Genomic DNA, 115,343 nt, shown 5'->3' with positions numbered 1-115,343 from the left:
GTTCTTCTTGCTTCTTTTTTTCTTCTTCTTTCTTTTTTAGCTCTTCTTGTTTCTTCATTTCTGCTGCCGCTTTTAAAGTTTCTTCTTTCTTATTATGCGCAACAATTTTTGTATACATGAAATATACAAGTGATAGTAGTAAGACGAAAATAATTGTTCTTTTTATGTATACAATCGGCCGACGTGCTTCCCTATTCGCATTATTTTTTTCCTGATCCATAATTGCTTTTTTCCCCTTACTCAACAATAATTTAATTCGTCTACTAAAGAATTATTTTAGTAGATTATGGATAATCCATTCTATATCATCCCTACTTTATCACGCACTGCACATATTACCAACCTATATGTACAAAAAAGAAAAAGAAAATTTACAAAAGTAAGATTCCCTTTAAATTATTAACAAAAAAGAGGATATCCTCTAAAAAATTGATGTCATCAATCTTTTCGGATATCCTCTTATCGTATTAGTTATACGTGTTTTTTCATATCATCGGCAACAGATTCAACATTTGTACCTACGATAACTTGGACACTCGTGTTACTTAATTTCATAACACCTTTCGCACCAGCACGTTTTAACGCTGCTTCGTTTACTTGACCAGCATCTTTTACTTGTAAGCGTAGACGTGTTGCACAGTTATCAATAACAGTTAAGTTTTCTTTTCCACCTAAAGCTGCTACGTAAGTTTCACCAATTGAACCTGCAACTGGTGCATCACCATCTTCAACTAACTCATCATCATCTTCACGACCAGGAGTTTTTAAATCGAACTTCTTAATTAAGAAGTAGAATACTATGAAATAAATTGCTGCGTAAATTAAACCGATACCTGCTAGTAAGACTGGTTTTGTTGCAATACCGAAGTTTAAAGCGTAATCGATTGCACCGGCACTAAATGAGAAACCATCATGAATGCCAAGTGATGTTGTAATAAATAAAGAAAGACCTGTTAGTACAGCATGAATACCATATAATACTGGTGATAAGAACATGAATGAGAATTCAATAGGCTCTGTAATACCAGTTAAGAATGAAGTTAATGCTAGACCAGCTAACATACCAGTAACTGCTTTACGCTTTTCTGGTTTAGCAGCTGCAATCATCGCGAAACATGCTGCTGGTAAACCGAACATCATAACTGGGAAGAAACCAGTCATAAACATACCCGCTGTTTTATCTCCGGCAAGGAAACGAGCAATATCACCATTAACAACATTACCTGCTGCATTTGTAAAGTCCCCAAATACAAACCAGAAGTATGTGTTCATTACGTGGTGTAAACCAATTGGGATTAATAAACGGTTTAATAAACCAAACAATCCTGAACCAATTGCACCTAAATTAACAATTCCATGAGCTAATGCATCAATACCATTTTGAATTGTTGGCCAAATTTGTGCAAATAGAATTCCTAATATCAGCATCACAACTGATGTAACAATTGGGACGAAACGTTTTCCAGCAAAGAAACCTAACCATTCTGGAAGTTTAATCTTATGGAATTTATTATAAAGAAGTCCCGCTATAACACCGACAATAATACCACCTAAAACCTTCATATCTACTTTAGTCGATAATTCAGCAGCCTTAGATACTTGTGTCATTGTATCCGCAAGCTTAGATGGATCTACATTTGCGCTATTACCTATTAAATCTTGGACTTTACCCAATTTATCTTGTAATTCAGCAGTTGAATACCCTTTGCTAAGCGCATCAATACTATTTTTCATAACAAGATAACCAATTGCACCTGCAAGACCTGCTGCACCACTACCATCCACTGAAAGACCGATTGCAATACCAATTGCAAAAATAAGTGCTAAGTTATCAAAAACTGCTGCGCCGGCCTGTGCCATAACAGGAATATCAAATACATCTGGTTGCCCTAAACGAAGCAATAATCCTGCTGCTGGTAGTACTGCGATCGGAAGCATTAAAGCTTTACCAATACGTTGTAAAAACTGCAACATTTTAATTCCCCCTAATTAAATTTATGAAATCGTTATCATTATAAGTACGCTTTAGAAAACGCTTTCTATTACATAACCATAATAACATATAGTTGTATAGATGTGTAGTTTTTATTTCTGAACTTTTTATGGATAAATCTCCTATTTCCAAACTGTTATATAAAAGGAAATTTCTCCTTTTTAAAATACAGAATACTCGAAACGAAAGACCTATTATATCACATTGAACTTTCGTTTTATCATTCCACTTTTTCATGTTATTATTTATTTCCGAGCATATCGGGAAAAGTAAACTTAGTTAATTCAAAATAGGAGCGTTGGTACTATGCAGTGCATTGAAACAAACAACTTACAACAGTTGTTAGAACAAGTAAAACCATATACGAAAAAAGGAAAACTTGCTACTTATATCCCCGAACTAGGAAATGCAAATCCAGACGATTTAGGGATTGCCATTTTCCATAAAGAAACAGAATATATCCATGCAGGCAACTCACAAACACTATTTACTCTTCAAAGTATTTCCAAAGTAATTACACTTGCCCTTGCCCTTTTAGACCGTGGTGAAGAATATGTATTTTCTAAAGTTGGAATGGAACCAACGGGTGACCCATTTAATTCTATTATTAAGTTAGAAACGACAAGTCCGTCCAAACCCCTTAATCCAATGATAAATGCAGGTGCTTTAGCTATTACAAGCATGTTAGCAGGAAAAGATAACGAGGAAAAAATGGAACGTATTCTTCATTTTGTACGTGAAATAACAGATAATCCTACTATTAATTATTCCTCTAAAGTTGCCGATTCAGAACTAGAGACAGCTTACCTAAACCGTTCACTTTGTTATTATATGAAACAAAACGGAATTATCGATTGTGATATTGAAGAACTTATGGATTTATATACTCGTCAATGCGCAGTTGAAGTAAACTGCATCGATTTAGCACGTATCGGCTTAATTTTTGCAATGGATGGATATGATCCATATAAAAAGAAACAAATCATCCCTAAACATATTACAAAAATTTGCAAAACATTTATGGTCACATGTGGTATGTATAACGAATCTGGTGAATTTGCAATTCGTGTTGGTATTCCTGCAAAAAGTGGTGTAGCCGGTGGTATTTTTGGCTGCGTAAAAGGAGACATGGGAATCGGTATTTTCGGACCAGCTTTAGATGCAAACGGAAATAGTATTGCCGGTTTTAAAATTCTTGAACTTCTTTCTGCTCAAGAAGGTTGGAGCATTTTTTAATCACGAGTTATCCTGCTATACTAGCAGGGTTTTTTATTTCACCAAAACCTTACTTTTGTCAGGTATCAATCTTCTTACAAAAACAGTGCTGAAAGTTTCTCTATATCATGCATATTTGTTCCCCCCTCCTGAATAATATAGTACAACCTAGCGCTATATGTGGAGGTGTGAAAGATGAAACTAATATTTCAAATGGGAAAACAACCTGTTCTTGAAAAAACAATCCTTCTTTTTATATTGAGTATTGTAGAAAGCTTGAAGTTAAAAGTTGTTTCACTCGACGAAGCTCACCGATACATATTCAATTTAGAAGTACTTGAATTATTAATGGATCGGAACATCGATGATCAAGTACTTGAACTTATTCATTTCGGGATGGGACTTGAAGACATTTATCATGTGCTTCCTGAAGAACTTGAGCATACGATTGAGGAATTAAAGTGGCTTTGCATTCAAGTATTAAGTGAGTACAGTATGCATGAAGAATCCGAACAATTAATTGAAGATATACGTTAAAAAAGCACCTATGTAGGTGCTTTTAATGTTTTTTTAAACTATTTTTATACGCCTCAATATTTACTGGTAGCTCTTCCTCTTCCAAAGTATGTTCATTTACATCTTTATGAATGAACGCACCTTTAGGTGGTTGATGATCATGCCCTTTTTTCTTATGATCAAATGCTTTCCCGCGTCCCATACAAATCCCCCTTTCTTAAAAGAAATCCGTATTAGTATGGAGAAAAGTACGTCGATATATGCAATCTCTTGCTGTATTTCCAAGGAAATACTCGAACCTTGTTTTCTACTCTCCTTACAACAACTGATCGATCCCAATAAGAATTAATAATAGTCCTGCGATAACTGTCGCCCATTTCCCTAAGTATTCTGCTAAAAATCGTTTTCCTACATACGCAAAACCACTAATACAAATAAAACTAAACACCCCAGAAATAGTCGCTGTAAGCCAAAGATTTAAATTTGTTACCCCTGCATCAAATCCACCTGCAATATTATTAATAGACAACGCAACTCCTAAAACAATTGCTTCTGAGAAACTAATTGTTTTAGAACCATCAAAATCTGCTTTTTCCGGATTACGTAAAATGCCCATAAGTACATTACCATCTTTAGAACCTGCAGTATTTTTTTGACCCAAGAAAGGCTGGCACAAAATAAACACACCGATTACCCCTAAAACGATTGCTCCAATCAGATTTGCTGTAAACTCTGAAATAAATAACGCAATCCAGTTTCCAAAAAATCCAGCTAGTAAAGTAAATAAAAATCCAAAGAATGCGATGATAAAATTGTTAAACCACGAAATACGAATTTTACGAATGCCATATGCAATTCCAACACCTGCATTATCTAAATTAGAAGCGATCCCGATTAAAAAAATTGAAAATAAGCCTACTGTACTCATAAATAGTCACCCCTTTTTCTCACTTTTCAATGCATATTATGAAAATGTTGAGCAACTGTGCCTGTCTGTTTCATATACTTGTAATAAATGCTCAATATTTTTTCAATACTAAAAAAGGAGTGCCTACACTATGGCTAATGAAAACCCGAATGATCGGCTTGGCAAATTAATAAAAAAACTTTTAAAAGAACGCGCCTTATCTATGCGCCAACTAGGAATACTTACAAATATTGATCCTGCAACAGTCTCAAGAATTATTAATGGCAAACAACCGCCAAAACAAAAACATCTACAAAAATTTGCAGAATGTCTTCAAGTTCCACCCCAATTGTTATTTGATGAAATGTACCCTGATTCTCCTCACATAAATAAAGAAAAAACAGATATGTACACATCTCTTGATACCATTCAGCAAACGCTGCAATCCTCTAACTTATTCGATTTCGATTACACTACAACTCGCGTAAAACAAGAACTCGAAAATTACGAACGCTATGCCCAGACAACAGAAGGCGAAAAACGTATTCATGACAGTTTCGCAAGTAAATTAGAGCAAATTGATAGTGCTGGTCCTTTTATTGAACAATTAACAGATATGTATCAACAATTTTGCAATGAAACCATTTCAAAAGAAGAACGTGCAGTTCTTGGGAGCGCATTACTGTATTTCATTTTATCGACAGATATTATTCCCGACTATCTCTTTCCAATTGGCTATTTAGATGATGCGATCGCCGTTGAATTAGCAAAAGAGAAATTACTTGAAATAAAGCGAAAGACATAGCAAAATAAAGAACTATTTCAGTTGTTTATTTTTACCTCTGAAATAGTTCACTAAAAAATCGTACAAGTATACATACTCGTACGATTTTACTATACAAATCTATTTTTTCGTGTGGCACCATTCATATATAAATGCTGTTATTACTTTTGTAAATTCAATTAACTGTTCAATTTCAACTTTCTCATTTACAGAATGTGCTTCTTCTAATGTACCTGGTCCATATATAATCGCTGGAATATGAAACTCACTAAACCAACCGCCATCAGTTACCGTTGCAGACATATCTAAAATTGCATTTTTTGATAAAATAGACTCGTGTACTGAGCTAAGTTTTTTTACAGCTGCATGTTCCCTATCTACTTCTAATGAAGGGAAAATTTCACCACGATCTACAATCATTGATTCTCCGCCCCACTTAAATTGTGGCGGATTTTCACTTAACCATGGATCGGCAGCTGCTACCTTTCCAATATATTCTTCAATTTCTTTTATTATTTGTTCATGTGTTTCGTTCGGATAGAAGTGCACTGTTATCCATAACTGGCACTCATCCGCAATAAACGCCGCATGCCTTCCCCCCTCAATAACAGCTGGATTAATTGTTGTTGTTCCAGATGGATAGCCTTCATATGTTTTCATGACTGCCCAGTGACGCTCTAATTCTTGTAAGCTCTGCACAATTTTCATCATTTTTTCAATCGCACTCGCTCCAAATAAACGTCCTCCAGCATGGATCATTTGTCTGCGCGTTGCATCATGAAACGTTTGCGGGCTTTTCACAGTAATCCAGCCAGTAATTACGCCGCCCTGTCCTTGCATATGTAAATCACTCGTATCCACTACGACTGCAAAGTCAGCATCGTAACCTCGCCTGCAGCATTGAAGTGTTCCTGCCTCTCCAACTTCTTCCCCTATTACTGATTGAAAGATTAAATCTCCAGGTAATTCAATACCAGCTTCTTGTAAAAGTTGAATGGCAAATAGCGCTCCAGCCAGCCCACCTTTCATATCTGCTGCGCCACGTCCAACTAACCAGCCATCTTTTATAAATGGATCAAATGGATCTGTTTCCCACGCCTCATCTGCTGACACTTCAGCTACATCCATATGACCATTAATAATAAGACTTTTATATGAGTCACTTTTTATTCCTTTTTTTACCCCAACAACGTTCGGATCATTCGGATATACATCCCATTTATTAATACTAAAATTTCGTTTTCTTAAAAACTCTGCAACAAATTCTTGCGCTTCATTTGTATTTCTCGCTGGCGGTGCTGGTGTTTCAAAACGAATTAATGTTTTTGTAAGTTCTAACAATTCCTCTTTCCTTGAATCTATTTGTTTTAACAACTGCGAAATTTCTGGATTCATCGCTACTTCCCCTTTGCATACATAGTATGTTTCCAGCTTTATTTTCACAAAAAAAAAGACTGTTTACAATTTTACAGTCTCCTAATTGATCACTATTATAAACTCTCTACTTCCGTTGTATTTGTCTTTTCAATATGCTCTACATTACTTCCCTTATTTCTTGTAGCACGATAAAACAGTAAACAAACAATCATAAATGGAATACCACAATACAATGCCATTCTTTGTTCTGGAATAAAGGCCATGCCAACGATTACTGTTACATTTAATACTAACGCAAGCAGTGGTACGAATGGATACAGCGGTGTTTTAAATTTCAGGTCTTTGACATCCCCGCCCTGCTTTATGTATGACCTTCTAGCTAATAAGTTAGATAGAGCAATAGATGCCCAAACTAGTATCGCTCCAAATCCAGCGATAGAAAGCAGCCATAAATAAACTGTATCTTCCGCATAAATACCTGATAATAATGAGAGACAACCTACAATTGTGCTTACAATCAATGCATAAATAGGAACACCATTTTTAGATAACTTACCAAAAATCGGACTAATCATTCCTTGATTAGACATAGACCATAGCATACGAGAAGTTGCATATAATCCTGAATTCGCAACGGATAGAACTGCTGTAATAATAACGAAATTTATAATATCGGCTGCATAAGGAATACCAATTTTATCAAATACAACTACAAATGGACTTTCTATTACTCCTGCTTGCTGCCAAGGGAATAGTCCAGCAAGAATAAAAATAGATAGTACAAAGAAAACAAGTATACGCCAAACTGTATTGTTAATTGCCTTCGGGATCGTTTTCTCTGGATTTTCACTCTCACCTGCTGCAATACCAACTAGTTCTGTTCCTTGGAAAGAAAAATTAACTGCAATCATCGTAATTAAAATGGCTGATAATCCATTCGGAAACAGTCCCCCGTAATCAGTAAAGCTAGAGAACATCGGTGCTGGTTCATTTCCTTTCATATCTAGAAAACCAAACATTGCCGCCCCGCCTAAAATAATAAATGCAATAATTGTAATTACTTTAATACTTGCAAACCAAAATTCCACTTCCGCAAAACTTCTTGAAGATAACGCATTAATAGCAAAGAGCAGTACCGCGAACACTACACACCAAATCCATGACGGTACATCAGGAAACCAACGTTTCATCAAAATACTAACTGCAATTAATTCAATACCTATCGTAGCAGACCAGTTTAACCATGACATCCATCCCACTACATAACCTGCTGCAGGGGAAATATGCTTTGTCGCATACGTTTGATAAGACCCTGCGTCAGGCATCGCAACAGCTAATTCTCCAAGACAGAGCATCGTTAAATACATTACAAATCCACCGACAAGATACGCTACAATTGCTCCTCCAGGTCCAGCCTCATGAATCGTATAACCTGACCCTAAAAAAAGTCCTGTACCAATAACTCCACCGAGTGCAATCATAAATATGTGCCTACTTTTCAATTCTCTTTTTAATCCTTGGTTTTGATCCATCATATAAATCCCCCCTTTTCACTTTGCCAACCCATTTAATGTAAGCGTTTTTAAAAGTATTCATTGTAAAAATAATGATTGAAAAGAGCAAAAATACACGTCACTTACATTAATCACTGCCTGTTACTAAAAGGTCATCCCTTACTGTTATTAATAATTTTTGATCAGCAATAGCTTGTCCTTCTACTACTTCTAATGATTCAATATAACCACTGATCCCTATCTTAATTTCTACTTTCTGTTTATCTATTGTTTCAATTAACGCTAATTTCTCCCACTCGTATACGTAAGAACTTTCCGTAACAAATAACTTCTCTACTTTTCCATAACAAGGACTATACACACCTTCTATAACTGTCTTCACTTTATAAATTCCTCCCTCTTATTAATTGACACCAAAACGTTGTATATCCTGTAAAAATTCATATTCTCCCCTCTAGAGATTTCGAATATTATTTATGCAAAATACGTACCAAGTCTCTAATTCATATATTAAATGAGAGTTTCATACAAAAAAATGTGCACAACCGCAAAATTTTTCGATCATTTAAAAAGTTTTAAACGAAAAATAGCAAAATTTTTTTGCGATTTTATAAGAATTTTAATAAAATTATAAAAAGTCAGTCTTCATAGGGTGAAATGAGAAGAAGATGTTACATGCATACAGAAGAAATTAATTTCAAACAAATTATTGAAATGAATATGCTATATGAAACTTTAATCAATGAACTCGATATCGGGATTCATATTATTAATGAGGAAAGTAAAACGATTGTCTATAACCGCAAAATGATGGAAATTGAATCAATGGATTGCTTAGATGTGCTATATAAAAGTCCTTTAGAGGTATTTGCATTTGAAGAAAATAAAAATAGTACTCTTATAGAGGCATTAAAATTTGGAAAAACAAAGAAAAATATAAAACAAACGTATTTTAACAATAAAGGACAAGAAATTACAACGATTAACGATACTTTCCCTATAATAGAAAATGGAAAAATTAAAGGCGCTATTGAAATATCAAAAGAAATTAGTAACTTAAAACAAACGATAAAAATAAGTCCTTCTCGAAAACAAAGCACTAAATTTACCTTTGATCACATAATTGGTGATTCTGAAGCCATTCAATCAATCATTACAGAAGGAAAAAGAGTAATTCGTACATCTTCCTCCATACTTCTCGTAGGGGAAACAGGCACTGGTAAAGAACTATTTGCACAAAGCATCCATAATGAAAGTCAGCGTTCAACCAAACCCTTTATTTCACAAAACTGTGCCGCTATACCTGATACCTTAATGGAAAGCCTACTATTTGGCACAAATCGAGGTGCCTTTACAGGAGCAATAGATAAATCAGGCTTATTCGAAGAAGCGAACGGAGGAACTTTGTTATTAGATGAAATCAACTCATTAAGTCCAGCACTTCAAGCGAAGTTACTACGAGCTATACAAGAAAAAACAATACGAAGAATCGGAGGCACACACGAAAAAGAAATTGATGTTCGTATTATAGCAACTATCAATGAAGATCCTTTCGAAGCCATCGCACATAATCGATTAAGAGAAGACTTATATTACCGATTAAGCGTCGTTACTTTATGTCTTCCGCCTTTACGTGAAAGAAAAGAAGATATTCCAGATCTTGTTCAGCACTTTATTGAAAAATATAATACTCAATTTGGGCTCAATGTAACCGATGTAGATGTAAATGTAAGAGAATTTTTCTATGCATACGATTGGCCTGGAAACGTACGGGAGTTGGAACATATAATTGAAGGTTCCATGAACTTGATAGAAGATGAAACCATCATTACAGCGTTTCATATGCCTACTCGCTTTCGTGAACGAATAAAAACAGAATTCAATATGCAACATGCACTAACTAATCAAAATACTGATGCACCTAAAACTTTAAAACACACAATAGAAAAAATGGAAAAGAACTACATTAACCAAATTCTTAAAGAAAATCATGGCAACATCTCACAAGCTGCAAAATTTTTAGGATTAAGTAGGCAAAACTTACAATATCGAATTAAAAAACTGCATTTACACATATGAAATAAACATGTCTCCAAGTGCAAAAATAACTTGGTAAAATATGTTATAATAAACATATAACATGCTAGAAAGGGGCTATATATATGAGTAATGATAAAAAATTAAAGTTATTACACTACTTATACCTTCTCCCTGCTGTTCTATGTATAATGTTATTCATTAATGGTGATATGAGTAGCTTTCCTTATGCAAAGCTATTAGGAACAATTAGTGGCTCCTTTGCAGCTATTATGCTTGCTGCTTTTTGGAATTTGAAGCTACGTATAAAAAACGAAAAATCTTCGTAATACTAAAAAAATCGAGCTACTTAGCCCGATTTTTTTATTTGCCATTAAAACTCAACATTCTCTAAATACAACCCACTTGCCTCAGCAAGACAATTAATTTGATTGCGCTGCTTTTCCTCTAAAATGTTTGGAATTGCTTCAGCGTCTAATTGTCCTAATCCAACTTCAATTAATGCCCCAACAATTTTTCTTACCATATTATGAAGGAAGCCGTTACCACTTACTCTAATTTGTACAAACCCTGCCTCTTCCATCACATCAAGTGTATATACTTCTCGAACCATAGATTTTTTCTTTGATTTCGCATTTGAAAAAGCAGTAAAATCATGTGAACCAACTAAATGTTTCGCAGCTGCTTTCATGCTTTTCACATTTAATTTTTTATTCACATGCATGCTATATTTACGCATAAATGGATTTGTATGCTCTTCATTCCAAATTTTATACAGATATGTTTTTGCTTTAGAATTGTAACGAGCATGGAAGCGATCATGTACTTCTTCCACATTCGTAATGCTAATATCATTAGGTAAATATTGATTTAAATATTTTTTCACTTTATGTTCCACTAACTTCTCATCACTTTGAAAGTTAGCAACTTGATTCAAAGCATGTACACCAGCGTCTGTTCTACTACAACCGATAATTTCAATTTCTTTTCCGACCATTTCAGAGATGACACTTTCGATTTTTCCTTGAATCGTATTATCGTTATTACCGAGACGTTGCCATCCTTTAAAACGTGCACCATCGTACTGAATCGTTAATTTATAATTGTACATTTCATTCTCCTTCATAGAAAATATTCCCTCATACCATGAGGGAATATTAATAAACTTTACTTTCTAACAAGCTTCACTACATTTTCTACGTGAGCTGTATGCGGGAACATATCAACTGGTTGCACATACTCCACTTCATAGCTCTTCATTAATACTTGTACATCACGTGCTAATGATGAAGGATTACAAGACACATAGACAACTTGTTTCGGCTTCACTTTTAAAATTGTTTCCAGTAATTTATCATCGCAACCTGTACGTGGTGGATCAACAACAATTACATCTGGACGCCATCCTTCTTTTACCCATTTCGGTAACCATTGTTCAGCTTTACCTGCTTCATATTTCGTATTTGTAAATCCGTGACGCTTCGCATTTTTTCTTGCATCTGCAATCGCTTCTGGAATTACATCCATACCACGTACTTCCGCTGCATCATTTGCAAGCCAAAGTCCGATTGTACCAACGCCACAATACGCATCTACAATTTTCTCATTGCCTGTTAAAGCAGCGGCTTTTTTCGCTTCATTGTATAAAACAACCGTTTGTTCTGGATTCAACTGGAAGAATGCACGTGCTGATAATTCAAATGATAAATCACCAAGTGTTTCTTGAATTACTTCTTTTCCAGCCAATTTAAATGTTTTATCACCGAAAATAACAGATGTTTTACGCCAGTTTACATTTTGCATAATTGATTTAACAGCTGGCATCTGTTTTTGTACTTCTGCGATAAATTGCTCTTTATTTGGCAATTCTTCTTTTGTTGTAATAAGTGTAACTTGTACTTCCCCTGTTTGCACTGCAGTACGTGTCACAATTGTACGTACTAAACCTTTTTGCTTTTTCTCATTATAAATAGAAACATTTAACTTTTCTAATATACGTCTTACAACTTTTGTCGCTTCATTCGTTGCTTTATGTTGAATCATACAATGAGCAATATCAATTAACTGATGTGAGTTTTGTTTATACAGCCCTGTAATAACCTTTTCGTCTTTACGCCCCACTTGTAGTTGACTCTTATTACGATAATGCCATGGATTTTCCATGCCAAGCGTCGGACGAATTTTCTCTTCCAAACCGTTGTTCATATACTTCTGGAATGCTTGTACAACGATATCACGCTTTTGATTTAGTTGTTCTTTATAGTCTAAATGTTGCAATTGGCAACCGCCGCACTCCTCATATACTGGACACGGTGCTTTCACACGATGCGGTGAAGCTTTACGAACTTTTTTCACTTTCGCTTCAGCGAAGCCACGCTGAATTTTCGTTGTTTCTGCAACAACTTCTTCTCCTGGTAATGCCCCTGGAATGAAAACAACTTGTCTCTTAAAATAACCAACGCCTTCTCCGTTAATCCCAAGACGTTTAATTGTCACAGGAAACGTTTGACCAACTTCCAACTTACTCTCATGTTGCTTTTGTACCATTATTACACCTCTACTCTATACTTTTCCATAAATATAACGCTGCATAACTGCAGTATGGTTCACACTCTTGTTTCACTTTTTCTAAAAATGCATCATCAGGTTTATCATCTAATTGAAATATACCTTGCACTGCACGCTGAATCCCAATGTCCGCTTTCGGGAACATATTTTTCCGTCCAAGCCCAAACATTAAAAAGTTTTGCACTGTCCATGCACCAATTCCCCTAATTGGCAACAATTGTGCTGAAACTTCTTCTTCCGTCCCATTTTCTATACTCGCTAAATTTAATGTACCACTGACAATACTTCGACCTAATCCTACTATATATTCAGCCTTTCGCTGACTAAACTTCTGCTCTCTCAATTCTTCTATTGAAATATTTGCTACTATTTCCGGAGTGGGGAAAAAGAATACACCGTTCTTCTCTGTTCCATACCGTTTCACAAATTGTTCTGTTAACACAGTAGCAAATTTCAAATTTATTTGTTGGTGAATGATACAGCGAAGAAGACAAGCAAAATAATCAAATTCTAAAATAATTGGAGTATAAGCATATGTTTCAAATAGTGGACGTAATGATGTGTTTAAAAAATGATTTTGTATATCTTGAAACGGTTCATTCCAATGAAAAATGGCCCTCATTCGTTTCATGACTTTCTCTGGATCTCCTGTCTGACTAGAAATCCAAAACTGTGGATTTTGAACAGTACCAATCCCTTGTAAGCGAACAACAACCTGTTCCTCGTCTATACAAAGCGGGATATAAATAACTTTCTCATCTAATTGAATGACGTTAAGAGGATCAAAAGATAAACGTTTTAATACTTCTTCAAAATGATACGGATACTCTAACGTAACATGTTCGCTCCACATACGTTTCCCCATCCTTTTTACACATCATTATAGCATGAGAAAACCGTAAGCATACATGCTTACGGTTGATTGCTTTTTACTAAGTCATCTAGACTTTTAAAATGATACCCTTTCTCGCGCAAATCATCAATGATTTTCGCAAGTGCTTCTGCATTATCTTTTGATATTGCATGAAGTAATAAAATAGATCCTGGATGAATCATCGTCATAACATTATTATGCGCATATTGCCATCCTCTTTGCTGATCCACTTTCCAATCCAAAAATGCAAGTGACCAAAATACATTATAATAGCCCATTTCTTTCGTAAGAGCTAACGTTCTTTCACTAAATACACCGCGCGGAGGACGTACATATTTCACTTCTTTTTGCCCAGTTACTTTTTTAATTTCTTCCGTTACACTCGTTAATTCTTCACGAAGTTTCTCATCATTTACCGCTGTAAAATCAGGATGACTCCAAGAATGGTTTCCAATAATGTGTCCTTCATCCTTCATTCTTAACAATAAATCTTTTTGTGTTTTAATGTAATGCCCCGTTACAAAGAAAGTTGCTGGTACTTTTTTCTCTTTTAATACATCTAATATTTTCCCGGTGTATCCATTCTCATATCCATTATCAAATGTTAAATAAATATCTTTTTTCTTCGTATCTCCTAAATAAAACCCGCCATTTTTTTGTAGTAAATCTGTATATAACTTTCCTGCATCTGGTACTGTTTCATTTTTAGGACGCGGGATTCCCCAGTTATGTGGAGTATTTGTATAAGCCAGTGCTGAAACTGGAACAAGTGCCATCATAATTGAAAAAATGAGACCGATATATAACCATTTATATTTCATAAATAGTCTCCTTTCCATATATAATCGTACTTGTAGTTTCTGTTGCTACGCATTCTTTCATGCTGAACATGTTTTTCTATATATACCAAAAAAATGCATCTCGAATCATTCGAGATGCATTTTTTATTTACTTAAATACTGGCTCTTTAAAGCTAGCTAATTTTTCAAGTGATGTTTTATCAACATCTGCATGTAAGCTATTACCATGAGAGTCCATCGTTACAACTGCTTTAAACCCGTCGATACGTAAATGCCACATTGCTTCTGGAATACCAAATTGTAAGAAATCAACATCTTTCACTTCTTTAATACATTCAGCATAATATTGCGCTGCACCACCGATTGCGTTTAAATATACACCGCCGTGTTCTTCTAAAGCCGCTAATGTTTTCGCACCCATACCGCCTTTTCCAATGACAGCGCGAATACCGAATTTCTTCATAATATCGCCTTGGTAGGGTTCTTCACGAATACTTGTCGTTGGACCTGCCGCTTTAATTTGCCAATTGTCATTTTCATCTTTCACAACAACTGGACCACAGTGGTAAATAATTTGTCCGTTTAAATCTACTGGACAATCATTATCCATTAAATGCTTATGGATTGCGTCACGACCTGTATACATCATGCCATTAATTGTTACAACATCACCAACGCGAAGTTCACGAATTTGCTCTTCTGTAATTGGTGCTTGTAATACAATCTCACGTTGCTCTGTTTTTTCTTGTACTTCATGCTGAAGTGTATCTTCCCCTTCTTGATATAACCAATCCATAATGTCTCCTGTTTCAGGATGGATTTTCACACCAAGGCGACGATATGCCCAGCAATTATACGCAACAGATACATAGAAACTAGCTGGCAAACGATTATAGACGCCAATTTTACAACCAAGTAAAGTTGTTTCTCCGCCAAATCCCATCGTACCAATGCCAAGCTTATTCGCATTTTCTAATACGTACTCTTCAAGATGTTGTAACTCTGGTACTGGATTGACATCATCTAATGTACGGAATAATTGATTTTTTGCTAATTCATAACCTGATGTGCGGTCTCCCCCGATACCAACACCAATTACACCAGCGCTACATCCTTGCCCTTGTGCTTGATATACTGCATGAAGAAGGCATTTACGAATCCCTTCTAAATCACGGCCAGCTCGTCCAAGTCCTTCTAGTTCACACGGTAAGCTATATTGAATATTTTTATTCTCACAGCCACCACCTTTTAGGATTAAACGTGCATCAATATAATCTTTTTCCCATTGTTCAAACTTAATCACCGGTGTACCTGGTCCTAAATTATTTCCACTATTATCTCCAAAAAGAGAATCAACAGAATTGGGACGAAGTTTACCATCTTTTGTCGCCCGCTCAAGCGCATTATAGATAGCTTCCTTCAACTTTAATTGATTCACACCAACTGGTGTATAAATTTTAAACGTTGGCATCCCTGTATCTTGGCAAATCGGCGAGATGTTATCATCAGCCATTTTAATATTATTTGTAATTGTGCCAAGTGCCATCGCAGAACGAGTCCCTGCATTTTCTCGCTCTTTCGCTTGTTGAATCGCACGACGAACATCTTTCGGTAAGTTCGTTGACGTTTCAACAATTAGTTGATACATGCTTTCTTGAAGCTTTTCCATTGTTACTTCCCCCTCAATTGTGAACGCTACCAAAACGTTATGAGCTGAAAATTCAATTGTTATGCTCTTTAGCTATTTATTTGTTTCACGCTATTAGAGCATAAATGAAATTTTTCACAACTTGATTATACCTCTTTTTCTATCGTCCTTCTATTACCCGAACAGAAAAAGGCTACCAAATTGGAATTGGTAGCCTTTTTAATATATTATTCGTCTTTTTTAAATTGCTCACATTTTAATTCTAATTCATCTAACATTGCAAGAAGACGATCTACATCTTCTAATTCTACTTCTTCAGGTTCAATTGTATCAATTACTTCAATGAACATATTTAAACGTTCTTTTAAATATACTAATTGTGTATCTTTATCTTGAATTGCTTTTCCCATGAAGGCACTCTCCTTTTAATTCGAGTTGCTTTTATTATACCGCAAAAACGATTGCTATGGGCATGAAATTTCATCAATTTTGTCACAGTCATCCACTATAATGTAAGCCCTCTCTCTTTTCATGCTAAAAAGTTTCACTTTATAAAAAGCACATATTCTTCTATTATAGAGAATGGACAAATTGTTATTTCAATAGTCAAAGGAGTATTTCATATGACGATATCACAAAAAATGAAGCCGATTACTCCTTCTTACGATCCATGGGAAGCGTATATGGACCTTGAAGAGTACGGCAAACTACTATTAACAAATGTTGAATTTACAACGACGACGTTATGCAATATGCGCTGTGAGCATTGCGCTGTTGGTTACACGTTACAGCCGAAAGACCCAAATCCGCTTCCGATGGATCTTTTATTAAAACGATTAGATGAGATTCCTCATTTACGTTCTTTAAGTATTACTGGCGGAGAACCTATGCTTTCCAAAAAATCCGTCGACAACTATGTAACACCACTCTTAAAATATGCCCATGAACGAGGCGTTCGCACTCAAATCAACTCTAACTTAACTATAGATTTAGCACGTTATGAACAGATTATTCCTTATTTAGACGTATTGCATATCTCTCATAACTGGGGAACAATTGATGACTTCGTTGAAGGCGGATTTGCAATGATGGAGCGTAAGCCTACTTACGAACAACGTGCAAAATTATTCGAAAGAATGATTACAAATAGTAAGGCTTTATCAGATGCAGGTGTACTTGTATCGGCCGAAACAATGCTAAACAAAAGAACTCTACCACATATTGAACATATTCACCGCCAAATCGTCGAAGAGATGGGCTGTAAACGTCATGAAGTTCATCCAATGTATCCAAGTGACTTCGCGAGTAATCTAGAAATTTTAACAAAAGCTGAAATTCGTGATGCGATTGAACATTTACTAGAAATTCGCGATGAAAATGTATGGATGCTATTTGGAACTTTACCTTTCTATGCTTGTAGCGATGACGAGCGAGACATTGCCACATTTAAAAAGTTACAAGAGAGCAAAAATGTAACTGTTCGTAACGATCCAGATGGTCGTTCACGCTTAAATGTAAATATTTTTGATGGCAATATTATCGTTACTGATTTTGGTGATGTTCCACTTCTAGGAAACATACAAACAAACACATTACAAGAAGCGTATGAAAAATGGAGCGCTTCAAAAACAGCAAAATCATTAAGCTGTCACTGTCCTGCAGTAAAATGTCTTGGACCAAATGTTCTTGTAAAAAACAGCTACTATCCGACAGAAGATTTCTTATCAAAAACAGCAAACATTACATTATAAAAAAACGTCAGCTCATAAGCTGACGTTTTTTCATGTTATTGCGAGTGGGAAGAAGAAATGAATTTAAAATACAAATGATCATGAATTGGAATAGCAGCTCCAATTCCTTGAGAAGTAATATTTTTCACAACAAGTCTTTTTTGATTTCCCTTTAATACAAGATACACTTCTCCAAATGTTACTTTTCCTTTTTCATTTACTGCTGGTGTATAAGCGTATAAATATCCGAGTTGACTCGGGCTAATATTATACACACGCTCATGCCCAGTACCATAACCAATGGTCGTTTTAAACGAAAGGGGTAATTGTACTTTTTCAAGTGCTTTGAGAAGCATCATTTTTTTCACATCTGCAGCATCTTTCATATCTGCTGTTAAATCGCCTTCAACCGTCTTTTGTGTTTCTTGCTTATAGCGAAGTGGATATAAACGGTCTCCTCCGCGATTATCATACACATTTCGATTCACTTGTTTATATTCCCAATTAATCGATGTGTCTACTGATTCATAACGTAAAGCCCATTGACCTAAATAAATTTTTGCCCGATACCCTACTGCAAGCGGCGCATTTGAAATTGTCGTTTCATTAAACATCCGAATTAAGTCTGGATTTTCAATTTTAATATTAGCCGTTTTCAATAGCTCTTGAGCAAATTTACTTGGTTGTAAACGTGGCAAATCTTGCGCATCATTTGGAAATGTATTGTCTTTTGAAATATTTAAAACAGATGAAGGCATTTTTGTTCCTACTGTTGTCTTTGCAAAACTCATGTTAGGAAATAATAAAATAAACGAGACCATAGTTGAAAGGCATATGCTGTATACTCGTTTCACCTGTCTGGCTCCTTCCTATGTAGGTATATATACTACTTCGTTTATTGTTTTCTCTGAGCGCAATTGTTATGCCTATTTTTCATAATAAATAAAAACCAATTCCCATAATGACATACGCCGCTAGTAAAGTGCCACCTTCAAACCAGTTTGTATCTCCATCATTGGAAATCGCAATCGTTAAGAAAACGGCTGTAATCATAGACACAAGTTCTGGTATGGTAAATACTAAAGGCATCCTTTGTGCGAAGAACATAGATAGCAATACTAATACAGGAGCAACAAACATAGCGATTTGTAATGTAGAGCCTATTGCAATTTCGACTGCAATATTTACTTTATTTTTATAAGCCATAATAATTGCAGACGCATGTTCCGCTGCATTCCCAACAATTGCAACGATAATAACCCCTATAAATAACTCTGACCAGCCAAATGACTTTGCAACAGTTTCAAAAGTATGCACGAGTGCCTCTGACACATAAGCTACTGCCAGTGTTGCTATCGCTAAAATAAGGAGCGCCTTCCCTTTCGACCACTCTGGCTCTTCTTCATGCGCTACTTCGTCACTTTTATGTTGATATACACCACGGTGCGTAACTAACTTAAATAGTAATGCAGCAAGGTACATGATAATCATAATAATAGAAACACCTATACTTAATTGATACGTCTTGCCAGCGTCCATCTTCATTGAAAAGATCTCTGGAATAACAAAGGCCACAACAACAGCAAATATTAATAAAGCTGAATTATGCCTTGCATCATATACATTAAAACTTTGTCTTTTGTATTTAAGACCTCCAACAAAGAAAGATAACCCTCCTACTAATAATAAATTTCCAAGTACAGAACCCGTTAAAGAAGCTAACACCACTTCAATTAACCCTGCTTGAAGTGCAAAAATTGAAATGATAAGTTCAACAGCATTACCGAAAGTAGCATTTAATAACCCGCCTATTCTAGGACCAGAAACAATTGCTAAACTCTCTGTTGCTCTCCCCATAAAACCAGCTAATGCGATAATCGTAATACAATACACAGCAAACATAATTGTTTCTGGCCAATGAAGTGTTTTTCCAAGCACAGACAGTGGTACACCTATAAGCGCTACTATAAGAAATATTTTATTAAACATGCTTTTTCATCCTTCCATCGTATGTATTTCTCCTCAATATTATTATTATTATTCTCCTAACTTGTCCGATTTCATCACAATTACGTTTAAAAAATCGGATTGAAGAAAACAGTATGAAAGATATTTAAATTATCTTGTTTAAACAGACAGAATTATAAATTGTGAAAAGGGGTTAAAATTATGCACTTAAAAGAAAAAATCGCAACTATTATTCAAGGTCAACGTACTGGTGTATTATCTACAGTACGAAATGAGAAACCTCATAGCGCCTTTATGATGTTTTTCCATGAAGATTTTGTACTGTATGTTGCAACAGATCGACAATCAAAAAAGATAACAGATATTGAACAAAATCCTAATGTCCATGTACTACTCGGACGAGAAGGGAAAAAATTAGATGAAGATTATATTGAAGTTGAAGGATTGGCTTCAATCGAGGAAGACTCGACATTAAAAAACAAGTTTTGGAATAATAGCTTAAAACGTTGGTTACTCGGCCCTGAAGACCCTAATTACGTACTGATCAAAATCAATCCCGACACAATTTATTACATCGATGGTGCCGGTACGACGGAGCCTGAGTTTTTACGACTATAAAATAAAACAAGCCCCCTTAGGTGGGCTTGTTTTGTCGAAAAGTTCTTTTGAAAAAAACAATAAAATAGGTGGAACTTTCTAAAGATTCTGTTATATAATAGAAGTAACTTAAATAAACTGTATTAAAACAGATTGAGAGGAGAAATAAAATTGATGAAGAGAGAAGAACGCAAAAACATGATTGAGTTTATTGAAAAGAAAAAAGGGATTGAGCGTGACGAATTACTGTTTATGACAGACGATGAAGTAGAACATATTTATAATGTAACGTACTTTTTATATGAGGAAATTGCAGAGTAGTATAATAACCCCCACCTTATTAAAAATATAAGGTGGGGGTTATTTCGTTATTTAGCCCACTATTTACAGACAGTAAAACTCCCACCTTAAAATTCAGGTGGAGCAAGAAGTTAAGTTGAAGTCGTGCTTCCTATAAACCTCAATTGCTTCAACCTTATACATGAGAATCATTTTCATGTATAATACTGTAAGATTGGAGGAATTTTACTATGAGTTCGTGGCTCTTATTTGCCCTATTATCAGCAATTGCTGCTGCCCTTGTATCGATTTTTGGAAAGTTTGGTTTAGACGGCATCGATGCAAACGTTGCAACAACAATTCGATCTATTATTATGGCATTATTTATGATAGGCGTTATTATCATACAAGGTAAATTTCAAAATATCGGCGACGTACTGCTAAATAAAAAAGCACTGCTATTTATCACATTAAGTGGGGTTGCAGGTGCTTCGTCATGGCTATTTTATTTTCTTGCCCTCAAAACAGGAAAGGTTTCACAAGTAGCTCCTGTCGATAAATTAAGCGTCGTATTTTCTATCATTCTCGCTATGATTATCCTCGGTGAAAAGTTAAACTTTATGACCGGTGTTGGTGTAGTCTTTATTACAGCTGGTGTATTATTTATTGCTTTCAGCTAAAAAACCGCTATTAGCGGTTTTTCTTTTTCTTTATGTACAACCATACAACACATGTAACAACTGCTGAAATTAATAAAATCCATATTCTATAATGATGTAAACTATACTCAACGAAGCGCCACTTCTCGCCTAACTTCCAGCCAAGCCCAATAAAAACACTTATCCAAATGAGCGCACCACCGTAAGCGTATAAACAAAAACGCCAAAGTGTCAAATTTGATACCCCAGCAAAATATGCTGTTAAATGACGTACTCCCGGTATAAAATAACCAATCATTAAAAGAAATGGCCCATATTTTTCAAATAAAATATGTGTTTTTTCAATGTGATGTTCTTTAATTCTAATTTTCGGCCCATATTTCTTTAAAACAGGGAGCCCAAGTTTTAAACCTAATATGTAGCTTAACGTGATCCCTAACATCGCACCAGCCATCCCACTTAAAAAAGCAGCAGTTCCTGACATAACTCCTTTTGAAACATTATAACCAACAAAGGTCAATAAAAACTCGTCTGGTATCGGTAATCCGACAATCCCACCAGCCAAAGCTATAACAATTCCAAAATAGCCATAATGCGCGATTAACTCGCCAATATGTTGTTCCATTCGGAAGACACATCCTATGCACGATCGTTATTCCACATTGTACCCTTTCTATCTTTAAGGCAAACATGGTATACATATTCACTATACATTGTTTTTATAATGAACTCTACTTCTATTCTTTCCTTTAACAGAGATAAAGTGAAACTTTAATCAGTGGGAGTTTTGTTCATCCTCTACTAATTATTAACCTATGCCAATCTTGCTTCTACAGACATCCCGACTCCCACATAACTCACTTACATTCACCAATTTTGAGATTAGATTCTTACTGCACGCAAATGACCCGATAAAAAATAAAAATTCATATGCGTGTTTTTTTGTTACAATAAAGGAAAGTTACTTTTCGCAACGGTTTAACTCTCAAGAAAAATGATATATCTAGCAAAAACATAGTTTGGTCTATATAATGCAACTTCTACCTATTAAAAGAACATACACCCTTTTACATACAACATCATTTTTCTAAATTATACAGGGGGGAACGAACATGACCATTGAAAATCAATTTATTCAAAAAGTTTACTATAAAACATTTTTAACAGAAGAAACTTCTACTCCTGCATCGGAAGTACTCGGTGAAGCATATATAAATGAATCTAAAAATGAATTCTCCAACATTTCTAATATTCGATTTGCTCAAGGTGAATTTTATTATCAAAATAAAGATTTTGAAGCAGCTATATTTAAATGGGAAAAAGTAAATAATGCTCTTGCACTTTGGGCGACAAAAAATATTGCAGATGCTTATTTTGAACTAGGATTCTTATCAAAGGCAGAAGAAATTTATCAATCTATTCAAACGGAAGATACAACTCTTACGATGGAGGTTTCCTTACAACTTCTTTCTCTTTATATCGAACAAGATCGTTTAGGACTCGCTTTTAAGACGATTAGTGAAGCTGTTGCATTCCAACCGGATTACCCAAATATTACTGCAATTGCACGTTCTTTCTATGAAAAACAAGAAGATTGGAACAACGCTATCGAACTAGCTGTTCAAGAAGGTATTCGAACACAATCTTTACACTGGTTTGATACGTTAATAAATTACATAAACAAAGGATTTACAAAAAATATTAAGCCTGAATATTTCTATGAGTCTTTAAAAGCTCTATATGCTGTTGATCAAGCCCAATTTAAAGAACTTGTTATTGCTCTTTGGAATAGCTATCAACATGAATCCTTATACCTTCCTTGGATTCAAAGTATTAATCATTTATTCTTGCATATTGAAACAGACAATAATGACGATTGGAATGAAATTTGTACTCGCTATCAAGAAACATACTTTGCATTAATTACCGGAAATCACTTTATGCATGAATTAAACGGACTTGTACCAAATTTATTAACAAATTGGTTCAGTTTAACAAAAGCAAAAGATTCTCTAGTTGTCTCTGCAGCAGTGTTAGCATGGAATGAAGTCTCACCTACAACTTTAGAATCATTACTTGTAAAAAGTGCTGGTTCCTTACTTTCTAATACATCAGCTGAAGCAGATGTAAATATGGAAACAGTTTCTCATTTATTCGAAACAATCGCTGTATGGGCTGAGAAAAATGATGTAGATTTAAGTCATCAATTTACGCTACTCGTCCATGAACTATGTGATTTAAATGTCACACCACTACTAATAGCTGGAACTAGCGACCATGATAAAACATCATTTGTTAATTCAATATTGGGAGAGAACATCTTAACTGAAACTTTAACAACTCCTATTCTATTTAAAGACGCTAGTCAAACTGAAATTACAGAATTTACCGAGTTAGATATACGAAATATCTCTAACCTTGATGAATTCCATCAAATAACGTCTACATCTGCTCAGTCAGAACTTGAGAAAAAATGTATAGAAATTAAGCTACCAAGTAGGTTTTTAAGAAAAACTAAGTTTACATTTCTTATTACACCATCCATTCAAGAACAATTGGATAAAAACAATGCATACTTTGAATACTTACAAGCAGCAGATAGCCTTGTTTACGTATTAAATTCTTCTTCACCATTGCATAGTGAAGAAATTGATACGTTAATTTATTTACGTGAACAAGTACCAAACTTACAAATTCACTTCGTATTACATACAAATAATACGACTACTAATGAAAAACTAATTAATAAACTTAAAGCACATTTTCCAGATGCACAATTCTTCCCATACTCTCCTTCGCAAGAGAGTAGCCAGCAACTTGGAGATGTAACAGAATCTATTCTCTCTAATCTTGCAAAACGCGATATAGAAAAAGAACGTATAGAAAAGCTAATATGGTTTACGCAAAAGACAATTGCTTATCTCATAAATGAACGTGTGGAATTAGAAAATACATTAGTAAAATCCGTACGCTGGAATAAACACATCTCAGTGAAACTTACTGGATTTATTAATAACCTTACTGCTCTTGAAAAAGATAAAATTCGCTCTATTACCGAATCCTATCTTTTAATGAAAGAAGAAATTACACGAGATATACATTCTCAAATTCCTGAATTATTACAGAGCTGCTCTGATCTTGTTCAAGAAGATAGTGATTTCAAACTAGTTCATGAAGAATTAAATGCTGCAATGAATGAACGAGTTCAAAAGCATGTACAACAGGTACTTCTTCCTAAATTTACTGGTTCTATTCAAGAATGGATTGAAACAGCACATAATGAATTTATTCAAGCTCAAGCTTATTTAGATGAAATGAGTGAAACATTTAATAAATTATATAAAGAAGAACGTATGAAACTTCCTTGCGATTTCAAATTATTAGATGATTGGAATCGAGATGTTGTACGAATGACAAATCGAATTACAGTAACGAACATCAATATTTTATTACGCTTTACACCGACACAGTTTTTCTTAAAAAGTGCCGGAAAATTATTTGGTAATATGCAAAAAAACCAATCTATGCTCGCCAACAAATATAAACAATATATTGAAACAGAAGACTATACAGAAATTGCTCACACAATTTCAAAACAATTCTTCCTTCAATTTGAAGTATTTGAAGGTGCATTAGAACGTGATATCATGATGTTCTTCAAAGATCCACTTAACATATTGAAACAAAATGTAGATGCAGCTCAACTTGAGATAAAGGAAGACGAGCAAACATTAGCAACGCTAAGAAGCAATCCAGAAACATATCATGATCCTTTGGCGTTATTTAAACTACAATTGCTACAACATAAATTCGTTTTAAGTACTACAAAGAAATATGAAGATACCTTTGTATCTAACGAATCTCCTACTGTTTAACAAAAAAACCAAGCAAACTAAAATTTGCTTGGTTTTTTTACTTTATTATTTTCATATGTTCAAACGGATAATAAACGCCTGCTAACTTTCCTAACACATCTTCTCTATCAATAAAACCTAAACCATTTCTACTATCTTTACTTATTAAGCGATTATCTCCCATAACAAAAATCTTATTTTTAGGAACTGTAATCGGTCCAAAGTCCTCTGTTAAATTCATAAGTTTTTTTTCTGCTTGTTTTTTATTACTATCCAAATACTCTTCATCTTCCACTTCAGAATTTACATATAATTGATCATTTCTCATCTCAATTATATCTCCAGGCAATCCAATCACTCTTTTGACATAAAAATTATCTGTTTTCACAACAATAATGTCTTCTCTCCCATAGCTTTCAAATTGTTTTGCTAACTTATTAACAATCACCTTATCTCCATCTTTCAACGTTGGCCTCATAGATGCTCCTTTTACAGTCGTAGGGAAAAACACAAAAATTTTCGCCAAAAACACCAATAAACATGCAATTGCAATAGTTCCAAAGAATTCACGCCAACGTTTTTTCTTTTGCATCATTTCACCATCTCATCATCTTTTTACTTTTATTATAAATAATACAACTGATGATTTTCTACAAAATTATTAATTGTAAAATTATAAATTTTAAAATAATAATACTGATCAAATTAAACAAGCAAAAAAGATACCCTCAAAATAGTCTATCCACTATTTTGAGAGTATCTTTTTATAATCCCACATATACAATACACATTTGAGCAGCTACATATGTAAACCAAATCCAAAGTGGCTCATACTTCAATTTACGCCCTCCGATATCTGTCACGCCAATAATGAAATCAGAAATCACAAACAGTAAACCACCAAACGCTGGTATCCACCATATTCCTGTATTTTCATAATATAAGGCGAATGCAAAGCAAGCCATTCCTCCAACCCACAATCCGTAAATTAGAGCTCCTATCGTAAACAATTTATCCTGTTTATCATTTCGGATAAAGAAGAACCATCCTACAATTAGAAAGAGCCCATATACGAGTAAGCCAATCCAAAAACCATTCCACGAAATTCCTGTTTGAAAAAATGCTTTTACATAAAAACAATGAGCAAGAGCGAAAGTAACCATCCCACCAATTAACCTGTGACCAATTGGAATCAGCCCAGCCATAAACAAATCTCCCACAGTGGATAAAGTCATACCAAGTGCAACCCACGTACTATACTCTACAGATGGATCTTGTACCCATATCCAAATTGCACTACCTGTTAAAGAAAAACTAAGAATAAGACGGATTGCTAAAGGTAACGGCATATTATCTTTTGTTCTTTTTGTCTGCCGTATTGCATAAATTGCACCAATTAAAAAAAGAAGTATTTGCCCAATTAACAACACGTAAAGTAGATTCATAATATGTTCTCCTCAATAAATGCTTTTTGTATCTTTTTTCGTTACACTTAGTCTATTATCCTTTTTCTACAAAAAAAAAGAAGAACAGTACTGTTCTTCCATTGTAATCGCTTTTCTGCTCTCTATGCCACTTGTTTTTCTTGCTCCATTTTTTGCTTAGCTGGCGTTCGATTTACCACAATAATTCCCGCGGCTACACACGCTAAACCGAATAGCACAAATGAATGAATTGCTTCACCTAAAATCATGCTCGATAATAATACACCAAATACGGGTATAAAGAACATATACATAGATACTTTTCCAACCTTGTTGTATTTCATAATTGTATTCCAAATGCAAAAACCAGCTGCAGATAAGAAAGATAAATAAATCAGCATAAGTAGTGCATGTAGACTAAATGTAAATGGCATTACTCCAACCTGTAAAGCCCCTATACATAATAATCCTATAGAACCAAACATCATTTGGTATGCTGTCATATAGCCAACATCTAATGTTTTACTACCTTCTTTTGCTAATATGTTTCCATATGAATACAGCATTGCTGCACTAAGAAGTAACAAGCTTCCGATTCCAAAATGAAATGATAAGCTACCATCACTCGGCACATTTACTAAAATGACGCCACAAAAACCAATCGATACCCCAATTATTTTTCTCATATTGAGGGCATCATCTTTATATAAAAAATGGGCGAGTAAAATTTGAAAGAATGATGATGTCCCTGAAATGATAGCTCCTTCAATTCCCGAACTATAACTCATTCCAATATAAAAACAGATATATTGAAGAAACGTTTGGAATAAACCAATTTGTATTAACTGTTTCCCCGTTCCTTTTTTGAAGCTCATATCTTTTCCTAACATTTTAAAGAATAATAAGAGCATGACTCCAGATAAAAGGAAACGATAACCGGCAAATAATATTTGCTCTCCAACTTCTTGTGGTTGAATTCCAAGTTCAACATAACTTAATTTAATAAAAGGAAATGCGCTTCCCCATAAAAAAGTTGCTACTATCGCAGCAATAAATACGCCAATCGGATGGGTAAAAAATTTCTCTGTCTTCACTTGTTGTCTTCCTTTCCGATCTTTTATGAACAATATTCATATATACCAGAGGAATTGCGAAAACACAAGTTTTCCGTTTATACTTGAAACAAAACCGTACCATCTCATAAAAACATATGATATACTATAGAATAATTACAACATAATAACTATTAAAAACAGATTCAACAGAAATGCTGCTATCCATTATGGATGGCAGCTTTCGTCGTTTTATAGGGGTTTCGATTTTGATTATTTTTCTCAATAAGAATTCGGAAGGAGCGAGTAGTAATGAACTCAGAAGTAAAAACGTTACACGCAAAAGAAACAATTTCTCATCCCTCTCTATGGGACACATTAAAAAAACATTATGAACTTGTATTTGCAGTAGCATCTGGTATTTTTATTTTAGTTGGTTGGTTATTCACAAAGAACGATGCAATGAATGTAGGTATTACTTGCTATATCCTTGCTTATATAGTTGGTGGATATGCAAAAGCGAAAGAAGGAATTGAAGATACGATTGAAGAAAAAGAGCTAAATGTTGAAATGCTAATGCTCTTTGCAGCTATTGGTGCTGCAATTATTGGCTATTGGGCAGAAGGGGCTATTTTAATCTTCATCTTTGCGCTCAGCGGTGCTATGGAATCTTATACGTTAAGTAAGAGCCAAAAAGAAATTTCCGCTCTTCTTGACTTACAACCTGAAGAAGCATTACGTATTTCCACCGGAACTGAGGAACGTGTTCCTGTTGGAGAGTTACAAATTAACGACATTATTTTAATTAAACCAGGTGAACGTGTTCCTGCTGACGGTACAATTCATAACGGTGAAACAAATATCGATGAGGCAGCAATCACAGGAGAACCTATTCCAAATGAGAAAAGACATGGCGATGAAGTATTTGCCGGTACTGTAAATTTACGTGGTGCTATCGAAGTTAAAATTACGAAGCCGAGCGATCAAACATTATTCCAAAAGATTATCCGTCTCGTCCAAAGTGCACAAAGTGAAAAATCACCATCACAACTATTCATCGAAAAGTTTGAAGGAACATACGTAAAAGGTGTACTACTCGTTGTTGCGCTTATGATGTTCGTTCCTCATTTCTTACTTGACTGGAGCTGGAATGAAACGTTTTATCGCGCTATGATCTTACTTGTAGTCGCATCTCCTTGTGCACTCGTTGCTGCCATTACACCAGCAACGTTATCTGCAATTTCTAACGGAGCGAGAAATGGGATTCTCTTTAAAGGTGGCGTACATTTAGAACGTCTCGCTTCAGTAAAAGCAATCGCCTTTGATAAAACAGGTACATTAACGGAAGGTAAACCTACCGTAACAGATATATATGTTCGAGAAAATATAACAGAAAAAGAAGTACTTTCTATTACAGCATCCATTGAAAGTCACTCTACACATCCTTTAGCTGAATCTATTGTTAAATATGCACAACATGCGTACGACATTACATTAAAAAAACCAGAAAAGGTTGAAGATGTAACTGGTTTTGGGCTAAAAGGAATATTGGAAAACACTGCTTATAAAATAGGTAAAGCTGATTTTATCGGTGAAGAAACCAAAACATTTCATAATGGTATTTCTGCCTCACTTGAAAAGGAAGGTAAAACTGTCGTTTATATTAGTGATGAAGGAGGCATTCTTGGACTTATCGCTTTAAAAGATACGCTTCGCCAAGAAACAATAGTTGCTATTCGTGAATTGCAAAGCATTGGTGTCGAAGCAATTATGATTACTGGTGATAATGAAGAAACGGCAAAAGCTATTGCCTCTGAAAGTAATATAAAAGAATATTACGCATCATGTTTACCAGAAACAAAAGTTGAAACGATTAAAAAGTTAAAAGAAAAATACGGTACAGTAGCAATGGTCGGAGACGGTATAAATGATGCACCTGCACTAGCTACTGCTAGCATTGGTGTCGCAATGGGAGAAGGAACAGATGTAGCTTTAGAAACTGCGGATGTTGTACTGATGAAAAACGAACTATCTCGTCTTTCTCAAGCGATCCGTCTATCAAAACGAATGAACCGTATTGTGAAGCAAAACGTAATCTTTTCGCTAGCCGTTATTGCCATGCTAATTTGTTCAAACTTCTTGCAATTTTTAGCTCTTCCATTCGGTGTTATTGGCCATGAAGGAAGTACGATTCTTGTCATTTTGAATGGCTTACGATTATTAAAAGGAAGCAAATAAAGTGAAACTTTAATCAGTGGGGGTTTTCTTCATCCCCCACTGATTATCAGCCCTCACCAATCGGACTTTTATGGGCAGCCCGACCCCCACCTAACTTCTTTGCTTTCGCTGAATTTTGAGGTGGGGGTCTTACTGCCCATTAAAAAAAACGGGTCCCTCATAGAGGACCCGTTTTTTTTAATGGTAGCTATTATGTCCGTTCGCACTACTACTCGTTTTATGCTTAGGATGCGAACTGCTCTTTTGTTTATTGTTATTTTTATTGTTGTGATTCTTTTTATTATTACTCATGAAATATCCCCCCTATTCCCTATTATTATGGAACAAGAGGTCATTTTTCATTACGGGAATTATTGTCACCCGTTCTATAATGATGGAGTAAACCATTAATTTCACCGCCAAGTAAAATTACCCATCCAGTTAAGTAAAACCATAACATTAAAATAATAATACCACCGAGACCACCATATGTATTGGCGTAATTCGCAAACTTATCTACATAATAAGCAAATGAGTACGATACCACAATCCATCCTACAGTAGCAAATAACGCCCCTGAAATAACTTCTCTTCTTTTTAACTTTCGATCTGGGGCAAATGTATATAAGAAACTAAACAAAGCAAATAGCACGAAGAAACTCGCTACTAATCGTGTAATGCTCCATACGAAAGAAAAACTATCTGATAAACCGAGTGCTTTAAACACTGCTGCTCCAATAACTTGTCCGAATACCGGAACAATTAACGCAAAGACAATCATAAAAATAATAGCTAATGTAAACACAATTGATAACGCTCTTGTTGTAATAAAAGAACGTGTTTCTTTCACGTCATAAGCGCGGTTAAAAGCATTCATAACCGCATTAACACCATTTGAGGCAAACCATAACATGGATAATAAACCAAATGATAATAAACCACCATTTTGCTGGTTTACAACTTTATCTACATTTATCTCAATTAAGTTCATTGCATCATCTGGTACATAAACCTCTAATAAACTAAGCACATCCTCTGTTTGAATGGGAATAAATCCAAGAAGCGTAATTAAGAAAACGAGCCCAGGAAAAATCGCAAGCAAGAAGAAATAAGCGAGCTGTGCTGCCAAGCCCGCTACATCATCGCGCATCGTCCGGTCATATAAATCTTTACCAAACGAATAAGTACGATTTCTTCTCACCTTTTCTAAAATTTTTCTCATATATGTTTAAACGCTTTTCTTCTCTTCTTTATCTTGCTTTAACTCAATGTACGCTTCAGTTTTTTTTTCCACTGCATTTGAGTCTTTCATAAATAATTCACGCGCTTCTTTCATACCACCATCTTCAGCAACTACTGGCTCTTCTTCTGCTTTTAGCTCATCTACCTTTGGAGATACAGCTTGAATTTCAATCGTTTCTGGCTTTTCTTCTGGCTCAACTTTTTTCTTACTAAAAATTTCTTTCGTTTCTTTTAACGTCTCTACAACAGATGGCGTTAATTTTTTAATTTCTGCTACTTTCGCTTTTACCACATTGAAATCAGCAAGTTCGCGTCCTTTATCTGTAACAGTTTGCACTTTTTCTTTAATCTTTGCATTTTCACCAATTTCAATCATCTTTGTTTTTGCTTTTTCTGCTGTATTTTTTACTTTTTCACGGTTTTCTTTCTTTAACATGGATACAGCTACACCTGCCGCTACACCAATCGCAATGTTTCGAGCAATATTATTTTTCTTTGCCATATTCCTTCACCCTTTCATTTCTTATGTTAGAAAGTATTTCTTTCTAAGCTTCCTCATATTCCTTGTTCATTTCGAATGAAAGCTAATAGCTTTGCACACCCTTCTGTTACAAGGTCATATACTTCTTGGAAATTCCCTGTATAGTAAGGGTCAGGAACGTCTGTCCAGCCACCGTCTGGAACAAAGTCGGACAGCCTACCAATATAGCCTCCAGTTTTACCTAAACTTTTTAAATCTGCTATATTCTTGTTGTCCATGGCAATAATATAATCAAACTTTGTTAAGTCTTCTTTTTCTACTTGCCTTGCTTTAATTCCTTCAAAAGTGACTGCATTTTCTTTTAAAATTTTTTGTGTTCCTTTATGTGGCGGATGGCCAACATGCCAATCTCCAGTTCCTGCAGAATCAATGACAATTTTCTCTTTAAGTCCCTCTTTTACGACAAGATCTCGAAAAATCGCTTCTGCCATCGGAGAACGGCAAATGTTCCCAAGACAAACAAACAATACTTGAACCATATTTTTGTTTCTTCCTTTCTTGGTGCATTTGTTTATATATACTTATAGTATAAACAACCAATTAGTGAATATAAAGGAAATCCCTACTAATTTAATGGGATTGAAAAGATTCATTAACGAAAATGATAAAAAATGTTAAGATAGCCTTATGTTATTTTAAAGGGGGACACTTCGGTGGATTTATCCGTAAAGTCAGAAGAAAACGTTGAATATATGGTCGAAGCTATTAAAGAAAAATTACGTATGGTTAATGCTGGAGCGATGAGAGCTGCTAGTTTTAACGAAGAAATGTACGAAGATTTACGTGACATTTATGATCATGTTATGAAACGTGAAACATTCAGCATTAGTGAAATGCAAGCTATTACAGAAGAATTAGGTACATTAATTAAAAAGTAAAAAAGCCTCTCTTATATGAGGCTCTTTTTTATTTCCAACAAATTCATGACAACTCATCTCTTTCCCTCAACCAACTGTAAAATATTGTACAATAGAAGTAGAACCTCATCTTAGATTTTTTCTCCATACATACTACTCACAAATAATAGCAACACTACCATTGCTAACTGTTTTTACTGGAGGTGCTTACTTATGAGCAATTGGTACAGTAAGACGAAAAATCAAATATTAATTGACCTAGAAACAAACGAACAACACGGTTTAACAGATGAGATTGTAAGTGAACGTTTAAAGCAATACGGTTCTAATGAATTAGCTACAAAACAAAAACGCACTTTATGGCAGCGTATTTTCGCCCAAATTAATGACGTCCTCGTATATGTCCTTATTATTGCTGCCCTTATTTCTGCCTTTGTAGGTGAATGGGCGGATGCCAGTATTATCGCGCTCGTTGTAGTTTTAAATGCTGTTATCGGTGTTGTCCAAGAATCGAAAGCAGAACAAGCTTTAGAGGCATTGAAAAAGATGGCAACACCTAAAGCTATCGTCAAGAGAAATGGTGAACTAAAAGAAATTCCATCTGAGCACGTCGTTCCAGGGGATATCGTTATGCTCGACGCTGGACGATATATCCCATGCGATTTACGCCTTATCGAAACCGCAAATTTAAAAGTTGAAGAATCTGCTCTAACTGGTGAATCTGTCCCTGTTGATAAAGATGCAATCTACCACCCTTCCATGCAAAGTGATGAGCAAGTACCACTCGGCGACCAAAAAAACATGGCATTTATGTCTACTCTTGTAACATACGGAAGAGGCGTCGGTGTTGCTGTTGAAACTGGGATGAACTCACAAATTGGTAAGATTGCTACCCTTTTACATGAAGCAGACGATGATATGACACCACTTCAAAAAAGCTTAGCACAAGTTGGAAAATATTTAGGCTTTGTCGCTGTAGCTATTTGTATCGTTATGTTTCTCATCGGTTTTTTACAAGGCCGGGATACATTAGAAATGTTTATGACTGCTATTAGTTTAGCTGTTGCAGCTATTCCAGAAGGCTTGCCAGCTATCGTTTCCATCGTTCTTGCAATTGGTGTGCAACGTATGATTAAACAAAACGTTATCATTCGGAAACTACCAGCTGTTGAAGCCCTCGGTTCTGTCACAATTATTTGTTCAGATAAAACAGGTACGTTAACGCAAAATAAAATGACCATTACTCACTTTTATAGTGATAACACATACGATCGCTTAGAAAGTTTAAATGTAAATAATGATGCGCAACGTCTATTGTTAGAAAATATGGTGCTATGTAATGATGCGTCTTACAATAACGAATCACAAACGGGAGACCCGACTGAAATTGCACTTCTCGTTGCTGGAACAACTTTTAACATGCAAAAAGATCATTTAGAAAAAATACATGAACGTGTTAACGAAGTACCTTTTGATTCAGATCGTAAAATGATGTCAACCGTACATATGTACAATGAAAGTTACTATAGCATGACGAAAGGCGCTATTGATAAACTCTTACCTCGATGTACCCATATTTTTAAAAACGGCAAAATCGAGATTTTAACTGATTCTGATAAAAATCAAATATTAGAAGCTGCCGGATCAATGTCTCAAGAAGCTTTAAGAGTACTTTCATTCGCATTTAAACAATACGATTCAAACGATGTGGATATAAATCATCTTGAAGAAAATCTTATCTTTATTGGTCTTGTCGGTATGATTGATCCACCACGAACTGAAGTGAAAGATTCAATTAAAGAATGTAAAAAAGCCGGTATTCGCACAGTTATGATTACTGGTGACCATAAAGATACCGCCTTTGCAATTGCCAAAGAACTTGGCATTGCTGAAGAAATATCGGAAATTATGATTGGAACTGAATTAGATAACATTTCTGATACAGAACTAGCTAACAAAATTAATCATTTAAATGTATTCGCTAGAGTCTCTCCAGAGCATAAAGTGAAAATTGTAAAGGCATTACGCGCAAAAGGAAATATCGTTTCTATGACTGGTGATGGTGTCAATGATGCACCATCTTTAAAGCAAGCTGATGTTGGCGTAGCGATGGGCATTACAGGAACAGACGTTGCAAAAGGGGCAGCAGATGTCGTGTTAACAGATGATAATTTCTCATCTATCGTGAAAGCCGTTGAAGAAGGTAGAAATATTTATCGCAACATAAAAAAATCAATTCTCTTCCTACTCTCTTGTAACTTCGGAGAAATTATCGCTTTATTTTTAGCCATTTTACTCGGCTGGGCGACACCACTACGACCTATTCACATTTTGTGGGTGAATTTAATTACAGATACACTGCCTGCATTATCACTTGGGGTTGATCCTGAAGACCCAGATGTGATGAAGGAAAAACCACGACATGCGAAAGAAAGCTTATTTAGCGGCAGCGTTCCTTTCCTAATTTTCAATGGAGTTGTCATTGGACTTTTAACGCTAATAGCTTTTATCGCCGGAGCAAAATTCTATACTGGAGATACAAATTTATTCCCTCTTTTCCCAGAGCAAATTGATGACGATGCTCTATTACATGCTCAAACGATGGCATTTGTCGTTCTTAGTTTTTCTCAGCTCGTTCATTCATTTAACTTGCGTTCAAGAACAAAATCGATTTTTTCAATTGGGATCTTTACAAATAAATATTTAGTCTTCTCCCTCCTTATCGGTGTTCTTATGCAAGTTTGTATCATCTCCATCCCGCCCCTTGCAAATATATTCGGTGTACATGCATTAACGATGCGAGATTGGGGATTTGTTCTCTTATTAAGTATCATTCCGCTTGTTGTGAATGAAATCATTAAATTAGTGAAGAAAAACTAAAAGGCAATGAGGACTATTCCTCATTGCCTTTTCATTTACCCTTGTAATTCTTTTTTGATATTCTCTGTTAATGTAGCCATACGCTTACGGCTTTCTTCACGCTCACGTTTGTTTTGCTCTTCAATTTGTTGTGTTTCTTGCATACCTCTTGAAATAATGTTCCAAGTTTCCTCAAGTGTTTCCATCTTAATACTAGAAGAACCCGATAATCTCGCTACTTCTACACTTTGCGTTGCGATATTTTGTGCATTTTTCTTAAGTAATTCATTTGTACGGCGATCAAGTTCAGCCATAGAATCTGCAACAAGCTTTTGACGTTTGGCATTTACCGCTTGAATGATACCATTTTTAAAGATAGGAATCGTCGTAATAAATGCTGTATTGATTTTACCAATTAATTTATTATTACCACGTTGAATCATACGAATTTGTGGTGCTGTAAGTAACGCAACCATACGAGCTTTTTCTAAATCATCAATACGTTGCTCTAAAATTTCAACCGAGTTTTTAAGCGACTCTAATTCAATACCTGCTAATTGATCATTATTACGCACGCGCTCTTCATACATCGGAACTAACTCTGTATTTAAACGCTCTAACAACATTTCTCCTGCTACTACGTATTTTTCTAAGTCTAAATAATATTTTAAGTTTTGCTCATATAAACCATCTAACGTACCAATTGATTTTTTCATTTCATCTTGATACTTCGTAATTTCGACATACACTTTATCAATTTCACGGCCCATCGTTTGATACTTGCTAAAGATTTGTTCAATCATTTTATCCGCTTTTTTGAACATACGTGAGAAGAAACCACTTTTCTCTTCCGCAAAGTCTTTACTATCAAATCTGTCCATAATTTTACCAAGTTGCTTTAACAATTCACCAGAATCTTCTATTTTTGATAATGACATTGTATGTAAAATTTGATCAGCAAAACGTGAAATTTCCATAGAAGGTTCTTTTCCAAGTTCAATTAATTCCAGTTGGTCTTTAATATCTACTGCATTATAAATACGTTGCACATCTGCATCTTGTCTAAGTTGCAAGCGAACATCTTGTGCGGTTTGCTCATTCAATTCAGTTTTCGAATCTAGTACGACTGGGTTATTCATATGGTATTCTCCCTTTCCTTATAAAAATGGACGAAATAGTCCTTTTATTGTTTGTGATAAATTTTTATAGGCTGATGAACCATGAAACTCAAGATCGAAATTAACTTCTTCAAGCCAATGAGAATCAAATGCTCCCGCTTCAACATACGGTTCAATATCGTTTCTTCCTGTTGGATTGAAGTGGAATACATCTACTCCTATTTGATTTAAAAATAGTAATAAAACAGCGTCAGAACGAGTTAATTCTCCACTCTTCTCATTATTAAATATAACAATTTTTGGTACATCTTGTGAATAATCAAATTTCTCAAGCTGTTCTAAAATATTCGGTGGTATTTGAGAAAGTTGTGCGAAAACATATAGCGCTACATCTTGTTTCGTCTCTTTTGCAATTGGTTTACACATTTCACTTTCGCACGTATGGATAATCGCCTCTGCAATCCCATGTTGTAAACCTTCCGGTAAACGCTTATGCGGCCACCAATGGCTATTCATAATTAAATCAGGATGTAATTTCCCAGCTCGGTCCAATGCATCTCGATAATGATATTGGAAGTTTGCTTTTTGCTCTTTCGTAAATGGGAATGTATTAATTAGTAAACTATTATCAAATGATGTAACAGCCTTTAATCGTTGAAAATATTCTTTATCATTCTTTGAAACACCTGATATTTTCGCAAATAAAGAAGGGATATAAATATGTTTATTTTCAACAAAGAATGTTGGACGTACAAATGCCTTTTCTTTCGTAATTAAAAAGAGTTCATCATATGTCGTTTTTAACGTACGTGCTACAGGTGTATACGAACGGAATTGCCACGGTTTATATAATAGTGAATTATCGTGGTGAAGTACTTGTTCAATTTCTTTCGAAGCTTGATATGCTACTGTTGCAACACGCTCACGTCGACGATCAGGGAACGGTTCAAGCGAAATGCGACTTGAATGAGATACAACAAAAGTTCTTCCCTCTTCATCAATATTTTCAAATCCATCTTTTCCTTCGGGGTGATAATAAAGCACATCACAACCGAGCATAATAAGAAAATATAAGAAATATATACGGCTTTCCTGTGCATCACCATACCAAACGATACGCGGCATTTGTTTCTTATAATTAATCGTAGAAAACCACTTCGCTACGTAATTTTCGCTTAGTTTAATTATGTCGATTAAGAAACGACGGAAGCCTTCTGTCTTTAACGACTGATTATGTTGCTTCTCATATAATTTCAATAGTGAAATAAACGTCGTATGTATGTAATGCTGTAAATCAGGATTGTCTACTTTCGGTAAAAGTTGTTTCCCAGATAAGTGTGCAACTAACCTATTTACTGTCAGACCATTGGGTGCTTCTTGATGTAATCCGAACACTTCTTGAATATGACGAAGCTTTTCTGAATCAATCACTTTGTTTAAATTTTGTTCGTGTAAAACCTCGATTCCTTTCGCTTCACTATAATCAAACAGTTCATTAAAATATTCATCTACATCATTAGGAACGCCAAGGATTCGACATGCTATATAACTAAATTTCATCTCATTCTCTGTCAGCTCATATTGTGGGCGTTTTTCTAAAAGCGTTTCAAATTGCTTTAAATCTGATTCATCTTTTAATGCATATGGTTGAAGTGTAAAACGTGAAAACACAACAGTTCACCTCCAAAAACATTTACGTTTTTTCTAAGTCCTTCTTATATTATAAACTATTTTTGGTTATAAAAAATGGGCGCTCGCAAAACGAGCAAACCCATTTCAATTATTTATTGTCTTCTTTAGTAGCTGCAACTTCTTCTTTAGCTTGTCCAGAATTCTTCATGTAGTGAATTATAAACGTTGCTCCAAATGCTACAACTAAAATAATGAAGAACAGTGTATGACTAATATGAATATCAATTAGAGACAATAGCATTTTCGATGCGATAATTAAGATTAAAATATATGCTGTTGTTTCAAGCTCTGGAATACGCTCTAACAATTTTAAGAATACACCAGCGATACCACGCATCATTAAAATACCGAGCATTCCGCCTAATAATAGAATCCAAACTTCATTAGATACACCAAATGCAGCAAGTACGCTATCTACAGAGAACGCGATATCCATTAATTCAACCATCGCAACTGTTCCCCAGAAGACACCGAACATTCTAAAGAGAATACTATTTTGATTCATACCGTGAGCTTCGTCTTCTTCACTTGCACCTTTACGCTTATCAATAAAGTATTTTACTGATAACCAAGCAAGGTAAAGTGCACCAAGAAGTTTTACCCACCATAATTTAATTAAGAACATTCCGATTCCAATCGCAATAAAGCGGAATACATAAGCTCCAATAAGTCCATAGAATAATGCTTTTTTACGTTTCTCTTCCGGAAGGTGTTTTACCATTACTGCTAATACAAGTGCGTTATCAGCAGATAACAACCCTTCAAGTACAACAAGTGTACCAATTAATCCCCAAGATACTGGATCCTGCAACACTTTAATCCACATGTCCAAGTCAAAAAACTGAGCATACGTATCAAGGATTCCTTGCAAAATACTCATCTTACCTATATCCCCTATTCTTTGCTAGATTTATAGAAAGGTCAAAAAAAGGAAACGAATGTCGTTTCCTTTCTATGCATCCAAGCCATACGCTCTTACAAGCGCACCTAAACCACCTTGGAATCCACTTCCTACTGCATTAAACTTCCACTGTCCATTATGACGGTATAATTCACAAAAGACAACTGCTGTTTCGATGGAGAAATCTTCCCCTAAATCAAAACGAAGAACTTCTTCATTCGTTTCTTCATTTGCTAAACGAACGAACGCATTTCCTACTTGTCCAAAGTTTTGACTACGGCCTTCTGCATCATAAATCGTAACTGTAATAGCAATTTTGTGCACATCTGCTGGAACTTTTTTCAAATCTACAACAAGTTGCTCATCGTCACCTTCACCTTCACCTGTGCGGTTATCTCCTGTATGTAGAACAGATCCACAAGGAGACTGTAAATTATTATAGAAGATAAAATCAGTTTCCTTCGTACATTTTCCGTTCGCATCTAATAGGAATGCTGATGCATCTAAATCGAAATCTGATCCACCGTCGTAAGATTTAATATCCCACCCAAGACCAATTACTGCTTTTGTTAAACCAGGGCTTGTCTTACCTAAATCAATCTTCTGTCCTTTTTGCAATTGAATAACCATTTATATTCACCTCTATATTTTAATCTTAAAAAATATATCCATCAGTAAACATCTGTTTTATCGATGGATATATCAATCTATTACTCTACATCTAAACCGAAATTATTACATAGAGACGCTAATCCACCTTGGAATCCACTTCCGATTGCATTGAACTTCCATTCACCTGCATGACGGTATAGTTCACCTACTACTACCGCTGTTTCAATAGAGAAATCTTCTCCTAAATCGTAACGAATTAATTCTGCATTCTTTTCTTCATCTAAAATACGTACGAAAGAGTTAGAAACTTGTCCGAAGTTTTGGCTGCGTCCTTCTCCATCGTAAATTGTGATAGTGAAACAAATACGTTCGATATGTGCAGGTACATTTTTTAAATCTACTTTAATCGATTCGTCATCGCCTTCACCTTCACCAGTTCGGTTATCTCCTAAATGCTCTACAGCACCATTTGCACCTTTTGGGTTATTATAGAAGACGAAATCCTCTGCACCTGAAACTTTACCGTTAGCACCTACTAAGAAAATACTAACATCTAAATCGAAATCGTTTTGTCCGTCATAACGATTCGTATCCCAACCAAGTCCTACAAGAACTTTTGAAAGACCTGGATTCGTTTTTGTTAAGTCTACCTTTTGTCCTTTTTTCAATGAAATTGATGCCATACACAATTCCTCCTCGGTTTATTTTATTGATAACGTGATACAATCTCACTTAAGTTTTTATCTTGTGTACCTTCTCCAACAGCTGAGAATTTCCATTCACTTCCGTGGCGATACATTTCACCTGCAATTAGAGTCGTTTTGCCAGCATAATTATCCGATAAATTATAGCGTGCTAATTCTTCACCAGTTTGCGGATTTTGAATACGAATATATGCATTACGAATCATCCCGAAATCTTGACGACGATTTACACAGTCATAAATATTTACAACGAATACTAAACGATTAATACGGCTCGGAACTTTATGTAATTCTACGAAAATTGTTTCGTCATCACCAGCGCCTTCGCCTGTTAAATTATCTCCTGAATGAATAATACTACCACAAGTAGAAAGTTTATTTCCGAAGTAAACTAAATCATTTTTGTTTAAAAAACGATCTCCTTCTAACATAACAACAGATGCATCACAATCTACATTTGGTTTACTTCCAAATAATGAAGACAGAAATCCACCTGATTGCCCAATTGGATCCCAGCCTAAGCCAACCTGTAGTTTTGCTACTTTTGGTTGTCCTTTCGTTAAATCGATCTTTTGACCTTTTTCTAAAATAATAGGCATGAAGTTTCTCCCTCTCTACAAAGCATTTTCCAAATCGGAAAATATTGTATTCTTCTCTTATATTGTAGCATTATTTACCTAGCGATAAAAAGGATAAATTCTCAGTTATATGAAAACATTCATATAATTTACTTATGATGATGTAAGAAGTGGTAAATAGCACCAATCATTCCTGCACAATTACCGTTTTGTGCAAGTTCAATCTCACAATTATTATAAATCTCTTGATTTAAGTATTTACTGACCTCTTCTTTTACTTCTTTTAAAAACTTATTTCCTCTATCGGTAATTCCTCCACCAATAATAATCGTTTCTGGATTGAAAATATAAGCAAGATTACTAATTCCGATTGCCAAATGTCTAAAGAAAATCCCAACTGCTTGAGCAACTTCTCTATCTCCTTTATCATACAACTCAAAAATTGTTCTCCCATTCCACTCACCTTTGCCTTTATACTTTCTGACAAGACGAATTAATCCTGAAATCGAGGCAACCTCTTCAAACGTTTTTCCTTCTATTAACATATTCCCCCATTCACCAGCACTAAATGAATTTCCTCGGTACAATTCTCCATCTATAAAAATCGCTCCCCCAATCCCTGTTCCGAGGGTGAGCATAATAAAATTCTCTTTCTCTCTTCCACTACCATTCCATTTTTCTCCAAACGCTGCACAATTCACATCATTGTCAATCGATACTGAAACTTTTAATATCTCTTGCAATCTATCAATAATAGGAATAGTACTATATCCTGGAATATGATCCGCACCTCCCGTCACAATTCCTTTGTTAATATCAACAATTCCCGCAGTGCTAATACCAATTCCTACAATAGTATGTTCATTCATTATTTTTTTGGATACATATATAAGTTTTTGAATAATTTGTTCTCCACCTAAATGAATTTCTGTTGGAACTGTTTGATGCTTTCGTACTGTTCCTGTTTCTGAAACAATCCCATATTTAATTTGTGTACCACCAACATCAAATGCAATATATTCTTTCATCTGCTGTCACTTCCTCTATTATAATGAGTCTGAAACTCCCCACGCTCTACTTATTATAAAAAATTTACACTAACTCTTTTCTCTCTTTAGAAATACTCCACCTTTTTCTATATATAGTTTTTTTTGTATAAAACTCTTTTTCCTAAGAAATATTACAAAGGGATGTATTTTAGATGGAATATTAATTTCTTAGGAGGAAAACCATGACGAAAATCTTCATTTTAGCCTCAACACTCTCTTTATCTTTTTTTAGCGGTTTAAATATCGGTAATGCAGCAACAGAAAACTTCTCTCCAGCAATAAACGCAATTGTACAAAATAACGATCATTTAGTAGAAGGTAACTCGAAAGATAATAATAAACCACCAGGAAACGGTGGTTCTCAGGACGATAGTGGCTCTGGCGGCAATGGTTCTGGTGACAACAGCTCTAGCGACAATGGTTCCGGCGGTAACGGTTCTGGTGGTAACGGCTCTGGTGGCAGTGGTTCTGGTGGTAACAGTTCTGGTGGCAGTGGTTCTGGCGGCAATGACTCTGGTGACAACGGTTCTGGCGGCAGTGGCTCTGGCGGCAATGGTTCTGGTGGTAACAGTTCTGGTGGCAGTGGTTCTGGCGGCAGTGACTCTGGTGACAACGGTTCTGGCGGCAGTAGCTCTGGCGGCAATGGTTCTGGTGGTAACGGTTCTGGTGGCAATGGTTCTGGCGGCAATGGCTCTGGTAGCAATGGTTCTGGTGGTAACGGTTCTGGTGGCAGTGGCTCTGGTGACAACGGTTCTGGTGGCAATAGCTCTGGTGGCAATGGTTCTGGTAGCAATAGCTCTGGTGGCAACGGTTCTGGTGGCAATAGCTCTGGTGGCAATGGTTCTGGTAGCAATGGCTCTGGTGGCAATGGCTCTGGTGACAATGGTTCTAGTGGTAGCGGTTCTGATGGCAGTGGCTCTCAAGGTGGCAACCGTGTTAAAGGCGATAGTAATTCTCAGGGTGGCAACGGTTCTCAAGGTGGTAATGTAAAAGATAATACGAAAAAACAAGGTGATAAATTACCGAATACAGCAACACATTATCCTACATCTATTTTAATGGGACTTTCAACATTCCTAATCGGTATGTTACTATTTATTCGCCGTAAAAACGTAAAATAAGAACAACATCCTTCCATCTAAATAACACATGAAATAATGTATAAAACTAAAAAGGACTTTGGATTGCATTTTATTATGCAGTCCAAAGTCCTTTTTATCACCTATCAGAAAAAGTATTAATACGCTTTTCCCCAATACACCATTTGTTTAGCGTCTTTACCACAACAAATACATTCTTCAGCTAAATGCTCTTGCTCAAAAGGCATACAACGTGAAGATACTCCAACTTCTTCTTTTAGTTTCTCTTCACAAGTTAATTCTCCGCACCACATTGCCTTAATAAATCCTTGTTTTTCGTCAGCTATTTTTTTCATTTCTTCGAAATTTGTCGCAACATACGTATTTTCATCACGAAACACTTTTGCTTTATTAAATAAAGAAATATGAATTTCTTCAAGTAATGCTGGAATACGTTCTTCTAATTGATCCATTGGTACAAACTCTTTTTCCTTCGTATCTCTTCTTACAAGTACAACTTGTTTCTTTTCAATATCTTTAGGGCCAACTTCTAATCGAATTGGAACCCCCTTCATTTCATACTCATTAAATTTCCAGCCTGGTGTTTTATTACTAGCATCTATTTTTACTCGTGCAACCTTTTGAATATGTGCTTGTAACTCTGTTGCTTTTGCTAAAACTCCTTCTTTATGCTGAGCAATTGGTACAATAACAACTTGCACTGGAGCGACTTTTGGTGGCATTACAAGTCCATTATTATCACTATGAACCATTATTAGCCCGCCTATCATTCTTGTTGATACACCCCAAGATGTTTGGTGCACATATTGCCACTTACCGTTACGATCTAAAAACTTAATATCAAATGCTTCTGAGAAATTCGTCCCAAAGTTATGAGAGGTTCCTGTTTGAAGTGCTTTTCCATCATGCATTAAACTTTCAATTGTATAAGTTGCCTTTGCTCCAGCAAACTTCTCTTTTTCTGTTTTTTGTCCTTTAATAACTGGTATTGCTAAATAATCCTCACAGAAAGAAGCATATAAGTTTAAAATATTTAATGTTTCAGCCTGCGATTCTTCTGCCGTTTCATGGATTGTATGACCCTCTTGCCATAAAAATTCAGTCGTACGAAGGAACGGCCTAGTTGTCTTCTCCCAACGAACTACTGAACACCACTGATTATATAACTTCGGCAAATCATTATAGGATTGCACAATTTTTGAAAAGTGCTCACAGAATAAAGTTTCAGATGTAGGACGTACACAAAGTCTTTCCGCTAACTTTTCATCTCCACCATGCGTAACCCATGCTACTTCAGGAGCAAATCCTTCAACATGATCCTTCTCTTTTTGCAATAAACTCTCTGGGATAAACATTGGCATATATACATTTTCATGGCCAGTTCCTTTTAACTTCTCATCCATCACCTTCTGCATATTCTCCCATAAGGCATAACCATACGGACGTAAAATCATGCACCCTTTTACACTTGAATAATCAACAAGTTCGGCTTTTTTTACAATATCGGTATACCACTGCGCAAAGTCCTCTTCCATCTTCGTAATGGCTTGCACTTGTTCTTTTGCCATAGTCAGTCTTCCTCCTTCTAGAAAATACAAAAAAGCCCGCATCCCTAAATAGGGACCGAGCTTTGCCGGCGTTACCACCCTGATTCATGCACAAAAATTGCGCATGCTCTCTTTTTGATAACGGGAAATTCCCGCTGCATATGCAGAACTCAAAGGCAGGTTCCATATTACCTTTTTAAGAATCTTTCAGCCTGACGGATTCTCTCTCTGCTAAAAAGGTTGAACATGTACTAATCCTTTTTCATCGTTATAACGAAATAAATTTGTTGATTATCATAATACAAATTCTTTTTTTAAACAATAGCTAATTTTCTTATTTTTATATATTCTTTTCATTTTTTGCAGTTTTATACGTAGCTTTTCCGCGTAATTTTCACAAGTTGATGTGCAATCATACCGATAAGTGTACCAAGTAGGACGAAGAAACCAATAAATCCATATCCCATTCCTTCCCACCCACCAATGACCATCATTGTAACAGGAAAGGACGCTAAACAAAGAAGTATTAAACTAAGTGCAAATATAATATCAAACTGTTTGTCTGGAAACCGTTTCTTTAGTAAATATGAAATAGCAAATACAAGGATAATTGTGATTCCGCCAATGATGTAAAAGATACCAAATCCATCTAACAAATCCATAGTGTTTCCTCCTTCCATAGATTCCCTTATACTTAATTATATGTTTAATTTTTCTGAAAATAAATAATAAATTTTCACCTAAAAATATATTTTTATTACTAGGTATTAATAGTAATATATAATAATAGGTTTTATATAATCAGGAGGGAACTTTATGGATAAAGCATTAACAAACCACGTCATTATTTTATCATTCGACTGTTTATCAGCTTTAGATTTTCCTATACTACAAAAACTACCTCATTTCCAATCTCTAATAAAAAAGGGCACGATTGTCGAAAAAGTAGAACCAATTTATCCTTCTGTAACATATCCAAGCCACTCAACAATCGTAACTGGTAATTACCCTAACAAGCACGGTGTTGTTAGCAATACGTTACTTCAACCAGGGCGTGAATCACCTGATTGGCATTGGTATCGAAAATCAATAAAAGGAACAACATTGTATGATGAAGCGCGCAAAGCAAATTTAACGACAGCTGCCCTTCTATGGCCTGTTACTGGAAGAGCGAACATCGATTACAATTTACCAGAAATTTTTCCAAATAGACCTTGGCAAAATCAAGTGTTAGTTTCCTTATTTAGCGGTAGCCCACTATATCAATTAGATTTAAATCGTCGTTTCGGCCATATAAGAAATGGTTTATCACAACCAGAGCTGGATGATTTCGTCCTCGCCTCTGCTGTGCATACAATCCAGACGAAAAAGCCTAATGTCATGTTCGTACATTTCACCGATCTAGACACACAAAGACACTATCACGGCTTTGAATCTAACGAAACAATAGCTGCTATCCAGAGGCACGACGGACGTCTAGGGAAAATTATTCAAGCACTAAAAGAAAGTGACCTATACGAAGAAAGTACAATTATTGCCCTTGGTGATCATAGCGCTTTAAGTGAAAACAAATCCATCCAATTAAATGTGCTATTCCATCAAAGAGGACTTATATCTCTTAATAAAAAAGGAAAATTAGTAGACTGGAAAGCCTATTGCCAAAGTTGCGACGGCTCTGCCTATGTATATGTAAAGGACAAAAATGATACGGATACAATTCGGGAGGTACAACTACTCCTTGAAGAACTACTTCAAAATAAACAAAACGGAATTGAATTTATACTTCATGATGAAGCTGCCAAAGACTGCGGTGCAGACGGTAATTGTTTATTCATGTTAGAAGCACGAGAAGGGTATTATTTCACTGAAAACTATACAGGAGATTTTATAAAAGAAATTACTGAAAAAGATGTTACGCCTAGTAAAAAATATACATTTGGTACGCATGGATACTCTCCAACAAAACCTAACTATGAAACAATTTTTATCGCTGCTGGGAAAGGAATAAAAAGTGGCGTTACCGTCCCGTATATGAGACTTATTGATGAAGGTCCAACTATCGCTAGACTACTCGGTTTACACTTAGGTGAAACAGACGGAGCAATTGTAGAGGATTTACTCCAATTGTAAAGAACTGTGTATATATGTAAAAGTTATGTAAAATTCATCACTGCTTCTCTTTTTATAATTTTTATTTTTGTACACTGTTAGTAACACAAATTTAAGGGGGAACATTATATGAAAAAAATGTCCAGACAAGAAAAAAGCTGGATATTATACGATTGGGCGAACTCGGTATATTCGCTCGTCATTACAACTGCATTATTTCCAATTTACTTTAAAGCAGCTGCAAAAGAAGCTGGACTATCCGGGGCAACTTCAACAGCATATTGGGGATATGCAAACTCGTTCGCAACACTTTTAATTTCTATACTTGCTCCTATTCTCGGCACAGTTGCTGATTATAAAGGATTTAAAAAACGATTTTTCACATTCTTCTTTGGACTCGGTATCGTATTTACAAGTATGTTAGCAGTCGTTCCAACATCTCAGTGGTACTTATTATTAGGATGCTATATGCTCGCCTTAGTCGGTTTTGCTGGAGCAAACATTTTTTATGATGCATTTTTAGTAGATGTCACTTCTGAAGATAGAATGGACCGAATTTCTACAAGAGGATTTGCATTAGGTTATATCGGGAGTACAATTCCTTTTATCGGTTGTATCGCTCTTATTATTCTTTCTCAAAAAGGAACTATCCCTTTATCTGTTGGTATTGCTAGTCAAATTTCATTTGCGATAACAGCTCTTTGGTGGGGGTTATTTACAATTCCAATGCTAAAAAACGTAGAGCAAACGCACTATATTGAACGTCACCCTAGACCAATTACAATGAGCTTCAAACGCCTTGCTGCTACTTTTAAAAATATTAAAGAATATAAAACTGTATTTATGTTTCTAATCGCTTACTTTTTCTATATTGACGGAGTCGATACAATTATTACTATGTCTACCGCTTACGGAACCGATCTCGGTATTAGTGCAACTAATCTATTAATCATATTATTTGTAACACAAATTGTCGCTTGTCCATTTGCTTTATTATACGGAAAATTATCAGCAACATTCACAGGTAAAAAAATGCTATATGTCGGTATCATTATTTATATCATCATTTGCATATATGCTTATTTCTTAAAAACGACACTTGATTTTTGGATTTTAGCAATGTTAGTTGCTACATCTCAAGGTGGTATTCAAGCACTAAGTCGTTCATACTTTGCAAAACTAGTACCAAAAGAATCTGCTAATGAATTCTTCGGATTTTATAATATATTTGGGAAGTTTGCCGCAATTATGGGTCCGGTATTAGTCGGTGTTACAACGCAATTAACAGGAAAAACAAACGCTGGTGTTCTTAGTATTATTGTTCTGTTTATTATAGGAGGATTCTTACTAACTAGAGTTCCAGAAAATAACACATCCGTTACACCACCTAGTCAAAAGACTAAAACGCTATAAGAAAAGATCCTCTTCTCATAAGAAGAGAATCTTTTTTATTTTTAAAGGTGCGCCTTATAATGAACGACTCTACTGCTTGTACAAAAATAATTTATCAACAGTTGTTCCTAATACTTCAGCTAAACGGAATGCTAACGCTAAACTTGGATCATATTTATTATTCTCAATTGCATTTATCGTTTGTCTAGAAACCTTACATTTATCAGCTAATGCGCCTTGTGAAATATTATTTTCAGTGCGTAATTCATAGATTTGATTTTTCACACCATTGCTCCTAACCTGTAAAATCGTTTTTACAACATCAGTATATAATTGGCTCATATAGTTGTCAAAAGTTCCTCAAAGAAAAAGGGAGCAATATTGCTCCCTTACAATAGTTATTTCGAAGCTAACGAATTTGTTAGTGCCTCTTTATTAGCAACATCTTCTTTTTTTATTTGCATACGTAGAACTGGCCCTATCGCTAATAAAATAAGTGCCATTGCTATACAAAACACAGTAACTAGTGAAGTTAGTTCCTTTAATCCTCCAGCTAGTGAAGTTCCAATTAGCATTGCCCCCATAAACAGTGGTAAAATCGTCCCATTTACTCTTCCAACCATATTTTCTGGTACAAGTTGAATCATAAGCGTACCGACAACAATATTAACACAAGCTAAACAAATACCTGTTCCAAACCTCATGAAACTAGTAATCCAAAATGATGTAGATAGCCCTTCTACTAAAAATGACATTGCTAATATGCCCATACCGAATACAAACATCTTTTTCGGATTCACTTTTGAAGCGAAAATTGCAGCAACAATACCACCAATTAACATACCTATTCCATCAGCTGCAGCTAAATATTGAACTGCTTCCTTTTCCATTCCAAGGCGCTCTATTACAAGAAATACCTCTAATGGAGTTGTTAATCCAACAGCTAAGCCTATAATGGTGAAAGTGATCGTAATCATACGTAAATTTTTCGTATGAAGAACATACTTCCAACCTTCTTTTATATCATTTTTTAATGAATCTCTCGCCACTTGCTCTTTTTCAACCCATTTTGGTAAGAATGAAAGGGCGATAGCAGATAACAAAAATAAAATGATTAAGCTATATAGTGACGTAAATAAACCAAGTTGTGTATACACAAGCGATCCTACCACTGGTCCAAAAATCAGAAATAATGACTGTAATGTTTGGTTAAATGCAATCGCATTTGCTACCTCTTCTTCTTTTACATAGCGCTTAAATATACGCGAAGATGAGGGCTGAGAAAACTGACCTACAATCGCGGAAATGAGTGTTGCAAAAAATATAGCCTGCCAATAATCCATTTTTAACAACAAGACAATTCCTATAATAGACAGTACACTTAATACATCTCCAGCGACCATTGTTCTTTTCGGATTCCAGCGATCAGCTAGCGCACCACCGATAAACGAGAAAATAAAAATAGGTGCATATTCCATAACTGATAACAACGAAACAGAAACTGGATCATTATTCGTTCGCTCCATTATAAAATACAAAAGAGCCATATTTCTGATCCAAATTGCAAATTGTTGTAAAATATCAGACGCCATAACGAGCATAAATGCTCGGTTTTTAAATAAAGCGTTCATTTTCATTCCCCTTTCACAAACCGACCGTTCGGTCTAATTTATTTTGTAAGAAAAGCAACTGACCTATTATTCAGCTGCCATTCCTTTTAACAATACATCTATTGCCTTTTTATAAATACGTTTCAGCTCTTTATAATCTAATTCGTAGTAAAGCACTCCAAGTCCTGATAATAATCCGTTCACAATATACATAAGATCACGAGTATTATCTTCACGGAACTCTCCAGACTGTATACCTACTTCAATTAATTTCTCAAACATAACATATGATTCTCTAGTTAAAGCTAACAGTTCATCCAGAATCTCTTTACTTACAACTTGGCTCATAGAGAATTCCTCTATTGCATTTGAAATTGGTTGCTGTATGTCCTCTACATGATATTCCGCGAGACCATATAGTTTTTCAGTACTAGTGCTATACAACTTCTCTTTTTCATTCCATTTTTCAATCCAATCATACGTATGCTGTTTCACTACAAATAAAAATAATTCTTCTTTACTTTTAAAGTGATAATAAATACTTCCTTTACTTCGCTCTGTAATTTCACAAATCTCTTCCATAGATGTAGCTGCGTAGCCCTTCTGTGAAAATAGACTTTCTGCTTTATATGCAATTTCTTTCTTTATCTCTTCTGCGCTTCTTCTCATATTCACACCTCTTTAAACCGACCGTTCAGTCTAATAATAACAAATCAAAAACCTCTATCGCAAGAGGCTATATTCCTTATTTAAGAAAACGTACTTTCAAACCAAGTTCGAATCATATGTATGGTTCCAAATTTAAATGCTAATTTAACAAGAAATACGCCTCCCGCAGCTAATAAAAATAACACTACTTTCCCCTTATTTTTCACTTTCGGTTCCCTTTTCATTTCCATTCCCCTTAGTATGTTAAAAATATTAATCAAACGTTTGTTTAACTGTGTTTATGCATATGTAAGCCGACTAATCAAACGTTTGTTTAAAAAGAAATACGCCTATATAAGGCGCATTTTCATCAATCACCACCGCCACCGCAGCTTCCTCCGCTATCTCCCCCAAAAGACCCTCCACAATCATGTGAGCCGCCATCATGCGAGCTATCATTATCAGATCCAGCAAAGAAAAATAATGGTGATGAGCTGTTAGATGAATTATGAATGTTATTTTGTTTTGTAAGATTTACCTTCTTTTTGTTCGATCGAACTGCTGTTACGATTATTCCAACTACAACAAATAATAGTATGACAATAATAAATTCCATATAAAAGCCTCCCTTATTCCTCGAATAATTGAATGGTTCTTTCTAGATTTTCAAGTGAAATGAAGCGTGATTCACGAAGAATTTCTTTTCCATTATGAAATAATAAAATTGTTGGCCCTGTAAATACTCCATATCGCCCCGCAATCTCTTGCATATCTTGTAGTAATATCTCTATTTTCTCTACGTAATCATAATTCTCTAATACGCAATTTACTTTTCTTAGCATAACATCACAAACACCACAATTTTCCGTTTTAATAAACAGAAGTACCAATTGTTGTTCTTTGATATAGGTCGCTAATTCTTCTATCGTTTTAAATGTATTCATCTTATCCCTCTCAGCGTAATTTACGAAATACTTTGTCTTAATACATACGAAAAGCTGAACTATCTTTAATCTTTCTCTTTTCCATTGCCTGCTGAAAACGCAGAGTTTTTGCTGTTAACTCTTCTCGTAATTTCTTTCTCTCTTCTTCATCATAACAGCAAGCAATTAGATCCTCTATTTTTAATATATCTTTTTGTAGTTCCATTTCTGGTGGAATCATTCCCGCATTTTTTAAAATTTTATAACTCATTCTAAGTTCTGGAGGTACCATTGAAAGATCTTCTAATTGTAGTGGTTTTCCTTTTCCCGGAAGATAATCAAGATCACCATTCCGTATTGCTTGTCGAATTTTTTCTTCAGCAATGTTCAAAAACACATCCACACTATTCCCTCCTTTACATATTTTTACTATTATTTTACATGATATTTCCTTATCTTTCTACGTCTTTAATAATTGGCTCTATACAATTTTTTCTCAAATTTATTTATAATGAGCTTTTTCCTCCCATACCGATTTTTCGTTTTCATATATAGTTTGTATTCAAGCCTTTTTGTATTGAGAAAGTCTTTTTCAACTTAATAAAGCGTTTACACTAAATCTTACATTTGTTACGATTTAATCACCCCCAGCTCCCTTGTATAGACTTCGTGATGTCTGATCATTTTATCTAGACGTTTCACACGTCTAGATTCATTTTGATTTATTGGCGTATGCCTTTAAATATATCTTTTATTTTGAAAGGAGAAATGGCTATGAGGTCTCAAAAATTCACACTGCTATTACTATCCATACTACTTTTCTTACCTCTTTTTCTCACAAATTTTATTACTCCAAATCTCGCATTAGCAGATTCACCAAAGCAAAGTCAAAAAATTGTTGGGTACTTTCCTTCGTGGGGGGTTTACGGACGTAATTATCAAGTTGCTGACATTGATGCATCAAAACTTACTCACCTTAACTATGCTTTCGCGGATATTTGTTGGAATGGAAAACATGGAAACCCTTCTACTCATCCTGATAATCCAAATAAACAAACGTGGAACTGTAAAGAATCTGGTGTACCATTGCAAAATAAAGAGGTTCCTAATGGTACTCTCGTACTCGGGGAACCATGGGCTGATGTTACCAAATCGTATCCTGGCTCAGGGACAACTTGGGAAGATTGCGATAAATATGCCCGTTGCGGAAATTTCGGTGAACTAAAACGATTAAAAGCTAAATATCCTCACTTAAAAACAATTATTTCCGTTGGTGGCTGGACTTGGTCTAACCGCTTTTCTGATATGGCCGCTGATGAAAAAACAAGAAAAGTATTTGCTGACTCTACAGTAGCTTTTCTTCGCGCATATGGGTTTGATGGCGTAGATTTAGACTGGGAATATCCGGGCGTTGAAACGATTCCTGGTGGTAGTTATCGTCCTGAAGATAAACAAAATTTCACTCTCCTTCTTCAAGACGTCCGAAATGCTTTGAATAAAGCAGGTGCTGAAGATGGCAAACAATATTTACTAACAATCGCTTCAGGCGCAAGCCAACGCTACGCTGATCATACAGAGCTAAAGAAAATTTCTCAAATACTCGATTGGATTAATATTATGACATATGATTTCCACGGCGGATGGGAAGCTACTTCTAATCATAATGCAGCTCTATATAAGGATCCAAATGACCCAGCAGCAAATACGAATTTTTACGTAGATGGTGCTATAAATGTTTATACAAATGAAGGTGTTCCAGTCGATAAACTAGTATTAGGCGTACCCTTTTACGGACGTGGCTGGAAAAGTTGTGGCAAGGAAAATAACGGACAATATCAACCTTGCAAACCAGGTAGTGATGGGAAACTTGCTTCTAAAGGTACTTGGGATGATTATTCTACCGGTGACACGGGTGTGTATGATTACGGTGATTTAGCAGCCAATTACGTTAATAAAAATGGTTTTGTACGCTACTGGAATGACACAGCTAAAGTACCTTATTTATATAATGCAACTACAGGCACATTTATTAGCTACGATGACAATGAATCTATGAAATACAAAACAGACTATATAAAGACGAAAGGTTTAAGTGGAGCAATGTTTTGGGAACTAAGCGGAGATTGCCGTACAAGTCCAAAATATAGTTGCAGTGGTCCAAAATTACTTGATACGCTAGTAAAAGAATTACTTGGTGGACCTATTAGTCAAAAAGATACTGAGCCACCAACGAATGTTAAAAACATTGTAGTTACGAATAAAAATTCAAATTCAGTTCAATTAAACTGGACTGCATCTACTGATAACGTAGGAGTTACGGAATATGAAATTACTGCTGGAGAAGAGAAATGGAGTACAACAACAAATAGCATTACAATTAAAAACTTAAAACCTAATACAGAATACACATTTTCAGTAATTGCCAAAGATGCTGCTGGAAATAAATCACAACCTACCGCTCTTACTGTCAAAACGGATGAAGCTAATACGACACCTCCTGATGGAAATGGCACTGCTACATTTTCAGTCACTTCGAATTGGGGCAGCGGTTATAACTTCTCGATTATAATCAAAAATAATGGAACGACTCCTATTAAAAATTGGAAATTAGAATTTGATTATAGCGGCAATTTAACACAAGTTTGGGATTCTAAAATTAGTAGTAAAACAAATAACCATTATGTAATTACGAACGCAGGATGGAATGGCGAAATTCCTCCTAGTGGATCTATTACAATTGGCGGTGCAGGAACGGGTAATCCTGCCGAACTTTTAAATGCCGTAATTAGCGAAAACTAGACGTAATATCCATTAATTCTTTCACTAAAGTTTGAATTTAGGTTTGAGCAATACATCCTAAATTCAAACTTTTAATTTTATGAAAAAATCAAAAAATAAAATAAACTATTATAATTATATTTAGTTTCTATATGAAGTTTATATGAAGTTCATTTGAATTTTAAATGAATTCCCTTTAATTTCTATTGTCTTCCTATAATATCCATATTATCCTTTACATATAGGAATTATTTTTATTCCATTTTGAACTATCTATATATATAAAGAAAGATAGTCATCTGTTAGGGAAAGGCTTTCGTATTATTATAAATATAACAAAAGAAAAAGCACGCTTATAAGCGCACCATAAGAGTGCTTCTTCATACAATTCTCATGTAAGAGTTCTCGAAAATCATGTTAATCACAAAGAAAAGGCATTAGCCCATAAAAGCTAATGCCTTTTCTTTATTCATATTGTTCAGCATTCCAATCTTCTATATTCCATACTTTTGTTATCCACGATTCATAGAAAGAAGGTTCATGTGAGACAATTAAAACCGTTCCTTTGTATTGTTGTAACGCTTCCTGTAAAGCCATCTTAGTTTCTACATCCAAATGATTAGTCGGTTCGTCTAAAATTAAAACATCAGCTTTTTCTATTTTTTCATATAAGGAGCTAACACACTTAAAATCTCTTCTTTATCCTTTTTTAATTCGAGTGATGTTAACATATCCATCGTTCTCGGCCTAGGTAATTTCACTTGTACCTCGCCAACTATTGACGCTGGTCTTTGAGATAAAATAAATACACGGTCAGACAGCAAGATTGCCTCATCTAAGTCATGTGTCACCATAACGATTGTTTGCTTCTCTTGATGCCAAGAGTTTAAAAGCCAGCTATGTACTTCCATTTTTGTAAATGCATCTAACTTTCCAAAAGGCTCATCAAGCAGCATAATTGGCTTTTCACATAAATAGGTGCGCAGAAAACTAATTCTTTGACGCATACCACCAGACAATTCATCTGGATAATGGTCTGCATATTCATCTAGTTCGAACTGCTTTAATGCTTCCATTCCTTCTGTCAGTCTTTGTTTTTTCGGCTTTCCTTCAATTTCTAACGGAAGAACGATATTTTGCAAAGCTGATCGCCACGGTAGTAATAAATCTTGTTGTGGCATATAACTAACAACATCTTGCTCTTGTACTTGCTTATCGTTATACGTTACGTTCCCGCTTGTTGGTTTTTCAACATTTGCAATCATGTTTAATAATGTGCTTTTCCCGCAACCACTCGGGCCTACAAAGGAGACAAACTCTCCCTCTTGTATAGAGGCACTAATCTTCTCTAGTACATTCTTTCCATCGAAAGATTTCACTATATTTTTTATTTGTAATCCGCTCATTTTTCACTTGGAAGGAATTCATTTGTAAAAGCATCTTTTACATCGATTTTCTTTTTAATAACTTTGTTGTCATATAAGAAATTCATGTAATTCGTCCAAATTTCTTCCTTCTGTACTCCCCATGCTTTAGCATCATCTTGATACTTCGTACTTAACCATTTTTGGCTTTCTTGAACTAAATCTTTATTTACATCTGGAACAGCTTTAATTAAAATATCAGCAGCTTCTTTCGGTTCCTTAATTGCAAAATTATAACCTTCTGTTGTTGCACTCATAAACTTTTTCACAAAGTCTTTATCTTGCTTCGTATGTTTTTCACTCGTAATAATAACAGGACTATAGAAATCAAGCGCTGGGTCTAAGTCTTTTACCATAATCGTATTTAACTCTTTTCCTTGGCGCTTCGCTTCAATTCCATCCCATCCGTAATAAATCCATTCAAAGTCTGCATCACGGCCGATTGATTTAAAGAAATCGGTTTGTCCTAAGATGATTTTTTCAACTTTATTAAAATCAGCTTGATGCTTATCCATAATCGTCTTTAATGTCGCTTCTTCTGCTGGTCCTCCCCAGCCGCCGTAACGTTTACCTTCAAAATCTTTCGGTGACGTCATATTATCTTTCTTAAGTGATGCAAATGCTGAAGTGTTATGCTGAATAATCGCTCCGACAGATACAACAGGAATCCCTTCCACACGAGCCAACGTTACATTTTCTTGTGCGCTTATTGCGAAGTCAGCTTTTCCTGATGCTATCATTTGCTCTGCTGTTACATTGTCACCCGGTTGAATAATTTCTACATCTAATCCTTGCTTTTTGTAATAATCTTTCGTTTGTGCTACATATAAGCCAGTATGATTCGTATTTGGAAACCAATCTAATACTACTTTTACTTTTTGATCTTTACTTTTACTTTCTTCTTTCTTCGCCGGATTACATCCAGCCACGCCTACCGCTACTAAGGCAGCTAACATAACTTTCAAACCTTTTTTCATTTTCTGCCGTCCTTTCTATATATCCATGGTGCTGTTATTCTTGCCATAAACTCTACGATAAAATACAGGCACAATGTCACCATAACGATGATTGCTGCAACACCAAATACTCGGGCAGTCAAAAAGGATTTTGTAGCCCTCGTAAGCATAACGCCTAATCCTTCACTTGCACCGAGCCATTCTCCGATAATTGCCCCCATTACGCTATATGTAACTGCAATTTTTAAACCTGAGAAAAAGTATGGGAGCACTGCTGGAAATTTTACTTTCTGGTAAACTTGCCATTTCGTCGCCTTCATTGTTTGTAACAGTTTCAGCATATTTTTATCTACTGTTTGAAAACCTTCTAAAATACTAAGCGCAATTGGGAAGAAACAAACGAGTATTACGACCATTACTTTCGGCAACATCCCATATCCAAACCAAATAATAAATAGCGGTGCAAGTACAACAATTGGAATTGTTTGCGAAATAACGAGCAATGGATTTATTAAAATACGAAATAACGGTATAACGTCCATAATAATTGCGATGCTCGTCCCCAATAAAATTGCAAAGAATAGTCCAATTATAACTTCCTGCAGTGTTTGCATCGTATTTGGTAATAGTAAATCTTTCATCCCAATTAATTCTTGAACAATGGCAGAAGGCTTTGGTAAAATCCACGGTTCGATTTTAAATAATGAAACAGATCCTTCCCATATCGCAATGAGAAGGATAAGCCAAATAGTTGTAATAAGTTTAGATTGCTTCTGGTTTTGCATATTCATCACGGTACTTCCAAACCTTTTCATCTATCGTTACACCAGTGCTTGGACGATAATGGATTTTAATAGAAGTAATCACTTCTTCTGCTCCAGCATCGACGCAAGCTTGTTGTGCACGTTTAACGACATCAAGAAGTACATCTAATTCTCCTTCCAAAGTTGTTTCCATTGCCCCTACTTCATAACGAACTCCCGATTGTTGCACAACTTCAATTGCTTTATCGACAACAGAATATACATCTTTCGTTTTCGCTTGTGGTACTACTGAAAATGACATTGTAACTTGTTGTGACATAATAAAATCCCCCTTATAAAATTAAATTTCAAAAATAAGAAAAGGCTTTCCTACTGCGTAGGAAAGCCTTGTATGCAAGTTATTATAGAATAACATATGCTACATCACTTTAAGTAACTCCCTACGCTGGCATTATCCAGATCAGGTTGAGGGTCGATGTTTACTTACATCCTCTCAGCCAATTGGCTCCCCGGTCCTTAATTCGTTTTCATTGTAGCATGATTTATTTTATTGAACAAACAAAAGCATGCATAATCATTTCATTATTTTTGGAAAATATCCAACTTTTTCACCATAAGCTAATAACTGCTGTATAAATTCTTTATTAATTGCTGGTACTTTCAATTCTTTTTTCTTAATCCATTCATTCGTTCTACGCGTACCCATTACAATTTCAGATTGCTGTGCTCCATCTCCTGCAACTTGAGAAGCAATTAACTCTGCTATTACTTCATTTCCCTTTGCTAATTCCAGTCCGGCATTTTCATATTCTGAAAGTGGAACCATTTCAAGATTGTATCCACACTCTCCAATTAGCTGTATAAATTGTTCAAACTCAATTTGATGTGGATGACAAATATGTAACGTCTCTCCTACAATTTGCGCATCTTGTAAATACGATACAATTGATTTACTAGCAAAATCAATTGGTGTGAAATCAACTTTCCACTTCACATTTGGTGCTTTCCCAATTAATAGCATTGTTTTAATAAGACGATAAAATGCGTTTCCTTCAATATTTTGTTGGAACGAACCTGTTTCTGAATGACATGCTAAATTACCTGCACGATAAATATTTCCACGCAAACCATTTTTCATTGCTTCACGAACAATGTTTTCCGCTTGTAGTTTACTATTTGAATATACATTCTCTAAGTCTACACTGTAATTAAAATCACCAGTTTTCATGTATGTATCCCATTGATCTACCGCTAATTCTAACGGGATACCAATTGTAGAAATAAAATGGAATGTAGCGCCTTTTTCCGCTAATGCTAGCATACGGCTAGTCCCTTGTACATTTATATTTTCAAATTGTTTTACATCTCCAAAATGTCTTACATCTGCACCGCAATGAATTATCGTATCCATCTTAGAACTGATGAACATAAATTCTTCTTCGCTCATCCCAAGATACTCTTCTCCTAGATCGCCAGCTACGGCCTGTATACGCTGTAACCATTCTTCACATATATCATTAAAATAGCCTGTTAATGTATCTATAATTCTTTGCTGCACATCTTTGGTTGGTCTTACTAAACAATAAATAGTAGCAGATGTATCTCTTAGCAATTCATATAATATGTGTGATCCTAAATAACCAGTAGCTCCTGTTAAAAAGACATTTGAAATCTGTTTTTCTTCAAAAACGTTTGCATACGTAATAGTATCTGGTTCGTGAATTACTTTATATTCCCGAAATACTTCTTCTTTCTCTACTTTTACTTCTCGCTCAATTCGAGCTAATCCATATATCGTTCTTTCTTTAAAGAAATCTTGAATTGTTAAATGCGAGAAGTCTTCTTTTAACAATGTTAATACTCGTAATACTTTCAATGAGTGTCCACCAATTGTAAAGAAATCATCATGCACTCCAATTTTTGAAATTCCTAATACTTCCGCCCAAGCATTCGCTATTTGCTTCTCTGCTTTATTAGAAGGTGCAACATATTCTTGTAGACGAAGCGGTTCATACTTTTCTTCTAACTGGGCTAACTTTTTAACATCAATCTTTTTATTAGGTGTAAGTGGTAATTCATTAATATAAATTAGTTTAGATGGCACCATATAATCTGGTAACTGCTCTTGTAACTGATAAACTAATTCTGGTATTTCTTTTTTATTTAAAGTTGTATAGAACGCGATTAAATATTGGCTACCTTCCTTACTCTTCTTAGCAAAAACAGCATTTTCTTTTATATTATGATTTTGAGAAATTTTACTTTGGATTTCTCCTAGTTCAATACGATGTCCTCTAATTTTTACTTGATCATCTTTCCGATGTAAAAACTCTATATTTCCATCCTCTAGCAACTTAACGATATCACCTGTTTTATATATATTAACTATAGGATTAAAAGGGTTCGGAATAAAAGCTTCAATTGTTTTATTAGGTTTATTAAAATACCCTTTTGCTAATCCTACTGAATCTATATATAATTCACCAGGTACACCAATTGGACAAAGATTCATATTCTCATCCAAAATCATAACTTGATAATTAGCACATGGTTTACCAATGGGAATACTCGCAACATCCTCATTTAACTGACTAGGTATTTTATAGGTTGTCGTCACTACAGTACATTCTGTCGGTCCGTATACATTATGAATTTCAACATTTGTACCTATTCTTTCTCTCCACAATTTAATAACCTCTACAGGCAACATTTCACCGCCAATCGCAATTCTTTTTAGGGAAGCTAGCTTATATATATCTTCTTCTGCTAAATACGTTGCTACTTGTCGAACAAAAATTGTTGCTAATGCCAAGATCGAAGTTGCTTTCACTTTATAGATTGCATGTGCAAATGCTTCTACAGACAATCGCTCTTCCTCTAATAATACATACAAGTTTCCTCCACAGAATAAAGAAGCAAATGACTCCCATACAGAGGCATCGAAACTAAAGGAAGGAAATTGGGCAAATACATCCTCTTCTGTCAATTCATATTGCTTTTTCATCCAAGTATACAGATTAACAACGCCTCTATGTGCTAACATCGTTCCCTTTGGATTCCCTGTTGAACCAGATGTATAAATCATATAAGCTACATCATCACAATGAATAGACAACTTTACATCTATATCTTCACAAGTTTCACTATCATAAATTGAAACAGTTTGAACTCCATCACATGTTATAGGCGTCTCTTTCATCAATATAACTTTCGCTTGGCTATCTTGAATAATGTACTGTATTCTACTTTCGGGATAATCTGGATCAATTGGAACATACGCTGCACCAGCTTTTAATATAGCTACCATACTTACTACTGTGTCTATGCTACGTTTCATAAATATTCCAACATAGTCTCCTAATCGCACGCCGTTTTTAATTAACATATGAGCTATTTGATTACTTTTTTTATTTAACTCCTCATAAGTTAAAGTACCTTCCCTTGAAGATAAAGCTATACGATTTGGAAATTGAGTAACAGTATTATAGAACATATCGACGATACTTTTCTCAGGATATACCGCTGTCGTATCATTCACTTGACTATAAAGTGCCATCTCGGCCTCTGTAATAATATTAAAATGTTTTATGCGTTTATTATTATTTTGTGATTTATCAATTAAAACACCTTGTATTTGTTGTGCATAACGAGTAATCGTTGTCTCTTTCCAATTAACACTATTAAATATTATTTCTACACTTTGCATATTTTTACTAAATACAAATTGTAATGTATTCGCATCTTGTAGCTCATAATATGTTTCACCAATAATAATAGGTGACATTTCATATAATTTCTTACCATTTTGAAACTCTTCTATTTCTTCCGCATTTATTTCTTTAATTTGTTCCAGTTGCTCTTCAATCTGTAGATTCAAACTTTCATAGGAAAGAAAATTAGAAACTTCAATAGTAATCGGAAATAAACTTCCTCTTACATGATAAAACACGACAATATGTTTTTCTTTAGAAATATGATATAACCACGTTGCAGTCGCTCCTATTAAATCTACAATATGAGTCAAATTTAGAAACAGTTCCGTTTTTCTTTTCATTCTAATTTCTTTTCCTTGCACATCTTTAGGTATTGTAATATTTCCTTCTACTTTTCCTAAAAATTCTTTTACCATCTCATTATAAGAAATCGCTAATTTCATATTTATGTAAATTCCTCTCTCAAATATAATAAAGGTGTGAAAATTCACACCTTTTTCATCCCTTATTAACGGGCAGATTCGTTCAATTCATAATCAAAGGGGGATCCCCCTTTGATTAGAATTGATCTTTCTTCTTATTCACTTTTAAACTCACCAATTAGCTCTTGTAATTCCTGAGAAAGCCAACTTAAAGAAGTCGCTAATTCTGCAATATCTTGTACTGATATTTCTTGCTCTTTCATGCTTTCTTCAACATTACTACTGCTGTTGGCATAAGTATTTGCAATATGCGATAATTCATTTACAACTTGAACAATATTTTGGCTATTTTGTAAAATGTCACTCGAATTACCAGAAACAGCTTTTACTTGATCTGTAACAGATTGCGCTGATTTTGAAATTTTTTCAAAGAAATCTCCACTACTTTGAACAAGTGAAATTCCAGTTTCTACTTCTTTTGAACCTTTTTGCATGGAAACTACAGCATCTTCTGTCTCAGCTTGTGTTTCACCAATTAATTTCGCTATATCTTTTGCAGACGCTTCAGTTTGTTCTGCTAATTTTCGTACTTCATCAGCAACAACCGCAAACCCTCTTCCAGCTGCTCCAGCACGTGAAGCCTCAATAGAAGCATTTAAAGCTAATAGATTTGTTTGATTTGAAATACCTGTAATTACAGTTACGATATCACTAATTTCTTTTGACCTTGTTTCTAACGAATAAATGATGGAAGATAAATCTTGTACTGCATTTTGGATTAAACTCATTTGATTAATAATTTGTCCAATCACTTCATTACCTTCAATTGAATGTTGCTCCATACCTTCAGAAGCAACTGCAACTTGTTTTGCAGCCCCAGTTATCTCTTCTACCTTATCTTCCATTCCATGTACAATTCCTAAACATTGTTGTACTGACGTTTTTTGAGACTGTGCCCCTACTCTTAAACCTTCAATAGAACTTGCAATCTCTTGAACTGCCATGCTATTTTCCTCTGTACTCGCTGACAACTCTTGCGAAGAAGAAGAAACTTGCTCAGCAGTTTGCCTTACTTTATCTATAATCCCTTTAAATTTTTCAATCGTGTTATTGAAATAAACATTAATAATTCCAATATCATCTGGTCTTTCTTTTAATTTAATACTTAAGTCTCCTTCACCAATTTTACGTAACCCTTCTCGTAAATCTTTTAATGGAGCTAGCGAGTGACGCACGATAAAGAATTGAGTAATAGTCGCAATTGCTAATGAAATAATGATAAAGAGTAAGCCCTGTATCATAAACTTCTCTTTTGTAATAGGAACAATGGAAGCATCTAGGTCAGCCGCAATAATTGCAACAATATTGTTTTCTCCATCCGTAATTGGTTCTAATATTGTCACCCACGAACCTATTTCATCTTCATATACTTCTGTCATTTGTGCCTTTTTCGTATCAATCACTTTATCGTATGCCTTCATCCAATGAGCGGGTTGTTCATAATAATCTCCCGTCTTTATAGGGAATGCATTTGTTAACTCTGTAGTCAAACCAACGAGTTTTAATTCTCGCTTTTCATTCGGCTTTGCTCCTGTAACATACGTTTGTCCAACACTTTTCAATTCTTTTGAAACTTCATCTAATTTCTCTGTTAACTTTTCTTTTTTCACTTTTTCGGCTGTAGGATCTTTCGCCATGTCTCTAACTAACTCTAAATCCAATTTTTTTAATACTATTTCTCCTGTTTCAATAGACTGCCTTTCAAATAAAGACATCATACTATTTTGAAACATGTTGAAACTTAACGCACCCATACTTCCAACAAGCGTCAAAATAACTAGTACGGTTAATAAGACGTTCTTTTGAAGGAACGATAACTTATGCCAATATTTTTTCATTAATATCCACCTTCCTTAACTAACATAAACAAAAAAACAAAATATATGAATATTTTGTTTAAAAATGTTTCTCAATATGTTCGAGAATAAAAAAAAGCCAATGTAAAAGCATTGGCAAAGACCAACCCTATCCGTCCGGTAACTGGCTAGCATAGCCTTTCGACCTTAGCTCCTGTAGTTTTGCGTCCTCATGTTTCCATCAGTTTGCCTTTCTCGCTGAACGAGTTGAACGATATGGGAGTTCTATGAGAATTAATTTATTCTCTTTCAAAGATTACAACATATAAATCAAAATGTCTACTTATTTAGAGATATAAATACAAATTTTTAACGCATTGTTTTTTCAAAATAATTTCAAAAAGTACGTGAATGTTACTTTTTTTGTGTTATATAATAAAAAATGTATTAATAACAAGGATTTCTTCGGGTATTTATTTAATTTTCATTCAAATTAAACTATTCGAATATATCTTAACTAATGAATTTCGGAGGTAGTTTATCATGTTTTGGCTACAATTTCTTACCTTGTTACTCTGTATTTTTATTGGTGCACGCCTAGGCGGAGTTGGTTTAGGAGTAATGGGTGGAGTTGGTATGGCAATACTCGTTTTTGTCTTCCACTTACAACCTACCGCGCCTCCTATCGATGTAATGCTTATGATTTTGGCAGTAATTACAGCTGCTGGTGCTTTGCAAGCTGCTGGAGGAATGGACTATCTTGTTCATCTAGCTGAAAAAGCATTACGAAAAAATCCAAAGCGTATTACTTTTTTTGCTCCAATTGTTACTTATTTATTCACACTATGTGCAGGTACTGGTCACGTTGCCTATTCTGTACTTCCTGTTATTGCAGAAGTCTCTCGTGAATCAGGGATTAGACCGGAACGCCCAATGTCGATTGCCGTAATCGCTTCTCAACAAGCAATTACAGCTAGTCCAATTTCAGCTGCCACAGTTGCTCTTTTAGCAATGTTAGCTGACTATAAAATCACTTTATTAGATATTTTAAAAGTGAGTATTCCTTCTACTTTCATTGCTTGTATGTTAGCAGCATTTGTTGCTAGTAAGATGGGAAAAGAATTAAATGAAGACCCTGAATACTTAAAACGATTAAACGAAGGAATGATTCCTAAACTTGAAGAGAAAAAAGAATTTGTAGGTGTAAAGGGCGCCAAATTATCAGTTATCCTTTTCCTTGTAGGAACCTTCCTTGTTGTACTTCTTGGTTCATTTGAAGCACTTCGTCCAGGATGGATAGTTGATGGGAAGTTAGCTCGTCTTTCCATGCCGAACACAATTGAGATGGTTATGTTAACTATCGCGGCCCTTATTATTATTTTCTGTAAACCAAATGTAGAAAGCATTGTATCTGGTAACGTCTTTAAAGCAGGAGCAACAGCAGTTGTTGCTATTTTCGGTATCGCTTGGATGGGAGATACTTTCTTTAACGGAAACTTAAATATGATTCAAGGATCCATTCAGCATTTAGTAACAAGTGCACCATGGCTATTTGCTATCGCATTATTCATTCTATCTATTTTACTGTACAGCCAAGCAGCAACAGTTCGTGCCTTAATGCCACTTGGACTATCTCTTGGTATTCCGCCAGCATTACTGATTGCTATGTTCCCTGCAGTGAACGGATACTTCTTCATTCCAAACTATGGAACAATCGTTGCTGCCATTAACTTCGACCGCACTGGTACAACAGGTATCGGTAAATACGTATTAAATCATAGTTTTATGATTCCGGGCCTAATTGCAACATTTACTTCTATCGGAATTGGAATGCTCTTAATTTCAATTATGTTTTAAAGAAAAAGCACAAACCTTTATTTAAAAAGGTTTGTGCTTTTTTAATCAAATATTTGTTTAAATTTTGGGGCAGTCTATTTCTCCATGTAGCACTTAAAATACTACACGTCCTTCCCTACAAACTTCTCTTTACTTCTTCAGCTAATTTTCTCGTACTTTCATACGCAGATTCAGCTAAGCTAATTGCTGAAATAACTGAAACACCGTCCGCACCCGCTTCTATAACTGCCACTGTATTTTCAATTGTAATCCCACCAATACCAACGATTGGCACTGTAATTCCTTGTTCTCTAAAATAAGCTAATCCTTTCGTTCCTTGAACCGCTTTCGTATCTTTTTTCGTACTCGTTGGGAAAATAGGTCCAACACCTAAATAATCTGCTCCGTTTTCGATTGCAAAGCGTGCTTCTTCAATTGTATGAGCAGATACGCCGATAATTTTATCTCCCATTTTTTCACGAACAGATGTAATTCCTTCATCATCTTGTCCTACATGAACACCATCTGCATCTAATTCAATGGCTAATTCTACATCATCATTTACAATGAAAGGAACACTATATTCCTTACAAAGCGCCTGCAATTCTTTTGCAAAACGCACTCTTTCTTCTCCAATTAAAGCCCCTTCTCCCTTTTCACGAAATTGAAAAAGTGTCACTCCACCATCTAATGCTTCTTTCAATACAGATAAAGGATCCTTCGCGCAATTATTACTTCCCATAATAAAATACACCTGTAATAACTTAGACATTTTCTTTGTTTCAATGCGCATCGTGTGTTTCCTCCCCCTTACTTTAACTCCTCAATCTTCCCATACTTCTCAATATCATCAGAAGTAGTATTCGCTAACTGATTTAAAAATTCAATTTGGAAACTACCAGGTCCTTTTTCTACCGTTTTAGCCGCTGCTAGTTCCGCTGCTACTCCATAAAATGTTAATGCAGCTACTGCTGCTTTTACATAATCTTTTTCTACTGCTACAAATGCTCCTATTACCGAAGTTAGTAAACAACCTGTTCCCGTAACTTTCGTTAAAATAGGGTGACCGTTTCGAATAACAATAGTTCTCTCTCCATCTGTAACAACATCTTCTTTTCCAGTAATAACCGCAACTGTATTTAATTCGTCTGCTGCCTGCCTTGCAATACTTACAACATTGCCATGTCCAGTACCAGCGTCTACCCCTTTAATTTCCCATTTCTCATTAATAACATTTGCTATTTCAGCTGCATTTCCGCGGATAATTGCTAAATCGATTTCAGCCGGAATATGTCTCGCAACTTCTGTTCGATACGAAGTTGCTCCTGCACCAACTGGATCAAATAGTACTGGCACATTGTTCGCATTTGCTGATTTACCTGCGAGTAACATCGCTTCTACTTCTTCAGGACGAAGTGTCCCCATATTTAATACTAACGCTCCAGCAATGCTAGCCATTTCTGCTACTTCTTCTTTTGCATACGCCATTACAGGCGATGCCCCAAGTGCCAACAAACCGTTAGCAGTAAAATTTGTTACAACAACATTTGTAATATTATGAATGAGCGGATTAGATTCTCTCACCAAATCCACTACTTTACTAATTTCTTTCATATTCATCCTTTTCATCTCCTAACTATAATGATGGGAGATACACAAAAAGACACTTTGCGCGTACGCAAAGTGCCTGAACATGTGCTTTTACACTCTCCCTACGCTGGCATTATCCAACAGGTTCAAATGGTCAATGACGGACTAGTCATACTCTCAGTTTGCATCCACAAACTCCCATGTGCTTATTATTCATCTACTTCAAAGTCTACTCTTATTCTAGTAAAATAACAAGTTCTTTACTTTTCTATTTAATATAGAAGCAACTGATAAAGTGAAACTTTAATCAGTTGGGGTTTTCTTCACTCCATTAAAAACAGCTCAAATATGGAGCGAAACTGAATCTCAAGAAGATGTATGCTATATTTAACTTATGGAAATTTGAAAGGATGTTTTTAATATGTCAAAAAGCGTTGTAATCGCTGAAAAACCTTCCGTTGCACGAGATATTGCTCGTGTACTGAAGTGTGATAAAAAAGGAAACGGCTATCTTGAGGGTAGTAAATATATTGTAACTTGGGCTTTAGGCCATCTTGTTACATTAGCTGATCCAGAAAGCTATGATGTGAAATATAAAAAGTGGAATTTAGAAGATTTACCGATGCTACCTGAGCGTTTGAAATTAACGGTTATTAAACAAACTGGTAAACAATTTAATGCTGTAAAAAGTCAGCTACTTAGAAAAGATGTAAATGAAATTATTGTAGCAACAGACGCTGGACGTGAAGGGGAATTAGTCGCACGCTGGATTATCGATAAAGTTAAGATAAATAAACCAATCAAACGTTTATGGATTTCTTCTGTAACCGATAAAGCAATTAAAGATGGTTTTGCAAATTTAAAACCAGGTAAAGCCTATGACAATTTATACGCTTCAGCAGTTGCGCGTTCAGAAGCTGACTGGTATATCGGTCTTAATGCAACTCGTGCTTTAACGACTCGCTTTAATGCCCAGTTAAATTGTGGCCGTGTGCAAACCCCTACTGTTGCTATGATTGCTAGTCACGAGGATGAAATAAAGAACTTCAAAGCACAAACTTACTACGGCATCGAAGCTCAAACAATGGAGAAGCTCAAACTTACTTGGCAAGATGCAAATGGCAATAGCCGTAGTTTTAATAAAGAAAAAATCGATGGTATTGTAAAAAGTTTAGATAAACAAAATGCTACTGTTGTGGAAATTGATAAGAAACAGAAGAAGTCATTCTCTCCTGGTCTTTACGATTTAACTGAATTGCAACGTGATGCAAATAAAAAGTTCGGTTACTCTGCTAAAGAAACATTAAATATTATGCAAAAATTGTATGAACAGCATAAAGTGCTAACGTACCCTCGTACAGATTCACGCTACATTTCATCTGATATCGTTGGAACACTTCCAGAACGTCTAAAAGCATGTGGTGTTGGAGAATACCGTCCCTTCGCACATAAAGTATTACAAAAGCCTATCAAACCTAACAAATCATTTGTTGATGATAGTAAAGTAAGCGATCATCATGCGATTATTCCAACAGAAGGATACGTTAACTTCTCAGCATTCACAGATAAAGAACGCAAAATTTATGATTTAGTTGTAAAACGTTTCTTAGCTGTTTTATTCCCAGCATTCGAATATGAGCAACTAACATTACGTACCAAAGTTGGTAGTGAAACGTTCATTGCACGCGGAAAAACGATTTTACATGCTGGTTGGAAGGAAGTATACGAAAATCGATTTGAAGACGATGATGTAACTGATGACGTAAAAGAGCAGATTCTACCTCACATTGAAAAGGGCGATACATTAACTGTAAAGTTACTTATGCAAACATCAGGCCAAACGAAAGCACCTGCACGCTTTAATGAAGCAACTTTACTTTCAGCAATGGAGAATCCTACAAAATATATGGATACGCAAAATAAACAACTTGCTGATATGTTAAAATCAACTGGTGGATTAGGTACTGTAGCGACACGTGCAGATATTATCGACAAACTTTTCAATTCTTTCTTAATTGAAAAACGTGGTAAAGATATTCACATTACATCAAAAGGTCGTCAATTACTTGATTTAGTACCAGAAGAATTAAAATCACCTACACTAACTGGTGAATGGGAACAAAAACTTGAGGCAATTGCAAAAGGAAAATTAAAGAAAGAAGTATTCATTTCGGAAATGAAGAACTATACGAAAGAAATTGTTTCTGAAATTAAATCGAGTGATAAAAAATATAAACATGACAATATTTCAACGAAGTCTTGTCCAGATTGCGGTAAACCAATGCTAGAAGTAAACGGCAAAAAGGGAAAAATGCTCGTATGCCAAGATCGTGAATGTGGTCATCGTAAAAATGTATCTCGTACAACAAACGCTCGCTGTCCGCAATGTAAAAAGAAACTAGAATTACGTGGTGAGGGTGCAGGCCAAATTTTCGCATGTAAATGTGGCTATCGCGAGAAATTATCAACATTCCAAGAGCGACGTAAAAAAGAATCTGGAAACAAAGCCGATAAACGCGACGTTCAAAAATATATGAAACAACAGAAAAAAGAAGAAGAACCATTAAATAACCCATTCGCAGAAGCATTAAAAAAATTAAAATTTGATTAAACAAAAAGGTTCCTACCTCTATCGGTAGGAACCTTTTATTTTAGTGAATGATTTTACTTCCTTTTGCATTCTCAACAAATTTTTCACTTGATTTGTTAATTGGTGTTTTCAGTAATAACGCAGCAACGATCATAACTACTACGAAAGCACTTAACACAAGTAAATCTTGCGTTACGATATCCCAAAGCATTCCGCCAACTGTTTCACGAATTGCGCTAATTGCGTATGTGAATGGTAAGAACGGATAAATCGCTTGGAAGAACGCTGGTGTCATTTGGATTGGGAATGTTCCGCCCGATCCTGCTACTTGCAGTACAAGTAAAATGATTGCCATCGATTTCCCAACGTTTCCGAAAATAGAAACGAGTGAGTATACGATACAAACGAAGACTCCACCAATAAATAAACTAAATAACACAAACCAGAACTTATCGACTACGTACGTACCGAGTAAGAATATATCTCCCATCGATACGATAAACGCTTGTGAAAGACCTATCGTTAAGAATGTTAATAAACGTCCGAAGTAAATTTCATGACTCTTATAATTCGCGCCCTCTTCGTGTACTTCTACCGTTAATAATGAAACCATTAATAATGCGCCTACCCATAATGCAAGCACTGTATAGAATGGTGACATCGCTGAACCGTAGTTCGGCATCGCAAATAATTTATTCTCTTTTAAATTTACTGGATTCGCAAAGTAATCACTTTGCTTTTCAACATCGTTTTTCAATAAGCGTATGATGTCTTTTAAATCCTCTTCAGATTCAAAATCACGAATTTTATCTGCTAATTCTTTAATCTTTTTCTCAGTAGCTGGCATTTCAGCTTTAATATCTGCTAATTTCTTTTTCCCGTCTACTAAGCCTTTTGATGAATCTTCTAGTAATTTTTTAACATCTGGAAGCTTTTTGTCTGCATCATTTAAAATTTGAGTTGTATTTTTCGACATCTCTTTTGTACGAGCAATTGCTGTATTGAAATTAGGTACAATTTCTGAATCATACGTCGATAATACATCTGTTAATTGAGCTGATCCGCCCTTCGCAGCGTTGTTAATACTTTCAATTACATCTTTTGTAGGTTTCTGGCCATTGTTAAGAAGTGTAATTCCCTTATTCGTTGCCTCTACACCTTTTTGTAAGCTGCTTTTCGCTTTGTTTAATTTTGCGATTCCATTATTAAGGTTTTTATCACTATTTACATCCGCTAAAACCTTATTTGTACTTTCTAGAACTGGAATCATATCATCAATTAAACCGATTCCAGATTGGAATTGACCATTTAAGCTATTTAAAGCTACTTTCGTTGAATCTAAACCGTTAATACCTCTATTTTGTACATCTTCTTTTGCTTTCTGTAAATCTGCTTTTGCACCTTCAAGGCTATTTTTTGCTTTATCATAATCTGCTTTTGCATTATCATATATTTGATTTGCATCAGCTTTAGCTTGATCTACCGCGCTAACTGCCTTTTTATAATCAGCTACAAACGTTTCATTGTAATCTTTTTCAGCTCGATCGATTAAAGCATTTGTTTCATTTAATTTCTGATTAATTCCATCACGCACATCTTGTTTAACTTCCTGACCTGTGCTAATTAAATCGTTTAAACGTTTAAAACGATTATTTAAATCTTGTTGTCCATTCTTAATATCCGTTAAATGCTCTTTTCTTGTTTTAAAGAAATTTTGCCCAAACTCAGTTTGAGCCCCTTGCTCTAAACGAGCCATAACATCAATTACATAAGAAAGATTGTCAATATGCGTTTGAAGATTATTAGATATAGTCGAAATATTTTTCTTAGCTATCTCTGGATCAACGCTTCCATTTTGCAATCCATCCATAACACTTTGTGCATAAGCTGTTCCTGCACGTGATGAGCTTAGAACATTATTTACTGTTTGATTAATATTTTGTGCTATCCCTTTATACCCATCACTATTCAACTTAGAAAGATCTGGTCTCGCTGGGAATTCAGGTAATCCATTCATTCCAGACAAATCAGGAATATTTAATTCTACACCTGGATTCATTAAAAAGTCAGTAAATGCAGCTGCACTATCCATAACGCCTTTTGCTGCCACTAAATCATTTCTTATCGTCCCTGGAGCATTTTTTAATGTTTGATCTTGTCTTGCAAAGAACTTATCTAAATTCGCCAACGCTTCCTGCCCATCATTTATTACACTCTCTACAACAGGTAAATCTTTCTGCGCTACTTTCACAACATCTTCTGCTCGAGTTGCATCATCTAATGCCTTATCCATAAGTGTATTCATTTCTGGGAACTGCGCTTCTAACTTAAATACAAGATCTTTTACTTTTTCGATACTTGGTAAATTTGTTTCTAAATCGATTCCAAGATCATTGAAAACTTTAAAAATCTCACCGTTTGCTGTTTTTACAAAGTTTTTACTAATTTCTTCTGTAATGCCTGATGCACCTTTTGCTGTAATCTTCGGTGCAATCGCGTTTACTTTTTCATTCACATAATAATCCAGTTCTGGTTTTTTAGGATTTTCATCCAGAACAGTTGCAATTTTTTCAGAGAAGTCTTTTGGAATCGTAATACTTGCATAATAATCCCCACGCTCAACTCCGTAAATTGCTTGTTTTTCATCTACAAATTTCCAGCCAAGATTTTTGTTTTTCTTAAGGGAGTCTACAATCTCTTTCCCGATATTAATGTCTTTCCCTCTTAAATTAGAACCTGCATCTTGGTTAGAAACTGCAATGGGAACCTCTTTTGTATTTCCATACGGATCCCAAGAAGCTTTAATGTTAAACCATGCATATAACGATGGTAAAATCATTAATCCTAAAACAATAACAATTGCAGCCCAATGTTTGGCTACATTCCGTAAATCTGTCTTATAAATACGCCAAATCTGTTTCATAGAAGTTATCACCTAATTATATATTTTTCCTTCTTTAGAAAATGATACATACATTTTGCAATTATATCACTTTCTACATCGTGTATTAACCAAAAACGTACTATTTTTTCCCATTAACTTTCACTTACTTCATTATATAACGAAATGAGTGAAAGTATGAATACAAAATGACCAAATCGGTTTTACATTCAATAATAACAAATATATATGAAGTGTCATAAAAAATACAAGTATTTTCTCTTGGAAATACTTGTATTCCTAAAAAAATCCTCACAGCTTTTATTCTCTGTGAGGATTTCTTCTATTATATATCCAATTGAACCTCTACACCGAAATGATCTGAAATTACATTTCTGTTTGTACCATTAAAAATAACTTTTGAAGAATGAACCTTTTTACTTTGGTTACACAATATTAGATCGATTCGCAAACTATGTTTATTTTCATCCCAACCAGCAATCTCGCCTTGGACAGTCGTTCCTTCATCCTTCTCTATTGCTAATTCATATGTATCATACAACCCTTTTTGCATCATATACTCATAACCTTCGCCTTTCAATCGAGCATTGTTATTAAAATCCCCCATTAAGAAGGCGAGCTTATTGCTATCTACACGCTCCATCAAACGATCGACTTGACCTTTGAATGACTCTTCTTCATCATTCCACCAACCGAGATGGCAAGAGTAAAACGTTATATCCTTACCATTATAAGCAAGTGTTGTACTTACAATTTTACGCGTTTTCCAATACGTTGTATCCTCGTTTTCTGAAATAAAGAACGTATCTTCTTTTATAATATTATGCTTCGTTATAATCGCTAATCCTTCTTCATACACGTCATAACCAATATGAGAGAAATCCCAAGTAATATTGTAATCTTTTACATGTAGCGCTTTTAACTCTTCTAATAGTAAAAGTCCAAAATTATCTTCTTTCTTGTTACCGCATACATTTTCAGCTTGTATGGACTGACTTACTTCTTGCAATGCGATGACATCGTACTCTTCTTCTTGAATTACTTTAGCAAGGTATTGTATCTTTTCTATTTGATTCTCTTCTTGCCAAGAATGACAGTTTAAAGTTAGCAATTTCATATTATTACGCACCTAACATATCTTGAATGTCTGACTTTAATACGTCAGCTTTCGGACCATATACCGCTTGTACACCTTTATCTTTTACAATAAGCCCTAAAGCACCATTTTGTTTCCACTGTGCTTCTGGTGCAACAACATCTAAGTCTTTTACTGTTACACGTAAGCGTGTCATACAAGCATCTACGTCAGCAATATTTTCTTTTCCACCTAATAAATCGATAACTTTTGTTGCTAATGAACCGTCTTGTACATTTCCTGTTCCTTCTGATGCCTCATCTTCATTATCAATATAGTTACCTGCACGCCCTGGTGTTGGTAAATTGAATTTTTTAATTAAGAAATTAAATAGTGTAAAGTTAAGACCGAAGAACACTAATGAAACAATAACAAAGTTGATTAAGTCTCTTGTTAAACCTGCATTAACCATCATTGGTGTACGAGTAATTAACTCAATAAATCCAAATGCATGAACACGTAAGTTAATTAAATCAGCTAGCGCGAATGCAAGTCCTGTTGTAATAGCATATACAACATATAATACTGGAGCAATAAACATGAACATGAATTCAATTGGTTCTGTTACACCTGTTAAGAATACTGCTAATGCTGCTGATAAAAACATTGGTTTATATTTTGCACGCTTTTCTTTATCAACGTTACGGAACATCGCAAATGCAATCCCCATTAACGCTGCTGTTGAGCCGATAACTTGTCCAGCTTTGAAACGAGCTGGTACAACGTTATTTAATAAATCGTTATATGCCTTCGTATCTCCATTTGCTAGTAAATTATTTAAATCTGTAATCCATGCAAGCCATAATGGATCTTGTCCTGCTACAACTTGTCCAACTTTTGAACCAGTTAACATCGTATATGTTCCGCCTAGCTCTGTATAGTTCATCGGAATCGTTAACATATGGTGTAAACCAAATGGTAATAATAAACGCTCTAACGTTCCATATACAAACGGTGCAACAACTGGTGCGCTATCTTTTGAAGCTGCAATCCAGCGACCAAATTCATTTAACCCACTTTGGATGAATGGCCATAGAAGTGATAATACAATCGCAGTAACTGTAGACCAAAGAATTACAACGAATGGTACAAATCGTTTTCCATTAAAGAATGCTAATGCCTGTGGCAGTTTATTATAGTTATAATATTTGTTATATAAAGTAGCTCCTAAGAAACCTGTGATGATCCCTACGAACACTCCCATGTTTAATGCAGGTGCACCAAGTACAGAAGTAAAGTAATCTTTTACAATTAAATCTCCCGCTATTACTGAAGAAACTTTCGCTTTTGAATCCGCTAACATTTCAGCGTTTACGCCAAATATAGCTCCTGTAATTCGGTTTGTTAAGACGAATGCTAATAGCGCTGCAAATGCACCACCCGCGCGATCTTTCGCCCAAGATCCCCCAATTGCTACTGCGAATAAGATGTGTAGATTTGTAATGATTGCCCAACCGATGTCTTCCATTACGCGAGCGATTGTATGAACTGCGTTAACATCCCCAGCAGACATACCAATTAACTTACCGATGGAAATCATTAAACCAGCTGCTGGCATTACGGCTACAACAACTAATAAAGCTTTCCCGAACTTTTGCCAAAAATCAAAAGACGTAATTTTCATCTGTTCTTCCTCCCCTTTATTTATAACAACATAATGATTTAAATTATAATTTCTGTCCCTTTTATGAAAACGATTCCTCATATCATTTTTCTTTTTACGCAACCGTTTTCATAAATCTATTTTAATAAAAGCGTTTTCACTTTGCAATAGAAATTTATTTTTTTTCATAAAAAAAGATGCTCAAAGAGCACCCTTTTTTATTATGAAATGCGATAAACCCTTGTTTCATAAGGTTTTAAAGCAATTGTTGTTACTTCTTCATGTTCCGCAACTTCATAGTTATTTAAAAGCAAACGTTTGCGTTCTAGTGCAAATGAACCCTCATTATACACAGCTTCCTCTTTTGAGATATTACTAATTACAATGACTTTTTCATCCTGTAACGTACGTGTATATGCATAAATTTGTGGATCGTCTTCTAAAAGTAAATCGTACGTACCATAGTTCAGTACATCGTGCTCTTTTTTCAGGGCAATCATTTTCTTATAGAAATTGAAAATAGACTTTTCTTCATTTTTTTGCTTCTCAACATTAATTTCTTTGTAATTTGGATTCATGCTAAACCAAGGTGTACTTGTTGTGAAACCAGCATTCATCTCATCATTCCACTGCATAGGTGTACGTGAATTATCGCGGCAAGAAGCCCATATAATCTCCATCATATCTTGATGTGGTACGCCCTCTGCAATTTTCTCGCGATATAAATTTTTAATTGCTACATCATCGTAATCTTCAATATTTGGTAACTGAACATTTGTCATACCAATTTCTTGTCCTTGATAAATAAACGGTGTACCGTGCATAAAGAAATACATCGCTCCTAGAGCTGTTGCACTTTCACGCCAATATTGTTTATCATCTCCCCATGTTGAAACGATACGTGGTTTATCGTGATTCTCAATATATAAAGCGTTCCATCCTTTATTTTCTAATCCTTTTTGCCATTTCGTTAATACTTTTTTCAATCCTACAACATCAAGGTCTTTCTTCTTCTCTGCATCCCATAAACTTAAATGTTCAAACTGGAATACCATATTGAACTTACCTTGCTCTTCTCCAACCCAAAGCTCAGCATCTTCAATCTTAACGCCATTTGCTTCACCAACAGTCATAATATCGTACTTAGAGAATGTATTTTCTTTTAGCTCTTCTAATAAAGGTTGAATACCTTTTACATTCATATGTTTATCAAAAGATGGCACATATTTTAACTCTTTTGGATTTGGCATATCCTTGAGACCTTCTTCTTTTTTAATATGACTAATCGCATCAACGCGGAAACCATCAATACCTTTATCAAGCCACCAATTAACTGTATCGTATAATACTTCGCGAACTTCTTTATTCTCCCAGTTTAAATCTGGTTGTTTACGCGAGAATAAGTGTAAATAATATTGTCCTGTTACTTCATCATATTCCCATGCCGAACCATTAAAAATACTTTCCCAGTTGTTTGGTTCCGCACCATCTTTACCATCATGCCAAATATACCAATCACGCTTCGGATTGTCTTTAGATGAACGAGACTCAATAAACCATGGATGTTCATCACTTGTATGATTAATAACTAAATCAATAATAAGCTTCATATCACGCTTATGAACTTCATCTAGTAAAGCATCAAAGTCTTCCATCGTACCAAACTCATCCATGATATCTTGATAATCACTAATGTCATAACCATTATCATCATTAGGTGACTTATACATTGGGCAAATCCAAATTACATCTATACCTAAATCTTTTAAATAATCCAGTTTCGCAATAATACCTTGTAAATCTCCAATACCATCTCCATTTGAATCCATAAAGCTACGTGGATAAATTTGATAAGCAACTGCTTCTTTCCACCATGTCTTATTCATAGTCCTTCTCTCCTTTTGCATCCCATCGGAATTTTATGCAAACGTTTTCGTAACACTATCATAACAAAATATGAACAGTTTGCAACTGTTTTCATTGAACTCTATGTAGATTCTTTATTCTTATGCTTTATTTATTTCTCACAAGAGCAAATCTCATTCCTCATCAGCTCTTGTCCACGCACGCGAACGTCGTATACCATTTCGATTAAGAAGCGGACATCATAGTTACGATAATTTTTCTCTTTTGTATCCCTCCTTTTCATATGTAAAAAGGTATACAATAAAAAATCATCCAATATGCCGTTACCTCGCAGCATGTTGGATGATTCAAATTGATTTTCTATATCGTTTCAAATTCTTGCTCCTACTCATAAACTTTTACTTATAGATTAATTGTATTTCGTATCATTTTCATGCAATGAATGTAATTTAATATTTGGAAATTTATCTTTTTCAATACCGCTATTATAAGAAACAGGAACTTGAAATTCGAATTGCTTTGTCTCGTGTTTTTGCAAATAGACTGGTTTCGGTACCGGATAACTTTTTGAATTTTCGTTTGCATTATCATATAAAACAACTTTTAATGCTTGTGAATGACTACGATAATTTTTTAAAGTAACGATGCACTTTCGTTCGATATCCTCTCCATTTTTCTCCACTCTACACTGGCTATCATCTTTTTTATATTCTATGGCTTCTACACCTGTTTTTCCTGCGTAGTACCATGTTTTATTCAATGTCTGGAGGATGTTATTTAAAATAAACGGCATCATTAAAATCAAAATACTAGTACCTACTACTTTTATCTTATTCATTTTTCTAAATGTACTAGACTCCTTTTTTCCTAGCCATTTTAAAAATAATATAAATGCAATTACATGTAGTATGAAAGAAACAATCAATATATTTGAGACTTTATAATCCATATAAACATACGTATGTATCGGAACCCTATAGACGTTGAATAGTTTTTCCCCAATTAATTCATTATCATTTGGAATTTTTAATAATAATAAAACCCCTATACTGTAACAAATAGCTACTAATCGATCATACTCAATGCGAATCATTCCTTCTCCCCTTTACTTTGTTTTTTATTATCGATTTTAGCTATTATTACCATACTATACAATCTTTTTATAGCGGATAACGTAAAAAAGTCCCTTATAAATATATAAAGAACCTTATTAATATACCGTATGAATTAAAAATCAATATACAATTTTCACATAGAGATTTCTTCAAAATATGTTGGATCATGTATTGTAATTTTTTTATCTAAAATTGTAACAATGCTATCATTTTTTAATTGTTTTAATACACCGCTAACTGTCTCTCGAGATGTTCCAGATATTTTGGATATTTCAATTGTTGTAAGTGGACATGAAATTACAATCTTTTCCCCACTCTGTTCTCCTAAATCCTGCATTAAATAATTTAACGTTTGGATAACACGATCTTGTGCATTAGGAATTGTAATATTTTGCACTCGATTTTCGTTCAATTTTAATATAGATGATAATTGCTGAACAACGTACATCAATTGCGTTCTGCTGGATTTTACCATATCTTCAAAGATTACCGTTGGAATATAATATACCTCCACATCCGTCATTGCTTCTGCTGTATAGTTATATCCTCTGTCTGTAAACATACCACCATAAGGAAAAATAGAATACCGCTTTACATAGTCATCGTATAATAAGTTCCCATTTTGATTAACCCGCTCTAACTTTACAAAACCATCTAACATGAAGTAAATTCTTTCCCTTGAATCCCCTTCTAAAAATAAAAATTGACCTTTTTTATAAGTTCGCCAATAAACAAACTCTGTTAACCCTTTCAATTTTTTTTCTGTTAAATGAGCAAATAATTCGAACTGCTTTAAGTCTTTCACTACGTTCCGTCTATTCATAAAATTCCCTCTCTCTTGCTGTATGTTGGAGCGAAAAATCAAGAAAGCGTATTCAATTTGAATTTTATCATAATTAACTTATATATTCAGATTTCATCATGAAAACTTTATGAACAATGAGCACAAAAAATATTAATAAATAAAAAGAATGAAGTTACTAACTCCATTCTTTTTTACTACTAAGTAGCGTACATAATAATTTAAACATACATGCATACATTCTGTTTTGAAATAATAGTACCAGCTTTTTCTTCTAGTGCTTCATATACTTTTTCTAAAGACGTAATAATCGTTTTTCTTTTTGGATTTGTATTAACAAAATTAATAGCAGCTTCAATTTTTGGAAGCATGCTTCCCGCAGCAAATTGTTGTTCTTCAATATATTCTTCTAATTGATTCACTGTGACATGCTCTAATTTTTTTTGATTCGGTTGATTATAATTTACATACACATGATCAACTGCAGTTAAAATAACGAGCGTATCAGCATCTACTAATTCTGCTAATTTCTGCGCAGCGAAATCTTTATCGATAACCGCTTCAGTTCCTTCTAACCCTTCTTCGGAATCAATTACTGGAATTCCACCTCCGCCAACAGCTATCACTATGTTTCCATCTTCGACCAAAGAATTAATAACTTTATGTTCATGAATACTTACAGGCTTCGGTGATGGAACAACACGTCTCCATCCTCTACCAGCATCTTCTTTAAACACTGCTTTTGTTTCATCCATTAATCTTCTGGCCTCTTCTTCTGTATAAAAAGGACCAATTGGTTTAGTTGGATTTTTAAATGCCTCATCTTTTTTATCCACAACAACGCGTGTTATAACCGTTGCTACGTCTTTATTTATATTCCGCTTTTTCAATGCCTTTTCAATCGCATTTTCCATCCAATATCCAATCATCCCTTGGCTCATTGCCCCACAAGTATCTAATGGCATTGCAGGTGTCTTTTCCGTTTCTGCAGCTTTTTGCTGTAATAAAATATTTCCCACTTGTGGGCCATTTCCATGCGCAATTACTATATCCACATCATTTTCCATTATTTTCACAAGTTGTTCCGCCGTTTTTTCCAACGCTTCTTGCTGCGCTCCCGCAGTAGCTTCTCCAGACTGTATCGCATTTCCCCCTAGTGCAACTACAATTTTTCTTCGTACCATATTCCAGCCCTCCAGTTGATTTCGCTTTCACAGCGCTTTATAAAGTAATACTGCCTGTAATTAATCCATAAATCGCAAAGAATGCTAAGGCACCAATTGCTACGGATGATGCTAATTCCACTCGAGTAAATATTTGCTTCGAACTCTTTTGCTTTTGAACATTGTAAAAAATAAAAATACCTGGCGCATATAAAGTCATTGTTAATAATAAATACTCTAAACCAGCTGCATAAACTAACCACACGCCATAAATACTTGCTATCAAGCCAATTATTATATTTTTATTTCGATCTGCTTCTTCAGACTTTAAGCTATGCTTCAGTTGATAAAATGCTGAAAAAGCATATGGGATTAAAATAGCTGAAGATGCTAAAGAGAATGCAAAGTTATACGCCTGATCAGAAACGACGAATGTTAACAAGAATATTTGTATTAAACCATTTGTTATCCATAATGAATTTACTGGAGCCTTATTTTTATTTTCTTTTGCGAACCATTTTGGAAATACTCCATCTTTAGCCGCTAAATATGGAATTTCAGAAGCGAGCAAAGTCCAACCTAACCAAGCACCTAATACAGAGATGACCAAACCTAAATTAATAAAGATAGCACCCCATTTTCCAACAACACTTTCAAATAAATAAGCCATAGCCGGATTTTTCAAACCTGCAATATCTGCTTGCTGCATAAGTCCAAGAGACAATAATGTGATTAAAATGTAAATGATGAGTGTACCAATTAAGCCAATAACGGTTGCTTTCCCTACATCACTTCTATTTTTTGCTCGACTGGATAAAACAACAGCCCCTTCTACCCCAATAAATACCCATAAAGTTACAAGCATTGTACTTTTAACTTGGCTGCCAACTGCTCCCCATGAAAAAGAACCAGTTTGCCCCCAAAATCCATCTAAGAACGTATCAATATGAAACGCGAAGATTCCTATGACAATAAATACAAATACAGGTACTAATTTTGCGATTGTAGTTACTAAATTCACAAGGGCTGCTGATTGAACTCCACGTAAAATTAACATGTGAACACACCATAATAATACGCTTGCACCAATAATAGACGCTACATTTTGCCCGCCTTCAAAGATCGGGAAGAAATATCCTAATGAAGAGAACAATAATGTACCGTAAGCTACATTCCCAAGCCAAGCAGATAGCCAGTATCCCCACGCACTATTAAATCCCATAAAATTACCAAACCCTGCTTTTGCATAGCTAAAAATACCACCATCTAAATCTGGTCGTTTTACAGTGAGATTTTGAAAAGATAATCCGAGTGCAATCATTCCAATTCCTGTTATAACCCAACCAATAATAATGGGTCCCGCACCAGCACCTTTTGCCATATCACTTGCTAAATTAAATGCTCCACCACCAATCATAGACCCAACTACAAGAGCCGTTAGTGTAAACAACCCTAATTTCTTATCTTCACCCATTCCACTCACCTCTCTTTAATTGCAATAACAATACAAAAGCAATAGTGAATGATAGTGTCTAAAGGAGGAGAAAGAAGAAAGGAAAACTCCCTTCCTTCTTTACTCCATGTCTCCTAAAGTAGCTGCCATAACCGCTTTAATTGTATGCATTCTATTTTCAGCTTGATCAAATACTTTTGAATGTTTACTGCGGAATACTTCGTCAGTTACCTCCATTTCTTTCAACCCATATTTCTCATAAACTTCTTCGCCATACATCGTTTCAACATCATGAAATGCAGGTAAACAATGTAAGAAAATCACGTTTTCATTCCCTGTTTCTTTAATCATTTTCATATTTACTTGATAAGGTTTCAATAACTCCACACGTTCAGCAAATTTTTCTTCTTCCCCCATAGACACCCATACATCTGTATAAATTACATCTGCATTCGCAACAGCTTCTTCCACATTACTTGTTATCATTACCTGTTCGTTATATTTTTTTGCTAAATCAATTACTTCTTGTGCAGGCCATAAAGATTCCGGTGTACAAATACGTACATCCATTCCAATGATTGCTCCACCAACTAGTAAACTATTAGCAACATTATTTCGTCCATCTCCAACATAAACGAGCTTCACATTTTTTAATTTTCCTATATGTTCTCTAATTGTTAATAAATCTGCTAGTGTTTGTGTTGGATGCCACATGTCTGTTAATCCATTCCAAACCGGCACACCAGAATTTTGTGCTAAAGATTCTACAGTTTCATGACTAAATCCACGAAACTCAATTCCGTCAAACATACGCCCTAACACTTTTGCTGTATCCTCTACAGATTCTTTTTTCCCAAGTTGAATATCACCTTTCCCTAAATATTCAGGATTTGCCCCTAAATCTGTACATGCTACTGTAAATGCACAACGCGTACGAGTAGAAGTTTTTTCAAATAAGAGCGCTACATTTTTACCTTCTAAATAATGATGCGGGATACCATTTTTCTTTTTCTCTTTTAATTCTGCTGCCAAATCTAGAAAATATAACAATTCTTCTTGTGTAAAATCTTTTTCTGCTAGAAAGCTTCTTCCTTTTAAATTTGGTCTAGTCATTAACATACTTCATCCCTACTTTCTCCGTTATTTATACTAAATATCTTTACGAACAATTGGCATACTCATGCAACGTGGACCCCCACGACCACGAGATAATTCCGAACTTAGCACCTCAATCACTTCTATACCATGTTCCCGTAATAACGTATTGGATACATAGTTGCGATCATATGTAACAACTACACCTGGCGCGATTGCTAATGTGTTCGAGCCATCATTCCATTGTTCACGAGCAGAAGCAATTACATCCCCTCCTCCACATGGAATAAGAACTAATTCACTTAAGCCTAATACCTCTTTTAATGCTTCCATTAAAGAAGTACGATGTGTAATTTTAAGAGTTTCCTCATCTGATCCTTTTTCTAAAATATAAATATTCATATTCCCTTTTGGCCCTTGAATGGCTGGGTGAATTGTAAACTTGTCATAATCAACCATTGTAAATACTGTATCTAGATGCATAAATGCTCGGCATTTTGGAATTTCTATTGCTAACACTTTCTTAATTTTATTTTGTCGGCTAAAGAGATTTTTAGCTAAACGTTCAATTGCTTTAGCTGAAGTACGAGCAGATACTCCAATCGCAATTGTTTCTTCATTTAAAATTAGCTCGTCGCCACCTTCAATTGGAAATTTATAATCACGATCTAACCAGATTGGTACATTATGTTTTGCGAATCTTGGATGATATTTAATGATGTACTCCATGAACAATGATTCACGTCTACGCGCTGGTTCTCTCATCTTATTTATCGTTAAGCCATCGCCCACGCTAGCTGCTGGATCACGAGTAAAATATAAATTAGGCATTGGATCTAAGTAAAACGGATAGTGATCTTCCATTAATTCATATAAATGTGTCTTCTTACTTGTTTCAATTTCGTTTTTCCGTACACCGCCCATAATTTTTTGAATTAATTCTTCATTTGAAAAGGAAAGTAAATATTCTTTTAAAGTTTGATGTGCAACATTTACGTCGGCCTGTCCTTCTTTTAAAATACGATCAACAAATTCTTCTCGAAGTTTTTTATCTACTAACGCCTCAGCGGCTAGTTTTTCTAAATAAAGAACTTCAACACCCCGATTGCGTAACGTTTGTGCAAAATAATCATGCTCTTTTTGAATAATTGGTAAGTATGGAATATCGTCAAATAATAATTGCTGCAAATAATCTGGCGTCAAGTTTTCCACTTCTTTACCCGGTCGTTTTAATAAAACCGTTTGTAATTCCCCAATTTCTGAAGTAACATGTATCGGATGTTTCATTTGTTGTACCTCCTTTTAAATATGTTTGATGTCTTACAAGTACATAATAAATGCTCTGCACTTTCATCTTTGTGAAAGCATCCACATTATCATTGTGAAATATTAAACAAGTTATTTTTTTAAAATCATACGAATATGTATTTTTATAACAAACTATCTCGCTTTCTCAATAAAAAATACATATATTACGCATATATGTTGAATATTTAACTTCCTTATTTAAACAAAAATCCTGTTTTAATTTTATTAAAAACAGGATTTTTGTATCTAAATAATTAAATTTAATCTTTCTTCTATAATCTCCCTATCTGATTTCGACTGTGAAATTATAAGGCATGTATCATTTCCACATATACATCCTATTTTTTCTTTCCAATCTAACTCATCAAATAAAACACCAATAACATGTGCATTACCAGGTAATGTTTTAATAACCATTAATTGATCTACACAATCAATTTTTACAACAACTTCTCGTAATTTTTTCTTTAACTTTATATCAGTTTGTAAATGCTCTTCTGAGAAAACTTTATATATCATTAATCCTTCTTGAGAAGGTACCTTCGTTAAGTTTAACTCACGAATATCGCGAGAAACCGTAGCTTGTGTTACTAATACACCTTTTTTTGCTAACAATTCTACTAATCTTTCTTGCTTATCTATTTCATACTCCTTTACAAATTGTTTAATTAACCGTTGTCTTTTTTCTTTTTTCATAAAAGACACCCCTTTTAATATTATAGCTCGCTATAATTTTCATCCGAAAGGGACAGAAAAGAATGTTGCGGAAACGTTCATAGTTTAACTGTAAATATTAAATCAAGCTAAATAAAAAAGAGAAGAACAGCATTCTGTTCTTCCTTTTACATTGAAAATCGTTCAATTGTTTGTTTCAAATCAGTTGCTTGCTTCTCTAAATCCTTTAATAATTGATCGATTACTATCATATTTTTAGACTGTTGTAGCGTCACACGCGCCACTTCTTGCGAACCAGCTGACGTTTCTTCAGCAATTGCTGCTACAGCTTTTGTTTGTGCTCCTGTTTGATGAATGTGGCTCACTTGTTCATTCATATAACTACTAATTTGCTGAGTTGCATCGGCTACTTCCATAACACTTGATGACATTTCTTTTAAAATTAATTCCGTAGCTTCCCCACGTTTCGCCTCTTCTTTAGCTATTTTCACTTGTTCTGTCATTTTCATTGCAACTTGTTGTACTTCATCTTGCATATTCCGTAATAACTGCGATATGTTTCTTGCAGAATGATCACTTTCATCAGCAAGTTTACGTACTTCTTCCGCAACAACCGCAAAACCTCTTCCATGCTCTCCTGCGCGAGCTGCCTCAATAGAAGCATTTAGTGCTAATAAATTCGTTTGGCTAGCAATCGCACTCACAACAGACACAATATGTTCTACTTGTTTCATTCGTTCTTCTAACTTCTGTACATTTTGCATTGAATCTTCATTTTCTTTTGCCAATGTTTGAATACCTTGAATTAAAGACGTAAAAACACGAGTACTATGCCCTAAAGCTTCAACCATTTCTGAAGACAATGTATCAGACTGCTTCGCTTTTTCTTCTACTTCACTTGCAATAGACGTCGTTGTATCAACAGCAGAAACAATTGCTTGAATTGATGCCGCTGATTGCTCAGCGCCTGAAGAAATCTCTGCAAGTGTCTCAGATACACCTTGCGCTTGTCTCGTTGCTTCGCCTGTTTGTTTTCTAATCTGCTGTACTTGATTATTTGTATACGAAAATGTTGTATCAATATTTTTTACCATGCCCCTTAAGTTTCCTAACATCATATTAAATGCAACACTTAAAGATTTAATTTCATCATCTGTCTTCGGTAATGGAACATCTTCACGAATATCACCCTCAGCTGCTTTTCTTGCCGCTTCCTCTAACTTGCGAAGTGGTTTAATTAAAAATACGGCTGCTCCATATGCTAAAATTCCAGACCATACTACCCCTAATAACATAACGATAATATTATATACAGTTTGACTTACATAACTTTGAAAATAATCGTATATCACGTAAATAAAAAATATACTTGTTGAATATGTAATAAAAGCTAAAACTGTAGTGAATAGCATAAGTTGTGTACGTAATCCAAAAGAAAATGTTTTCCTTTCTTTTTCCATCTTCCCTTTCCCCCTTTTTATAAGCAATATAAATACTACCTATATATTATTATCCATATTTTCATTATAGAAGGATATAGAGATTTTAAAAATATTATTTCTTTGAATATCAAATTGCACGAAAAAAATAAAGGATTCTGACAATTTATGACTAATAACAGAAATAAGGGGCAACATTTGTAAAATATATTTTTAACTGGGGGTTTTGTATGATTCAAGTTCGAAATCTAGTAAAATCATTCGGTTCACTTGATGTGTTAAAAGGAATTGATTTAGAAGTAAAAGAAAAAGAAGTTGTTGTTTTAATTGGTGCCAGTGGTTCTGGTAAAAGTACATTACTTCGCTGTCTTAACTTTTTAGAAATGTACGATGAAGGCGAAATTCACTTACAAGGTGAGCGAATTGATCCAAAACATTCAAATTTAAATAAAGTCCGTGAAAATGTCGGTATGGTTTTTCAGCACTTTAACCTCTTTCCTCATATGACCTCACTAGAAAACATCATAGAAGCACCTATTCACGTAAAAAAATTAGAGAAAGCAAATGCAAAGGATATTGGAACTCAATTTCTCCAAAAAGTCGGCCTTCAGGATAAAGCGGATGTAACTCCTCATCTTCTTTCAGGTGGCCAAAAACAGCGCGTTGCCATTGCACGAGCTCTTGCAATGAACCCTAAGATTATGCTATTTGATGAGCCTACCTCAGCTTTAGACCCTGAACTTGTTGGAGAAGTATTGCAAGTTATGAAAGAACTTGCTGAAGAAGGGATGACAATGGTTATTGTTACTCATGAAATGAATTTCGCAAGAGATGTAGCTGATCGTGTCATCTTTATGGATGATGGAAAGATTGTAGAAGATGCTCCGCCAGCACAATTCTTTTCAGCTCCATCACATGAACGGGCAAAACAATTTTTACGCAACGTTTTATAATGTAACTTCTGTTTCAAACGAAAAGGAATACATTCATACGGTGCACAACTAATCATCCAAATAAAATATTTCAATAACATACTTAAAATCATCCGTATGATCAATATATAGGAGGGGTTTTATGAAAAGAAAACTATTAACCATTGTTGCGAGCATTACACTATGTACATCCTTCATACTAGGAGCTTGCAGCAAAGAAAGCTCTACTACTTCATCAAATGGTGAAAAAGAATTTCGCTATGCAATGAGTGGATTATACAAACCTTTTAATTATAAAGAAAACGACGGCAAACTTGTCGGCTTTGATATAGAAATCGGTGAAGCTCTTGCTAAAAAGATGAACATGAAGGCTACGCCAGTTACAAACCCATGGGAAACGCTAATTCAAGGTCTTCAAGCGAAGAAATATGATGTAATACTGGGTAGTATGGCAATTACAGAGGAGCGCTTAAAAGCTGTTAGTTTCTCAAATCCGTACTATCGCTCTGGCGCTCAAATTTTTGTGACTAAAAAGAATACTGCTATCTCTTCTCCAGAAGATTTAAAAGGTAAGAAAATTGGTGTTGTAAAAGCTAGTACCTTTAAAAATCTTGTTGCAAAATATACAGATCAAATTACAGAATATGACAGCGACATTACTGCTCTTATGGATTTAGAGCCTGGGCGTGTTGACGCAGTAATTACGGATCAAATGGTTGGTCTACGTATGATAAAAGAAGGAAAATCGAATATAAAAGAAGCGGGAAAACCATTAAATCTTGATGAAATGGGAATTGCTATTCGCAAAGATGATAAAGAAATGGTTGAGAAAGTAAATAAAGCGTTAGATGAAATCATTAAAGATGGTACGTATGAAAAGATCAGTAAAAAATGGTTCGGGCGTAATATTCTTGGTGAAGAGGAAAAAACGAAGTAAGTTAGCCATTCAAAAGATTCATAAACAGTGCCCCACTCATTAAATGTTCATTTTATGTGGGGCATTTCATTCTCTACTAAAATCTATACAATATGAGGTGAAACGCATGTTTGAAATTTTTATCTCTACCTATCCCACACTCTTAAAGGCTACCATTGTCACATTACAATTAACATTAACCTCCCTAGTACTCGGTTCATTAATTGGATTATTATTTGCTTTCTTTCGAATCTCGAATAACAAAGTTTTAAATAGCATTGCTCATATCTATATTGCTATTATTCGTGGTACACCTTTAATCGTTCAAATCGCAATTCTCTATTTTGGCATTACATCTGTCATTGTTTTCTCCCCTTTTTGGGCAGGAGCAATCGCTTTAGCAATTCATAACGGTGCATATATTACGGAAATCTTCCGAGGATCCATTCAATCCGTCGACCGAGGACAATTGGAAGCCGCTCGCTCCTTAGGTATGCCTTATCCTTTAGCTATGCGCCGGATTATATTACCACAAGCATTTCGTCTGTCTCTTCCTCCTCTAGGAAACCAGTTTATTATTGGATTAAAAGACTCTTCACTTGTCGCTTACGTAGGACTGTCCGAATTATGGGGATCAGGTTTATCAATTGCAGCAGGTAACTTCCAACAATTAGATACTTACATAATCGTTGGTGTATACTATCTCGTACTTGTTCTTCTATTTACTTACTTTGTTAATCTTTTAGAAAAACGACTACAACGAAAAGAAACTAACTCCGTCCAAGTCCATAAAAAGAACAAAACGGAAGTTTCTTTATAAGAAAAAGCAAGCCTGAGATGGCTTGCTTTTTCATTGCAAAAATATATTAATTTTTACTGATTTACTTTTTTAATACTTTCGTCTTCCTCTATATGTTCCTCACGATATGAAATATTATGAGGATCTAGTCCATTTCCTAAAGAACCATAGAAATGCTCTCTATGCGGATCCACTAATTCACTTCCTTGATAATACACACGTGGTGTATTCCATAGCGCTGCCAAAGCTTTTGTCATCGGCATCTCATGATAGCGTTCCGGCCACATTTCTTTAATCTTCTCTTTTACTAACGGATAGTATTTAGAACTCATAGCAGGAAACAGATGGTGTTCTGTATGATATGAGAAATTGAAATGTAAAACGTCTACCCAGCGCGGCACTGTTACTGACAAACAGTTTGCTAACGGATCATTTACTGGAACAATTGGATTTAAGCGGTGATTTGTTGCGATATATGCCATTACAATAAAGTTAGCAATTAACAACGGAATGACATATGCAAATAACCATTTTCCAGGTCCCATAATAAACAATAAACTAATCCAAACTGTCCAAGGCAAAAGAAGTTGAAGCCATACAGATTTTTGATTGGATGACTTGAACTCTTTTATAAAATGAAAGAACATTCGAGTCGAATGCAATGTAAATTGAATTGTTAGTGACAGAAAACTAAAGAATGAACGTACATGTAAAGGCATACGATATACCCAACTCAAAAACTTACTCTTCTTAAGTTTCTCAAGTGTCGGCCATGCATCCGGATCATTCTCTTCATGCTGTGTATGAACATGATGCGTTGCATTATGCCACTTTCTCCAAAGCTTTGGCCCTGTTGATAATGGCATAAATGCAATCGCGCCTAAGAAGTCACGAAGCCATGCCTTTCTTACAACAGTTCCATGTAAAATTTCATGCCCTAAAAATCCAAGTGAAGCAAAACATAATCCAAGAACAATCGCAATTCCTAGATTCGCCCACACATTCAATTCAAATACACCAATCGATATTAACCCCGCCAATGCCACAAGCAAATAAGCCAGTCCACCAAATAAACGAGTAGGCACTGGTTTAAATGCTTTTTTCGGCAAATGTGGTGATACACGTGCTGCATACCACCCAAACGTATGAAGCTCCTTCATCCTTTTGCCCCTTTCTTATGCCGCGCCTTGCGCAACTTACATATATCAATTCTTGCTTCCAGATTGATTTTACTAGATGATCCAAAAAGCATCTATTATAAGGAAAATATACTCACTCTATCGTCACTTATTTTTCGCTTTTATTATCAATGAAAAACATTTCTCTTTTTACTCTCTATCAACCTTTCCACATGATGAATCATAACAATAGAATTTCTATATTGTCAACACCTTTTATGACCTAGTAATAAAAGGTGGTTATGTTTTTATAATCATACTTTATTTCACTAAAGAAAATGTATAGATTCCATAAGGTTTTATCCACTATATATAGACATTTTCTTAAACGCCATAGACTCTATCTCATTCAATAACTCTCTATGTAATCAACAAATAGAATCACTTGAATTTAGTTTTATATAAATCCTACTTCTTCATAATGCCCTACCTAATTAATTATATTAAAATAATTTATATCCTCTTTTAATAAAAATAGACTTCTTCTAAAACAACACACATGATTTTCATATAATATGGAAATATTAAAAGGAAAATTGTTCTAAAATCAGGAGGTTTCCGCAATGACAAATGATACATTTCCACAACTGCCGCTATCTTATTGGATTGAATCTACCGAGTTTCCTACTTTTCCTCGTTTATCCGAAAATATAAAAACGAAAGTTGCTATTATCGGTGCTGGTATTACAGGTATTACCACTGCCTATTTACTTGCAAAAGAAGACATCGATGTGGTTTTAATTGATTCTGGTCGTATTTTAAACGGGACGACTGGGCATACAACAGCGAAAGTAACAGCACAACATGATCTTATTTATGATGAATTAATAAATCATTTCGGTGTAGAAAAGGCCCGGCTTTACTATGAATCAAATAATCAGGCTCTACAATTCATAAACGAAACTGTTCAAACATATAAAATCGACTGTAATTTCTCAAATGAAGATTCATATTTATATACAACTACTGATAACGGATTAAGAAATTTATCGAAAGAATATGAAGCTTATCAAAAATTAAATATACCTTGTGATTATGTTCAATCTCTATCGATTCCTATTCCAGTACAATCTGCGCTTGTAATGAAAAATCAAGCACAATTCCATCCCCTTCTTTATTTAAAAACACTTTTAGAAAAGTTTGTGGAGATGGGCGGAAAGCTCTACGAACAAACAACAGCTATGAATGTGGAAAAGGGAGATTATCCACAAATAATTACAAAAGAGGGCCATCATATCACTTGTGAATATGTCGTCTCTTGTTCACATTTTCCTTTTTATGATGCAAATAGCTTTTTCTTTACGCGAATGTACGCAGAACGCTCCTATGCTCTTGCAATAAAAGCAAAAATGGATTATCCAGGTGGCATGTATTTAAGTATTGATGATCCAAAGCGCTCCTTACGCTATATAACAAACAATGGAGAAAAATTAATTTTGATTGGCGGAGAGAGTCATAAAACAGGGCAAGGAATAAATACGATGCTTCATTATGAAGCACTCTATTCTTTTGCTGAAGCAACTTTTGGAATAGACGAAGTTCCTTATAGATGGTCAGCACAAGATTTAATCACTCTAGATAAGCTTCCTTATATCGGACATATTAACGAAAGAAATCCAAATATATTTGTTGCAACTGGATATCGCAAATGGGGAATGACAACTGGAACTGCTGCCGCTCACCTACTGAAGGACTCCATCCTAAAAGTCCACAGTCCCTATAAAGAACTGTATGCACCATCACGCTTCCATGCAAATCCAGATATAAAAACGTTCCTCTCCCAGAACATTGATGTTGCGAAACATTTAATTGAAGGAAAGATTGAAAATGCATTACGTAAACCAGAAGATCTCGAAGTTGGTGAAGGATCTGTCGTACATGTTAACGGTAAACGGGCAGGTGCTTATAAGGACAAAGAAGGAAAATTACATATCGTCGATACAACTTGTACACATCTCGGCTGCGAAGTTGAATGGAATAATGGTGATTGTACTTGGGATTGTCCTTGTCACGGTTCCCGCTTTTCAATTGAGGGAGACGTTATTGAAGGTCCAGCAGATCAACCGTTAAAACGAGTTGATAATGAGTAAACCAATAAAGAAGTTCAACAGGTTTCCTGTTGAACTTCTTTATTGATTATAAAACCTTTTCAGATAAATTTCGACACAGGGAGGAAAATATTAACATAAAATAAAATAATATATTCATCTACAAATAAAAGGGGGGGAATACTATGCAACCTTCAGCTTCAGCTCCACCTCATCTAGAATCTACAGAAACTATCTTTTCAAGCTCTATTACAAAACTTGTTGTTTTTATTTGTTGGCTAGCCATTCTAGCTGATGGATATGATTTAGGTATTTACGGTGCCGTTCTTCCAAAGCTCCTAGAAGACAAAAGCTGGGCACTTTCACCAGCTTACGCTGGCACAATTGCAAGCTATGCTTTATTTGGGATGTTTATTGGTGCTATTCTAGTTGGAACTATTACAGATCTAATTGGACGAAAATGGATGCTTATATGCTGTTTAGCGCTTTTTTCTATCACAATGGGACTAGCTGCACTTGCTCCTTCTCCCGAATTATTTGGTTTATCTCGATTTATTGGAGGAATCGGATTAGGCGGTGTTATTCCAACAGCTTCAGCACTTACTGTTGAATATTCACCAAAAAAACGACAATCTTTTATTTATGCTCTTATGTTTACTGGCTATCCTTTAGGTATCGTGTTAGGCGCTATTTTGTCTATGTTTATGTTAGAAAGTTTCGGATGGAGAACTATGTTTGGCATCGGAATGATTCCACTACTCCTCATTCCTTTCATTATTCGTTATTTACCTGAATCCATTCAATTTTTATTATCACGTAATCGCCAAAAAGAAGTGGACCAAATCCTTAATCGTTTTCAAATTGTATTCTATGCGAAAAATGAAACTTATCAAACTCCGTCTAATATACGAAAGAAAAATGGATTTCTTACTTTATTCTCAAAAGAATACATAAAAGCAACGCTACTTTTTTGGATCACTTATATAATGGGAATGTTTTTAATATACGGTTTAAATACTTGGTTACCTCAGATGATGCGACAGGCAGGATACCCTCTTGGATCTAGTTTATCATTTCTACTTATGCTAAATATTACTGCCGCTATCGGTGCATTATTTGCTGGAGCAATCGCGGATCGTATAGGAGCTAAAATCGTTATTAGCATCTCCTATCTTATGGCAGCTATATGTATTGGACTATTAACAATTAGACCATCTGTTACAATCATTTATCTTTTAATTGGTCTTGCTGGAATTGGATCAGTCGGTATTACTCAAATATTAAATGCATATGTAACCCAATACTTCCCATCACATATCCGAGCTACTTCCTTAGGCTGGGGACTTGGACTTGGCCGAGTTGGTGCAATTGCTGGTCCTATTCTCGTCGGTATTATTATGACAATGCAATATGACTTATCATGGAATTTTTACTTATTCTCCTTTGCAGGTCTTATCGCAGCTATATCTGTTTTCTTTATTCCTACAAAATAACAAGAGCACAAACTTACTTGTGCTCTTTTTCATATGCTTCAAACAGCATGTCTCGAAATAGTTTATTTAAAATCTCAATATCGATCCCTAACCCCTTTTCAACACCTTTCACGTATTGCCCATAGTAATGAATTTGTTCTTCTAAAAATTGATTCAACACCTTAATTTTCAATCCAACATCTAATTCAGTACCTGCTTTTTTCTTTATTAACAACTTTTCAATTTCATCTAATACGCTACGTTCTAATGATAATTCTGTAATCAATCGGTCAAATTCTACAGGTGGTAAAGTTGCTTTCTCTTCTAGCCACTTACAAGCTAAAATAGGACGTAATACATAAAAGTACTTTTTCAGCTTTACATTCTCACCTTGCAAAAATTCACGATAATTTTTCGAAGCCATATGTAAATAATGATATATCGTTGCTTTTGGATCAAAATTCTTCTCACTCATCTGTTGAAGTAGTTCTGGAAAATTAGAGTTTTTCGAATAAAAAATTGGTGATCGAATCCACTCAAGTAAAGCTGGGTTCGACTTCGCGAATAGTTGCAACGCCTTTCTAATATCCCAACCACTTATATCTAAATCATCACTAATTGGATATTCAATTACATCTCGTTTGTCATGAATTGATAAATACCATTCTACCGGATGTATATAAACAAACCTAACATCATAATCGCTATCTTTCGATGGAAACCCCCAAGCACGACTCCCTGATTCCACCGCAAATAAAATTTTCACATCATTCTCTTTTTCAATTCTTTCTAACTCCAACTCGATTTTCTCTCTCATTTCATACCATCTCCATTTTTTGATTATTTCCTTGGAAATTCGACAATACACTATCAATTTTACTACATACTAAAAAAACTGTCAGAAATTACTGACAGCCCAATAAAACTTCTATTATTGCTTTTCGATTACAGTAGCAGCAATTCGTTCAAACTCTTTTTGAATCTCCTCTTTATATGCATCTACTACTGAAAAATCCATAGCAGCAATATAAATTCGTTCTAATTTATCACGAACCGATTTTGCTTTTGCTAAGAAAGACATCGCCTCATTCATTTTTGCTTTATATTGAATGGAAACATCACGAATTTCCTTCGCATATTTCTCATCCGTCCCTGGGGTAACAATAAGGGCATACATATCAATAATTTCATCACCCTCGCGACTTGGAAAATATTCATGTGGTGCAGTGCTATCAAAAATTGCAAAGCCTAATTCTCTTACGATAACCATATCAAGACTATTCGGATCAAATCCGCAATGATATACTTCAACTTCAAACCCTTTTTCTTCAGCTGCCTTAGCTAACTTTTTGAGCATCGTTGATTTTCCAGAGCCTGGGCGCCCTTTTATAAAATAACGATATGGTAACCCTTCTGTTAAATTAGGAACAAAATCAACTGCTCCTTTCGGTGTAGCAGCTCCTAAAAAACGATGTTTTACAAGCGATTGTCTCCCGCTTTTATCTGCAAATAATTTCTGGATTAGCTGATCGGTTAATTCATTTGCTTTATTAAAATCTATATTATCAATATATATCTTCTCCCACTCATCATGTATAAGCAATGCCTCTTTAAAACATGCGTAAGCAGACTGAAAAGCTTTGCTTGCTTCTGAAACAAATCTTTCAATTTCTAACTTCTGCTTCCTTAGTTTATCTGAATCCCAAGCAATTCCTAAATTTATATACTCTTCAACAACTCCTGGCATTTTGGGCTCAATTACATGTGGTGATGTCCCATCAACAATTCCTACTTTTAATTTTGGGATAATTACACCATCAACCGATTTATTGTCAGAAGAACAATGTAAAAATTCAATATCATATCCTTTTTCAACCCATTCACGACCGATTGCCTTTATTAAAGAAGATTTCCCCGTTCCTGGACCACCCTTTAAGATAAATAATCTGTCTAACCCTTTTAAATTCTCTTCATATAAATTATGAAATCCCCTAGCTGTATTACCACCAGCATAATAATTCAATACATTTCCTGTCACTGCACTCACTCCTTCGCAGCATTCTATTTACATAAGCTACAATATGCGCGTAGCTTTATTTGGGTGAATACCTATTTTGTATTGCACGCAAAAAGGAAATGAATTACAATTTAACTATCGGAAAATTCCGGTTTTAAAATTAAATACTTCTTTATCAAGAGAGGCAGAGGGACCGGCCCTTTGAAGCCCAGCAACCTCAGTTTATACAAACTGAATAGGTGCTAATTCCTGCAAAATGCATTGCATTTTGGAAGATAAAATTCAACTAGCATGTAAAGCTCACCTTTCTTGATATTGAAGGGTGAGCTTTTTATTATTTGAAAAACATATATTGGAGGTATGTAAAATGAAAGTAATTGATTTATCGCAAACATTTGAAAATAATATGTCTCAATTTCCTGGAACACCTAAAATACAACTAGAAGCTGTTACAAGTGTTGAAGAATCAGGCTATCAAGTTACAGATTTTCATTCTGTCGTTCATGTTGGCACGCATTGTGATGCTCCTGCGCATTTTATTTCAGGCGCAACGACTATCGATCAATTACCCCTAAATCAATTTGTAGGCGAAGCGATTCTTATTGATGTAACTCATGTACAAGAACGAAAACTACCTAAAGAAGTACTGCACGATGCTGATATAAGAGAAGGAGATATTGTTATTTTCCATTCCAATCTATCTACTAAATGGAATACAGAGGCGTATGAGAAAGAAGCTTTTTATCTTTCTGAAGAATTAGCCGAGGAACTAGTACAATTAAAAGTAAAATCTGTCGGTTTAGATTTTATTTCTCCTGATGAGGTAACGACAGAAACATCACCAATTCATCACATACTACTTGGGAATAATATTTATTTAATCGAAAACTTAACAAACTTAGATGCCATTCACACGAAACGTTTCTTCTTCTCAGCAGCACCTTTAAAAATTAAAGATAGCGACGGTGCTTTCGCAAGAGCATTCGCTGTAATTTTTTAAACAAACTATACAAAAAAGCAAAGATCATCATTGACCTTTGCTTCTATTTTTTTTATTTAAATTAAGAAAGAATTGCTCAACATGGGGACGTAACCAAGCTAAATAATCCTTCTCTTTCTTCTTTGTACAAGCTATTTCTTCCCCATCTACCATTTCAACAAGTTCTAGTTCTAACAGTTGCTTCGTGAATGCTAACATATTCACTTCTTCGGATGGATACTCTTCTTTTAATTTCTCCTCAATTTCCCCCAATAAAAAACCGTCACGCATCATTGCCAATGCATCAATCCAAAGTGGCGGCATTTCATATTTTTCTCCTGTAATTGTATCTTTTACAATATAATTCTTTTGCTCTTTTCGAAATTGAATCGTGTGTAAACATACAGTCGAATTTAATGTTAATTCCATCATACCACCTCTTTCATAATATCTGCATAGAAAAAAGGATGCGCGTGCACCCCTTCTTATCTTTTCATAACACTACTGAACCGCTACATGAGCAATCAATCTCATGTCGATATTTTCCTCCATTATAAACGAAGTATTTTATAAAAAAAACCCTTCTTGAAACATTTTATAAAATGTTTATATTTACACAACAAGAACACTTTTCTGAAAAATCTTTTCTCCCAATACATTAAACGGTCGGCAGAAAAATTTCTACTTTTGTTCCTACTCCTATACTACTTTGGATTGTGATACTCCCTTGATGTTCCTTAATAATTTTATATGTAATCATTAATCCAAGTCCTGTACCAGTTTCCTTTGTTGTGTAAAACGCCTTGCCGATTTTTTCTAACTTCTCATTCTCTATACCAAATCCTTGGTCTTCAACAGAAATACACAAATATCCTTGCGTTTTTTGATATGCACGGATATGGATTTCTCCGCCCTCTGGCATTGATTCTATTCCATTTTTAATGATATTTAATAACACTTGTTTTAATTGCTTATCATTACCGTTTATAGTTGGTAAATTCCCATCTACTTGTAAATAACATTTAACTCTATATTGCATTGCATAACTTTCCATTAGATGCACAACATATAGAAGGATGTCTCGTATATTACACCTTTCATAATTTGTTGGCTTTGGTTTTCCTAACAACATTAATTCACTAACAAATCCATTGACTCTTTCAATTTCTTGTAGCATAATGTCGTAGCTCATCGTATCAGTTGGATTTCTTTCTTTTTGCATTTGCGTAAATCCTTTTAACGCTGTTAACGGATTTCGAATTTCATGGGCAATTGTTGTAGACATAGTCCCAATCACAGCTAAATTTTCCGTCTCTTTCATATTGTTCATCATTTCAACCACTGTTCTTACATAAGATTGAAATCGTTTTAATAAAGAATGTGAAATAATGAAATAAAATACACATAAAACAAGTGGAATTATCACTTTTAAATCTTGTAATAGCAATGTGAAAAATACGTACTTTCCAATTACACTAAAGGACACTAAATAAAAGTATTTTTTATTCACGAAAACTGGGGCAAATAAAATTAATAACATTTCTACCATACTGCCATGTTCAAAAGGTCTATCCGTTCGCAAATAAATCATTAAATTATTAACAAGATTGATAAACATGTACCCAAATAAAAATAAATATTTTACAGAATATACATATCCTCTTTTTTGAAGATATATAGAAATAGGTAATAATGCCATTACAAATATAGGCACACCTATCCCAAGACTACCTTCTGGCCAACCTACCGCTGTTCCACTAATATTCATAGCAGGATATACAAAATAATATATAGCGTCATATAAAAAGAATATAATATAGAATAATAATATAAATACCTTTAAGGCTCTTCTTTCTTCATAAATCAAGCTCTTGTATTTATTCATATAAAAACTCCCCTTGATCGATACAAAAAACTTTCATTGTTATTCTCCTTAAAGTATAAGTATGAAATTGCTTTCAGGGCAATATTTAACCTTATAATACTAAAAGGAAGGAGATCTCTCCTTCCTTTTAGTAACAACTTACATCCATCTTACCCTGTCATGTAACAATCCATCCGTAAAATTATTATGCCCCATTACAAAATCCTTCATATATAAATTTAAATACTCACCGTACTTACTTTCTGTATTTAATAACAACTCCTCGACGTAATAAGCACCTTGTTCAAATTGATCTAAAAGTAAACTGGACAGGCCCGCATAAATCCCGCACCCTACCTGAAAATACGTTGCATTCGTTTTATATTTACGAAAAACTTTGCTACTATTCATCACATTATACATATATGTCTCACTATTTTCATAAACGAGTAACACACCCACCAAGTCCTCTCCAGCAACCTCTTCTTCCGCTGGATTAAACACTTTACGATTCCAGTTCCATAAATCTTCTACTTGATCTAAGTTCTGTCTAATTATATTTGTTGTATACTCATTAATTCGGTAAAGAAAACCAACTTCCATATTAAAGTTTTTCCCTAAAATTAATACTTCCTCATGTGGCATTAAACAACCATAGAATTCTTTTTCTCCTAACTTCACTTTATACTCTGAAGAATATACATCTTCATAAAAGTAAAGAGGACGATGATGACTCATATACATCGGATAACTCCAGATCGCTTCATCTAAAAATCGCTCTACTGCCCATGAAGCATAAAGTGTATGTGGCTTTATAAGTGCTGTATCATTCAAAAATGATGTGTCATGTTCTACAATATAACATGCTCTTGGCCTTTCATTTGGTCGTTCCTTCATAAGCTCAACAACCATCCATTGAACAACACCTGGATTCATACCTGAACCTATAATCGCTTTTGTATTTGTAAATTTCTCTTTCTCCTTCTCAAACCTTGTATATCTTTCCGTAAGCTGAAAGCCGATTAAGCTGTCGTCCTGATCTACTGCTTCATTTTCCAAGGCTGAATTAATATAGCAAATTCCTAATTCATTACAGCAGCTTAATACTCTAATTGTATCTGCCCCTGAAACATCAATCACAACACTCGTACTTTTTTCTTTTAAATGTTCTTTAAATTCCACTACATTTTGAAGGTTTATCTCATATAAATATAATTGACCTTTCAAATTCGAAAACAACTCATCATAATAAGTCCTATCTTTTTGTTTTATATCCACCAAATGAAATTTGGCATTCTTTAATACTTCATAAATTGGATCTTTTTCATTTGCTATCGCTTGATTTAAAATTGCTAAAACTGCTTTTGCTGCTCCACCAGCACTACCAAGTAATGTAATCGATAACGGATTTAGAAACTGCTCCACCAACAAAACTCCTTTAATAAATTAGTTGAGCAGCTCCTTCTCAAAAAATAAATTGAATACATAAAAAGATAGCTCGTACACATTTCTTTATAAATTAGTACAAAATTTTTTTAAAAAATCACACCATAATATATTTATATTCAATTCATTTTTCCCCTCATATTCAAATCGAGCTAAACAAATAGGCTCGACCTTTTCTTCTGCATATAAAAGAAAAAGCCAGCCCTTTCAACTAGCTTACGGACAATGGACAGATTTTACATGTTGAATATTTACATACATTTTCGCATCACGTGCTTTTAATATTTCAATATGCCCTTCATCAATCTTCGCCATCTTTCCGATCTTATTAGATTCCTCACCTAAATCGAACACCATGATTTTGCCAGACATTTTAATAAGTTGTTCTTCAAACGTTCGAGCTAACGTAATATTTAACGGATTTACGGGGAGTTCATTTTTATTGAGGTCATACGGCACTTGGTTTTCTTTATACGGAATTAACCATTTTAAATGTTTTAAAGATATATATACCGTTTTATAAACCGGACTATAAAAAACAATATAATCATTCATCACACTTGTAACATAACCATGTATTGGAGCACTTCCTGCTACATAAACTTCTGTAAAAATTCCTTTAGAAGTACTTAATACTTTTCTCAAAGAAATGGAAGGGGATTCTCTCTTAATTACAGAATCAACATCTGGTTTTAATATTTCTTCGTCATATGGTCTTAAAAATTTATAGTATTGTACATGATATAAAGATATATATACATAGTCTTGTCCATTGTAAAGAACAATGATATCATTTCCTACATCTATTAATACACCTTTAAACCTTTTTTCACCGATTAATTTAACATATATATTTTCTCCAATACTTTTGTTTAACTCATTCATCTATATCCTCCTTCCTATGAATTTCTTCTTACCTGTCTTCCATTTCTAAAAAAATAATCAGGGCAAAGTTCTGTTTTAATAGTAAGTAATTCCTTTTCATACTATCGAAATAAGAAATTGTTCTTCTCTTTCCCTCATAATGCCCCTCTTATTTATTAAACATTATTCATCTTCATTCTTTTTACATTTAACTACTTGGCTCACACTCTTAATATGAGACTTAATTACATAAATAACTTCATCACAGTTTACTAGTGTAATACAGTCATGGTGTACCTCACTTAATAAACCTTCCACACACTCTGGACCGCCACGATTAATTTTTACCCACTTATACTTCAAGTCTTTTAATATATCTAAAAAAGTATCCTCATCAGAGCAGAAACATGAACTATAGCAATCGCCACATTTACTTTCCTTCACTTTCTTAACTAGACTCTTCACATGTTTTAACTGGTAATACACTAATTCACCATGAGGTAATTGTAACGTTAGATAATCTTTGCCTAACGATACGAGCTCACCTACTCGACTTTCTGGTCCACGAAGGTTTACTTTTACAGTCTCACCAACTAAACATTTAATTTGGTCACAGCATAATACGTTCTCCAATTTTGTATCCCCCTTTCTTATTATCTTCCTCTACTTGATTGTCTTTGGGCACGAGCGCGACCTGAATTATTGCTACTACTTTCTTTACTGCTACTATCGTCGCTCTCATCGCTCTCTCCGCATGCTAATGCATTATAGTTAACGCTTTTAATATGCTTTATTGCAATTAATATAACTTCTTCTTTTGCAATTACTGTCACAAAGTCACAAGAAACATCTTGTAAAATGCCTTCCACTTTCTCTGGACCACCGCGATTAATTTTCACCCAGCAATATTTGAAAGTTTGCAGTAGTGCTTCAAAGTCTTCTGCACATTCGCAATCTTCCCATTCGCAATCACTTGATCCACAGTCTTTCGCATTTTTTGTAATACTTTTTAGATGACTAAGTTGATAGTAATACAGTTCACCTTTTTCATTCTGCAATACGAAGTAGTCCGGACATACTGATATTATTGTTCCTTTTTGAGATTCTGGACCACCCCTGTTTACTCTCACAAAAGATCCAATTAAGTCTTTCAAAAAATCACAATGAAATATACTCACGAGAAAACCCCTTCCATTAATTTATAAGCTTTTGCACTGATAGTATATGTATCTGTACAGGTTACGTTCTCTATGTTTGTCCTAGCTAGAAAAAAATATGCTTTTAACATGGTAGACTACTACCTATCAAAATTTGAAGAAAGGCTAACAACTCCTTATATTTTTGATATCTTCAAACAAAAAATCCCTTATGAAGATACATTTCTGCATATCTTCATAAGGGATTTCCCATAGTTTAATCTTCGTCTTTAACATCCATATCTTCTGGAATTGGTTCGTTCAATATTTCTTCCACTAATTGCTTATATTTCTCCATTTGTTCTAAATGTGTATTAAATTGTTCTTTATTTACTAAATATTGCTCTCCATCGAATAGCGCACGAATTTTCTTTTGCTGAATTAACTCTTCAATATACGATTTTGGTAAATTCAAATACTCCGCAGTCTCTTCTACTGTTATATACAATGCGTTCATTCCTTTATTATTTTTTCATCTATACTGTATCTTACTTTATTTTTGTAAACAAATAAAAAAGATTTTGTAAATGCAGTTCAAAAAGCAGGTAGATGCATTCCATATATTGTATAGTATTATATAGTAAGAATTTTTTAAATATAGAATGGTATTACCCATTTACACAAAGGAGAGTTAACATATGGCTACTCGTCACATCATTACAATGTTAGAAAAAACACTACAAGTTGAAACAGAAAACACAATTTCTCATTTGAATGTATCTTTATCTGATCGTTTTCTTTCTCAAAGCACAGCAATACATGAAAACAATTGTTATCATACAATTGGTGAATGGTACAAAAATCATTTCTTATTCCAACAAGATGATTTCCTTTGGGCTAAATATGCTTTCTATGACGCATATTGTGAAGCCATCAAAAAACAAGGTCATCTTACAAAACGTGTTCGCCAAATATTAGAATCATTAGCTCGAATGCATGGAAAACAGTATATTGCTTCTATACTAAATATGCCATTTCCTAATGAACGCGCTAAAGGGACAGCGTAATTTAGCCATGTTCTGCGTAAGCAAAACATAGCTAAATTGTTTTCTAGGATGCTTTACCAATAAAATGTTCATATGATATGAACTGATGAAACCGGTGTCATTATAATGATTGAAAATATAGTAAACAGGAAATCCCCCACGTACATCTCTCATCCATTTGAATAGAGAAGTATGTGGGGGTATACTTGTTCCTTATTATTTCATCATCTGCTTAATCAGTTCGCGATTTCTCTTCTTAAATACTTCATTATGAGAAGAAACCATTCCGTACTCACTTGCATCTGGTTGGATAAATTGCTTTGCTTTATTCACAGCATTTCCAGCATCTTGGAATGCACCTGCAATTAAGTGTAGTTTCCCTTCGTGCTTTAAAATATCTCCAGCAGCATATAATCCATCTACTGAAGACTCACTATTTGCATTACCTGCAATATAATAATTATCTATAATTGCAACGTCTAACTCACTATTTTCCAATAATGTAATGTCGCGTTCATATCCATGATTAATAATAACTTCATCAATAGGTAAATGAGAAATCTCACCTGTTTCATGATTTGTTAATTCTACATATTCGATCGCTTCATGATTATCACCAGCAATTAATTTTGTAATCGATGTATTAAAGAAACACTCCGCTGAGCTATTCATAAGTTGTTTTACTTGTGCTTCATGACCAGATAATTCTTCTTTTCTATACGTTACATACACTTTTTTCGCAATTGGTTCCAATTCATTTGCCCAATCAACAGCAGAATTGCCTCCACCGGAAATAATAACTGTTTTACCTTTGAAACGCTTTAAAGATTTAACTGTATAATTTAAATTCGATACTTCAAATCGCTCAGCACCTTCAATAGATAACTTTTGCGGTTTCAATATACCACTTCCTGTTGCGACGATAACTGTTTTTGAAAAGTGTTCTTCCCCAGTACTTGTTTTTAATGTAAAAGTACCATCTTGATTACGAATAATTGATTCCACTTTTGTATCTAATACAACTTCTGGCTTAAATGTTAACCCTTGCTGTACAAGTTGTTCAATTAACTTATCACCTGTAACTGGCAATAGTCCTCCTACATCCCAAATCATTTTTTCCGGATACACATGTATTTTTCCACCTAAATGTGGTTGAAATTCTATTATTTTCGTTCTCATTTCTCTGAGTCCACTATAAAAAGCTGAATAAAGCCCTGCAGGTCCTCCACCTATCACGGTTACATCAAACAATTCTTCTCGATTCATTCGTGCTCACTCCTCAGCTACTAACCATTGATTATCATTCTCAATAAAATATAACCTGTTTCCGCAAAATTTACAATCAAAATTACTATTGACAATACACCTATATAAAATTATATTATTTAAAGAATCAATAGTGATAATCATTATCATTTTGTTAATAATTAGCAAATTTGAGATTACATCTTCTTTCATTAATATGGTTAATACTATATTATAAAATCTCATATTCAAGATTTTTAATAAATTATTTTGCTTTACCACTACTCTTTCAAAAAGATTACAGTTAAACAAATTATTGTATACACATATCATCTATGTTAAAGGAGAAAGACGATGAAAAAGTTATTTATTTCACTAACAGTTCTTTTCGTTCTTGTTATGAGCGCTTGTAGCAATAGCTCTACAGACAAAAAGAACGATGCAAAAGGTAGTAAATCAGAAAAAATTACATACCAATCTGAAAATGGTAAAGTAGAAGTTCCTGCAAATCCAAAACGCGTTGTTGTATTATCATCATTCGCTGGTAACGTAATGTCATTAGGTGTAAATCTTGTTGGGGTAGATTCATGGTCTAAACAAAACCCACGTTTTGATAGCAAACTTAAAGATGTTGCTGAAGTATCAGATGAAAATGTTGAAAAAATCGCTGAACTAAATCCAGATTTAATCATCGGTTTATCAAATATTAAAAATGTCGATAAGTTAAAGAAAATCGCTCCTACTGTAACATACACTTACGGAAAAGTTGATTACTTAACACAGCATTTAGAAATCGGTAAGTTATTAAACAAAGAAAAAGAAGCAAAAACTTGGGTTGATGACTTCAAGAAACGTGCACAAGAAGCTGGTAAAGAAATTAAAGCAAAAATCGGTGAAGATGCTACAGTTTCTGTTGTAGAAAACTTCAACAAACAGCTTTATGTATACGGCGAGAACTGGGGCCGCGGAACAGAAATTCTGTACCAAGAAATGAAATTAAAAATGCCTGAAAAAGTAAAAGAAAAAGCATTAAAAGAAGGTTATTACGCATTATCTACTGAGGTATTACCTGAATTTGCTGGTGATTACTTAATCGTAAGTAAAAATAAAGATACTGATAACTCATTCCAAGAGACAGAATCATATAAAAACATCCCAGCAGTAAAAAATAATCGCGTATATGAAGCAAACATGATGGAATTCTATTTCAATGATCCACTTACATTAGATTTCCAACTAGACTTCTTCAAGAAGAACTTTCTTGGTAAATAATACAAACATGAGGAATTCTTAATTTAAGAATTCCTCTTCCTTTATTCTATGAACAGAAAAGATGTGAAACGAATGACAAAAGATCATGAAAATCCACGTTCTATAGCTTTTACATACAAACTAATTTTAAGCTTAATTGCATTCTTTCTTATTTTTATCGTTGCAATGGTATTAGGTGCTGCAGATACTTCGATAAAAGATGTATGGTTAGCACTCACTTCCTCGGCTAAAGGAGACAAAATATCTATTATTCGAGAAATACGTTTACCACGTGAAGTTGCTGCTATTTTTGTAGGAGCTGGATTAGCCGTTTCTGGAGCAATTATGCAAGGATTAACACGAAATCCACTTGCAGATCCTGGATTATTAGGGCTATCTGGTGGAGCGAATGCTGCGCTTGCACTGACACTTGCTTTCAACCCTTCCATCAGCTATCTTTACTTAACATTAGCTTGCTTTATCGGTGCTGCAATTGGCGCAATTATGGTATTTGGAATTGGTATGGTAAAAAAAGGCGGCCTTTCTCCTCTTCGAATTGTATTAGCGGGCGCTGCAGTTTCCGCATTTCTACTTGCAATTTCAGAAGGAATCGGCATTTACTTTAAAATTTCACAAGATGTATCACTTTGGACTGCTGGGGGCGTAATTGGAACAACTTGGAGCCAATTAAAAATTATTATTCCAGTCATTTCAATTAGTATCTTTATCGCTATCTTACTAGCAAAAAAATTGACAGTTCTTAGTTTCAGTGAGGAAGTGGCTATTGGACTAGGTCAAAAAATTATTGTTATTAAAACTATTTTATTTATCATTATTATCTTACTTGCAGGTGCATCTGTAGCACTTGTTGGAAATATAGCATTTATCGGCTTAATGGTACCTCACATGGTACGCCCAATTGTCGGTCCAGATTACCGATTTGTTATACCAATGTCAGCAATTGCTGGAGCTTCCTTTATGCTACTTGCAGATACAATCGGACGTACTATTAACGCTCCATACGAAACACCAGTTGCGGCAATTGTCGCGATTGTAGGGTTACCATTCTTCCTATTCATTGTACGTAAAGGGGGAAAAACATTCTCATGATGCAATCTATTTTAAGAAAACAGCGTCTTATTATACTCGCTTTACTTATAATAATCATCACAACCATTGTAGTTGGAATGGGGCTTGGTTCAGCATCTTTATCTTATGATCGACTACTCCCAACCTTAATGGGGAAAGGGACTTTTAAAGAGGAGTTCGTTTTATACTCTTTAAGACTACCTAGAATCGTCATTACATTATTAGCTGGTATGGCTCTCGCTTTATCAGGGGCTATATTCCAAGGAATTACTCGAAATGATTTAGCTGAACCTGGTATTCTCGGAATCAACTCTGGGGCCGGTGTTGCTGTTGCTATTTTCTTTTTATACTTTCCAATAGATGTAGGTTCATTTCTTTACTTACTACCTGTAGTTGGATTTATCGGAGCATTTCTGACAGCTGTTCTAATTTACGTATTTTCATATAGTAAGTCAACTGGACTTCAGCCAATCCGATTAACATTAACCGGTATCGGTTTTGCATTTGCACTATCTGGAACGATGATTGTCCTTATCTCATCCGCAGATCGTATGAAAGTAGACTTTATTTCAAAATGGATTGCCGGAAATATTTGGGGAGATGACTGGATCTTTGTTTTAGCAATGCTCCCATGGTTAATCGTATTCATTCCATTTATTTTCTATAAAGCAAATCGATTAAACATTTTAGCATTAAACGAACCAGTCGCAATAGGCGTTGGAATTGAAATTGAAAAAGAACGCAGGTACTTATTAGTTGCAGCCGTTGCACTTGCAGCTGCAGCTGTTTCCGTAACAGGAGGAATTAGCTTTATCGGATTAATGGCTCCTCATATCGCGAAATCTTTAGTAGGTCCAAGACATCAAATCTTCATGCCTATCGCCCTTTTAATCGGCGGATGGCTATTATTATTAGCAGATACAATTGGACGAAATATCGTTGATCCTAATGGCATTCCAGCAGGTATTGTCGTTGCTTTAATTGGGGCTCCTTACTTTATGTATTTGTTGCTTAAGAAGGCGTAAAAAACACCCTCAAGATCTTTTCTTGAGGGTGTTTTCGTTTCATTCTACTGCTGCCCATACCCTTCAAACTTCTTCGCCAAATTCTCCATCTCATCTTCTGGCAATAGCTTCGGTTCTCCAACGCTTTTGGTTTGATAATAAATTTGAGCACAAAACTCAATCTCTTCTGCAACAGTAAACGCCATTTTTATATTATTTGCACCAGCAATTAAACCGTGATTTGCAAGTAGCACAGCACGACGATCAATCATGCCTTCAAAAGCAGCATCCGCTAATTGCTTCGTACCAAATGTTTCATACGGCGCACAGCGGACATTCGGACCTGCAAAAGCAATTAAATATGACACAGCAGGAAGCTCCCATCCTAATGACGCAATCGTCTTTGCGTAAGGAGAATGTGTATGCACAAGTGCATTTATATCTTCACGCTTCCTATAGTAAATAAGGTGCATATCTAATTCACTTGATGGTTTTCTCTCTCCTTCTACTACTTCACCATCTAGGTTTAATATAACTACATCTTCAGGCTTTGTTTCATAATACTCTAAACCACTTGGGCTAATCGCAACAAGACCTTGTTCACGATTGAAAATACTAATATTACCGCCTGTCCCCTTTGTTAAACCGCTAGAAATCATTTTCTTTCCGTATGCTACAATTTCTTCTCTTTCTTTTTGTAATAACATATACATCCCCCTAAGTATGAAGCTTATGATGACTGACTTTGTATCTATCTACTTACTAAAATAGCTTTTTTAAGTTTTCCGTAAATGGTGCCTTGACAATCCCTTTTTCTGTAATAATCGCTGTTACATTTTCATGTGGCGTAACATCAAATGCTGGATTATATACTTTACTTTCTTTCGGAGCAGAATATTGTCCGAAGCGATTAATCACTTCAGAACCATCTCTTTCCTCGATTGGGATTTCTTTTCCTGTCGGTGTTTTTAAATCAATTGTTGGTGTTGGTGCTGCTACATAAAACGGAATGTTGTAGTATTTCGCTAAAATAGATAAGCCTAATGTGCCAATTTTATTTGCTACATCACCATTTGCTGCCACACGGTCGCATCCAACAATTACCACATCAATCTTCCCTTGTGACATGACCATAGCTGCCATATTATCCGTAATAACAGTAACATCAATGCCCGCTCGCTGCAGTTCTAATGCTGTTAACGTTGAACCTTGTAACCTAGGACGAGTTTCATCTGAATAGATTTTTAAGTCCCATCCTTTTTCTTTCGCTAAGTACATTGGAGCTGTCGCAGTACCATACTTAGTCGTCGCTAACGCACCAGCATTACAATGTGTTAATACTCCCATTCCATCATGGAATAACGTTAATGCATGTTCCCCGATTTGACGGTTAATTTCCTCATCTTCTCTATGAATTTCTTTTGCCTCTTCTAGTAATCTATCTTTCAACTGAGCAATTGATAAATGTAAGTTCTCCGCCGCTATTGCCTCCATTCTTTCAAGTGCCCAAAATAGATTTACTGCTGTCGGCCTTGATGTTGCCAAATATGCACACACCTTTTTGACTTCTGCTATAAAGTCTTCTATCGTACTTTGAGTAACTTCCTTAGCACCTAAATACACACCATACGCTGCCGAAACACCAATCGCTGGCGCTCCTCTTACTTTCATTACTTGAATGGCATCCCACACGCTTTCAGCTGTCTTGAAAGATTCATAGACAACCTCATTCGGTAATAATGTTTGATCTAACAAAACTAAAGAATCATCTTTCCACTGAATGGGTATTAATTGCTCTTCCATCATCTTCTCCCCTTACTTCGCGTAGTGCATTGACTGTTCTTTTAATGTTTCTACAAAACTTGTGCCCGTTCTATATTGATTCGCTCGTAAAATAAAACTCTTTGCTACTTGAAGACAAATTCGCTCCGCTCTAGCACGTGCTTCCTCATTCTCAATACAAGTAATATCTTTTACTTTCGCTAATCCAACAATACGGCGGATTAATTCCAGACCTGTCACTGCAGCTGTATCCTCTAATACAGATTGTAAATAGACTTCGTTAAAGCCTTCTTCTTTCGCCATAATCTCGGTCACATGAATATCCCAAGCATCTAAAAACTTCTTCTTAAATAAATCAATTACCTCTACCATCGTAGTTTGTAACCAATCCATATACGTATCTTTCTCAGCTCCAGATGGCATCGTTGCATCTGCATTCACCCAAGCAAACATTAAATTCGCCATTACATTCCCAACGTCATATCCCATAGGTCCATAAAAAGCAAACTCAGGATCAATAACCTTTGTAGAATCCTCTCTTACAAAAACAGAACCAGTATGTAAATCACCATGAATAAGCGCCTGTGCATTTGTCATAAAAGAAAATTTACGTTTCGCTACTTCCATACGAAGCTCTTTATCACTATAAATATGCTCCCTAATCCATCCTTCATTTAACGGAAACAGCTCATTACGCTTATTATGATTTGTAAATGGCTCAGCGTATACGAGGTCTTCTGTAATCTCACATAATTCAGGATTTATATAATTCTTCACAAGTTCCTTCTTCTCTTTATGATTCATTACAACATCCGATGTTAATAAAAGTGTATTTACCATAAAAGTAGTTAAGTCGTCAGCAAGCCGCGGAAATATTTGATGATTTATAAGTGCTGTACGTAATATTGTATGATCCGATAAATCTTCCATTACGCAACAATTCATCACACTATCAAATAAATACACCTTAGGAACAAGTCCAGGTGCTAACTCATCCTCTAACTGCAAAACATCTGATTCTATACGAATACGATTTGTCGACAACTTAAACTCATCTGAAATGCGCGCTGTATCCCCAGCTTGCTTTACGATGACAGACATGTTCTCTTTTTCATCCCAAACGCGGAACACATAATTTAAATTGCCATCACCTATTTCTTTACACTGTAACCCCTTTGCATGTTCAAACTTAGATAATTTCTCTTTCACATATGCAATCACATCGTTAGCTTCCATTAAAAAATACTTCGTGAACTTAGACATGGTTTCCCCTCCACACTAACTGTAAGCGTTTTCTAAAAGCTATAAAAAATAATAGGTTGAATTTTTTCATCCTATAAATATGTATTCTTCTTTTTGAAAGTTATATCTAGATTTTATTATATCTTGTTAGCACTTTGAGTCAATGTTTCTAACTATCATCGTAATATACTTCCTAATTATATATTTGAGATGACAAAAATTGTTCAAAAAATTTCCGATTCATTTTATTTTATTTATCACAAAATTCTTTGTAAAATAGAAGTAAGCAGTTCCTTTTCAAAACCACAACCTCTAAGAAATATTTCCTTCCTAAGAAATTAAACTTACACACTATCTCTAACATACACACTACTCTTTCAAACAATCATTGAAAATTTATAAACTTAAAGTTACCTTTCCATTCCCTGTTAGTCTTAATTGAGAATAAATATTAATTAAATTGGTATAAAGTTGGTTTATTCTCTTGACAAAATAACTACTTCTATATGATAATTAATATCGAATTAGAATTATTATAGTTAATTAAAAAATATATTTTATGAGCACACTATTTTTTGATGCTCAAAACCAACATTTAGGAGGAATTTTAACATGTTATTAATCGGCACAGAAGTAAAACCGTTTAAAGCTAATGCTTACCATAATGGAGAATTTATCCAAGTTACTGACGAAAGTTTAAAAGGAAAATGGAGTGTAGTTTGTTTCTACCCAGCTGACTTCACATTCGTTTGCCCAACTGAACTTGAAGACTTACAAAACCAATACGCAACTCTAAAAGACTTAGGCGTTGAAGTATACTCTGTATCTACAGACACTCACTTCACTCACAAAGCATGGCATGATAGCTCAGAAACTATCGGCAAAATCGAGTACATCATGATTGGTGACCCAACTCGCACAATCACTACAAACTTCAACGTTTTAATGGAAGAAGAAGGTCTTGCTGCTCGTGGTACATTCATCATCGATCCAGACGGCGTTATCCAATCTATGGAAATCAATGCTGACGGTATCGGCCGTGACGCAAGCATTCTTGTTAACAAAATTAAAGCTGCTCAATACGTACGTAACAACCCAGGTGAAGTTTGCCCAGCTAAATGGCAAGAGGGTTCTGCAACACTTAAACCAAGCCTTGACCTTGTAGGCAAAATCTAAGGAGTTCGATCAAAATGATACTAGATGCAGATATAAAAACACAACTATCCCAATACCTTCAGTTAATGGAGAACGATATTTTACTTAAAGTAAGCGCAGGAGATGATAACGTATCTAAAGATATGTTAGCTCTAGTAGACGAATTAGCTACTATGTCATCTAAGATTACAGTAGAAAAAGTTGAATTAGAGAGAACACCAAGCTTTAGCGTAAACCGCCCTGATGAAGACACTGGTGTCGTATTCGCTGGTATTCCATTAGGACACGAATTTACATCACTAGTGTTAGCTTTACTACAAGTAAGTGGACGCGCTCCAAAGATTGAACAAAAATTAATCGATCAAATTAAAAACATTCAAGGCGAATATCATTTTGAATCTTATATCAGCCTAAGTTGTCATAACTGTCCTGATGTTGTACAAGCTCTTAACGTAATGAGCGTTCTTAACTCTAGTATTACACATACTATGATTGATGGCGCTGCATTCAAAGAGGAAGTAGAAAGTAAAGACATCATGGCAGTACCAACTGTTTACCTAAACGGCGAATCTTTTGGAAGCGGTCGTATGACACTTGAAGAAATTTTAGCGAAAATGGGTAACGGTCCAGATGCATCAGAGCTTTCTGATAAAGATCCATACGATGTTCTTGTTGTTGGTGGCGGCCCTGCTGGTGCAAGTGCAGCAATTTACGCAGCACGTAAAGGCATCCGCACTGGTATCGTTGCTGAGCGCTTCGGTGGTCAAGTAATGGATACTATGGGCATTGAGAACTTCATCAGCGTAAAAAAGACTGAAGGTCCTAAGCTAGTAGCAAGCCTTGAAGAGCACGTAAAAGAATACGACATCGATGTAATGAATCTACAACGTGCGAAACGTTTAGAGAAAAAAGAACTTATTGAAGTGGAACTTGAAAACGGTGCTATTCTGAAAAGTAAGAGCGTAATCGTTTCTACAGGTGCTCGCTGGCGTAATGTTGGCGTACCAGGTGAAGCTGAGTTCAAAAATAAAGGTGTAGCATACTGCCCACACTGTGACGGTCCATTATTCACTGGCAAAGACGTAGCAGTTATCGGCGGTGGTAACTCTGGTATTGAAGCAGCTATCGACTTAGCAGGTATCGTTAAGCACGTAACTGTTCTTGAATTCATGCCAGAATTAAAAGCTGATGCTGTATTACAAGAGCGTCTTAACAGCTTACCAAACGTAACTGTTCTGAAAAACGTTCAAACGAAAGAAATCACTGGTACTGATAAAGTAAACGGTATTTCTTACATCGATCGTGAAACTGAAGAAGTTCATCACGTTGAATTACAAGGTGTATTCGTACAAATCGGTCTTGTGCCAAACACAGACTGGTTAGGCGAAACAGTTGAACGCGTTCGCGGTGAAATCGTAACAGACAAGCACGGTGCTACAAACGTACCAGGAGTGTTTGCTGCAGGTGACTGTACAAATAATCCGTACAAACAAATTATCATCTCTATGGGTTCAGGTGCAAACGCAGCTTTAGGTGCATTTGATTACTTAATCCGTAACTAATAAAAAAGACGCGCTACCAATTGGTAGCGCGCCTTTTTTATTATATTTCATGTAAATAGTTATCAAGTTCCTTCCAACTCATTACTGTATAAGGTGTTCCTACATTCAATACTACTTTTACATTTTCTGCTACTACTTGCATTCTCTTAGTTGGATTATCTCTTTTACCTGAAGGATAAATAGCAAGTTTCATCATTTCTTGCTTTCCACCTTCATAAATCCTTTTCTTTAAACCGAATTGGTCAATTTGTTCCTTTGAAGGAACTTCTTTGCCTTCCCAGTCACATATTTCAAATAGAGGATACCGATCTCCGTGCCATTCCTCAATAATCTCAATGACTTTAAGAATAATATAACTCCCTGATACTAATTCATAACTAACAGCATCACCTGCTTTTAAAGAAGTATTAGCTATAAATCTCTTCGGCACTTTTTTAGCTTCTGGCTGCGGAGAATGCAACTGTTCTCTTAGTTTATTTAAAACTGCTTCACGTTTCTTCTGTAATTTAGGTTCTTCTTCCCAGCGGACTAAATCTGCACCACTCTCTATTATTTGCAATGCCTTTTGCTTAACATTCTCTTGGAGTCTCCCTAACTTCCATTGTATGGAAGAAAATACTAACCAAAAAACAATAGTCTCTTCATCATCTAATTCATTCTTGTATTCCTCAATTACAATCCTACTTGCTTCCTCATTTGAATATTCATTTGCTAACAAATCCTTATACAGTAACTTAATATCTTCAGCAATATCGTCTGATAATATTGCTACTCCCCAAGCACCCATACATTAACACTCCAATCTATACACTAAAAACCTCTCATTCCCATTCTTCTCATAAGCACCTGGCAATCTAACTTCTTTCTTCAGCACAAACGCAGTCTGATTTTCTAAGAAGAAAATATAGTCCTCAGAAGGATAATATAAAATAATATCCACTTCTCTCCCCGTATTTTCTACTGAAAGCAAAATGTTATTTACTACATTCATAAACACTTGTACAGAAAATGGATTAAAGAAATAAAATCTATTATCATGTGGATCAATCTCATATTCCTGCGCTAAACAACATTGGAATTGAATTTTCCCCTTACTGTTTCGTGCCTTTCGTGCATAACGATCTCGATTATCCATCGCTTCTTTATAAAACTCTTCATTCATTTCAATTCCAACTGCTGAAGCACCACATTTATGATGAATATAAAAGTTTAATCGCCCTTTTCCGCACCCAAAGTCTACAATTCGATCGCTACTTCGTATTTCATATTGATTCAATAACTCATCTAACCCGCTATACGGCGTCGGTTCATAACGGTGATAGTGCATAGACTTGTTAAACCCTTTTTGCTCACCGACTGTTTTTATATGTAAAACTGCATCGTAATATTGTTCATTCATTTGTTTTCTCCTATTAAAAAATGGTACTTATTATTATACACCATGTACTGGAGGCTCATTTTTCATCAAATTAATAGGTACGTGAAATTATATTAACGATTTTCTTAATATATCTATCGTAACTTCAAATATATCAACGATTTTCTCAATATATCTATCATAACTTCAAATATATCAACGATTTTTCAAATATATCGATTTACCGACAATTCACGACAAAAAAACAGGAGCTCTTTAGCCCCTGTCTTCTAACACTTTCAATACAGTTTGTTTCAATATTTCTACCCCATCCATAATACAACTATGATCAAATCTCATATACGGATGGTGTAATCCAGGTTGTAGGTCTGCTCCTAGTCCAAGCATGACAGCTTTTAAATGTGGTCTTTTCACTGTATAGTAATGGAAATCATCGCTTCCTGTCGTATAGAGGGGCCCTGTGCATCTCTCTTCCCCATACACCTCGAGAATACCTTTACGCATAAAACGCTCTGCTTCTTCGGAAACCTCTGCTCCTGGTGCAAGATCCATCCATTCGTATGAAGTTTTTGATCCCATCGATGCAGCTGATTCTATTACATGCTCAATCTTTTTCTTTAATTCTTCTAATAGTATATTACTCTCTGCTCTTACATCTAAACTAAAATGACCATTTCCCGGAATAATATTTAAATTATCACCACCAGCTTGGCATCTCGTCATTTTTACTGAATAAGAACTTTGCGGTGGCAGCCAAATATTTTTCAAACCGATATTAATCATGGAAATGACATCAATTGCATTCACACCTTGGTGTGGTCTTGCCCCGTGTGCATCCTCCCCATGAATCATACCCTCTAAAAATCCTGCTGCTCCATGGCGAATAGATGAGGCTGCTTGTTTCAAAGATAGTTCTTCAATTGGTCTTAGATGGACGCCAAATAAGAAATCAGCATCA

At 35.0% G+C, this 115,343-nt stretch carries 105 protein-coding genes, 4 pseudogenes, 4 riboswitches and 1 other annotated feature (2 of these 114 cut by a window edge); of the genes and pseudogenes, 31 read left to right on the top strand and 78 right to left on the bottom strand.

Features of this window, described 5'->3' with window-relative positions:
- The 3 genes and pseudogenes from CGQ22_RS20245 to CGQ22_RS32780 all read right to left on the bottom strand — a co-directional run.
- On the bottom strand, positions 1 to 220 hold the 5' portion of the coding sequence (locus tag CGQ22_RS20245; RefSeq protein WP_000371847.1) for a serine hydrolase domain-containing protein. It extends 1,034 nt beyond the left edge of the window; 220 of the gene's 1,254 nt are visible here — the first part of the coding sequence; its start codon is at positions 218 to 220; its stop codon lies beyond the left edge, outside the window.
- A gap of 251 nt (positions 221 to 471) precedes the next feature.
- Positions 472 to 1,974 carry an N-acetylglucosamine-specific PTS transporter subunit IIBC gene (nagE, locus tag CGQ22_RS20240; protein ID WP_000938892.1) on the bottom strand — a complete coding sequence of 501 codons (1,503 nt, stop codon included), beginning with the start codon at positions 1,972 to 1,974 and terminating at the stop codon, positions 472 to 474.
- Positions 1,975 to 2,115: 141 nt separating this feature from the next.
- Positions 2,116 to 2,230: pseudogene (locus CGQ22_RS32780) on the bottom strand (transcriptional regulator).
- A 69-nt stretch (positions 2,231 to 2,299) separates the two neighbouring features.
- On the opposite strand from CGQ22_RS32780, the gene glsA reads away from it, so the two are divergent.
- Together glsA and CGQ22_RS20225 are read left to right on the top strand one after the other, a co-directional pair.
- On the top strand, positions 2,300 to 3,229 hold the full coding sequence (gene glsA, locus CGQ22_RS20235; RefSeq protein WP_001149850.1) for a glutaminase A: 930 nt from the start codon (positions 2,300 to 2,302) through the stop codon (positions 3,227 to 3,229).
- Positions 3,230 to 3,403: 174 nt separating this feature from the next.
- A complete protein-coding gene (locus CGQ22_RS20225) occupies positions 3,404 to 3,745 on the top strand; it encodes a DUF3969 family protein (RefSeq protein WP_000766604.1) in 342 nt (113 codons plus the stop codon).
- Between the two features lie 22 nt (positions 3,746 to 3,767).
- Here CGQ22_RS20225 and CGQ22_RS32095 read toward each other — a convergent pair whose 3' ends face one another.
- Positions 3,768 to 3,926 (bottom strand): hypothetical protein, encoded by a 159-nt coding sequence (locus CGQ22_RS32095; protein WP_000532409.1) that lies wholly within the window; start codon positions 3,924 to 3,926, stop codon positions 3,768 to 3,770.
- A 114-nt stretch (positions 3,927 to 4,040) separates the two neighbouring features.
- Positions 4,041 to 4,652, bottom strand: coding sequence for a sporulation membrane protein YtaF (gene ytaF / locus CGQ22_RS20215; protein ID WP_000108731.1), 612 nt, complete (start codon positions 4,650 to 4,652; stop codon positions 4,041 to 4,043).
- A 130-nt stretch (positions 4,653 to 4,782) separates the two neighbouring features.
- Here ytaF and CGQ22_RS20210 point away from each other — a divergent pair, with 130 nt between their 5' ends.
- Positions 4,783 to 5,436 (top strand): DUF1232 domain-containing protein, encoded by a 654-nt coding sequence (locus tag CGQ22_RS20210; RefSeq protein WP_001262772.1) that lies wholly within the window; start codon positions 4,783 to 4,785, stop codon positions 5,434 to 5,436.
- Positions 5,437 to 5,535: 99 nt separating this feature from the next.
- Here the strand turns inward: CGQ22_RS20210 and CGQ22_RS20205 are convergent, their stop codons facing one another.
- The 3 genes from CGQ22_RS20205 to CGQ22_RS20195 all read right to left on the bottom strand — a co-directional run bounded on the left by CGQ22_RS20205 (position 5,536) and on the right by CGQ22_RS20195 (position 8,688).
- Complete coding sequence (locus CGQ22_RS20205; protein WP_089149221.1) at positions 5,536 to 6,810, bottom strand: acetylornithine deacetylase; 1,275 nt, start codon at positions 6,808 to 6,810, stop codon at positions 5,536 to 5,538.
- A 95-nt stretch (positions 6,811 to 6,905) separates the two neighbouring features.
- Positions 6,906 to 8,327 carry an amino acid permease gene (locus CGQ22_RS20200; protein ID WP_000969250.1) on the bottom strand — a complete coding sequence of 474 codons (1,422 nt, stop codon included), beginning with the start codon at positions 8,325 to 8,327 and terminating at the stop codon, positions 6,906 to 6,908.
- Positions 8,328 to 8,433: 106 nt separating this feature from the next.
- The gene (locus CGQ22_RS20195; protein WP_000859489.1) at positions 8,434 to 8,688 is read right to left on the bottom strand and encodes a biotin/lipoyl attachment domain-containing protein; all 255 of its coding nucleotides are present in this window, start codon (positions 8,686 to 8,688) and stop codon (positions 8,434 to 8,436) included.
- Between the two features lie 293 nt (positions 8,689 to 8,981).
- On the opposite strand from CGQ22_RS20195, the gene CGQ22_RS20190 reads away from it, so the two are divergent.
- The gene (locus tag CGQ22_RS20190) at positions 8,982 to 10,385 is read left to right on the top strand and encodes a sigma-54 interaction domain-containing protein (protein WP_089149220.1); all 1,404 of its coding nucleotides are present in this window, start codon (positions 8,982 to 8,984) and stop codon (positions 10,383 to 10,385) included.
- 83 nt (positions 10,386 to 10,468) lie between these two features.
- On the top strand, positions 10,469 to 10,672 hold the full coding sequence (locus CGQ22_RS20185; RefSeq protein WP_000063854.1) for a hypothetical protein: 204 nt from the start codon (positions 10,469 to 10,471) through the stop codon (positions 10,670 to 10,672).
- A gap of 44 nt (positions 10,673 to 10,716) precedes the next feature.
- Here CGQ22_RS20185 and truA read toward each other — a convergent pair whose 3' ends face one another.
- The 6 genes from truA to CGQ22_RS20155 form a co-directional block, all read right to left on the bottom strand.
- Positions 10,717 to 11,454: a tRNA pseudouridine(38-40) synthase TruA gene (gene truA / locus CGQ22_RS20180; protein WP_002181877.1), complete on the bottom strand. Its 738-nt coding sequence runs from the start codon at positions 11,452 to 11,454 to the stop codon at positions 10,717 to 10,719.
- Positions 11,455 to 11,510: 56 nt separating this feature from the next.
- The gene (gene rlmD / locus CGQ22_RS20175) at positions 11,511 to 12,890 is read right to left on the bottom strand and encodes a 23S rRNA (uracil(1939)-C(5))-methyltransferase RlmD (protein ID WP_061883746.1); all 1,380 of its coding nucleotides are present in this window, start codon (positions 12,888 to 12,890) and stop codon (positions 11,511 to 11,513) included.
- 10 nt (positions 12,891 to 12,900) lie between these two features.
- Positions 12,901 to 13,764: a DNA-3-methyladenine glycosylase family protein gene (locus tag CGQ22_RS20170; RefSeq protein ID WP_000269424.1), complete on the bottom strand. Its 864-nt coding sequence runs from the start codon at positions 13,762 to 13,764 to the stop codon at positions 12,901 to 12,903.
- A 59-nt stretch (positions 13,765 to 13,823) separates the two neighbouring features.
- Complete coding sequence (pdaA, locus tag CGQ22_RS20165) at positions 13,824 to 14,606, bottom strand: delta-lactam-biosynthetic de-N-acetylase (RefSeq protein ID WP_000875957.1); 783 nt, start codon at positions 14,604 to 14,606, stop codon at positions 13,824 to 13,826.
- Positions 14,607 to 14,733: 127 nt separating this feature from the next.
- Entirely contained in the window at positions 14,734 to 16,254 is a 1,521-nt protein-coding gene (fumA, locus tag CGQ22_RS20160; protein WP_000413523.1) for a class I fumarate hydratase, read from the bottom strand.
- Between the two features lie 206 nt (positions 16,255 to 16,460).
- The gene (locus CGQ22_RS20155) at positions 16,461 to 16,643 is read right to left on the bottom strand and encodes an SE1561 family protein (protein WP_000513558.1); all 183 of its coding nucleotides are present in this window, start codon (positions 16,641 to 16,643) and stop codon (positions 16,461 to 16,463) included.
- Positions 16,644 to 16,856: 213 nt separating this feature from the next.
- On the opposite strand from CGQ22_RS20155, the gene yfkAB reads away from it, so the two are divergent.
- On the top strand, positions 16,857 to 17,984 hold the full coding sequence (gene yfkAB / locus CGQ22_RS20150; RefSeq protein WP_000156023.1) for a radical SAM/CxCxxxxC motif protein YfkAB: 1,128 nt from the start codon (positions 16,857 to 16,859) through the stop codon (positions 17,982 to 17,984).
- Positions 17,985 to 18,019: 35 nt separating this feature from the next.
- Here the strand turns inward: yfkAB and CGQ22_RS20145 are convergent, their stop codons facing one another.
- Complete coding sequence (locus tag CGQ22_RS20145) at positions 18,020 to 18,817, bottom strand: YfkD famly protein (RefSeq protein WP_002163835.1); 798 nt, start codon at positions 18,815 to 18,817, stop codon at positions 18,020 to 18,022.
- Between the two features lie 79 nt (positions 18,818 to 18,896).
- Positions 18,897 to 19,952, bottom strand: coding sequence for a calcium/proton exchanger (gene cax, locus CGQ22_RS20140; RefSeq protein ID WP_000482133.1), 1,056 nt, complete (start codon positions 19,950 to 19,952; stop codon positions 18,897 to 18,899).
- 180 nt (positions 19,953 to 20,132) lie between these two features.
- Here cax and CGQ22_RS20135 point away from each other — a divergent pair, with 180 nt between their 5' ends.
- The 3 genes from CGQ22_RS20135 (at position 20,133) to CGQ22_RS20125 (ending at position 21,487) form a co-directional block, all read left to right on the top strand.
- Positions 20,133 to 20,549: a pyridoxamine 5'-phosphate oxidase family protein gene (locus tag CGQ22_RS20135; protein ID WP_000550220.1), complete on the top strand. Its 417-nt coding sequence runs from the start codon at positions 20,133 to 20,135 to the stop codon at positions 20,547 to 20,549.
- Positions 20,550 to 20,702: 153 nt separating this feature from the next.
- Positions 20,703 to 20,849, top strand: coding sequence for a BH0509 family protein (locus tag CGQ22_RS20130; protein WP_000817786.1), 147 nt, complete (start codon positions 20,703 to 20,705; stop codon positions 20,847 to 20,849).
- Positions 20,850 to 21,058: 209 nt separating this feature from the next.
- Positions 21,059 to 21,487 carry an EamA family transporter gene (locus CGQ22_RS20125; protein ID WP_000100296.1) on the top strand — a complete coding sequence of 143 codons (429 nt, stop codon included), beginning with the start codon at positions 21,059 to 21,061 and terminating at the stop codon, positions 21,485 to 21,487.
- A gap of 10 nt (positions 21,488 to 21,497) precedes the next feature.
- Here the strand turns inward: CGQ22_RS20125 and CGQ22_RS20120 are convergent, their stop codons facing one another.
- A complete protein-coding gene (locus CGQ22_RS20120; RefSeq protein ID WP_089149219.1) occupies positions 21,498 to 22,091 on the bottom strand; it encodes a DedA family protein in 594 nt (197 codons plus the stop codon).
- A gap of 487 nt (positions 22,092 to 22,578) precedes the next feature.
- Between CGQ22_RS20120 and CGQ22_RS20115 the strand changes: the two genes are divergently transcribed.
- Complete coding sequence (locus CGQ22_RS20115) at positions 22,579 to 25,341, top strand: tetratricopeptide repeat protein (protein WP_089149218.1); 2,763 nt, start codon at positions 22,579 to 22,581, stop codon at positions 25,339 to 25,341.
- 37 nt (positions 25,342 to 25,378) lie between these two features.
- On the opposite strand, the gene lepB is transcribed toward CGQ22_RS20115, so the two are convergent.
- The 3 genes from lepB to CGQ22_RS20100 form a co-directional block, all read right to left on the bottom strand.
- Positions 25,379 to 25,915 (bottom strand): signal peptidase I, encoded by a 537-nt coding sequence (lepB, locus tag CGQ22_RS20110; protein WP_002163834.1) that lies wholly within the window; start codon positions 25,913 to 25,915, stop codon positions 25,379 to 25,381.
- Between the two features lie 169 nt (positions 25,916 to 26,084).
- On the bottom strand, positions 26,085 to 26,765 hold the full coding sequence (locus CGQ22_RS20105; protein ID WP_089149217.1) for a lysoplasmalogenase: 681 nt from the start codon (positions 26,763 to 26,765) through the stop codon (positions 26,085 to 26,087).
- 122 nt (positions 26,766 to 26,887) lie between these two features.
- Complete coding sequence (locus CGQ22_RS20100) at positions 26,888 to 27,838, bottom strand: DMT family transporter (RefSeq protein WP_000845712.1); 951 nt, start codon at positions 27,836 to 27,838, stop codon at positions 26,888 to 26,890.
- A gap of 270 nt (positions 27,839 to 28,108) precedes the next feature.
- Between CGQ22_RS20100 and CGQ22_RS20095 the strand changes: the two genes are divergently transcribed.
- The gene (locus tag CGQ22_RS20095) at positions 28,109 to 30,034 is read left to right on the top strand and encodes a heavy metal translocating P-type ATPase (protein ID WP_001083756.1); all 1,926 of its coding nucleotides are present in this window, start codon (positions 28,109 to 28,111) and stop codon (positions 30,032 to 30,034) included.
- Between the two features lie 331 nt (positions 30,035 to 30,365).
- Here CGQ22_RS20095 and CGQ22_RS20080 read toward each other — a convergent pair whose 3' ends face one another.
- From CGQ22_RS20080 to CGQ22_RS20070, 3 genes are read right to left on the bottom strand one after another with little or no spacing between them, the layout of a single operon-like run.
- Positions 30,366 to 31,235, bottom strand: a complete 870-nt coding sequence (locus CGQ22_RS20080) for a YihY/virulence factor BrkB family protein (RefSeq protein WP_089149216.1) — start codon at positions 31,233 to 31,235, stop codon at positions 30,366 to 30,368.
- Positions 31,236 to 31,241: 6 nt separating this feature from the next.
- Positions 31,242 to 31,757 (bottom strand): DUF4075 domain-containing protein, encoded by a 516-nt coding sequence (locus CGQ22_RS20075; RefSeq protein WP_001085388.1) that lies wholly within the window; start codon positions 31,755 to 31,757, stop codon positions 31,242 to 31,244.
- A 53-nt stretch (positions 31,758 to 31,810) separates the two neighbouring features.
- On the bottom strand, positions 31,811 to 32,275 hold the full coding sequence (locus CGQ22_RS20070) for a low molecular weight protein-tyrosine-phosphatase (RefSeq protein ID WP_000250913.1): 465 nt from the start codon (positions 32,273 to 32,275) through the stop codon (positions 31,811 to 31,813).
- A 174-nt stretch (positions 32,276 to 32,449) separates the two neighbouring features.
- On the opposite strand from CGQ22_RS20070, the gene CGQ22_RS20065 reads away from it, so the two are divergent.
- Both CGQ22_RS20065 and CGQ22_RS20060 read left to right on the top strand, forming a co-directional pair.
- Positions 32,450 to 32,674, top strand: coding sequence for a DUF1128 domain-containing protein (locus CGQ22_RS20065; protein WP_000366196.1), 225 nt, complete (start codon positions 32,450 to 32,452; stop codon positions 32,672 to 32,674).
- A 192-nt stretch (positions 32,675 to 32,866) separates the two neighbouring features.
- The gene (locus CGQ22_RS20060) at positions 32,867 to 35,533 is read left to right on the top strand and encodes a cation-translocating P-type ATPase (RefSeq protein ID WP_089149215.1); all 2,667 of its coding nucleotides are present in this window, start codon (positions 32,867 to 32,869) and stop codon (positions 35,531 to 35,533) included.
- A 35-nt stretch (positions 35,534 to 35,568) separates the two neighbouring features.
- On the opposite strand, the gene CGQ22_RS20055 is transcribed toward CGQ22_RS20060, so the two are convergent.
- The 7 genes from CGQ22_RS20055 to CGQ22_RS20025 all read right to left on the bottom strand — a co-directional run bounded on the left by CGQ22_RS20055 (position 35,569) and on the right by CGQ22_RS20025 (position 42,145).
- Positions 35,569 to 36,651 (bottom strand): toxic anion resistance protein, encoded by a 1,083-nt coding sequence (locus CGQ22_RS20055; protein WP_001064413.1) that lies wholly within the window; start codon positions 36,649 to 36,651, stop codon positions 35,569 to 35,571.
- Between the two features lie 18 nt (positions 36,652 to 36,669).
- Positions 36,670 to 38,301, bottom strand: coding sequence for a YceG family protein (locus CGQ22_RS20050; RefSeq protein ID WP_000492863.1), 1,632 nt, complete (start codon positions 38,299 to 38,301; stop codon positions 36,670 to 36,672).
- A 109-nt stretch (positions 38,302 to 38,410) separates the two neighbouring features.
- A complete protein-coding gene (locus CGQ22_RS20045; RefSeq protein ID WP_000025705.1) occupies positions 38,411 to 39,202 on the bottom strand; it encodes a TerC family protein in 792 nt (263 codons plus the stop codon).
- Positions 39,203 to 39,274: 72 nt separating this feature from the next.
- Positions 39,275 to 39,853, bottom strand: a complete 579-nt coding sequence (locus CGQ22_RS20040; protein WP_000236649.1) for a TerD family protein — start codon at positions 39,851 to 39,853, stop codon at positions 39,275 to 39,277.
- Positions 39,854 to 39,933: 80 nt separating this feature from the next.
- Positions 39,934 to 40,518, bottom strand: a complete 585-nt coding sequence (locus CGQ22_RS20035) for a TerD family protein (protein WP_000146731.1) — start codon at positions 40,516 to 40,518, stop codon at positions 39,934 to 39,936.
- Positions 40,519 to 40,541: 23 nt separating this feature from the next.
- The gene (locus CGQ22_RS20030; RefSeq protein ID WP_001121586.1) at positions 40,542 to 41,138 is read right to left on the bottom strand and encodes a TerD family protein; all 597 of its coding nucleotides are present in this window, start codon (positions 41,136 to 41,138) and stop codon (positions 40,542 to 40,544) included.
- 128 nt (positions 41,139 to 41,266) lie between these two features.
- Positions 41,267 to 42,145, bottom strand: a complete 879-nt coding sequence (locus CGQ22_RS20025; RefSeq protein ID WP_000666141.1) for an ROK family protein — start codon at positions 42,143 to 42,145, stop codon at positions 41,267 to 41,269.
- 203 nt (positions 42,146 to 42,348) lie between these two features.
- On the opposite strand from CGQ22_RS20025, the gene CGQ22_RS20020 reads away from it, so the two are divergent.
- A complete protein-coding gene (locus tag CGQ22_RS20020) occupies positions 42,349 to 43,287 on the top strand; it encodes an LPXTG cell wall anchor domain-containing protein (RefSeq protein ID WP_089149214.1) in 939 nt (312 codons plus the stop codon).
- 116 nt (positions 43,288 to 43,403) lie between these two features.
- On the opposite strand, the gene proS is transcribed toward CGQ22_RS20020, so the two are convergent.
- On the bottom strand, positions 43,404 to 44,834 hold the full coding sequence (gene proS / locus CGQ22_RS20015; RefSeq protein WP_089149213.1) for a proline--tRNA ligase: 1,431 nt from the start codon (positions 44,832 to 44,834) through the stop codon (positions 43,404 to 43,406).
- A 47-nt stretch (positions 44,835 to 44,881) separates the two neighbouring features.
- Positions 44,882 to 45,088: a binding site (T-box leader), on the bottom strand.
- Positions 45,089 to 45,181: 93 nt separating this feature from the next.
- The gene (locus CGQ22_RS20010) at positions 45,182 to 45,475 is read right to left on the bottom strand and encodes a YesK-like family protein (protein ID WP_060629394.1); all 294 of its coding nucleotides are present in this window, start codon (positions 45,473 to 45,475) and stop codon (positions 45,182 to 45,184) included.
- Between the two features lie 154 nt (positions 45,476 to 45,629).
- On the opposite strand from CGQ22_RS20010, the gene CGQ22_RS20005 reads away from it, so the two are divergent.
- A complete protein-coding gene (locus CGQ22_RS20005) occupies positions 45,630 to 46,943 on the top strand; it encodes an alkaline phosphatase family protein (RefSeq protein WP_074593395.1) in 1,314 nt (437 codons plus the stop codon).
- Positions 46,944 to 47,051: 108 nt separating this feature from the next.
- Positions 47,052 to 48,335, top strand: a complete 1,284-nt coding sequence (locus CGQ22_RS20000; RefSeq protein ID WP_000738827.1) for an MFS transporter — start codon at positions 47,052 to 47,054, stop codon at positions 48,333 to 48,335.
- 69 nt (positions 48,336 to 48,404) lie between these two features.
- Here CGQ22_RS20000 and CGQ22_RS19995 read toward each other — a convergent pair whose 3' ends face one another.
- The 7 genes from CGQ22_RS19995 to CGQ22_RS19965 all read right to left on the bottom strand — a co-directional run bounded on the left by CGQ22_RS19995 (position 48,405) and on the right by CGQ22_RS19965 (position 51,898).
- A complete protein-coding gene (locus CGQ22_RS19995; protein WP_002023181.1) occupies positions 48,405 to 48,656 on the bottom strand; it encodes a helix-turn-helix transcriptional regulator in 252 nt (83 codons plus the stop codon).
- Positions 48,657 to 48,712: 56 nt separating this feature from the next.
- Positions 48,713 to 49,945, bottom strand: a complete 1,233-nt coding sequence (locus tag CGQ22_RS19990) for an MFS transporter (RefSeq protein WP_000992571.1) — start codon at positions 49,943 to 49,945, stop codon at positions 48,713 to 48,715.
- Between the two features lie 66 nt (positions 49,946 to 50,011).
- Entirely contained in the window at positions 50,012 to 50,593 is a 582-nt protein-coding gene (locus CGQ22_RS19985) for a TetR/AcrR family transcriptional regulator (RefSeq protein ID WP_001254434.1), read from the bottom strand.
- Positions 50,594 to 50,673: 80 nt separating this feature from the next.
- Complete coding sequence (locus tag CGQ22_RS19980) at positions 50,674 to 50,817, bottom strand: hypothetical protein (RefSeq protein ID WP_000817981.1); 144 nt, start codon at positions 50,815 to 50,817, stop codon at positions 50,674 to 50,676.
- Positions 50,818 to 50,942: 125 nt separating this feature from the next.
- A complete protein-coding gene (locus tag CGQ22_RS19975) occupies positions 50,943 to 51,188 on the bottom strand; it encodes a hypothetical protein (RefSeq protein ID WP_000394364.1) in 246 nt (81 codons plus the stop codon).
- A 13-nt stretch (positions 51,189 to 51,201) separates the two neighbouring features.
- Positions 51,202 to 51,516 carry a thioredoxin family protein gene (locus CGQ22_RS19970; RefSeq protein WP_001091339.1) on the bottom strand — a complete coding sequence of 105 codons (315 nt, stop codon included), beginning with the start codon at positions 51,514 to 51,516 and terminating at the stop codon, positions 51,202 to 51,204.
- Between the two features lie 37 nt (positions 51,517 to 51,553).
- Positions 51,554 to 51,898: a DnaJ family domain-containing protein gene (locus CGQ22_RS19965; RefSeq protein ID WP_000382373.1), complete on the bottom strand. Its 345-nt coding sequence runs from the start codon at positions 51,896 to 51,898 to the stop codon at positions 51,554 to 51,556.
- A gap of 371 nt (positions 51,899 to 52,269) precedes the next feature.
- Here CGQ22_RS19965 and CGQ22_RS19955 point away from each other — a divergent pair, with 371 nt between their 5' ends.
- A complete protein-coding gene (locus CGQ22_RS19955) occupies positions 52,270 to 54,294 on the top strand; it encodes a glycosyl hydrolase family 18 protein (RefSeq protein WP_001257470.1) in 2,025 nt (674 codons plus the stop codon).
- Positions 54,295 to 54,738: 444 nt separating this feature from the next.
- Here CGQ22_RS19955 and CGQ22_RS19950 read toward each other — a convergent pair.
- From CGQ22_RS19950 to CGQ22_RS19920, 7 genes and pseudogenes are all read right to left on the bottom strand, one after another.
- A pseudogene (locus tag CGQ22_RS19950) lies at positions 54,739 to 54,933 on the bottom strand (P-loop NTPase family protein); the annotation flags it as partial.
- Complete coding sequence (locus tag CGQ22_RS19945) at positions 54,930 to 55,679, bottom strand: ABC transporter ATP-binding protein (protein WP_000016076.1); 750 nt, start codon at positions 55,677 to 55,679, stop codon at positions 54,930 to 54,932. The pseudogene CGQ22_RS19950 and the gene CGQ22_RS19945, both read right to left, overlap by 4 nt.
- Positions 55,676 to 56,674: an ABC transporter substrate-binding protein gene (locus CGQ22_RS19940; RefSeq protein WP_000715577.1), complete on the bottom strand. Its 999-nt coding sequence runs from the start codon at positions 56,672 to 56,674 to the stop codon at positions 55,676 to 55,678. Before CGQ22_RS19940 ends, CGQ22_RS19945 begins: the two co-directional genes overlap by 4 nt.
- Positions 56,671 to 57,444, bottom strand: a complete 774-nt coding sequence (locus CGQ22_RS19935; RefSeq protein WP_001057166.1) for an ABC transporter permease — start codon at positions 57,442 to 57,444, stop codon at positions 56,671 to 56,673. The genes CGQ22_RS19940 and CGQ22_RS19935 overlap by 4 nt, the downstream gene beginning before the upstream one ends.
- Positions 57,416 to 57,736, bottom strand: a complete 321-nt coding sequence (locus CGQ22_RS19930; RefSeq protein WP_000082906.1) for an MTH1187 family thiamine-binding protein — start codon at positions 57,734 to 57,736, stop codon at positions 57,416 to 57,418. Before CGQ22_RS19930 ends, CGQ22_RS19935 begins: the two co-directional genes overlap by 29 nt.
- A gap of 101 nt (positions 57,737 to 57,837) precedes the next feature.
- Positions 57,838 to 57,939: riboswitch (TPP riboswitch) on the bottom strand.
- Positions 57,940 to 57,991: 52 nt separating this feature from the next.
- Complete coding sequence (locus CGQ22_RS19925) at positions 57,992 to 61,573, bottom strand: non-ribosomal peptide synthetase family protein (protein WP_000761455.1); 3,582 nt, start codon at positions 61,571 to 61,573, stop codon at positions 57,992 to 57,994.
- 134 nt (positions 61,574 to 61,707) lie between these two features.
- Positions 61,708 to 63,450, bottom strand: a complete 1,743-nt coding sequence (locus CGQ22_RS19920; protein ID WP_000761074.1) for a methyl-accepting chemotaxis protein — start codon at positions 63,448 to 63,450, stop codon at positions 61,708 to 61,710.
- Positions 63,451 to 63,584: 134 nt separating this feature from the next.
- Positions 63,585 to 63,669: riboswitch (cyclic di-GMP riboswitch) on the bottom strand.
- A gap of 282 nt (positions 63,670 to 63,951) precedes the next feature.
- Here CGQ22_RS19920 and CGQ22_RS19915 point away from each other — a divergent pair.
- Positions 63,952 to 65,265, top strand: a complete 1,314-nt coding sequence (locus CGQ22_RS19915; RefSeq protein WP_000498707.1) for an anaerobic C4-dicarboxylate transporter family protein — start codon at positions 63,952 to 63,954, stop codon at positions 65,263 to 65,265.
- Positions 65,266 to 65,380: 115 nt separating this feature from the next.
- Here CGQ22_RS19915 and thiE read toward each other — a convergent pair whose 3' ends face one another.
- Entirely contained in the window at positions 65,381 to 66,037 is a 657-nt protein-coding gene (gene thiE, locus CGQ22_RS19910; RefSeq protein ID WP_001217745.1) for a thiamine phosphate synthase, read from the bottom strand.
- 17 nt (positions 66,038 to 66,054) lie between these two features.
- Positions 66,055 to 66,864: a hydroxyethylthiazole kinase gene (gene thiM, locus CGQ22_RS19905; protein ID WP_089149211.1), complete on the bottom strand. Its 810-nt coding sequence runs from the start codon at positions 66,862 to 66,864 to the stop codon at positions 66,055 to 66,057.
- A gap of 72 nt (positions 66,865 to 66,936) precedes the next feature.
- Positions 66,937 to 67,046: riboswitch (TPP riboswitch) on the bottom strand.
- A 209-nt stretch (positions 67,047 to 67,255) separates the two neighbouring features.
- On the opposite strand from thiM, the gene topB reads away from it, so the two are divergent.
- Positions 67,256 to 69,445, top strand: coding sequence for a DNA topoisomerase III (topB, locus tag CGQ22_RS19900; protein ID WP_089149210.1), 2,190 nt, complete (start codon positions 67,256 to 67,258; stop codon positions 69,443 to 69,445).
- Between the two features lie 40 nt (positions 69,446 to 69,485).
- On the opposite strand, the gene CGQ22_RS19895 is transcribed toward topB, so the two are convergent.
- The 13 genes and pseudogenes from CGQ22_RS19895 to CGQ22_RS32955 all read right to left on the bottom strand — a co-directional run.
- Positions 69,486 to 72,347 (bottom strand): YhgE/Pip domain-containing protein, encoded by a 2,862-nt coding sequence (locus tag CGQ22_RS19895; protein WP_089149209.1) that lies wholly within the window; start codon positions 72,345 to 72,347, stop codon positions 69,486 to 69,488.
- A 304-nt stretch (positions 72,348 to 72,651) separates the two neighbouring features.
- Positions 72,652 to 73,443, bottom strand: coding sequence for an endonuclease/exonuclease/phosphatase family protein (locus CGQ22_RS19890; RefSeq protein WP_000771990.1), 792 nt, complete (start codon positions 73,441 to 73,443; stop codon positions 72,652 to 72,654).
- Positions 73,444 to 73,447: 4 nt separating this feature from the next.
- Positions 73,448 to 75,085 carry a PTS transporter subunit IIBC gene (locus CGQ22_RS19885; RefSeq protein ID WP_000705560.1) on the bottom strand — a complete coding sequence of 546 codons (1,638 nt, stop codon included), beginning with the start codon at positions 75,083 to 75,085 and terminating at the stop codon, positions 73,448 to 73,450.
- 200 nt (positions 75,086 to 75,285) lie between these two features.
- Positions 75,286 to 76,950: a glycoside hydrolase family 13 protein gene (locus CGQ22_RS19880; protein ID WP_001044745.1), complete on the bottom strand. Its 1,665-nt coding sequence runs from the start codon at positions 76,948 to 76,950 to the stop codon at positions 75,286 to 75,288.
- Between the two features lie 389 nt (positions 76,951 to 77,339).
- Positions 77,340 to 78,023: a hypothetical protein gene (locus tag CGQ22_RS19870; protein WP_000619197.1), complete on the bottom strand. Its 684-nt coding sequence runs from the start codon at positions 78,021 to 78,023 to the stop codon at positions 77,340 to 77,342.
- A gap of 155 nt (positions 78,024 to 78,178) precedes the next feature.
- Entirely contained in the window at positions 78,179 to 78,868 is a 690-nt protein-coding gene (locus tag CGQ22_RS19865; RefSeq protein WP_001081904.1) for a Crp/Fnr family transcriptional regulator, read from the bottom strand.
- Positions 78,869 to 79,068: 200 nt separating this feature from the next.
- Positions 79,069 to 80,031 (bottom strand): carbamate kinase, encoded by a 963-nt coding sequence (gene arcC / locus CGQ22_RS19860; protein WP_000252337.1) that lies wholly within the window; start codon positions 80,029 to 80,031, stop codon positions 79,069 to 79,071.
- A 37-nt stretch (positions 80,032 to 80,068) separates the two neighbouring features.
- Positions 80,069 to 81,484, bottom strand: coding sequence for an arginine-ornithine antiporter (gene arcD, locus CGQ22_RS19855; protein WP_000503419.1), 1,416 nt, complete (start codon positions 81,482 to 81,484; stop codon positions 80,069 to 80,071).
- 99 nt (positions 81,485 to 81,583) lie between these two features.
- Positions 81,584 to 82,582 carry an ornithine carbamoyltransferase gene (argF, locus tag CGQ22_RS19850; protein WP_000930300.1) on the bottom strand — a complete coding sequence of 333 codons (999 nt, stop codon included), beginning with the start codon at positions 82,580 to 82,582 and terminating at the stop codon, positions 81,584 to 81,586.
- Between the two features lie 30 nt (positions 82,583 to 82,612).
- Positions 82,613 to 83,845 (bottom strand): arginine deiminase, encoded by a 1,233-nt coding sequence (gene arcA, locus CGQ22_RS19845; RefSeq protein WP_000682331.1) that lies wholly within the window; start codon positions 83,843 to 83,845, stop codon positions 82,613 to 82,615.
- A 267-nt stretch (positions 83,846 to 84,112) separates the two neighbouring features.
- Entirely contained in the window at positions 84,113 to 84,562 is a 450-nt protein-coding gene (gene argR / locus CGQ22_RS19840; protein ID WP_000711829.1) for an arginine repressor, read from the bottom strand.
- A 146-nt stretch (positions 84,563 to 84,708) separates the two neighbouring features.
- Positions 84,709 to 85,281 (bottom strand): annotated as a pseudogene (locus CGQ22_RS32960) (methyl-accepting chemotaxis protein); the annotation flags it as partial.
- Positions 85,282 to 85,650: 369 nt separating this feature from the next.
- Positions 85,651 to 85,836, bottom strand: a pseudogene (locus tag CGQ22_RS32955) (HAMP domain-containing protein); the annotation flags it as partial.
- Between the two features lie 374 nt (positions 85,837 to 86,210).
- On the opposite strand from CGQ22_RS32955, the gene CGQ22_RS19830 reads away from it, so the two are divergent.
- The 3 genes from CGQ22_RS19830 (at position 86,211) to CGQ22_RS19820 (ending at position 88,648) form a co-directional block, all read left to right on the top strand.
- The gene (locus tag CGQ22_RS19830) at positions 86,211 to 86,933 is read left to right on the top strand and encodes an amino acid ABC transporter ATP-binding protein (protein WP_000616922.1); all 723 of its coding nucleotides are present in this window, start codon (positions 86,211 to 86,213) and stop codon (positions 86,931 to 86,933) included.
- A 121-nt stretch (positions 86,934 to 87,054) separates the two neighbouring features.
- The gene (locus CGQ22_RS19825; protein ID WP_000823750.1) at positions 87,055 to 87,849 is read left to right on the top strand and encodes an ABC transporter substrate-binding protein; all 795 of its coding nucleotides are present in this window, start codon (positions 87,055 to 87,057) and stop codon (positions 87,847 to 87,849) included.
- A 43-nt stretch (positions 87,850 to 87,892) separates the two neighbouring features.
- A complete protein-coding gene (locus tag CGQ22_RS19820; RefSeq protein ID WP_003299858.1) occupies positions 87,893 to 88,648 on the top strand; it encodes an amino acid ABC transporter permease in 756 nt (251 codons plus the stop codon).
- A gap of 53 nt (positions 88,649 to 88,701) precedes the next feature.
- Here the strand turns inward: CGQ22_RS19820 and desB are convergent, their stop codons facing one another.
- Positions 88,702 to 89,787, bottom strand: coding sequence for a Delta(10) desaturase DesB (desB, locus tag CGQ22_RS19815; protein ID WP_000661223.1), 1,086 nt, complete (start codon positions 89,785 to 89,787; stop codon positions 88,702 to 88,704).
- 581 nt (positions 89,788 to 90,368) lie between these two features.
- Here desB and CGQ22_RS19810 point away from each other — a divergent pair.
- Both CGQ22_RS19810 and CGQ22_RS19805 read left to right on the top strand, forming a co-directional pair.
- On the top strand, positions 90,369 to 91,895 hold the full coding sequence (locus CGQ22_RS19810) for an FAD-dependent oxidoreductase (protein WP_089149208.1): 1,527 nt from the start codon (positions 90,369 to 90,371) through the stop codon (positions 91,893 to 91,895).
- A gap of 143 nt (positions 91,896 to 92,038) precedes the next feature.
- The gene (locus CGQ22_RS19805; protein WP_089149207.1) at positions 92,039 to 93,346 is read left to right on the top strand and encodes an MFS transporter; all 1,308 of its coding nucleotides are present in this window, start codon (positions 92,039 to 92,041) and stop codon (positions 93,344 to 93,346) included.
- A gap of 13 nt (positions 93,347 to 93,359) precedes the next feature.
- Here the strand turns inward: CGQ22_RS19805 and CGQ22_RS19800 are convergent, their stop codons facing one another.
- Together CGQ22_RS19800 and CGQ22_RS19795 are read right to left on the bottom strand one after the other, a co-directional pair.
- Positions 93,360 to 94,142, bottom strand: a complete 783-nt coding sequence (locus tag CGQ22_RS19800; protein ID WP_001208239.1) for a nucleotidyltransferase domain-containing protein — start codon at positions 94,140 to 94,142, stop codon at positions 93,360 to 93,362.
- Positions 94,143 to 94,256: 114 nt separating this feature from the next.
- Entirely contained in the window at positions 94,257 to 95,363 is a 1,107-nt protein-coding gene (locus CGQ22_RS19795; protein WP_089149206.1) for a PRK06851 family protein, read from the bottom strand.
- Positions 95,364 to 95,511: 148 nt separating this feature from the next.
- Positions 95,512 to 95,624: riboswitch (SAM riboswitch) on the top strand.
- Positions 95,625 to 95,709: 85 nt separating this feature from the next.
- On the opposite strand from CGQ22_RS19795, the gene CGQ22_RS19790 reads away from it, so the two are divergent.
- Positions 95,710 to 96,342, top strand: coding sequence for a cyclase family protein (locus tag CGQ22_RS19790; protein WP_000862984.1), 633 nt, complete (start codon positions 95,710 to 95,712; stop codon positions 96,340 to 96,342).
- Between the two features lie 27 nt (positions 96,343 to 96,369).
- Here CGQ22_RS19790 and CGQ22_RS19785 read toward each other — a convergent pair whose 3' ends face one another.
- From CGQ22_RS19785 to CGQ22_RS19755, 7 genes are all read right to left on the bottom strand, one after another.
- Positions 96,370 to 96,750: a hypothetical protein gene (locus tag CGQ22_RS19785; protein ID WP_000424114.1), complete on the bottom strand. Its 381-nt coding sequence runs from the start codon at positions 96,748 to 96,750 to the stop codon at positions 96,370 to 96,372.
- A gap of 229 nt (positions 96,751 to 96,979) precedes the next feature.
- Entirely contained in the window at positions 96,980 to 98,206 is a 1,227-nt protein-coding gene (locus tag CGQ22_RS19780) for an ATP-binding protein (protein ID WP_001046111.1), read from the bottom strand.
- A 138-nt stretch (positions 98,207 to 98,344) separates the two neighbouring features.
- A complete protein-coding gene (locus tag CGQ22_RS19775) occupies positions 98,345 to 99,610 on the bottom strand; it encodes a hypothetical protein (protein ID WP_000434668.1) in 1,266 nt (421 codons plus the stop codon).
- 237 nt (positions 99,611 to 99,847) lie between these two features.
- Positions 99,848 to 100,516, bottom strand: coding sequence for an LSm family protein (locus CGQ22_RS19770; protein WP_001004269.1), 669 nt, complete (start codon positions 100,514 to 100,516; stop codon positions 99,848 to 99,850).
- 162 nt (positions 100,517 to 100,678) lie between these two features.
- On the bottom strand, positions 100,679 to 101,128 hold the full coding sequence (locus CGQ22_RS19765; RefSeq protein ID WP_000432506.1) for a PI-PLC domain-containing protein: 450 nt from the start codon (positions 101,126 to 101,128) through the stop codon (positions 100,679 to 100,681).
- A gap of 20 nt (positions 101,129 to 101,148) precedes the next feature.
- Positions 101,149 to 101,673 carry a hypothetical protein gene (locus CGQ22_RS19760; protein WP_000021529.1) on the bottom strand — a complete coding sequence of 175 codons (525 nt, stop codon included), beginning with the start codon at positions 101,671 to 101,673 and terminating at the stop codon, positions 101,149 to 101,151.
- 235 nt (positions 101,674 to 101,908) lie between these two features.
- The gene (locus CGQ22_RS19755; protein ID WP_001998970.1) at positions 101,909 to 102,148 is read right to left on the bottom strand and encodes a helix-turn-helix domain-containing protein; all 240 of its coding nucleotides are present in this window, start codon (positions 102,146 to 102,148) and stop codon (positions 101,909 to 101,911) included.
- Between the two features lie 181 nt (positions 102,149 to 102,329).
- On the opposite strand from CGQ22_RS19755, the gene CGQ22_RS19750 reads away from it, so the two are divergent.
- Entirely contained in the window at positions 102,330 to 102,698 is a 369-nt protein-coding gene (locus CGQ22_RS19750; protein ID WP_000235475.1) for a hypothetical protein, read from the top strand.
- Between the two features lie 195 nt (positions 102,699 to 102,893).
- Here the strand turns inward: CGQ22_RS19750 and CGQ22_RS19740 are convergent, their stop codons facing one another.
- Positions 102,894 to 103,943, bottom strand: coding sequence for an NAD(P)/FAD-dependent oxidoreductase (locus CGQ22_RS19740; RefSeq protein WP_001078297.1), 1,050 nt, complete (start codon positions 103,941 to 103,943; stop codon positions 102,894 to 102,896).
- A 333-nt stretch (positions 103,944 to 104,276) separates the two neighbouring features.
- Between CGQ22_RS19740 and CGQ22_RS19730 the strand changes: the two genes are divergently transcribed.
- The 3 genes from CGQ22_RS19730 to CGQ22_RS19720 are packed head-to-tail and all read left to right on the top strand — an operon-like array spanning position 104,277 to position 107,287.
- Positions 104,277 to 105,194: an iron-hydroxamate ABC transporter substrate-binding protein gene (locus CGQ22_RS19730; RefSeq protein ID WP_000732595.1), complete on the top strand. Its 918-nt coding sequence runs from the start codon at positions 104,277 to 104,279 to the stop codon at positions 105,192 to 105,194.
- Positions 105,195 to 105,242: 48 nt separating this feature from the next.
- A complete protein-coding gene (locus tag CGQ22_RS19725; protein WP_139032701.1) occupies positions 105,243 to 106,283 on the top strand; it encodes a FecCD family ABC transporter permease in 1,041 nt (346 codons plus the stop codon).
- Positions 106,280 to 107,287 (top strand): FecCD family ABC transporter permease, encoded by a 1,008-nt coding sequence (locus tag CGQ22_RS19720; RefSeq protein WP_000983739.1) that lies wholly within the window; start codon positions 106,280 to 106,282, stop codon positions 107,285 to 107,287. Before CGQ22_RS19725 ends, CGQ22_RS19720 begins: the two co-directional genes overlap by 4 nt.
- A 44-nt stretch (positions 107,288 to 107,331) precedes the next feature.
- On the opposite strand, the gene CGQ22_RS19715 is transcribed toward CGQ22_RS19720, so the two are convergent.
- The 3 genes from CGQ22_RS19715 to mtnK are packed head-to-tail and all read right to left on the bottom strand — an operon-like array spanning position 107,332 to position 110,311.
- On the bottom strand, positions 107,332 to 107,973 hold the full coding sequence (locus tag CGQ22_RS19715; protein ID WP_000926555.1) for an L-fuculose-phosphate aldolase: 642 nt from the start codon (positions 107,971 to 107,973) through the stop codon (positions 107,332 to 107,334).
- Positions 107,974 to 108,028: 55 nt separating this feature from the next.
- Positions 108,029 to 109,069 (bottom strand): S-methyl-5-thioribose-1-phosphate isomerase, encoded by a 1,041-nt coding sequence (mtnA, locus tag CGQ22_RS19710; protein ID WP_000392499.1) that lies wholly within the window; start codon positions 109,067 to 109,069, stop codon positions 108,029 to 108,031.
- A gap of 12 nt (positions 109,070 to 109,081) precedes the next feature.
- Entirely contained in the window at positions 109,082 to 110,311 is a 1,230-nt protein-coding gene (gene mtnK, locus CGQ22_RS19705; protein WP_046945091.1) for an S-methyl-5-thioribose kinase, read from the bottom strand.
- Positions 110,312 to 110,902: 591 nt separating this feature from the next.
- Between mtnK and ahpC the strand changes: the two genes are divergently transcribed.
- Both ahpC and ahpF read left to right on the top strand, forming a co-directional pair.
- A complete protein-coding gene (ahpC, locus tag CGQ22_RS19700) occupies positions 110,903 to 111,466 on the top strand; it encodes an alkyl hydroperoxide reductase subunit C (RefSeq protein ID WP_000924420.1) in 564 nt (187 codons plus the stop codon).
- A gap of 14 nt (positions 111,467 to 111,480) precedes the next feature.
- Complete coding sequence (ahpF, locus tag CGQ22_RS19695; RefSeq protein ID WP_046945092.1) at positions 111,481 to 113,007, top strand: alkyl hydroperoxide reductase subunit F; 1,527 nt, start codon at positions 111,481 to 111,483, stop codon at positions 113,005 to 113,007.
- A gap of 40 nt (positions 113,008 to 113,047) precedes the next feature.
- On the opposite strand, the gene CGQ22_RS19690 is transcribed toward ahpF, so the two are convergent.
- From CGQ22_RS19690 to CGQ22_RS19680, 3 genes are all read right to left on the bottom strand, one after another.
- Positions 113,048 to 113,794: a hypothetical protein gene (locus tag CGQ22_RS19690; RefSeq protein WP_089149203.1), complete on the bottom strand. Its 747-nt coding sequence runs from the start codon at positions 113,792 to 113,794 to the stop codon at positions 113,048 to 113,050.
- 3 nt (positions 113,795 to 113,797) lie between these two features.
- Positions 113,798 to 114,406: an SAM-dependent methyltransferase gene (locus CGQ22_RS19685; protein ID WP_078439568.1), complete on the bottom strand. Its 609-nt coding sequence runs from the start codon at positions 114,404 to 114,406 to the stop codon at positions 113,798 to 113,800.
- A gap of 234 nt (positions 114,407 to 114,640) precedes the next feature.
- A protein-coding gene (locus CGQ22_RS19680) for a M20 peptidase aminoacylase family protein (RefSeq protein ID WP_089149202.1) crosses the window boundary here: on the bottom strand, positions 114,641 to 115,343 show its 3' portion. 389 nt of this gene lie beyond the right edge of the window; 703 of the gene's 1,092 nt are visible here — the last part of the coding sequence; the start codon falls outside the window, past its right edge; it ends in the stop codon at positions 114,641 to 114,643.

Origin of the sequence: Bacillus sp. M13(2017), from assembly GCF_002218325.1 — a bacterium.
Taxonomy (GTDB): Bacteria; Bacillota; Bacilli; order Bacillales; family Bacillaceae_G; genus Bacillus_A; species Bacillus_A thuringiensis_K.
Note: the sequence above shows the minus strand (reverse complement) of the source record. Positions and strands in the feature narration are given on the sequence as shown.

Excerpts from the sequence above, each read along its gene's own strand:
- CGQ22_RS19925 (WP_000761455.1), bottom strand. The coding sequence starts at position 61,573 with ATGAAATTAGCGATTTCTTATAATGAGATGGTAAAAGAATTTTTAGGA.
- CGQ22_RS20075 (WP_001085388.1), bottom strand. The coding sequence starts at position 31,757 with ATGGCAAAGAAAAATAATATTGCTCGAAACATTGCGATTGGTGTAGCG.
- CGQ22_RS19870 (WP_000619197.1), bottom strand. The coding sequence starts at position 78,023 with ATGATTCGCATTGAGTATGATCGATTAGTAGCTATTTGTTACAGTATA.
- CGQ22_RS20095 (WP_001083756.1), top strand. The coding sequence starts at position 28,109 with ATGAACTCAGAAGTAAAAACGTTACACGCAAAAGAAACAATTTCTCAT.
- CGQ22_RS20005 (WP_074593395.1), top strand. The coding sequence starts at position 45,630 with ATGGATAAAGCATTAACAAACCACGTCATTATTTTATCATTCGACTGT.
- CGQ22_RS20060 (WP_089149215.1), top strand. The coding sequence starts at position 32,867 with ATGAGCAATTGGTACAGTAAGACGAAAAATCAAATATTAATTGACCTA.
- CGQ22_RS20225 (WP_000766604.1), top strand. The coding sequence starts at position 3,404 with ATGAAACTAATATTTCAAATGGGAAAACAACCTGTTCTTGAAAAAACA.
- CGQ22_RS20135 (WP_000550220.1), top strand. The coding sequence starts at position 20,133 with ATGCACTTAAAAGAAAAAATCGCAACTATTATTCAAGGTCAACGTACT.
- CGQ22_RS19990 (WP_000992571.1), bottom strand. The coding sequence starts at position 49,945 with ATGAACGCTTTATTTAAAAACCGAGCATTTATGCTCGTTATGGCGTCT.
- ytaF (WP_000108731.1), bottom strand. The coding sequence starts at position 4,652 with ATGAGTACAGTAGGCTTATTTTCAATTTTTTTAATCGGGATCGCTTCT.
- CGQ22_RS19880 (WP_001044745.1), bottom strand. The coding sequence starts at position 76,950 with ATGAATAAGACATGGTGGAAAGAAGCAGTTGCTTATCAAATTTATCCA.
- CGQ22_RS19920 (WP_000761074.1), bottom strand. The coding sequence starts at position 63,450 with ATGAAAAAATATTGGCATAAGTTATCGTTCCTTCAAAAGAACGTCTTA.
- CGQ22_RS19750 (WP_000235475.1), top strand. The coding sequence starts at position 102,330 with ATGGCTACTCGTCACATCATTACAATGTTAGAAAAAACACTACAAGTT.
- CGQ22_RS19970 (WP_001091339.1), bottom strand. The coding sequence starts at position 51,516 with ATGAATACATTTAAAACGATAGAAGAATTAGCGACCTATATCAAAGAA.
- CGQ22_RS19895 (WP_089149209.1), bottom strand. The coding sequence starts at position 72,347 with ATGAAACAGATTTGGCGTATTTATAAGACAGATTTACGGAATGTAGCC.
- CGQ22_RS19755 (WP_001998970.1), bottom strand. The coding sequence starts at position 102,148 with ATGAACGCATTGTATATAACAGTAGAAGAGACTGCGGAGTATTTGAAT.
- cax (WP_000482133.1), bottom strand. The coding sequence starts at position 19,952 with ATGTTTAATAAAATATTTCTTATAGTAGCGCTTATAGGTGTACCACTG.
- desB (WP_000661223.1), bottom strand. The coding sequence starts at position 89,787 with ATGAAGGAGCTTCATACGTTTGGGTGGTATGCAGCACGTGTATCACCA.
- CGQ22_RS19790 (WP_000862984.1), top strand. The coding sequence starts at position 95,710 with ATGAAAGTAATTGATTTATCGCAAACATTTGAAAATAATATGTCTCAA.
- CGQ22_RS20130 (WP_000817786.1), top strand. The coding sequence starts at position 20,703 with ATGAAGAGAGAAGAACGCAAAAACATGATTGAGTTTATTGAAAAGAAA.
- CGQ22_RS20200 (WP_000969250.1), bottom strand. The coding sequence starts at position 8,327 with ATGATGGATCAAAACCAAGGATTAAAAAGAGAATTGAAAAGTAGGCAC.
- CGQ22_RS19885 (WP_000705560.1), bottom strand. The coding sequence starts at position 75,085 with ATGAAAATTACGTCTTTTGATTTTTGGCAAAAGTTCGGGAAAGCTTTA.
- CGQ22_RS20000 (WP_000738827.1), top strand. The coding sequence starts at position 47,052 with ATGAAAAAAATGTCCAGACAAGAAAAAAGCTGGATATTATACGATTGG.
- rlmD (WP_061883746.1), bottom strand. The coding sequence starts at position 12,890 with ATGGTACAAAAGCAACATGAGAGTAAGTTGGAAGTTGGTCAAACGTTT.
- CGQ22_RS20105 (WP_089149217.1), bottom strand. The coding sequence starts at position 26,765 with ATGAATCTACTTTACGTGTTGTTAATTGGGCAAATACTTCTTTTTTTA.
- CGQ22_RS19865 (WP_001081904.1), bottom strand. The coding sequence starts at position 78,868 with ATGAATAGACGGAACGTAGTGAAAGACTTAAAGCAGTTCGAATTATTT.
- CGQ22_RS20030 (WP_001121586.1), bottom strand. The coding sequence starts at position 41,138 with ATGCCTATTATTTTAGAAAAAGGTCAAAAGATCGATTTAACGAAAGGA.
- CGQ22_RS19785 (WP_000424114.1), bottom strand. The coding sequence starts at position 96,750 with ATGGAATTAACATTAAATTCGACTGTATGTTTACACACGATTCAATTT.
- ahpF (WP_046945092.1), top strand. The coding sequence starts at position 111,481 with ATGATACTAGATGCAGATATAAAAACACAACTATCCCAATACCTTCAG.
- CGQ22_RS20045 (WP_000025705.1), bottom strand. The coding sequence starts at position 39,202 with ATGAGTATTTTGCAAGGAATCCTTGATACGTATGCTCAGTTTTTTGAC.
- CGQ22_RS20185 (WP_000063854.1), top strand. The coding sequence starts at position 10,469 with ATGAGTAATGATAAAAAATTAAAGTTATTACACTACTTATACCTTCTC.
- CGQ22_RS20055 (WP_001064413.1), bottom strand. The coding sequence starts at position 36,651 with ATGAATAACCCAGTCGTACTAGATTCGAAAACTGAATTGAATGAGCAA.
- CGQ22_RS19995 (WP_002023181.1), bottom strand. The coding sequence starts at position 48,656 with ATGAGCCAATTATATACTGATGTTGTAAAAACGATTTTACAGGTTAGG.
- CGQ22_RS19975 (WP_000394364.1), bottom strand. The coding sequence starts at position 51,188 with ATGGAATTTATTATTGTCATACTATTATTTGTTGTAGTTGGAATAATC.
- CGQ22_RS19715 (WP_000926555.1), bottom strand. The coding sequence starts at position 107,973 with ATGTTATTACAAAAAGAAAGAGAAGAAATTGTAGCATACGGAAAGAAA.
- glsA (WP_001149850.1), top strand. The coding sequence starts at position 2,300 with ATGCAGTGCATTGAAACAAACAACTTACAACAGTTGTTAGAACAAGTA.
- CGQ22_RS19830 (WP_000616922.1), top strand. The coding sequence starts at position 86,211 with ATGATTCAAGTTCGAAATCTAGTAAAATCATTCGGTTCACTTGATGTG.
- mtnA (WP_000392499.1), bottom strand. The coding sequence starts at position 109,069 with ATGGAAGAGCAATTAATACCCATTCAGTGGAAAGATGATTCTTTAGTT.
- CGQ22_RS20040 (WP_000236649.1), bottom strand. The coding sequence starts at position 39,853 with ATGGTTATTCAATTGCAAAAAGGACAGAAGATTGATTTAGGTAAGACA.
- arcC (WP_000252337.1), bottom strand. The coding sequence starts at position 80,031 with ATGGTACGAAGAAAAATTGTAGTTGCACTAGGGGGAAATGCGATACAG.
- nagE (WP_000938892.1), bottom strand. The coding sequence starts at position 1,974 with ATGTTGCAGTTTTTACAACGTATTGGTAAAGCTTTAATGCTTCCGATC.
- CGQ22_RS19915 (WP_000498707.1), top strand. The coding sequence starts at position 63,952 with ATGTTTTGGCTACAATTTCTTACCTTGTTACTCTGTATTTTTATTGGT.
- argF (WP_000930300.1), bottom strand. The coding sequence starts at position 82,582 with ATGTTAATGACTAGACCAAATTTAAAAGGAAGAAGCTTTCTAGCAGAA.
- CGQ22_RS19820 (WP_003299858.1), top strand. The coding sequence starts at position 87,893 with ATGTTCATTTTATGTGGGGCATTTCATTCTCTACTAAAATCTATACAA.
- CGQ22_RS19780 (WP_001046111.1), bottom strand. The coding sequence starts at position 98,206 with ATGAATAAATACAAGAGCTTGATTTATGAAGAAAGAAGAGCCTTAAAG.
- truA (WP_002181877.1), bottom strand. The coding sequence starts at position 11,454 with ATGTACAATTATAAATTAACGATTCAGTACGATGGTGCACGTTTTAAA.
- CGQ22_RS20025 (WP_000666141.1), bottom strand. The coding sequence starts at position 42,145 with ATGAAAGAATATATTGCATTTGATGTTGGTGGTACACAAATTAAATAT.
- CGQ22_RS19955 (WP_001257470.1), top strand. The coding sequence starts at position 52,270 with ATGAGGTCTCAAAAATTCACACTGCTATTACTATCCATACTACTTTTC.
- CGQ22_RS19725 (WP_139032701.1), top strand. The coding sequence starts at position 105,243 with ATGAACAGAAAAGATGTGAAACGAATGACAAAAGATCATGAAAATCCA.
- CGQ22_RS19770 (WP_001004269.1), bottom strand. The coding sequence starts at position 100,516 with ATGAATGAGTTAAACAAAAGTATTGGAGAAAATATATATGTTAAATTA.
- CGQ22_RS19810 (WP_089149208.1), top strand. The coding sequence starts at position 90,369 with ATGACAAATGATACATTTCCACAACTGCCGCTATCTTATTGGATTGAA.
- thiE (WP_001217745.1), bottom strand. The coding sequence starts at position 66,037 with ATGCGCATTGAAACAAAGAAAATGTCTAAGTTATTACAGGTGTATTTT.
- CGQ22_RS20155 (WP_000513558.1), bottom strand. The coding sequence starts at position 16,643 with ATGGGAAAAGCAATTCAAGATAAAGATACACAATTAGTATATTTAAAA.
- CGQ22_RS20170 (WP_000269424.1), bottom strand. The coding sequence starts at position 13,764 with ATGTGGAGCGAACATGTTACGTTAGAGTATCCGTATCATTTTGAAGAA.
- CGQ22_RS20210 (WP_001262772.1), top strand. The coding sequence starts at position 4,783 with ATGGCTAATGAAAACCCGAATGATCGGCTTGGCAAATTAATAAAAAAA.
- CGQ22_RS19945 (WP_000016076.1), bottom strand. The coding sequence starts at position 55,679 with ATGAGCGGATTACAAATAAAAAATATAGTGAAATCTTTCGATGGAAAG.
- yfkAB (WP_000156023.1), top strand. The coding sequence starts at position 16,857 with ATGACGATATCACAAAAAATGAAGCCGATTACTCCTTCTTACGATCCA.
- CGQ22_RS20125 (WP_000100296.1), top strand. The coding sequence starts at position 21,059 with ATGAGTTCGTGGCTCTTATTTGCCCTATTATCAGCAATTGCTGCTGCC.
- arcD (WP_000503419.1), bottom strand. The coding sequence starts at position 81,484 with ATGGGTGAAGATAAGAAATTAGGGTTGTTTACACTAACGGCTCTTGTA.
- ahpC (WP_000924420.1), top strand. The coding sequence starts at position 110,903 with ATGTTATTAATCGGCACAGAAGTAAAACCGTTTAAAGCTAATGCTTAC.
- argR (WP_000711829.1), bottom strand. The coding sequence starts at position 84,562 with ATGAAAAAAGAAAAAAGACAACGGTTAATTAAACAATTTGTAAAGGAG.
- CGQ22_RS19935 (WP_001057166.1), bottom strand. The coding sequence starts at position 57,444 with ATGAATATGCAAAACCAGAAGCAATCTAAACTTATTACAACTATTTGG.
- CGQ22_RS19690 (WP_089149203.1), bottom strand. The coding sequence starts at position 113,794 with ATGGGTGCTTGGGGAGTAGCAATATTATCAGACGATATTGCTGAAGAT.
- CGQ22_RS20070 (WP_000250913.1), bottom strand. The coding sequence starts at position 32,275 with ATGGTTCAAGTATTGTTTGTTTGTCTTGGGAACATTTGCCGTTCTCCG.
- CGQ22_RS20010 (WP_060629394.1), bottom strand. The coding sequence starts at position 45,475 with ATGGATTTGTTAGATGGATTTGGTATCTTTTACATCATTGGCGGAATC.
- CGQ22_RS19685 (WP_078439568.1), bottom strand. The coding sequence starts at position 114,406 with ATGAATGAACAATATTACGATGCAGTTTTACATATAAAAACAGTCGGT.
- pdaA (WP_000875957.1), bottom strand. The coding sequence starts at position 14,606 with ATGAAATATAAATGGTTATATATCGGTCTCATTTTTTCAATTATGATG.
- CGQ22_RS19825 (WP_000823750.1), top strand. The coding sequence starts at position 87,055 with ATGAAAAGAAAACTATTAACCATTGTTGCGAGCATTACACTATGTACA.
- CGQ22_RS19730 (WP_000732595.1), top strand. The coding sequence starts at position 104,277 with ATGAAAAAGTTATTTATTTCACTAACAGTTCTTTTCGTTCTTGTTATG.
- CGQ22_RS20035 (WP_000146731.1), bottom strand. The coding sequence starts at position 40,518 with ATGGCATCAATTTCATTGAAAAAAGGACAAAAGGTAGACTTAACAAAA.
- CGQ22_RS19740 (WP_001078297.1), bottom strand. The coding sequence starts at position 103,943 with ATGAATCGAGAAGAATTGTTTGATGTAACCGTGATAGGTGGAGGACCT.
- CGQ22_RS20115 (WP_089149218.1), top strand. The coding sequence starts at position 22,579 with ATGACCATTGAAAATCAATTTATTCAAAAAGTTTACTATAAAACATTT.
- CGQ22_RS32095 (WP_000532409.1), bottom strand. The coding sequence starts at position 3,926 with ATGGGACGCGGGAAAGCATTTGATCATAAGAAAAAAGGGCATGATCAT.
- CGQ22_RS19980 (WP_000817981.1), bottom strand. The coding sequence starts at position 50,817 with ATGAAAAGGGAACCGAAAGTGAAAAATAAGGGGAAAGTAGTGTTATTT.
- CGQ22_RS19985 (WP_001254434.1), bottom strand. The coding sequence starts at position 50,593 with ATGAGAAGAAGCGCAGAAGAGATAAAGAAAGAAATTGCATATAAAGCA.
- CGQ22_RS19800 (WP_001208239.1), bottom strand. The coding sequence starts at position 94,142 with ATGAGAGAGAAAATCGAGTTGGAGTTAGAAAGAATTGAAAAAGAGAAT.
- arcA (WP_000682331.1), bottom strand. The coding sequence starts at position 83,845 with ATGAAACATCCGATACATGTTACTTCAGAAATTGGGGAATTACAAACG.
- fumA (WP_000413523.1), bottom strand. The coding sequence starts at position 16,254 with ATGGAAAAGCTTCAAGAAAGCATGTATCAACTAATTGTTGAAACGTCA.
- CGQ22_RS19940 (WP_000715577.1), bottom strand. The coding sequence starts at position 56,674 with ATGAAAAAAGGTTTGAAAGTTATGTTAGCTGCCTTAGTAGCGGTAGGC.
- CGQ22_RS19720 (WP_000983739.1), top strand. The coding sequence starts at position 106,280 with ATGATGCAATCTATTTTAAGAAAACAGCGTCTTATTATACTCGCTTTA.
- CGQ22_RS19805 (WP_089149207.1), top strand. The coding sequence starts at position 92,039 with ATGCAACCTTCAGCTTCAGCTCCACCTCATCTAGAATCTACAGAAACT.
- CGQ22_RS20020 (WP_089149214.1), top strand. The coding sequence starts at position 42,349 with ATGACGAAAATCTTCATTTTAGCCTCAACACTCTCTTTATCTTTTTTT.
- thiM (WP_089149211.1), bottom strand. The coding sequence starts at position 66,864 with ATGAATATGAAAGAAATTAGTAAAGTAGTGGATTTGGTGAGAGAATCT.
- CGQ22_RS19890 (WP_000771990.1), bottom strand. The coding sequence starts at position 73,443 with ATGAAATTGCTAACTTTAAACTGTCATTCTTGGCAAGAAGAGAATCAA.
- lepB (WP_002163834.1), bottom strand. The coding sequence starts at position 25,915 with ATGATGCAAAAGAAAAAACGTTGGCGTGAATTCTTTGGAACTATTGCA.
- CGQ22_RS20190 (WP_089149220.1), top strand. The coding sequence starts at position 8,982 with ATGCATACAGAAGAAATTAATTTCAAACAAATTATTGAAATGAATATG.
- CGQ22_RS20080 (WP_089149216.1), bottom strand. The coding sequence starts at position 31,235 with ATGAGAAAAATTTTAGAAAAGGTGAGAAGAAATCGTACTTATTCGTTT.
- CGQ22_RS20120 (WP_089149219.1), bottom strand. The coding sequence starts at position 22,091 with ATGGAACAACATATTGGCGAGTTAATCGCGCATTATGGCTATTTTGGA.
- CGQ22_RS19930 (WP_000082906.1), bottom strand. The coding sequence starts at position 57,736 with ATGTCACAACAAGTTACAATGTCATTTTCAGTAGTACCACAAGCGAAA.
- CGQ22_RS20205 (WP_089149221.1), bottom strand. The coding sequence starts at position 6,810 with ATGAATCCAGAAATTTCGCAGTTGTTAAAACAAATAGATTCAAGGAAA.
- proS (WP_089149213.1), bottom strand. The coding sequence starts at position 44,834 with ATGGCAAAAGAACAAGTGCAAGCCATTACGAAGATGGAAGAGGACTTT.
- topB (WP_089149210.1), top strand. The coding sequence starts at position 67,256 with ATGTCAAAAAGCGTTGTAATCGCTGAAAAACCTTCCGTTGCACGAGAT.
- mtnK (WP_046945091.1), bottom strand. The coding sequence starts at position 110,311 with ATGTCTAAGTTCACGAAGTATTTTTTAATGGAAGCTAACGATGTGATT.